General features: G+C 45.5%; 97 protein-coding genes and 3 pseudogenes (2 of these 100 cut by a window edge). 72 read left to right on the top strand and 28 right to left on the bottom strand.

The annotated features are described in order from the left end of the window. On the top strand, positions 1-5,854 hold the 3' portion of the coding sequence (locus BSI_RS06655) for a type I polyketide synthase (RefSeq protein ID WP_003240106.1). The gene continues 575 nt to the left of window position 1, outside the view; the window shows 5,854 of its 6,429 coding nt (coding positions 576-6,429); its start codon lies off the left edge, out of view; the stop codon is at positions 5,852-5,854. Beyond that, complete coding sequence (locus tag BSI_RS06660; protein WP_003240104.1) at positions 5,847-6,848, top strand: phosphotransferase enzyme family protein; 1,002 nt, start codon at positions 5,847-5,849, stop codon at positions 6,846-6,848. The genes BSI_RS06655 and BSI_RS06660 overlap by 8 nt, the downstream gene beginning before the upstream one ends. Before the next feature lie 70 nt (positions 6,849-6,918). Here BSI_RS06660 and BSI_RS06665 read toward each other — a convergent pair whose 3' ends face one another. From BSI_RS06665 to opuE, 3 genes are all read right to left on the bottom strand, one after another. After that, positions 6,919-8,298 carry an alkaline phosphatase gene (locus BSI_RS06665; protein WP_050556898.1) on the bottom strand — a complete coding sequence of 460 codons (1,380 nt, stop codon included), beginning with the start codon at positions 8,296-8,298 and terminating at the stop codon, positions 6,919-6,921. A gap of 112 nt (positions 8,299-8,410) precedes the next feature. Then, positions 8,411-9,109 carry an MgtC/SapB family protein gene (locus BSI_RS06675; RefSeq protein ID WP_080030870.1) on the bottom strand — a complete coding sequence of 233 codons (699 nt, stop codon included), beginning with the start codon at positions 9,107-9,109 and terminating at the stop codon, positions 8,411-8,413. Positions 9,110-9,214: 105 nt separating this feature from the next. Next, complete coding sequence (gene opuE, locus BSI_RS06680; protein ID WP_003240097.1) at positions 9,215-10,693, bottom strand: proline transporter OpuE; 1,479 nt, start codon at positions 10,691-10,693, stop codon at positions 9,215-9,217. 413 nt (positions 10,694-11,106) lie between these two features. Between opuE and gatC the strand changes: the two genes are divergently transcribed. Genes gatC through gatB form a run of 3 tightly spaced genes read left to right on the top strand, consistent with a single transcriptional unit; the run spans position 11,107 to position 14,314 of the window. After that, a complete protein-coding gene (gatC, locus tag BSI_RS06685; protein WP_003219442.1) occupies positions 11,107-11,397 on the top strand; it encodes an Asp-tRNA(Asn)/Glu-tRNA(Gln) amidotransferase subunit GatC in 291 nt (96 codons plus the stop codon). Positions 11,398-11,412: 15 nt separating this feature from the next. Beyond that, positions 11,413-12,870 carry an Asp-tRNA(Asn)/Glu-tRNA(Gln) amidotransferase subunit GatA gene (gatA, locus tag BSI_RS06690; RefSeq protein WP_003240095.1) on the top strand — a complete coding sequence of 486 codons (1,458 nt, stop codon included), beginning with the start codon at positions 11,413-11,415 and terminating at the stop codon, positions 12,868-12,870. 13 nt (positions 12,871-12,883) lie between these two features. After that, on the top strand, positions 12,884-14,314 hold the full coding sequence (gatB, locus tag BSI_RS06695; RefSeq protein WP_003240092.1) for an Asp-tRNA(Asn)/Glu-tRNA(Gln) amidotransferase subunit GatB: 1,431 nt from the start codon (positions 12,884-12,886) through the stop codon (positions 14,312-14,314). Here the strand turns inward: gatB and BSI_RS06700 are convergent. Continuing rightward, positions 14,311-15,199, bottom strand: a pseudogene (locus tag BSI_RS06700) (TetR/AcrR family transcriptional regulator). The gene gatB and the pseudogene BSI_RS06700 sit on opposite strands and share 4 nt — an antisense overlap. A gap of 131 nt (positions 15,200-15,330) precedes the next feature. Here BSI_RS06700 and srfP point away from each other — a divergent pair. From srfP to BSI_RS06730, 7 genes are all read left to right on the top strand, one after another. Beyond that, the gene (gene srfP, locus BSI_RS06705; protein ID WP_003240089.1) at positions 15,331-18,489 is read left to right on the top strand and encodes a surfactin resistance protein SrfP; all 3,159 of its coding nucleotides are present in this window, start codon (positions 15,331-15,333) and stop codon (positions 18,487-18,489) included. A gap of 151 nt (positions 18,490-18,640) precedes the next feature. Then, positions 18,641-19,552, top strand: coding sequence for a diacylglycerol kinase (locus tag BSI_RS06710; RefSeq protein ID WP_003240087.1), 912 nt, complete (start codon positions 18,641-18,643; stop codon positions 19,550-19,552). Positions 19,553-19,807: 255 nt separating this feature from the next. Further along, entirely contained in the window at positions 19,808-21,190 is a 1,383-nt protein-coding gene (rlmD, locus tag BSI_RS06715) for a 23S rRNA (uracil(1939)-C(5))-methyltransferase RlmD (RefSeq protein WP_003240085.1), read from the top strand. 763 nt (positions 21,191-21,953) lie between these two features. Next, complete coding sequence (locus BSI_RS06720) at positions 21,954-23,246, top strand: AbiJ-related protein (RefSeq protein ID WP_003240083.1); 1,293 nt, start codon at positions 21,954-21,956, stop codon at positions 23,244-23,246. A 284-nt stretch (positions 23,247-23,530) separates the two neighbouring features. After that, positions 23,531-24,040, top strand: a complete 510-nt coding sequence (locus tag BSI_RS0121345; RefSeq protein ID WP_032732204.1) for an HAD family hydrolase — start codon at positions 23,531-23,533, stop codon at positions 24,038-24,040. A 13-nt stretch (positions 24,041-24,053) separates the two neighbouring features. Then, the gene (locus tag BSI_RS06725; RefSeq protein WP_003240082.1) at positions 24,054-25,265 is read left to right on the top strand and encodes a ComF family protein; all 1,212 of its coding nucleotides are present in this window, start codon (positions 24,054-24,056) and stop codon (positions 25,263-25,265) included. Positions 25,266-25,286: 21 nt separating this feature from the next. Next, complete coding sequence (locus BSI_RS06730; RefSeq protein WP_003240080.1) at positions 25,287-26,327, top strand: DNA-processing protein DprA; 1,041 nt, start codon at positions 25,287-25,289, stop codon at positions 26,325-26,327. A 204-nt stretch (positions 26,328-26,531) separates the two neighbouring features. On the opposite strand, the gene BSI_RS06735 is transcribed toward BSI_RS06730, so the two are convergent. The 7 genes from BSI_RS06735 to BSI_RS06765 form a co-directional block, all read right to left on the bottom strand. Further along, positions 26,532-26,729 carry a hypothetical protein gene (locus BSI_RS06735; RefSeq protein ID WP_003240078.1) on the bottom strand — a complete coding sequence of 66 codons (198 nt, stop codon included), beginning with the start codon at positions 26,727-26,729 and terminating at the stop codon, positions 26,532-26,534. Then, positions 26,719-27,846, bottom strand: coding sequence for a Rap family tetratricopeptide repeat protein (locus BSI_RS06740; RefSeq protein ID WP_050556897.1), 1,128 nt, complete (start codon positions 27,844-27,846; stop codon positions 26,719-26,721). Before BSI_RS06740 ends, BSI_RS06735 begins: the two co-directional genes overlap by 11 nt. A gap of 188 nt (positions 27,847-28,034) precedes the next feature. Further along, complete coding sequence (locus tag BSI_RS06745) at positions 28,035-28,340, bottom strand: hypothetical protein (RefSeq protein ID WP_003240074.1); 306 nt, start codon at positions 28,338-28,340, stop codon at positions 28,035-28,037. A 66-nt stretch (positions 28,341-28,406) separates the two neighbouring features. Further along, positions 28,407-28,613, bottom strand: coding sequence for a bacteriocin immunity protein (locus BSI_RS06750; protein ID WP_003240072.1), 207 nt, complete (start codon positions 28,611-28,613; stop codon positions 28,407-28,409). A gap of 240 nt (positions 28,614-28,853) precedes the next feature. Beyond that, a complete protein-coding gene (locus BSI_RS06755) occupies positions 28,854-29,324 on the bottom strand; it encodes a TIGR01741 family protein (RefSeq protein WP_003240070.1) in 471 nt (156 codons plus the stop codon). Positions 29,325-29,400: 76 nt separating this feature from the next. Next, positions 29,401-29,871 (bottom strand): TIGR01741 family protein, encoded by a 471-nt coding sequence (locus tag BSI_RS06760; RefSeq protein ID WP_003240068.1) that lies wholly within the window; start codon positions 29,869-29,871, stop codon positions 29,401-29,403. A 4-nt stretch (positions 29,872-29,875) separates the two neighbouring features. Further along, a complete protein-coding gene (locus BSI_RS06765; protein WP_032732203.1) occupies positions 29,876-31,885 on the bottom strand; it encodes a T7SS effector LXG polymorphic toxin in 2,010 nt (669 codons plus the stop codon). A 213-nt stretch (positions 31,886-32,098) separates the two neighbouring features. Here BSI_RS06765 and BSI_RS06770 point away from each other — a divergent pair, with 213 nt between their 5' ends. The 9 genes from BSI_RS06770 (at position 32,099) to BSI_RS06805 (ending at position 39,014) form a co-directional block, all read left to right on the top strand. Beyond that, positions 32,099-33,115, top strand: a complete 1,017-nt coding sequence (locus tag BSI_RS06770; protein WP_003240064.1) for a hypothetical protein — start codon at positions 32,099-32,101, stop codon at positions 33,113-33,115. Positions 33,116-33,262: 147 nt separating this feature from the next. After that, complete coding sequence (locus BSI_RS06775; protein WP_003240062.1) at positions 33,263-34,117, top strand: hypothetical protein; 855 nt, start codon at positions 33,263-33,265, stop codon at positions 34,115-34,117. Positions 34,118-34,280: 163 nt separating this feature from the next. Further along, positions 34,281-35,423 carry a response regulator aspartate phosphatase RapH gene (gene rapH, locus BSI_RS06780; protein WP_003240060.1) on the top strand — a complete coding sequence of 381 codons (1,143 nt, stop codon included), beginning with the start codon at positions 34,281-34,283 and terminating at the stop codon, positions 35,421-35,423. Then, positions 35,413-35,589, top strand: coding sequence for a phosphatase RapH inhibitor PhrH (gene phrH / locus BSI_RS06785; RefSeq protein WP_003240059.1), 177 nt, complete (start codon positions 35,413-35,415; stop codon positions 35,587-35,589). The genes rapH and phrH overlap by 11 nt, the downstream gene beginning before the upstream one ends. A 160-nt stretch (positions 35,590-35,749) precedes the next feature. Next, complete coding sequence (locus BSI_RS06790; protein ID WP_032732215.1) at positions 35,750-36,469, top strand: YebC/PmpR family DNA-binding transcriptional regulator; 720 nt, start codon at positions 35,750-35,752, stop codon at positions 36,467-36,469. A 124-nt stretch (positions 36,470-36,593) separates the two neighbouring features. Continuing rightward, a complete protein-coding gene (locus BSI_RS0121340; protein ID WP_080030872.1) occupies positions 36,594-36,959 on the top strand; it encodes a spore coat protein in 366 nt (121 codons plus the stop codon). Positions 36,960-37,066: 107 nt separating this feature from the next. Next, positions 37,067-37,651: a TetR/AcrR family transcriptional regulator gene (locus tag BSI_RS06795; protein WP_003240054.1), complete on the top strand. Its 585-nt coding sequence runs from the start codon at positions 37,067-37,069 to the stop codon at positions 37,649-37,651. A gap of 74 nt (positions 37,652-37,725) precedes the next feature. Beyond that, positions 37,726-38,169, top strand: coding sequence for a nuclear transport factor 2 family protein (locus BSI_RS06800; RefSeq protein WP_003240050.1), 444 nt, complete (start codon positions 37,726-37,728; stop codon positions 38,167-38,169). Continuing rightward, on the top strand, positions 38,166-39,014 hold the full coding sequence (locus BSI_RS06805) for an NmrA family NAD(P)-binding protein (RefSeq protein WP_003240048.1): 849 nt from the start codon (positions 38,166-38,168) through the stop codon (positions 39,012-39,014). The genes BSI_RS06800 and BSI_RS06805 overlap by 4 nt, the downstream gene beginning before the upstream one ends. A 57-nt stretch (positions 39,015-39,071) precedes the next feature. On the opposite strand, the gene BSI_RS06810 is transcribed toward BSI_RS06805, so the two are convergent. Further along, the gene (locus BSI_RS06810; RefSeq protein WP_003240046.1) at positions 39,072-40,055 is read right to left on the bottom strand and encodes an amidohydrolase family protein; all 984 of its coding nucleotides are present in this window, start codon (positions 40,053-40,055) and stop codon (positions 39,072-39,074) included. A gap of 249 nt (positions 40,056-40,304) precedes the next feature. Between BSI_RS06810 and BSI_RS06815 the strand changes: the two genes are divergently transcribed. From BSI_RS06815 to BSI_RS06945, 27 genes and pseudogenes are all read left to right on the top strand, one after another. Then, complete coding sequence (locus BSI_RS06815; RefSeq protein WP_003240044.1) at positions 40,305-40,934, top strand: TetR/AcrR family transcriptional regulator; 630 nt, start codon at positions 40,305-40,307, stop codon at positions 40,932-40,934. Between the two features lie 73 nt (positions 40,935-41,007). Continuing rightward, positions 41,008-41,256: a spore coat-associated protein CotJA gene (gene cotJA / locus BSI_RS06820; RefSeq protein ID WP_003240042.1), complete on the top strand. Its 249-nt coding sequence runs from the start codon at positions 41,008-41,010 to the stop codon at positions 41,254-41,256. Continuing rightward, positions 41,240-41,503 carry a spore coat protein CotJB gene (cotJB, locus tag BSI_RS06825; RefSeq protein WP_003240040.1) on the top strand — a complete coding sequence of 88 codons (264 nt, stop codon included), beginning with the start codon at positions 41,240-41,242 and terminating at the stop codon, positions 41,501-41,503. Before cotJA ends, cotJB begins: the two co-directional genes overlap by 17 nt. A 14-nt stretch (positions 41,504-41,517) precedes the next feature. Beyond that, entirely contained in the window at positions 41,518-42,087 is a 570-nt protein-coding gene (cotJC, locus tag BSI_RS06830) for a spore coat protein CotJC (protein ID WP_003240039.1), read from the top strand. A gap of 122 nt (positions 42,088-42,209) precedes the next feature. After that, complete coding sequence (locus BSI_RS06835; protein WP_003240035.1) at positions 42,210-42,752, top strand: GNAT family N-acetyltransferase; 543 nt, start codon at positions 42,210-42,212, stop codon at positions 42,750-42,752. A gap of 22 nt (positions 42,753-42,774) precedes the next feature. Next, positions 42,775-43,076 (top strand): annotated as a pseudogene (locus BSI_RS06840) (YesK-like family protein). 113 nt (positions 43,077-43,189) lie between these two features. Further along, a complete protein-coding gene (locus BSI_RS06845) occupies positions 43,190-43,819 on the top strand; it encodes a YesL family protein (protein WP_003240031.1) in 630 nt (209 codons plus the stop codon). After that, positions 43,816-45,549 carry a cache domain-containing sensor histidine kinase gene (locus BSI_RS06850; RefSeq protein WP_003240029.1) on the top strand — a complete coding sequence of 578 codons (1,734 nt, stop codon included), beginning with the start codon at positions 43,816-43,818 and terminating at the stop codon, positions 45,547-45,549. The genes BSI_RS06845 and BSI_RS06850 overlap by 4 nt, the downstream gene beginning before the upstream one ends. Continuing rightward, on the top strand, positions 45,549-46,655 hold the full coding sequence (locus tag BSI_RS06855) for a response regulator transcription factor (protein WP_003240028.1): 1,107 nt from the start codon (positions 45,549-45,551) through the stop codon (positions 46,653-46,655). Before BSI_RS06850 ends, BSI_RS06855 begins: the two co-directional genes overlap by 1 nt. Before the next feature lie 103 nt (positions 46,656-46,758). Further along, the gene (locus tag BSI_RS06860) at positions 46,759-48,042 is read left to right on the top strand and encodes an ABC transporter substrate-binding protein (RefSeq protein ID WP_003240026.1); all 1,284 of its coding nucleotides are present in this window, start codon (positions 46,759-46,761) and stop codon (positions 48,040-48,042) included. Then, on the top strand, positions 48,039-48,968 hold the full coding sequence (locus BSI_RS06865) for a carbohydrate ABC transporter permease (protein ID WP_080030868.1): 930 nt from the start codon (positions 48,039-48,041) through the stop codon (positions 48,966-48,968). The genes BSI_RS06860 and BSI_RS06865 overlap by 4 nt, the downstream gene beginning before the upstream one ends. 3 nt (positions 48,969-48,971) lie before the next feature. Then, positions 48,972-49,862, top strand: a complete 891-nt coding sequence (locus tag BSI_RS06870) for a carbohydrate ABC transporter permease (RefSeq protein WP_003240021.1) — start codon at positions 48,972-48,974, stop codon at positions 49,860-49,862. A gap of 15 nt (positions 49,863-49,877) precedes the next feature. Continuing rightward, the gene (gene yesR / locus BSI_RS06875; protein WP_003240020.1) at positions 49,878-50,912 is read left to right on the top strand and encodes a rhamnogalacturonyl hydrolase YesR; all 1,035 of its coding nucleotides are present in this window, start codon (positions 49,878-49,880) and stop codon (positions 50,910-50,912) included. Positions 50,913-50,934: 22 nt separating this feature from the next. Beyond that, on the top strand, positions 50,935-53,220 hold the full coding sequence (yesS, locus tag BSI_RS06880; RefSeq protein ID WP_003240019.1) for a transcriptional regulator YesS: 2,286 nt from the start codon (positions 50,935-50,937) through the stop codon (positions 53,218-53,220). Positions 53,221-53,233: 13 nt separating this feature from the next. Further along, positions 53,234-53,932: a rhamnogalacturonan acetylesterase gene (rhgT, locus tag BSI_RS06885; protein ID WP_080030867.1), complete on the top strand. Its 699-nt coding sequence runs from the start codon at positions 53,234-53,236 to the stop codon at positions 53,930-53,932. After that, positions 53,925-54,587, top strand: coding sequence for a YesU family protein (locus BSI_RS06890; RefSeq protein WP_003240015.1), 663 nt, complete (start codon positions 53,925-53,927; stop codon positions 54,585-54,587). The genes rhgT and BSI_RS06890 overlap by 8 nt, the downstream gene beginning before the upstream one ends. Next, on the top strand, positions 54,584-55,210 hold the full coding sequence (locus BSI_RS06895; protein WP_003240013.1) for a YesL family protein: 627 nt from the start codon (positions 54,584-54,586) through the stop codon (positions 55,208-55,210). Before BSI_RS06890 ends, BSI_RS06895 begins: the two co-directional genes overlap by 4 nt. Before the next feature lie 138 nt (positions 55,211-55,348). Continuing rightward, the gene (gene rhgW / locus BSI_RS06900; protein WP_032732201.1) at positions 55,349-57,193 is read left to right on the top strand and encodes a rhamnogalacturonan lyase; all 1,845 of its coding nucleotides are present in this window, start codon (positions 55,349-55,351) and stop codon (positions 57,191-57,193) included. Positions 57,194-57,239: 46 nt separating this feature from the next. Next, positions 57,240-59,078: a rhamnogalacturonan exolyase gene (gene rhgX / locus BSI_RS06905; protein ID WP_050556895.1), complete on the top strand. Its 1,839-nt coding sequence runs from the start codon at positions 57,240-57,242 to the stop codon at positions 59,076-59,078. 165 nt (positions 59,079-59,243) lie between these two features. Next, positions 59,244-59,897 (top strand): rhamnogalacturonan acetylesterase, encoded by a 654-nt coding sequence (locus tag BSI_RS06910; RefSeq protein WP_003240008.1) that lies wholly within the window; start codon positions 59,244-59,246, stop codon positions 59,895-59,897. A 5-nt stretch (positions 59,898-59,902) separates the two neighbouring features. After that, positions 59,903-61,894: a beta-galactosidase YesZ gene (yesZ, locus tag BSI_RS06915; protein WP_003240005.1), complete on the top strand. Its 1,992-nt coding sequence runs from the start codon at positions 59,903-59,905 to the stop codon at positions 61,892-61,894. Positions 61,895-61,942: 48 nt separating this feature from the next. Beyond that, the gene (locus BSI_RS06920; protein WP_003240003.1) at positions 61,943-64,516 is read left to right on the top strand and encodes an exo-rhamnogalacturonan lyase family protein; all 2,574 of its coding nucleotides are present in this window, start codon (positions 61,943-61,945) and stop codon (positions 64,514-64,516) included. A gap of 121 nt (positions 64,517-64,637) precedes the next feature. Then, a complete protein-coding gene (locus BSI_RS06925) occupies positions 64,638-66,146 on the top strand; it encodes an extracellular solute-binding protein (RefSeq protein WP_003240001.1) in 1,509 nt (502 codons plus the stop codon). Positions 66,147-66,200: 54 nt separating this feature from the next. Beyond that, a complete protein-coding gene (locus BSI_RS06930) occupies positions 66,201-67,157 on the top strand; it encodes an ABC transporter permease (RefSeq protein WP_003239999.1) in 957 nt (318 codons plus the stop codon). 13 nt (positions 67,158-67,170) lie between these two features. Further along, positions 67,171-68,058 carry a carbohydrate ABC transporter permease gene (locus BSI_RS06935; protein WP_003239996.1) on the top strand — a complete coding sequence of 296 codons (888 nt, stop codon included), beginning with the start codon at positions 67,171-67,173 and terminating at the stop codon, positions 68,056-68,058. An 8-nt stretch (positions 68,059-68,066) separates the two neighbouring features. Further along, entirely contained in the window at positions 68,067-69,407 is a 1,341-nt protein-coding gene (gene lplD, locus BSI_RS06940) for an alpha-galacturonidase LplD (RefSeq protein WP_003239993.1), read from the top strand. A gap of 111 nt (positions 69,408-69,518) precedes the next feature. Next, complete coding sequence (locus BSI_RS06945; RefSeq protein WP_003239992.1) at positions 69,519-70,214, top strand: DUF421 domain-containing protein; 696 nt, start codon at positions 69,519-69,521, stop codon at positions 70,212-70,214. Positions 70,215-70,253: 39 nt separating this feature from the next. Here the strand turns inward: BSI_RS06945 and hmoA are convergent, their stop codons facing one another. The 3 genes from hmoA to BSI_RS06960 form a co-directional block, all read right to left on the bottom strand. Next, positions 70,254-70,577 (bottom strand): heme-degrading oxygenase HmoA, encoded by a 324-nt coding sequence (hmoA, locus tag BSI_RS06950; protein ID WP_003239990.1) that lies wholly within the window; start codon positions 70,575-70,577, stop codon positions 70,254-70,256. A gap of 99 nt (positions 70,578-70,676) precedes the next feature. Then, on the bottom strand, positions 70,677-71,039 hold the full coding sequence (locus BSI_RS06955; protein ID WP_003239988.1) for a VOC family protein: 363 nt from the start codon (positions 71,037-71,039) through the stop codon (positions 70,677-70,679). Positions 71,040-71,132: 93 nt separating this feature from the next. Then, on the bottom strand, positions 71,133-71,687 hold the full coding sequence (locus BSI_RS06960) for a hypothetical protein (RefSeq protein ID WP_003239986.1): 555 nt from the start codon (positions 71,685-71,687) through the stop codon (positions 71,133-71,135). 196 nt (positions 71,688-71,883) lie between these two features. Here BSI_RS06960 and BSI_RS06965 point away from each other — a divergent pair, with 196 nt between their 5' ends. The 3 genes from BSI_RS06965 to BSI_RS06975 all read left to right on the top strand — a co-directional run bounded on the left by BSI_RS06965 (position 71,884) and on the right by BSI_RS06975 (position 73,833). Next, on the top strand, positions 71,884-72,756 hold the full coding sequence (locus BSI_RS06965) for an STAS domain-containing protein (protein WP_003239983.1): 873 nt from the start codon (positions 71,884-71,886) through the stop codon (positions 72,754-72,756). 156 nt (positions 72,757-72,912) lie between these two features. Further along, a complete protein-coding gene (locus tag BSI_RS06970) occupies positions 72,913-73,080 on the top strand; it encodes a YezD family protein (protein WP_003222961.1) in 168 nt (55 codons plus the stop codon). Between the two features lie 108 nt (positions 73,081-73,188). After that, a complete protein-coding gene (locus BSI_RS06975) occupies positions 73,189-73,833 on the top strand; it encodes a Bax inhibitor-1/YccA family protein (RefSeq protein ID WP_003239981.1) in 645 nt (214 codons plus the stop codon). Positions 73,834-73,950: 117 nt separating this feature from the next. On the opposite strand, the gene yetL is transcribed toward BSI_RS06975, so the two are convergent. After that, a complete protein-coding gene (gene yetL / locus BSI_RS06980) occupies positions 73,951-74,454 on the bottom strand; it encodes a transcriptional regulator YetL (RefSeq protein WP_003239979.1) in 504 nt (167 codons plus the stop codon). Positions 74,455-74,613: 159 nt separating this feature from the next. On the opposite strand from yetL, the gene BSI_RS06985 reads away from it, so the two are divergent. Next, a complete protein-coding gene (locus BSI_RS06985; RefSeq protein WP_003239978.1) occupies positions 74,614-75,723 on the top strand; it encodes an FAD-dependent oxidoreductase in 1,110 nt (369 codons plus the stop codon). Between the two features lie 34 nt (positions 75,724-75,757). Here the strand turns inward: BSI_RS06985 and BSI_RS06990 are convergent, their stop codons facing one another. Further along, entirely contained in the window at positions 75,758-76,828 is a 1,071-nt protein-coding gene (locus BSI_RS06990) for a DUF3900 domain-containing protein (RefSeq protein WP_003239976.1), read from the bottom strand. A gap of 149 nt (positions 76,829-76,977) precedes the next feature. On the opposite strand from BSI_RS06990, the gene cypD reads away from it, so the two are divergent. The 7 genes from cypD (at position 76,978) to BSI_RS07025 (ending at position 87,575) form a co-directional block, all read left to right on the top strand. After that, a complete protein-coding gene (cypD, locus tag BSI_RS06995) occupies positions 76,978-80,163 on the top strand; it encodes a bifunctional P-450/NADPH--P450 reductase (protein ID WP_003239974.1) in 3,186 nt (1,061 codons plus the stop codon). Positions 80,164-80,602: 439 nt separating this feature from the next. Next, on the top strand, positions 80,603-82,522 hold the full coding sequence (ltaS1, locus tag BSI_RS07000; protein WP_032732214.1) for a lipoteichoic acid synthase LtaS1: 1,920 nt from the start codon (positions 80,603-80,605) through the stop codon (positions 82,520-82,522). A gap of 236 nt (positions 82,523-82,758) precedes the next feature. After that, on the top strand, positions 82,759-83,523 hold the full coding sequence (locus tag BSI_RS07005) for a glucose-1-phosphate cytidylyltransferase (RefSeq protein WP_003239970.1): 765 nt from the start codon (positions 82,759-82,761) through the stop codon (positions 83,521-83,523). Between the two features lie 6 nt (positions 83,524-83,529). Continuing rightward, entirely contained in the window at positions 83,530-84,498 is a 969-nt protein-coding gene (locus BSI_RS07010) for a GDP-mannose 4,6-dehydratase (RefSeq protein ID WP_003239968.1), read from the top strand. A 23-nt stretch (positions 84,499-84,521) separates the two neighbouring features. Then, the gene (locus BSI_RS07015; protein ID WP_032732200.1) at positions 84,522-85,433 is read left to right on the top strand and encodes a putative nucleotide-diphospho-sugar transferase; all 912 of its coding nucleotides are present in this window, start codon (positions 84,522-84,524) and stop codon (positions 85,431-85,433) included. Positions 85,434-85,461: 28 nt separating this feature from the next. Then, positions 85,462-86,625, top strand: a complete 1,164-nt coding sequence (locus BSI_RS07020; protein ID WP_003239965.1) for a glycosyltransferase family 2 protein — start codon at positions 85,462-85,464, stop codon at positions 86,623-86,625. A 14-nt stretch (positions 86,626-86,639) separates the two neighbouring features. Further along, positions 86,640-87,575 carry a putative nucleotide-diphospho-sugar transferase gene (locus BSI_RS07025; protein ID WP_032732199.1) on the top strand — a complete coding sequence of 312 codons (936 nt, stop codon included), beginning with the start codon at positions 86,640-86,642 and terminating at the stop codon, positions 87,573-87,575. 28 nt (positions 87,576-87,603) lie between these two features. On the opposite strand, the gene BSI_RS07030 is transcribed toward BSI_RS07025, so the two are convergent. From BSI_RS07030 to bcaP, 3 genes are all read right to left on the bottom strand, one after another. Further along, complete coding sequence (locus tag BSI_RS07030) at positions 87,604-88,833, bottom strand: MFS transporter (RefSeq protein ID WP_003239961.1); 1,230 nt, start codon at positions 88,831-88,833, stop codon at positions 87,604-87,606. Between the two features lie 110 nt (positions 88,834-88,943). Next, entirely contained in the window at positions 88,944-89,651 is a 708-nt protein-coding gene (locus tag BSI_RS07035; RefSeq protein ID WP_003239959.1) for a YjjG family noncanonical pyrimidine nucleotidase, read from the bottom strand. A 91-nt stretch (positions 89,652-89,742) separates the two neighbouring features. Then, entirely contained in the window at positions 89,743-91,128 is a 1,386-nt protein-coding gene (gene bcaP / locus BSI_RS07040; RefSeq protein ID WP_003239957.1) for a branched-chain amino acid transporter BcaP, read from the bottom strand. Between the two features lie 247 nt (positions 91,129-91,375). On the opposite strand from bcaP, the gene yfmT reads away from it, so the two are divergent. The 6 genes and pseudogenes from yfmT (at position 91,376) to BSI_RS07070 (ending at position 98,102) form a co-directional block, all read left to right on the top strand. Then, positions 91,376-92,833, top strand: a complete 1,458-nt coding sequence (gene yfmT / locus BSI_RS07045; protein WP_003239954.1) for a benzaldehyde dehydrogenase — start codon at positions 91,376-91,378, stop codon at positions 92,831-92,833. Positions 92,834-93,341: 508 nt separating this feature from the next. Beyond that, a pseudogene (locus BSI_RS23305) lies at positions 93,342-93,707 on the top strand (methyl-accepting chemotaxis protein); the annotation flags it as partial. 134 nt (positions 93,708-93,841) lie between these two features. Beyond that, positions 93,842-95,731, top strand: a complete 1,890-nt coding sequence (locus tag BSI_RS07055) for an ABC-F family ATP-binding cassette domain-containing protein (protein WP_003239950.1) — start codon at positions 93,842-93,844, stop codon at positions 95,729-95,731. A gap of 123 nt (positions 95,732-95,854) precedes the next feature. Next, positions 95,855-96,301 (top strand): YfmQ family protein, encoded by a 447-nt coding sequence (locus tag BSI_RS07060; protein ID WP_003239949.1) that lies wholly within the window; start codon positions 95,855-95,857, stop codon positions 96,299-96,301. Positions 96,302-96,423: 122 nt separating this feature from the next. Continuing rightward, on the top strand, positions 96,424-96,846 hold the full coding sequence (locus BSI_RS07065; protein ID WP_003239946.1) for a MerR family transcriptional regulator: 423 nt from the start codon (positions 96,424-96,426) through the stop codon (positions 96,844-96,846). Positions 96,847-96,911: 65 nt separating this feature from the next. Continuing rightward, on the top strand, positions 96,912-98,102 hold the full coding sequence (locus BSI_RS07070; RefSeq protein ID WP_003239944.1) for an MFS transporter: 1,191 nt from the start codon (positions 96,912-96,914) through the stop codon (positions 98,100-98,102). A 163-nt stretch (positions 98,103-98,265) separates the two neighbouring features. Here the strand turns inward: BSI_RS07070 and BSI_RS07075 are convergent, their stop codons facing one another. Next, complete coding sequence (locus BSI_RS07075; protein WP_003239940.1) at positions 98,266-99,822, bottom strand: ABC-F family ATP-binding cassette domain-containing protein; 1,557 nt, start codon at positions 99,820-99,822, stop codon at positions 98,266-98,268. A 174-nt stretch (positions 99,823-99,996) separates the two neighbouring features. Between BSI_RS07075 and BSI_RS07080 the strand changes: the two genes are divergently transcribed. Both BSI_RS07080 and BSI_RS07085 read left to right on the top strand, forming a co-directional pair. Then, a complete protein-coding gene (locus BSI_RS07080; protein WP_003239938.1) occupies positions 99,997-101,127 on the top strand; it encodes a DEAD/DEAH box helicase in 1,131 nt (376 codons plus the stop codon). Positions 101,128-101,195: 68 nt separating this feature from the next. Further along, positions 101,196-101,642: a GNAT family N-acetyltransferase gene (locus BSI_RS07085; RefSeq protein ID WP_003239936.1), complete on the top strand. Its 447-nt coding sequence runs from the start codon at positions 101,196-101,198 to the stop codon at positions 101,640-101,642. A 52-nt stretch (positions 101,643-101,694) separates the two neighbouring features. On the opposite strand, the gene BSI_RS07090 is transcribed toward BSI_RS07085, so the two are convergent. Both BSI_RS07090 and BSI_RS07095 read right to left on the bottom strand, forming a co-directional pair. Then, entirely contained in the window at positions 101,695-102,714 is a 1,020-nt protein-coding gene (locus tag BSI_RS07090) for an NADP-dependent oxidoreductase (RefSeq protein ID WP_003239935.1), read from the bottom strand. 482 nt (positions 102,715-103,196) lie between these two features. Continuing rightward, positions 103,197-104,417, bottom strand: coding sequence for an MFS transporter (locus BSI_RS07095; protein WP_003239930.1), 1,221 nt, complete (start codon positions 104,415-104,417; stop codon positions 103,197-103,199). Positions 104,418-104,753: 336 nt separating this feature from the next. Here BSI_RS07095 and BSI_RS07100 point away from each other — a divergent pair, with 336 nt between their 5' ends. Next, a complete protein-coding gene (locus BSI_RS07100; protein WP_003239926.1) occupies positions 104,754-106,217 on the top strand; it encodes a formylglycine-generating enzyme family protein in 1,464 nt (487 codons plus the stop codon). Between the two features lie 597 nt (positions 106,218-106,814). Here the strand turns inward: BSI_RS07100 and yfmF are convergent. From yfmF to BSI_RS07125, 5 genes are all read right to left on the bottom strand, one after another. Further along, positions 106,815-107,615, bottom strand: coding sequence for a Fe(3+)-citrate ABC transporter ATP-binding protein YfmF (yfmF, locus tag BSI_RS07105; RefSeq protein ID WP_003239924.1), 801 nt, complete (start codon positions 107,613-107,615; stop codon positions 106,815-106,817). A 12-nt stretch (positions 107,616-107,627) separates the two neighbouring features. Beyond that, the gene (gene yfmE / locus BSI_RS07110; protein WP_003239922.1) at positions 107,628-108,629 is read right to left on the bottom strand and encodes a Fe(3+)-citrate ABC transporter permease YfmE; all 1,002 of its coding nucleotides are present in this window, start codon (positions 108,627-108,629) and stop codon (positions 107,628-107,630) included. Then, positions 108,626-109,627, bottom strand: coding sequence for a Fe(3+) dicitrate ABC transporter permease FecD (fecD, locus tag BSI_RS07115; RefSeq protein ID WP_003239919.1), 1,002 nt, complete (start codon positions 109,625-109,627; stop codon positions 108,626-108,628). The genes yfmE and fecD overlap by 4 nt, the downstream gene beginning before the upstream one ends. Positions 109,628-109,698: 71 nt before the next feature. Continuing rightward, on the bottom strand, positions 109,699-110,646 hold the full coding sequence (gene yfmC / locus BSI_RS07120; protein WP_003239917.1) for a Fe(3+)-citrate ABC transporter substrate-binding protein YfmC: 948 nt from the start codon (positions 110,644-110,646) through the stop codon (positions 109,699-109,701). Positions 110,647-110,755: 109 nt separating this feature from the next. Further along, the gene (locus tag BSI_RS07125) at positions 110,756-111,124 is read right to left on the bottom strand and encodes a YfmB family protein (RefSeq protein WP_003239914.1); all 369 of its coding nucleotides are present in this window, start codon (positions 111,122-111,124) and stop codon (positions 110,756-110,758) included. A 243-nt stretch (positions 111,125-111,367) separates the two neighbouring features. Here BSI_RS07125 and BSI_RS07130 point away from each other — a divergent pair, with 243 nt between their 5' ends. The 4 genes from BSI_RS07130 to yflR form a co-directional block, all read left to right on the top strand. Further along, the gene (locus tag BSI_RS07130; protein WP_003239911.1) at positions 111,368-111,715 is read left to right on the top strand and encodes a YflT domain-containing protein; all 348 of its coding nucleotides are present in this window, start codon (positions 111,368-111,370) and stop codon (positions 111,713-111,715) included. Between the two features lie 192 nt (positions 111,716-111,907). Further along, a complete protein-coding gene (locus tag BSI_RS07135; protein ID WP_003239910.1) occupies positions 111,908-113,170 on the top strand; it encodes a pectate lyase in 1,263 nt (420 codons plus the stop codon). Between the two features lie 127 nt (positions 113,171-113,297). Further along, positions 113,298-114,734: an anion permease gene (locus tag BSI_RS07140; RefSeq protein ID WP_003239908.1), complete on the top strand. Its 1,437-nt coding sequence runs from the start codon at positions 113,298-113,300 to the stop codon at positions 114,732-114,734. Between the two features lie 156 nt (positions 114,735-114,890). Beyond that, positions 114,891-115,343 carry the start of a two-component sensor histidine kinase CitS gene (gene yflR / locus BSI_RS07145; RefSeq protein ID WP_003239903.1) on the top strand. 1,176 nt of this gene lie beyond the right edge of the window, so only the first 453 of its 1,629 coding nucleotides appear in the window; its start codon is at positions 114,891-114,893; its stop codon lies beyond the right edge, outside the window.

Genomic DNA, 115,343 nt, shown 5'->3' with positions numbered 1-115,343 from the left:
TGCTGCTCAGGCTTTGTTAAATGGGGACTGCCATATGGCGGTTGCAGGCGGAGTCTCTATCCGCCTCCCGCAAAAATCCGGGTATCTCTACCAAGAAGGTATGATCCATTCTCCAGACGGGCATTGCCGCGTCTTTGATGATGAGGCGGCAGGCACAGTATTTGGAGACGGGGCAGGAGCGGTCATTTTAAAAACGCTTGAAGATGCTGAAGCAGACGGAGATCATATTTATGCAGTAATAAAAGGTACTGCGATCAATAATGACGGCAGCAGAAAGGTTGGATATACAGCGCCGAGCACCAAAGGCCAGGTAACAGCGATCAAAACAGCCCTGCACATGGCCGAGGTGGAGCCTGAAACCATTACCTATGTCGAGGCTCACGGCACAGGGACGACACTCGGTGATCCGATAGAAATTGAAGCATTAAAACAAGCTTACCAAACGGACCGTCGCGGCTACTGCAGAATTGGTTCTGTCAAATCCAACATCGGTCATTTAAATGATGCGTCTGGTGTAGCTGGATTTATGAAAGCAGTTCTAAGCTTAAAGCATAAAGTGATTCCGCCGACTCTGAATTTCGAAAAGCCAAACGCCAAAATCGATTTTGAGCAATCACCATTTGTCGTCAATACGAAACTCACCCCTTGGGAAGAAAATGAGTTCCCGCGCAGAGCGGGCGTTAGCTCATTTGGCATTGGGGGAACAAATGCCCATGTCATTTTAGAGGAAGCGCCGGCACAGCAAAAGGCAGCGGAAAGACATGACGCTGAACTCTTATTGCTGTCAGCCAAAACACCGGCCGCTTTAAACAGCATGACAGACCGGCTGTCAAACTATTTCGTGAAAAATCCGCAGGCCAATTTGGCAGACGCGGCATATACCCTCAAAGTAGGGCGTCATTCGTTTCCTTATAAAAAAGCGATTGTGGCAGCGGATGTGCCTGAGCTTCTTCAGGCTATTCATGAAAATGACTATGAGTCTGTTAAAACCGGCAGCTCTCAATCTGCAAGCCGGCCCGTTGTCTTTCTTTTTCCGGGACAGGGGGCGCAGTATGTTGATATGGCTAAAGGGCTTTACGATACTGTACCGATTTTTAAGGAAGAGCTCGATGCCTGTTTTGACATATTAAAAAATCATATGGACACAGATCCGCGCACGGTGCTTTTCTCTGACAATAATCAGCATGATGCAAAACTGATTAACCAAACTGAATATACGCAGCCTCTGCTGTTCTGTATCGAATATTCACTTGCAAAAATGCTGATCCACTGGGGAATTAAGCCGAAAGCAATGGCGGGACACAGCATCGGTGAGTATACGGCTGCAGCCATTTCCGGTGTGCTCTCATTGGAAGATGCTCTTGACATCGTCAGCTATCGAGGGGCAGCACTCCAAAATCTGCCGTCCGGTTCTATGCTTAGCGTTTCCTTAAGCGAAGCAGACATCAAACCGTATACAGACGGAACCATTTCAATCGCTGCTGTGAATGCATCGAATTCATGTGTTGTATCAGGAGAATCAAGTGCGATTGATGCATTGGAAAGGAAGCTGAACGCGGAAGGACACAGCTGCAGAAAGCTTCATACATCACATGCCTTCCATTCGTATATGATGGAACCGGTTTTAGAAAGCATGAAACAAAAGCTCTCAGCCTATCAATTTAAAAAACAAAAGATCCCGTTTGTCTCAAATGTAACCGGAGACTGGATCACTGATGAGGAAGCTGGAGATCCGTCATATTGGGCTGATCACTTGCGGGGAACCGTCAGATTTATGAACTGCGCAAAACGCTTAAAAGAAGAACTGGATCCAATTTTTATAGAGGTTGGCCCTGGAAATGCGCTGCGTTCGTTTGTCAGCAAATTGTATCAGGCAGAGGACAAGCAGCACATTGCAATCCAGCTGATGAGGCATCCAAAGGAGGCAGCTTCTGATTACCGTTACTTGCTGAGCAGACTGGGTGAGATGTGGCTGCACGGGGTGCCGGTCGATTGGACAGCTTTTTATGATCAGGAGCAATGCCAGCTTATTCCGCTTCCAACGTATCCTTTCGAAAGAGAAAGATATTGGATTGGCCGGACAAATGAACAGTCGGGAACACCGGTGGCAGAAAATTTTCAGCTTTTGGTGCCTGAGCAAGCAAATGACGGGCAGACAGCGGATACAGAATCAGATGTTCAATTTAATGAGACAGAGGCAGTCTTGGCAGCTATGTGGAAGGACATTCTCGGAGTCAAGCGTGTCACATTAGATACCCATTTCTTTGAAACAGGCGGGCATTCATTGAACGCCACTGGTCTGATTTCCCGCATTCACAAGGAATTTGGAGCGGAGCTTACGCTAAGCGACGTGTTCCAGCACCCGACAATCCGTGCGCTTGCCGCACTTATTGAGCGCTCTGACCGAAATCAATATACATCCATTCAGCCTTCAGAGAAAAAAGACGTATACAGGCTGTCAGCAGCACAGCGGAGAACGTATTTGATTCATCAGAGAATCGGGCAAGTCACCACATATAACATGCCGATGGCTCTTTTGTGCTTCGGAAAAATTGATGCCGCCCGCTTCGAGGACACATTCAAAAAGCTGATCGAAAGGCATGAAACACTGCGTACAACGTTTGAAATTAAGGATGGAGAACCTGTGCAGAGAATCCATCAGAACTTTGATTTTTCGATTGAACAAACCGAAGCGAAAATGGATGAGCTTGATGACGAAATCAGTTCATTTATACGGCCATTTGATCTTAAGGTCTCTCCATTAATTCGGGTGAAATTCGTCAAAATTGAGGAAGAAAAACATGCGTTGCTTGTTGATATGCATAATATTGTGGCGGACGGCGCCTCGATGAATATTTTTATAAAAGAATTTACCCAATTATATAGAGGGGAACAGCTCCCGGAAAAAATCATTCAGTATAAAGATTATGCGGAGTGGCAGCAGACATTTTTTAATAGTGACATGTTTAAACGCCAAAAAGAGTATTGGCTGAAGCAGCTTGAGGGTGAAGTGCCTGTGCTGAATATGCCTCTTGATTATGAACGAAAGGAACAAAGCTTTTTAGGTAGGGCAATTAAGTTTACAATCCCGCCTCGCGTTTTAGAAAAGCTTGAGAAAATCGGAGAGGCGCAGCAGCTGACCAACAATGTCATCCTGTTTCAGCTCTATGCCATGCTTTTGTCCAGCTATACAAAACAGCAGGAGCTGATGATTGGGTCATTGGTGGCAGGCCGGCGACATGCGGATATTGAGAATACGATCGGCATGTTTACAAACTTTTTGCCGATCAAAATTCATTTGAATCCTGAAGAGTCGTTTGCCGGCAACCTTCAACACACAAAACAAACTCTGCTTGAAGCTTATGACCACCAGGATTATCCATACGATCAAATGGCAGAAGCGCTGCAGCCGGTGATCAAGCCGAACCGCAACCCTTTCTTTGATACCATGCTGATCTATCACAATGAGTATGACCCGAATATAAAAATAGAGGCTGGCGGATTAACATTTGAAACATACGAATTCGCAAAGGGCATTTCAAAGCTTGATATGAAAATGGACGTCGTGAAGGAAGTGACGGGAGAGCTTAAATGTGTGCTTCAATACAACCGGTCCCTTTTCACTCATGAATCCATGCAGGCATTTGTTTCTCATTTTATCTCTCTTGCTGAAAAAGCTGCAGAAGAGCCTGAAAAACGCATAAAGGACATTCCGGTGCTGAGCCAAAAAGAGCAGGAAGAGGCCGAGCGGAAAAGGGAGAGAGAGTCAAACCGAGTCATCTCGTGCCCATTAACCATTTGTTCCAATTTTACGGCTGATCCGATTGTGCCTTACCTAAAATGGTGGGGCGAACAGTTTGATATCAATCTAGATATAAAGCTGTCTCCTTACGGTCAGGTGTTTCAAGAATTGCTTAATGAAGAAAGCTTGCTGTCACGGCAAAAAAATGGTGCCAATCTGCTGTTGATTCGCCTTGAGGATATGGCAGGGGATTCAGGTCTTTCTTTGGAAGAAAGAATGGCTCACGTTCAATATAATTCAGATGAACTGCTCGCCATCATGAAACAAAAGAAAAAGGAAGTGCCTTATTTCATTGGATTGCTTCCGCTGGAAAATGTGAAAGAGCAGGAGCTCCGGGACATCCTTGTGCAATCCCAGCAGAATTGGATCGCGCAGCTTGCTGGAGAAACGGATGTACATTTGATTGATCTCCGCCAGCTGCATCAAACATACCAGCTTGATGCCATATTTGACCCGCAAAGTGAAAGAGCGGCAAGAATACCGTTTACTGAAGAATTTTATGCGGCGATGGGAACACGGGTGGCACGTGAGTTTGCGGCATGGCTCAAACCGCCATTTAAAGCGGCCGCCATCGATTGTGACGGCACTTTGTGGAGCGGTACCGTGTCTGAAGCTGGTGCGGAAGGGGTCATGATTACTCCTGCCCACCGAGCGCTGCAGCAATTTTTAAAGAGAAAACAAGAAGAGGGTCTGCTCCTTGTGCTTTCAAGCAGAAATAATGAAGAAGACGTCTGGAATGTGTTTGAACGTCATCCAGATATGATTTTGAAGAAAGAGGACTTTGTCCTGTCCCGCATTAATTGGAATGAGAAAGCCAGAAACATGAAAGAAATGGCCGATGAGCTGAACATTTCAGTGGATCGGTTCATATTCTTAGATGATGATCCGGCTCAATGCCTGGAAATGAACGAACGCCTGCCAGAGGTTCTGACCTTGCTTCTGCCGTCTGATACAGATTCTATTCCGATGTTCTTAGACCATGTCTGGGCATTTGACAGGTTCAGAGTGACAGAAGCTGATCAAAAGCGCACGGAACGATATTTGGCAGCGCAAGAAAGAAAAATAGATTTGAATACGTCCCGTTCGCTTGAAGAATTTCTTTCCGGCTTACACTTGCGTATCGCCTTGACTGAGATGACAGAAGAGCATTTGCCGCGAGTTGCTCAGATGAGTGCGAGAATTAATCAGTTCAATATGAATCCGTCAGTCTATCGTGAAGAGCAGCTTGCCCAGCGGCTCAATACGGACGGCCATATCGGCTGGATCGTTGAAGCAGCGGACAGATTCAGTGATGAAGGCATCGTCGGTGCAATCATGGGAATCCGAACAGAAGATTCATTAAAGCTAGATACTTTTCTGCTCAGCTGCCGCGCACTAGGCAAAGGAATTGAACATAAAGTGCTGTCAGGCCTTGCTTCATATGCACGGGATAAACAGCTTGCGACGTTGTCCTTGGAGTATAAGAAATCAGAAAAGAACCGGGCTTTTTCTGAGTTTTTGGCTGAGCATCGCTTTAAGGAAGAGGCTGGCCCGTTAAAAACGGTTTATCACATAACCGTCGATGAGGTAGAGGATCAAAGCGGACATATCGAATGGGCGTCCTCTTTACAGCCCGCGCCTCGTAAAAAGGCGAAAGTGATTGCTGATAACGTATTGCAATCCGCTTTAATGGAAAACACAAACGCTCATTGGGAAGTGCTGCATGCTGAAAAATCCTTGCATTCTCCATATTTAATGGCCTTAGATACCAATCAGCCGGAGCATTTGCGGGCTCTGTTAGTGAAGGAACATGTAGGAGCTGAAACAGAAGATAGCGGGCCGGAGACAGAACAGCAAAAAATCCTCTTGGATATTTGGAAGGAAATTCTCCACCTGGATTATGTAGGAATTGACAACGATTTCTTTGATTTAGGAGGAAATTCGCTGCTCGCTGTCAAAATGGAAGTAGAGATGGAAAAGAAAGGCTGGTATGTTGATGATTTGAATCTTGCGAAAAAACACACGATAAGGGAATTGTCTAAATATATGAAGAGGGAGAATCAGCATGCATAAAGATATTAAAGCAATATTTGATGAAGAAAAGGTTTTGGCAGAAGCTGCCGTTATATATGGATTTACTAGAGATCAAGTGCAGTTTTTAGCGGATGCGGAAAACTATGTGTATGAGTTTGCCAAAGACAATGAATCTTATATTTTAAAGATTACACACACGATTCGCCGGTCGCCGGATTACATTATGGGAGAGATGGAATGGCTCCATCATCTTGCTGAAGGCGGGCTTTCAGTCGCCAAACCGATCCCGTCGTTAAACGGTAAGGATGTTGAGGAAGTGCCGGACGGAAACGGCGGAGCATTTTTATTGAGAGTGTATGAAAAGGCGCCGGGTCATAAAGTAGACGAATCTGAGTGGAACGAAACCCTATTTTTCGAGCTTGGCAGATATACAGGGAAGATGCACAGCCTGACAAAAAGCTATAAACTGAGCAATCCAAGATTTAAAAGACAAGAGTGGGATGAAGAAGAGCAGTTGAAGCTCAGAAAATATGTCCCTGAAGATCAGACAAAGGTTTTTCAGCAAGCAGACGATTTAATGAATGAGTTGCGGCAACTGCCAAAAAACCGTGACAGCTACGGCCTTGTTCACGCAGATCTTCACCATGGTAATTTTAACTGGGATCATGGGAAGATCACTACATTTGATTTTGATGATATCGGGTACAACTGGTTTGTGAATGATATCAGCATTCTCCTCTACAATGTACTATGGTATCCGGTTGTCCCATATGAAAATAAAGCAGCCTTTACTGAAGAATTCATGACGCATTTTATGAAAGGGTACAGGGAGGAAAATGAAATTGCCGCCGAATGGCTCAAGAAAATCCCGGATTTCCTCCGCCTGCGCCATATGCTGATTTATGGATTGCTCCACCAAATGTTTGACCTTGATTCAATAGGAGAAGAAGAAAAAGAAATGCTGAAGGGATTCAGAAACGATATCGAAAATCAAACGCCGATAACCGAATTTGACTTTTCGAAGTTAGCTTAAGAAATTTGCGCCGATCCTTTCTGGGGCGGCGCTCCTTAATAAAAAAACTCCGGCAGTGAGCCGGAGTTTTTTATTTTTGTTCTAAAATGGCAAAAATGTTTTTTGCCTGCTGCGTATTGTCGATAAGCCCCTTCCATTTTTCTTTTCCCGGACCGTAAGCATAAACCGGTACGTCTTCCCCGGTGTGGGCTAACGTGGTCCAGCCTGAAAAAGATCGTTTATCAAAAATCAATTGAATGCTTTTTTGGACAGCGGCTGTATTCGATTGTGAGACTGCGTTTTTAACCTGATTGATCTCATTTTCCGTCAGCTTTATATCAATATAAGTGCTGAGCACTTTTTCGGCATCTTGGCCTTCAGCGATCTTCTCTGCCATATAGCCCGGCGTTTTTTTAGCGGCGATGATTGGGGAAGGATCCCATTTATAGCCGGTCTCGCGCGTCATTCCCTCTGCGCCGTAAGAGAACCCGCCTGTAGAGTGGTCAGCTGTAATAATAACCAGCGTTTCTTTATCTTTTTTCGCAAAATCCAGAGCAGCTTGAACACCTTTCTCGAAATCTTCCATTTCGCTCAAAGCGCCCACCACGTCATTTTCATGGGCTGCATTGTCAATATTGCTTCCTTCCAGAAGCATAAAAAAACCGTTTTCGTTCTTCTGTAACTGAGTGAGTGCCGCTTCTGTCATGTCTTTTAGAGAAGGTGTACTGTTCTCTCTGTCAATCGCTTTATCTAATTCTACTTCTCCAAACAGTCCGAGCAGCTTATCGTGCTGATTTTTTTTCAGGTCTTGCTTTGTGGTCACATAATGATAGCCGTCTTTTTGGAATTCTTCAGCAAGATTTCGGTCATTGCGAATGAAATATTTCGCTCCGCCTCCCAGTAAAACATCAACCTTATGAGATCCATTAATCCGTTCATCATAGTATTGGTCAGCAATTTCAGTGTAGTTTTTCCGTGAGATGTTATGTACGCCGAAAGCAGCGGGAGTGGCGTCGGTTAAGTCCGAAGTCACGACGAAGCCGACGGACTTCTTATTCTCCTTGGCAGCTTCTGTTACGCTTTTGAGCTGCTGATGATTGTTGTCTACAGCAATGGCATCGTTATATGTTTTCGTTCCGGTTGCCATGGCGGTTGCAGCAGCCGAAGAGTCAGTAATATTGTCTCTGGGATCGTTAGGATGTGTCATCTGCATGCCTGTTAAATAAGAGTCCCATGCTGTTTGGACGGGAGTGTTCAGCTTTTCGCTTTTTAATGTCCTATAGCTGTTAATCATTGGCATACCCATTCCGTCTCCGATGATTAAGATAATATTTTTCGGATTCTTGCTGCTGCTCTTGGATGATTGAGATTGAGGAGGGGATATGAATTCTGTTATGGCAAAAATACTTAAGAAAGCAGTCAAAATGAGGGCGACAGTTACTGTAAACCGGGCTTTGGTAATGAGGAACATCTCCTTTTATTATATTTATTTACTAATATGTATTTTATTTGAAAGTAATAGAGACTTCAATGTTTTTTTCGATGACAGCGAAAAGCCAATGGGATTCATGTCCCATTGGCTTTTATAATGTATCACACTTTACGCCGACTACGCCTTCAATGTCTTTAATGTCATAGTAGACATCTGTCGTATATCTGTTTTTATGGACGCGGACCTTTACTTCCATGATCGGAAATTCCTTTTCGCCCAGGTCGTCGATCCGGACGGAGTGTGTTTTGATATCTTTTCTTTTCATTTCTTTTAAAATCTCTGTCATTTTGTCCTTATCAGAAAGCGACATTCTGATGCGGATGTCTTTTTCCTGCAGGCGGTCGGGACCGATTTTTCTAACCACCCATGGCAGAAATTCTACGCTGATCAGGATGAACAGAAGACTGGCAAACGCTTCTTTATAAAATCCGGCTCCCGTTGCCAGCCCGAGCCCCGCAGCCCCCCAGATCATAGCCGATGTCGTCAGGCCGGAAATGACATCGTTGCTTTTCCGCAAGATGACACCAGCTCCGATAAACCCGACGCCGGAGATGATTTGTGCCGGCAGACGCAGCGGGTCCATCATGATGCGGTAGTATTTAGGGAAATGATATGCCGCATTAATACTGACGATCGTCAGCATGCATGAGCTGACGGCGATAACGATACAGGTTTTTAATCCGAGCGGCTTATTTTTTAATTCGCGCTCAAGCCCGATGACCATGCCAATCAACGTGGCAATGCCCAATTTTAATAAAATATCAGGATCAATGTACCAGCTCAACAGCAACTTCCCCCTTATCTAAGGTGTTTTTAAATAAATATGATTTTCTCACAGTATTTATAGCAAAACAAGGGCACAAAAGCCACCAAGCTGCGCTTGATGGCTTTTTGATTACTTTTTGCGTTTTAACAGCTTTTCCATAACACCAAATAATCGGTAAGAGGCTTTTGCAGGACGCTTTGTAATCATGCTGACAATGATGCCGGCAATCATACTGAGGATGAACCCAGGGATGATTTCGTACACGCCGGTTGATTTTGCCAGGCCGGTTGTAATCCAGATCAACACGGTCGCAGCCCCGACAATCATCGCAGCAAGCGCGCCCCATTCGTTCATCCGCTTCCAATACAGGCTTAGCAGAATCGCAGGCCCGAAAGCTGAACCGAAGCCGGCCCAAGCATATCCGACTAAATCAAGAATGGTGCTGCTCGGATTCAATGATAAGAGAACCGCTATAACGGCAATCACTAATACGGACAGACGCCCGATCATGACCAATTCTTTATCGGAAGCCTTTCGTCTGAAATACGTCCGGTATAAATCCTCTGTTACAGCACTTGCTGTTACCAAGAGCTGTGAGGAGATGGAACTCATGATCGCAGCTAAAATAGCTGACAATAGGAATCCTGTAATTAAAGGGTGAAACAAGATTTTAGAGAAGATAATGAATATCATCTCCGGATCTTTTACAGCAACTCCGAATTTATGGGCATAAGCAACACCGATCAAACCTGTCAGCACGGAACCGAGAACTGAAATGATCATCCAGCTCATGCCGATTCTGCGCGCAGGCTTTAAATCTTTAATGTTTTTAATGGCCATAAATCGGACGATAATATGAGGCTGGCCGTAGTAGCCCAAGCCCCAGGCTAAATAGGAAATAATGCTAATGACGCTCGCGCCTTTAAAGATATCCAATAAGTGTGGGTTAACAGCGCTGATTTCATGGAAAGTTGGAGTAACGCCGCCCACATGGGTAAAAGCAACGATCGGCACAAGCACTAGTGCTGCAAACATGATCGCACCCTGCACGAAGTCAGTCAGACTGACAGCAAGGAAACCGCCAAACAGTGTATATAACACGACTACTGCGGTAGTCAGAAACAAGCCTAATTTGTAATCCGCGCCAAAAGCAGATTCAAACAGCCGTCCGCCAGATACCATACCCGAAGAGGTATATAATGTGAAAAAGATCATGATAACCAAAGCAGATACGATTTTCAGCAGTGATGAAGAATGCTGGAATCGTTTATCAAAGAAATCAGGAATCGTAATGGCGTCATCTGCCGCTTCCGTATAAGCTCGCAGTCTTGGAGCCAGCAGCAAGTAGTTTGAGTACGCCCCGATTGTAAGCCCTAAAGCAAGCCATAAGGTTGACAGCCCTGTCGCAAACATCGCGCCGGGAACACCCATCAGCATCCATCCGCTCATATCCGCCGCGCCGGCAGACAAAGCAGTGACAAACGGTCCGAGACCTCTTCCTCCAAGCATGTAATCGTTGATGTCAGTGGTTTTCTTAAATGCATACCAGCCGATTAACAGCATGGCAATAAAGTAAATTCCTAACGATATAATAATTTCAATACTCACGTTTTACCCTCTCTTCATTTCTAATAATGTTGCATCACCTCTCAAATTGATGGTGCCAGTTAAGCAGCCTGGCGCAAGTGCAAACCGAAAGCAATTCTTTTGCGGGTGCACTTGGTAACTTAACCTAACAAAGTATTCCCGGCCATTCAAGCGATGAAACATGGATCATCAGAGGGAAATACCGCTGCTAACCTAGAAGGGAATAAAGATTAAAACGCTTTCAAAAAATAATTAAAGTAAAAATTTTCAGAAAAATATTTCGTTTCTCCTTCGCCTCTTTTTAGTATAAAATATATAGGGTATTGTCTCGAAAACACAGGCCTGTCCTAAGGCGTTTTGTTGCTTTAAAGGGCTTGTTTTTGATATGATCAGTATTATATGACTTAACGGAGAAATATGTGGAGGTGGATCATATGTCACGAATTTCAATAGAAGAAGTAAAGCACGTTGCGCACCTTGCAAGACTTGCGATTACTGAAGAAGAAGCAAAAATGTTCACTGAACAGCTCGACAGCATCATTTCATTTGCCGAGGAGCTTAATGAGGTCAACACAGACAATGTGGAACCTACAACTCACGTGCTGAAAATGAAAAATGTCATGAGAGAAGATGAAGCGGGTAAAGGTCTTCCGGTTGAGGATGTCATGAAAAATGCGCCTGACCATAAAGACGGCTATATTCGTGTGCCATCAATTCTGGACTAAAGGAGGGACACAAGAATGTCATTATTTGATCATAAAATCACAGAATTAAAACAGCTCATACATAAAAAAGAGATTAAGATTTCTGATCTGGTTGACGAATCTTATAAACGCATCCAAGCGGTTGATGATAAGGTACAAGCCTTTTTGGCATTAGATGAAGAAAGAGCGCGCGCGTACGCGAAGGAGCTTGATGAGGCGGTTGACGGCCGTTCTGAGCATGGTCTTCTCTTCGGTATGCCGATCGGCGTAAAAGATAATATCGTAACAAAAGGGCTGCGCACAACATGCTCCAGCAAAATTCTCGAAAACTTCGATCCGATTTACGATGCTACTGTCGTTCAGCGCCTTCAAGACGCTGAAGCGGTTACAATCGGAAAATTGAACATGGACGAATTTGCCATGGGATCATCTACTGAAAACTCAGCTTACAAGCTGACGAAAAACCCTTGGAATCTGGATACAGTTCCCGGCGGTTCAAGCGGCGGATCAGCGGCTGCGGTTGCTGCGGGAGAAGTTCCGTTCTCTCTTGGATCTGACACAGGCGGTTCCATCCGTCAGCCGGCATCTTTCTGCGGCGTTGTCGGATTAAAGCCTACATACGGACGTGTATCCCGTTACGGGCTGGTCGCATTTGCGTCTTCATTAGACCAAATCGGGCCGATTACCCGTACGGTTGAGGACAACGCATTCTTGCTTCAAGCGATTTCCGGTGTAGACAAAATGGACGCTACAAGCGCAAATGTGGACGTGCCTGATTTTCTTTCTTCATTAACTGGCGACATCAAAGGACTGAAAATCGCAGTTCCGAAAGAATACCTTGGTGAAGGTGTCGGCAAAGAAGCGAGAGAATCTGTTCTTGCCGCGCTGAAAGTGCTTGAAGGCCTCGGCGCTACATGGGAAGAAGTGTCTCTTCCGCACAGCAAATATGCGCTTGCGACATATTACCTGCTGTCATCTTCTGAAGCGTCGGCCAACCTTGCACGCTTTGACGGCATCCGCTACGGTTACCGCACAGACAACGCTGAAAACCTGATCGACCTTTACAAGCAAACGCGCGCTGAAGGTTTCGGAAATGAAGTCAAACGCCGCATCATGCTCGGAACGTTCGCTTTAAGCTCAGGCTACTACGATGCGTACTACAAAAAAGCGCAAAAAGTGCGTACTTTGATTAAGAAAGACTTCGAAGACGTATTTGAGAAATATGACGTCATTGTCGGACCGACGACACCGACACCTGCGTTTAAAATCGGTGAAAACACGAAAGATCCGCTCACAATGTACGCAAACGATATCTTAACGATTCCGGTCAACCTTGCCGGCGTACCGGGAATCAGCGTGCCATGCGGATTAGCAGACGGACTTCCGCTCGGCCTGCAAATCATCGGAAAACACTTTGACGAAAGCACTGTATACCGTGTTGCTCATGCATTTGAACAAGCGACAGACCATCATAAAGCAAAACCTGAATTGTAAGGGGTGAAAAGAATTGAACTTTGAAACGGTAATCGGACTTGAAGTCCACGTCGAGTTAAAAACAAAATCAAAAATTTTCTCAAGCTCTCCGACGCCATTCGGCGCGGAGGCGAATACGCAGACAAGCGTCATTGACCTCGGGTACCCGGGTGTCCTGCCTGTTCTGAACAAAGAAGCTGTTGAATTCGCAATGAAAGCCGCTATGGCGCTCAACTGTGAGATCGCAACAGATACGAAGTTTGACCGAAAAAACTATTTCTATCCGGACAACCCGAAAGCGTATCAGATTTCTCAATTTGATAAACCAATCGGCGAAAACGGCTGGATCGAAATCGAAGTTGGCGGAAAAACAAAACGCATCGGCATCACACGTCTTCACCTAGAAGAAGATGCCGGAAAACTGACGCATACAGGCGACGGCTATTCTCTTGTTGACTTCAACCGCCAAGGAACGCCGCTTGTTGAAATCGTATCAGAGCCGGATATCCGCACGCCGGAAGAAGCGTACGCGTATCTTGAAAAGCTGAAGTCCATCATCCAATATACAGGCGTTTCTGACTGTAAAATGGAAGAAGGCTCACTTCGCTGTGACGCCAATATCTCTCTTCGCCCGATCGGCCAAGAGGAATTCGGCACAAAAACAGAATTGAAAAACTTGAACTCCTTTGCGTTTGTTCAAAAAGGCCTTGAGCATGAAGAAAAACGCCAGGAGCAGGTTCTTCTCTCCGGCGGCGTTATCCAGCAGGAAACACGCCGTTATGATGAAGCAACGAAGAAAACCATTCTCATGCGTGTCAAAGAGGGATCTGACGACTACCGTTACTTCCCGGAGCCAGACCTTGTCGAGCTTTACATTGACGACGAATGGAAGGAACGCGTAAAAGCAAGCATTCCTGAGCTTCCAGATGAGCGCCGCAAGCGTTATATCGATGAGCTTGGCTTGCCTGCATATGACGCGATGGTTCTGACGCTGACAAAAGAAATGGCTGATTTCTTTGAAGAAACCGTTCAAAAAGGCGCTGAAGCCAAACAAGCATCTAACTGGCTTATGGGAGAAGTGTCAGCTTATCTGAATGCTGAACAAAAAGAGCTTGCTGACGTTGCGCTGACACCTGAAGGCCTTGCCGGCATGATCAAATTAATTGAAAAAGGAACCATTTCTTCTAAGATCGCGAAGAAAGTGTTTAAGGAATTGATTGAAAAAGGCGGCGACGCTGAGAAGATTGTGAAAGAAAAAGGCCTCGTGCAGATTTCTGACGAAGGCGTGCTTCTGAAGCTTGTCACAGAGGCGCTTGACAACAATCCTCAATCAATCGAAGACTTTAAAAATGGGAAAGACCGTGCGATCGGCTTCCTTGTCGGACAGATTATGAAAGCGTCCAAAGGACAAGCCAACCCGCCGATGGTCAACAAAATCCTGCTTGAAGAAATTAAAAAACGCTAGTAAAAAAGCAGCCCGCAGGGGCTGCTTTTTTGATGGTCAAATCGAGATGAAGACAGAGATCAGAGCCCGAAGCTTTTCAACTTCTTTGTCATTGGTCCCGGTCAAATTGGACAGCATGCCTTTAATAATCGGCTTGCGCGGTTTATCCTGAGACAGTTCTTCCTCGATGACATCCAGCGACACGACGATATCCTCAGGCAGCGTGCTGTTTTCTTTCGCTTTCTGAATGTCCTCAAGCAGCTGATCTTTCCCCGCAGGCATCGGACTGAAAATGTCTTTTGGCACAATGGGATTGAGGGCTGAACGGCTCAGCCCCTGTACGAGGTCATCCAATCTCTCGATGATAAAAGCTGAGATTTCTTCTGCATCGATGTTGAGCTCTCCGTTAAAAACCATCACATTCATATAGGAATGCACAATGCCTCTTGCCATGATGGAGAGGTCTGCGACGTACCGCTCGATTCCTTCGCCATAGGACGCCAGCAAGGCGTTCCGGTACAGTTTATCCGTCTCCATGGTTACTTTGTAAAAGTATTGCTTGATTTCTTGATTCTCCGGAATGATGTTTTCGGTAAGCAAAAGAACGATAAAATCTTTATGATCGCGGAAATCTTCAAATTGAGCGCCAATTTGCTTTTTCAGCACTTCCTTAGGCGGTTCTCCGGCGAGATTTTCTTCTATATTCTTCATTTTTTTCATAGACATGCCAATGTAATATTCACAGGCAGATAACAGCAGCGCTTCTTTTGATTTGAAGTGCAAATAAAAAGCGCCCTTCGAGATACCGCATTCACTGGCGATTTCCTGAATCGTCGTAGCTGCGAATCCTTTTTTCGCAAATAAATGAATGCTGGTTTTTATGATTCTCTCTTTTTTTTCATTCATGACGTGCTTCCCCTTAATCCTTGAAAAATTTAGTAAAATTTTCTGGTATATGAGTTGACGTTGTTGCATTATAACGTTTAGTATTATATAGAATGACCAGTCAGTCAATAAAAAATGTAATGGAGGATATGATGAATCACGTTATTAATTTCGTTCTGAAAAACAAATTCGCCGTATGGCTGATGACGATTATTGTAACAGCAGCCGGCTTGTATGCGGGTATGAATATGAAGCAAGAATCCATTCCTGACGTGAACATGCCTTACCTAACGATCAGTACGACATATCCGGGTGCGACCCCAAGCCAAGTGGCTGATGAGGTGACCAAACCGGTTGAACAAGCGGTGCAGAATTTGGACGGAGTCAGCGTTGTGACGTCAACGTCCTACGAAAACGCATCGTCGGTCATGATTGAATATGACTATGAGAAAGATATGGACAAAGCGAAAACAGAAGCGGCTGAAGCCTTAGAAAACGTCAGCCTGCCTGATGACGCGAAAGATCCGGAGATTTCACGCTACAGCTTGAACTCCTTCCCGATTCTGACGCTGAGCGTGTCCAGTGATAAAGACAACCTGCAAGAACTGACAAAACAAGTGGAAGACAGCCTCGTTTCTAAGCTTGAAGGCATAGAAGGCGTTGCTTCAGTCCAAGTATCAGGCCAGCAGGTGGAAGAGGTTGAATTCTCTTTCAAAGAAGACAAACTGAAAGAATACGGCCTTGATGAAGATACAGTCAAACAAGTGATTCAAGGTTCAGATGTGACAACTCCGCTAGGATTGTACACATTCGGAAATGAAGAAAAATCTGTCGTCGTCAGCGGCGATATCGAAACAATTAAAGATTTAAAGAATATGAGAATCCCGACGGCATCAGCTTCAAGTGCAGGCAGCAGCGCAGCATCACAAGCGGCGGCGCAGAGTGCACAAGCAGCTCAAAGTGCGCAAGCGGCAGCACAGTCGCAGCAAAGCGCAAGCACAGATGTGCCGACGGTTAAGCTTTCTGACATTGCCACAATGAAAGATGTGAAAAAAGCTGAGTCTGTTTCACGCACAAATGGCAAAGACAGCATCGGCATCAACATCGTCAAAGCAAACGATGCGAATACTGTAGAGGTTGCTGACGATGTCAAAGATGAGCTGAAGCAGTTCAAAGAAGACCATAAAGGCTTCGACTATAGTGCAACACTCGACATGGCAGAGCCGATCACACAGTCAGTTGACACGATGTTAAGCAAAGCCATTTTCGGTGCTATTTTTGCGATTGTGATTATTCTCTTATTCTTAAGAGATATCAAATCAACATTAATTTCGGTTGTTTCTATTCCATTATCACTGCTCATCGCACTTCTTGTGCTGCAACAGCTTGATATCACATTGAATATCATGACGCTCGGCGCAATGACTGTTGCAATTGGACGGGTTGTCGATGACTCTATCGTTGTTATCGAAAACATTTACCGCCGCATGAGACTCAAGGATGAGCCGCTCCGCGGAAAAGCCTTGGTTCGTGAAGCGACGAAGGAAATGTTTAAACCGATCATGTCATCAACGATTGTGACAATTGCGGTATTCCTGCCGCTCGCACTTGTAGGCGGACAAATCGGTGAGTTGTTTATCCCGTTTGCCTTAACGATTGTTTTTGCACTTGCCGCATCCCTGGTGATTTCGATCACGCTTGTGCCGATGCTGGCGCACAGCCTGTTCAAAAAATCATTAACGGGCGCGCCAATCAAAGCGAAAGAGCACAAACCTGGCAGACTTGCAAACATCTATAAAAAAGTATTGAACTGGGCGCTGAGCCACAAATGGATCACGTCTATCGTCGCCATTCTGATGCTGCTTGGAAGCTTGTTCCTCGTACCGTTAATCGGTGCCAGCTACCTGCCGTCCGAGGAAGAAAAAACGATGCAGCTCACATACAGCCCAGAACCGGGTGAAACGAAAAAAGAAGCCGAAGATGAAGCTGAAAAAGCGGAAAAAATCCTGCTTGACCGTAAGCATGTCGATACGGTTCAGTATTCATTAGGCTCTGGCAGCCCGCTTGCCGGAGGAGATTCTAACGGTGCGTTATTCTATATCAAATATGAAAGCGACACGCCTGACTTTGATAAAGAAAAAGACAACGTGCTGAAGGAAATCCAAAAGCAATCTGACCGCGGAGAATGGAAGTCACAGGACTTCAGCTCTTCAGGCAATAACAACGAATTAACATACTATGTGTATGGCGATTCTGAAAACGACATTAAAGACACGGTCAAAGACATTGAAAAAATCATGAAAGATGAAAAGGATCTGAAAAACATAAACTCAGGCCTTTCCAGCAAATACGATGAGTACACATTTGTCGCTGACCAAGAAAAATTAAGCAAACTCGGTTTAACTGCGTCTCAAATTTCTCAGGCCTTAATGACACAAACATCTCAAGAACCGCTCACAACCGTGAAAAAAGACGGCAAAGAGCTTGATGTGAACATTAAGACGGAAAAAGACGAGTATAAGAGTGTGAAAGATTTAGAGAATAAAAAGATCACTTCTGCGACTGGCCAGGAAGTCAAAATCGGCGATGTCGCAAAAGTGAAAGAAGGATCAACATCTGATACCGTGTCAAAACGTGACGGCAAAGTCTATGCAGATGTCACGGGTGAGGTTACATCTGACAACGTCACAGCCGTATCAGCTGATGTCCAGAAGAAAATTGATAAGCTTGACCTGCCTGATAACGTAACGATTGATACAGGCGGGGTATCAGCAGATATCGCTGATTCCTTTACGAAGCTCGGTTTAGCGATGCTGGCAGCAATAGCGATCGTTTACCTCGTGCTTGTGATTACATTCGGCGGAGCACTAGCGCCATTTGCGATTCTGTTCTCATTGCCGTTCACAGTCATCGGTGCTCTGGTCGGACTTTATGTATCAGGTGAAACGATCAGTCTGAACGCAATGATCGGTATGCTCATGCTGATCGGTATCGTTGTCACGAATGCCATTGTCTTAATTGACCGCGTCATCCATAAGGAAGCGGAAGGACTGTCTACGAGAGAAGCGCTCTTAGAAGCCGGCTCTACACGACTCCGTCCGATCCTGATGACAGCCATCGCGACAATCGGCGCCTTGATTCCGTTAGCGCTAGGCTTCGAAGGCGGAAGCCAGGTCATTTCAAAAGGACTTGGCGTAACGGTTATCGGCGGCTTAATCAGTTCGACGCTCCTAACGCTCTTAATCGTGCCAATCGTATACGAAGTATTGGCGAAGTTCCGCAAGAAAAAACCGGGAACGGAAGAAGAGTAAAAAAACAAAAAGCCTCAGCTCTGCTGAGGCTTTTGTGCGTTTTCACCTGTAAGATTATGTACATTTTGTTGCGATTTTTTTAACTCATAGTATAATTAAAGGTTGTTAGTGTAAAAATGGATCGGATACTCTTAAGTAGGATGATGAGATAATGAAACGTGCACGCATAATATACAATCCGACTTCAGGACGGGAGATCTTTAAAAAGCATCTTGCCCAGGTCCTGCAAAAATTTGAACAAGCCGGCTATGAAACCTCCACCCATGCGACGACATGCGCAGGAGACGCGACGCACGCCGCTAAGGAAGCGGCATTGCGTAAGTTTGACTTAATCGTTGCAGCGGGCGGAGATGGAACGATTAACGAGGTCGTCAACGGGCTTGCGCCTTTAGACAACCGTCCGACACTCGGTGTGATTCCTGTCGGTACAACGAATGATTTTGCGAGAGCGCTCAATATTCCGCGTGAGGATATTTTAAAAGCGGCAGATACGGTCATTAACGGCGTTGCCCGCCCGATTGATATCGGACAGGTGAACGGCCAGTATTTTATCAATATCGCTGGCGGAGGCCGTCTGACGGAGCTGACGTACGACGTGCCAAGCAAACTCAAAACGATGCTCGGCCAGCTTGCTTATTATTTAAAGGGAATGGAAATGCTGCCTTCACTTCGTCCGACAGAAGTCGAGATTGAATATGACGGCAAGCTGTTTCAAGGCGAAATCATGTTGTTTTTGGTCACGCTGACAAATTCCGTCGGCGGGTTCGAAAAGCTCGCGCCGGATTCCAGTTTGAATGACGGCATGTTTGATTTGATGATACTAAAGAAAGCAAACCTTGCTGAATTTATCAGGGTCGCAACGATGGCACTCCGCGGCGAACACATCAACGACCAGCACATTATTTATACAAAAGCGAACCGCGTGAAAGTCAATGTATCAGAAAAGATGCAGCTGAACCTGGACGGCGAGTACGGCGGCATGCTGCCGGGCGAATTCGTGAATCTGTATCGACACATTCACGTCGTCATGCCGAAGGAGAAAGCGGAACAGCTGGATGACTAAAACTTGGCTTTGTAAGCCAAGCTCAGAATGTTGACAAAATCCTAAAACAGTTTTCGTTTTAGGATTTTGTCATCTTTTCAGCGTGATTGAAAACCTTTGAAGTCTAGGAAGGGCGAGCATCGGAGCGCAGCGAATGTTGAATTCGTGAGCACCGAAGCACAGGCCTGACAACGAATGCGAAGGTTTGCCTACACGCTGAAACTTGGCTTTAATAGGCCAAGTTTTTCTTTCGCTTAAAACAAGAGGTGAACATACATGAAAATAAAACCCCCAGTAGAAAAAAACGAATACTACGACGTGACATTTGAGGATTTAACACATGAAGGAGCGGGCGTCGCAAAGGTGCAGGGCTTCCCGATCTTTGTGCCGAACGCCCTTCCGGAGGAAAAAGCCCAAATCAAAGTGACCCGAGTCAAAAAAGGGTTCGCCTTTGGCCGCCTGATTGAGCTGAAGGAAGAAAGCCCGCACAGAACCGACGCCCCTTGCCCGATTTACAAACAATGCGGCGGCTGCCAGCTTCAGCACATGACCTACGAAGGCCAGCTTTTGTTTAAACAGAAACAAGTCAAAGACGTTTTAGAACGGATCGGCAAGCTGGACCTGTCAAACGTCACCGTGCACCCGACACTCGGTATGGAAGACCCTTGGAACTATAGAAACAAAGCGCAGGTACCGGTAGGAGAACGAGAAGGCGGACTCGTCGCCGGATTCTATCAGCAAAGAAGCCATGACATCATCGACATGAGCGCCTGCCTGATCCAGCAATCCAAAAACGACGAAGCCGTCCAAGCTGTCAAAGACATTTGCGCCAAATACGGTGTCAAAGCGTACAACGAAGAACGCCACAAAGGCTGGCTCCGCCACATCATGGTCAGATACGGCGTCGTTACGGGCGAAATGATGATCGTCTTCATCACAAGAACAAACGACTTCCCGCACAAAGCGAAGATCATCGAGGACATCACAGCAGCGTTCCCGCATGTGAAATCCATCGTGCAAAACATCAACCCGAACAAAACAAACGTCATCTTCGGAAACGAAACAAACGTCATCTGGGGCGAAGAATACATCTACGACCTCATCGGAGACGTCAAATTCGCCATCTCCGCCAGATCGTTCTACCAAGTCAACCCGGAGCAAACCAAAGTGCTCTACGACAAAGCGCTTGAGTATGCGGAGCTGCAAGGTGAAGAAACCGTCATCGACGCCTACTGCGGCATCGGAACGATTTCTCTCTTCCTGGCGAAGCAGGCGAAAAAAGTATACGGTGTAGAGATTGTGCCAGAAGCGATTGAGGATGCAAAACGAAACGCTGAATTAAACGGCATCACAAACGCAGAGTTTGCGGTCGGTGAAGCGGAAACCGTGATTCCAAAGTGGTATGAAGAAGGCATCACGGCCGATACACTAGTCGTCGACCCGCCAAGAAAAGGCTGCGACGAAGCCCTCCTGAGGACAATTGTGGAGATGAAACCGAAGCGGGTGGTGTATGTGTCCTGTAATCCGGGTACGCTTGCAAGAGACTTGCGGGTGCTTGAGGATGGCGGGTATGCGACACGCGAAGTGCAGCCTGTGGATATGTTTCCGCATACGAATCATGTGGAGTGTTGTGCATTGCTTGTACTAAACGACGAATAATCAACACTAAAAAAGAACTTATAAATCAGACCCAGAATTCATGAGAATTATTGAGTAAAAAAGAAGATATATAGTGATCCGAGAACCTTTAAAAGATTCTCGGACTTCCATCTTCTTTTATTTCTTTCTGATCGTTCTATAAGTTTGGTGTACCATTTTTTATCTAGGACAGGTTTTTGAGTGATTCCTTAATCTTCTGAATCAGCTTTGGGAGGCCATCGTTTTGACTTTAATCAAGCAACCTTTTTTCTAATGTTACTCTTTCTTCATTAGCTCTTTAACCTGTAAATTGTTTTCATCTATGAGCATTTTTGTATTCCTCATCTTGAATTTCACCACGTATGTTCCTCTTGATGATTAATTCATCCAATGAGGTATATGTTTTTAGTGCTTGCTTGGACTGTAATATGATTTTACAGAAGCCTATATTAAAAAATCAAAGTTATTTTTTGAAAAGACCGCTATATTATCTTCTGTAAAGGGTATTAGAGCTATTTATAGTTCAAAAAAATTACTCTATACTTGCCGAGTTTAGTTTTATGTCTCTTAAATGTACAAACATAAAGAAGGAGAGTTATGGAAATCCCTATTAAAACCATTTGTGATGAGGAGGCTAAATAGATCGGGAATGCCCCTTTGCTTTGATAACAAAGATTTAGAGCATACATAAACTTTATAGTGGAAGACAAAACTTATTGTTTGAAGTTATTTTATGCAAGTAGTTTTCTTTTGGATAATATTGAAAGGGGAATGATTCGTAATTGTGAACCGGATTAGCGAGATTACAAAGCGCGATATTCTTGATTTGTTTCAAAACGGAATGGATATAGAAGAAATATTTGAAACGAAAAAAGTTACTTATCCTTATTCCGGACAATTGGATGAGATTGAATTTCTAAAAAGATTATATGATTTAAAAAGTATGCCAAGTTCTGATTATAGATTTTCAGATGCTGAAGGTGATATATGGCAACACACGATAAACAATGATGATTACCAATATTGTTGGGTGTTTGAGGACGAACGGTTTCATTTAAAAGATGGGAACGATGAAATATACTTAAGATTTATTTGTGAAATATTTCATCCGGCAGTTAGAATTGAAAAAGGGTATTGGATGGATTTTCTTACTGAGATAAATAAATTATTACAGCATGATGGGTATGAACTATATCCTGCCGAGAAAATCTCAAACCGTGATGTGTATAGTTGGAGATTATATCAAGCAGAAAATGAGATGTTTGTTCCTTTTTCTCAAAGAAATAAGAAAGCGATAAAACAAAAAGAAATAGTATTTAAAATTAAACGAGAAGCAAGAAACCAAATTCACAAAATCTTCGAGAAATATGATTCCAGAATTAGAAAGATAAGCGAGACGGGATGGGAGTATGATGCTTTAGTAAGTGAAGAAATTCTTCAAGATATAAAGATGTTTTATACTCCCAAATGCTTTAATAAAGAGAGTAAATATGCCGAAACTGATAGCCCCAAAGATTTTGTCTTGTCCACTTCGCCTTATAATGTGATAGATGCAATAGAGTTTTTTGAAAAGTACTGTAATAGTGATTTCGCGGCAGATATTAATACAATATTTAATTTGAATAGTATCTCTCTGAGATTAAATAACGGAAAAATTGAAAGCTTGGTAACTAGTCATATAACAAATAGTTCATTGGCTTCGATTGACGAGGCAGGACTGAAAGAACTGCTTCAGGAAGCTAGTAGGTATTATGAGAAAGAAAATTTGAATATCGCTGTTGAAAAACTCTGGGATGCTTTTGAAAGACTAAAGACATATTATTCGCCAACTCTAGATAAGAAAAAATCAGTGAGTAGAATTACTGAAAATATGAGTGGTAACAATAAGGTCTTTAAAGAATTATTTGAAAATGAATTTCATGAGCTTACAAGAATCGGAAACAACTTTAGAATCCGTCATCATGAAACCACAAAACTCGATATTGAAGATAATAGACATTACGATTATTTTTACAAACGCTGCCTTTCTTTAATCACGACCGCTATTCAATACCTAAATAATGGAAGAGTAATTTAATATTATATTAAAAATGGCAATCTCAAGCTATTACATTGAGATTGCCATTTAAATATGCATTACTATATACGGGTGTAATATCCTAAAGAAATAAATTAAACTTATTTTAATTTATGCACTTTTACAAAACCTTATTATTCACCCTTTAGTTTCATGCCTCATACAATTCTATGCAATTTTATAATCATCTAAACTGTAAGATTGTTGTATTTATTGAATATAACCAGACTATTATATTGTATAATATGTTAAAATTAACCTAGTTATATTAAGGGGGGATTTTAATGTCAAGTTTTGAAGCAATTATTTTTGATCTGGATGACACACTTATAGATACTGCCCAAATAAAACAACTACGTAGAAGGCCTTGGAGTGAATGTTATAGATATATTCCTACTAAAACCTTTGCTCTTTTTGGTGAAGAGCTCTCATCTATCATACAGGATAAGAATTTAAAGTTGGGAATAGTGACAAATTCCCCAAGACCATATGCCACTAGGGTACTATCACATCATAATATTCGTTATGATGACTTGATTTGTTTTCATGATAGTGAAAAGAGAAAACCTTATCCTGATCCCCTCTTAAAATGCTCTTTAAACTTAGGGGTGTCACCTAAGAATACTATTTCAATTGGTGACAATATAAATGATATTGTAGCAACGAAAAGAGCGGGGATGACTTCTGTTGGAGTAACTTGGGGAGAAGCAACAGAGTTAGAATTAATTAACGCAGGCTCTAATTTTATTGTTAATAATCCTATGGAACTTATAAAAATAATAAGGGAACTATAAGGGGGGGCAGACTTTGTTTTCGTTATGTACAAGAGTTGAGAATATAATTATAGATATGGATTCGTTTGATGATAGTTATTTAGAGAATCAAGTATTTGCTCAATTACTCCATGATCTTGGAGTAAAGTATAATCTTCTTTTATTAGGGACTGAAAAAGATAGATTTATAGAAACGGAAATAATCCAAGCTAATATTTCGGAGTTTTCTGCTTTCTTGAAGGATTTTAAAATAATACCAATGTATTCAATTGTACTTACAAGTTCAATGAAAAGAATCGAAGAAGCACATAAGCTAAATTTATCGACAATTCTTATTTTTGAATCGGATGAGATTGACGACTTTAATCAAATAGACCACAAGCATTTACCGGATAAGATATTGGATATTGGAACTACGAGAAAACTATTGCTGGATAATGTGCTTCATGGGAACTTTAATGAATTATCTGTTCAACAAACTGGAGGTACTGGATATGTATTTCCTATAGGAGAAATACATCACCAATTATTTAGTAATTTCAAGGCAAATCTAATGTATGCGGGAAGGTATTTTGTATATGACGATCCTAGATCATATATTCATTGCCTTTCAACCATGATTCTTAGATTGAAAAAATTTAAACCATATGCTGTAGAGGCATTGGCTTATTGTTTGCATACAGATATTAAATTAACTCTTAAATCTTTTGAAGACATAAATTTGATAACTGTAGTTCCCTCAAAACCAGAACAAGAAAATCATTTAGATTTATTACTTAACCACACAAAACTAGATCAGTTTAGGAGTATTATCGACACCAATCTTCTATTTACTGTTCGAGATTACGGTAAACAAAAGCAAGCTGGTTCATTTACAGAAAGAGCTATAAATGTTCTGGATGCCTTTGATTCAAGAAAGAATATTAGTGGTCATGTACTTTTAATAGACGATATTCTCACAAGTGGCTCTACTGCTATGGAGTGTGCTAAAGTATTATATAATCGTGGTGCAGAAAAAGTAACTATCCTTCCTTTAGCAATAATGCAGTCTAGCTCAAATGCTCCTTCACATGGGAAAATTAAAGATCAGTTTGATGAAGAGTATAGACTTAACTTTAAAAATAAGGATGGAAGCCCTTTTTGGGTTGCATCTGATGGCGAATTCTTAGAGTATAATGAAGGAAAAAAACTTTATTTGAAACAAAACAGTTATGAAGATTATCAATATGATGAAATACCTTGTTAATCATAAATTGGGGGTGAAATTATGTCAGCAGCTTTCTGGATTGCTTTAAGTAATATAGAAGGAATGGGAGTAAAGACAATAAAAAAACTTTATACTTATTTTCCAAACCTAACATTGGAAGATTTATCTATAAATAAAGAAAAGATAAGTGATACTGTAAAGAATTCGAAAATACTTCAAAAAATGTTAGATGAGGTTTATCTTTTGAGAAAAATTGAAGATGCTGAAAGACAAGTTAAACTTCATGAAAGTAAAGGAATTCAAGTAATTGATATTGCTTCTCAATATTATCCAAAGCTGCTAAGGTTTATTGAAGATCCTCCAGTTGTCTTATATTGTAAGGGGAATATTGAACTACTAAAAGATGATCGGAAAATAGCAATAGTAGGTACAAGGAACCCAACCGAACTGGGATATAAGGCAGCAATGAAGGTTTCTGCACAATTTTGCAAAAGGAACTTTGTGGTTGTTAGTGGCTTAGCTGTTGGTATTGATACCGCTGGTCATAAAGGAGCAATAAATGTAAACGGGAAAACGATTGCAGTATTAGCAGGAAGTTTGGATAAAATATATCCAAAAGAAAATACAGAATTCGCAAATGAAATTATAAAAAGGAACGGCTTGTTGATTTCAGAGACTCCATTAGGTGGTAAGACATATAGAAACTCCTTCGTTCTACGAGATAGGATACAAAGTGGCCTATCTTTAGGTGTATGTCCTGTTCAGACCCCTTTAAAAGGTGGTACACAACATACTATAAAATTTGCGCAAAATCAGGAAAGAATGCTATTTTGCCCGAATCCTTTAGAAGAACGTGAAGTAGAAGCGACACAGGGGATATACCATTTATTAGAAAATCGTTTGGCTAGCAAGATAGAAAACGAAAGTGATTATGAAAAAATAATTAAGAGCTTAGCTAATACTCTGGAGAGATTAATTAATACAAACGTTATTAGTAGAAAAGAGATTATAGGACATACAAAAGACCAAAAAATTAAGCAAGACAAAATTGAGCAGCTTAGCTTCTTTGACGAAAATAGTAACCGTGAAAACTTGCATTAGGCATTGTAATAAATAGATGGATGCTAGGAGGATGAATTGTCCAGGCAGTTCCAATGGTTGTACAATATATTAATAAGCAATCAAAACAGATAAACCGGTTACGATTTTGTTTGGTCTGATATGAGCGTTTGAACATAAAATATTCTATCCTTTGTCATTGTATTTCCTCAGAAAACAGACGCAGCCAAAAGCTGCGTCTTGTCCTTAACCAAGCGTTCCGTTTTCTGCAATCGTCATTTCCTTGTCAAAGATGGCTTTGTCTGCTAGGGAGTTCGTTGAATCGTTTGCAGCTTTGCTTGTCATGTTTCTGGATGCTACGTTTACTTCATTTCCTAAGGAAGAACTGATAAAGCTTACACCGATCAAAGCAATTACAGCGCACAAAGTCAGTTTAAATTTCATACAAACAATCCCCTCTCTGAATTTGTTTGCGGGCATGAACCATCTTTTTGAAACAGATAACAGAATCATCCATCTGCCCAATTTCAGTATAAAACTTTGCGGCTAATAATGCCAACTCTTCCATATAAGGATATCCTTGGGATGTCTCTAATTTGTTGAAAACATTTAATAAAATGGACGCTTCTCCTTTTTTGATAAACAGCGCCTGTAATCCTTCAAACATAATTTTAAATAGGCCATCGTCGAATTTACATGCGAAGCGTACGCCTTTTCTGAAACAATCCATTGCCTGTTCTTGTTTATGTTGAAGAAAATAAATTAAGGCTAAATCGTGGTAAGCTTGTGTCAAGTTGTTGAAATTTGATTTTTTAAATTGGAGTATCGATTTCTCCATGTATTTTGCTGCTTTTGTCAATTCGCCCATTTTAAGATAACAATTTCCAATATTGAATAAAGCTTGGCCGTAAATCCGCTTGTTTTTGCTTTCAAGCAGCCGTGCGCCTTTTAGTGCCTGTTCGAGGTGAGGGAGCGCCTTTTCATGACTTTCTAAATCGTCGTAGTTTCCTGCGATTACAAAATGGCATTGTATGCGGCGGACTGAGTAAAGGTCGTGCGTTTTATAAATGTTATACGCCTGAGAAGAATAGTGCATGGATACGTGGGTTTGTTTCATATGATAAAACACTTCAGCCATTTTAAAATAAAATTCCGCCCGCTCGATTTCATCCGAAATATAAGGAATTGTATTTTCCGCTTTTTGATAGAATGTAATGGCACTTAAGAAATTGCCCTCTTTGAATTCATACATTCCTTGAAAAAAGTAATAGTAGTATTCAACGAGCTTCTCCATCTTCCTGTTGCTGCCTTCAATTCTCTTTAAATATTCTGATAACTCCATTTGGTTTCCTTCAGATGGAATCACATAGTCAATCATAAGCTGATGGCGAAATGCAATGAGCTGATAGTAAATCAAGAGATCTTGGTCTTCTTCCATGATGTCAATGTCCCGTTCGATCTCAGCTTTAAGCATTTCAGAGTCAGTCACATTAAACTTTTGAATATGCCGGTTCCACTCATTAATTTTCATCCCAACGTGCGGAGACGAAATTGTGCCCAAACTGCTCACCCTTCCTCTTCTCACTAATTATGTAAATTTTATCAATACTGAAATTTAATAGGAAGGGGTTGAGAGACCGCAAAATAAATTTTCGGTGTGATCCGCAAATGGCAGTTTGGGTGTTTCGCGTTATATTTGGTTTTGTGAAGGTAGTACAATCTCAACTTTTGAACTTTGGATTGCGGTTATTACGACTGAGCAGTTTCGTCGTACTCTTTTAGCAGTTTTTCTGTCTTATGCATTTCTTTGAGCATAGGATTCATGTAGTCGTTAGCTGATTCTAGGTATGCTCTTGTCAAAGTGTCTAATTTGTTTCTAATTTTAGAAAAGCCTTCTTCAAATTGTTCCTCAGATGAATGTTGGATAAAGACTATTGCTTCTTCGTATCTTTTTAATATGTTTTTGACCATTGGAGTTGGATTCTTTTGATGAATTGTTTTTATTGCTACGATTGTTAAATTAATTTGTTTTATTAATTCTTTTCTTACTGTCAAGGTGATGCTCCTTTTAAATTTCTATTCCATTTGAGAGTTGCTAAATCTGTTTAATGGTTTGATAGACTACTCATCTTTATAATTTAGAGCAATTTTTACAACTTGTTCCGCTGTGTAATCTTCATTGCTCCAGAAAATTAAATCACTTGGTGCCGGATGAGGAACATTTTTCTCTAATAAATCGAGATATTCACTGACTTTCTCATTATCTAATGTTGGGTTCATTAATTCCTTTACAAGAAAGATCAACTCTTCTTTTGTCAGTTTATCCATTGTTTACCCTCCAATAGATTGTATCTACATTGATTTTACAAATGACTTTATTTCTTCTGGTAATGTTATAGGTTGTTTGCATAATGATAGATAATTGTCTTGAGAAAGGTTAGTCTCATTATAGAGTTTATTAATTGTATTTATAATCAATATATTCATATGGAAAACCTCTAAAATTTCTTTATTTTAGATTGGTTTATAAAAAATAGCTCAGCAGAGTAGGGCTGAGCCATTTTTTAATTATAGACCGAGGTAGCTAATTACAAATTCTTTATCATCCTCATCTTCAGGCAAAATACCAAGGTTTTTATATTCCCATATTGCGATTCTTTCATATCCATCTAATTCTGAGGCTAAAATATCATCATAATTATAATCTAATTGGAATTCTCCGCTACGATCCAATGTTAGTGTAAGGTTCGTCCAAACATCATCGTTATTATTTCTGTGTTCAGTTTTTAATTCTTCAAAAAGTTCTCTTAGCTCTCTTAACAACGTCTTGAAGATATCCTTGCTTACGTTGTAATGGTTAGGTATATCTTGTGAATAAATAATTTGATTATTTTCTGGTGTCTTGAAGTGAAAGAGAACCATGGTAGAGTCATTTAATACTTCTGCATAAAGATAAATTTTTGTCCATTCACAAGGTATGATGTCATTTAATTTCTGACTAATAAGCTGGTACAAATCTTGCATTTTTTTAGTTTCCAATCTTTTCACCTTCAATCGTCGAGAAATCTTAGTTATCAAAAATAGCTCAGCAGAGAAGGGCTGAGCCATTTTTGATTTATAGACCGAAGTAGTTTATTACAAATTCTTTGTCGTCCTCATCTTTAGGCAATATCCCTAAATTTTGATATTTCCAAACATCTCGTCTTTGAAGGTCATCAAGTTCAGACGATAAAACATCATCATAATTATAATCAATTGAAAACTTTCCGGTGTTTTCTAATTTTAAAGTGAGATTTGTCCAAATATCTTGATTACCTAGCTTAAATTCTTCTTTTAGTTCTTCAAATAGCTCTTGAAGTTCAATTAGCAGTTGATCGTAAATCTCTTCGCTCACATCAAAGTGTTCAGGTATATAATGAGAAAATAAATAATCACTGTTATTTGGTGTTGTAAAATAAAAGTATATATCTGCTGAGTCATCAAGTATTTCAGCATATAAAACGATCTTTTCCCATTGAGATGGAATCACTTCATTTAGATGTTCAGCAATCTTTTGATATAGTTCACCCATTTTTTGAGTTTCCATTAGATTAACCCCCAGCTTTATTCTTAATGATTGTTCTAACAGGTTCTTTATCCCCAACTTTATATACAACAATAAATTTAGAAGGTCTTAAAGAATCACCCTCATAAATGTTGTTAATTTTAACTGTCACCTGTTTCGGTGGTTTTTGACTTAAAGCTTTAGACCATACTTGCTCCATGTTGTACCATTTCCCGCCGCTCCTATTAATTTGAGAATTCATCGGCACGATATTGTCAAACTGGCCTGAGCCTTTGAATTGGGTGGCGATTAAATGGCCTCCGTCATCGTCAGGCTTTCGGTCTTGGGGCTTTCCAGCATTCGACTGTGCATATTGGTTTCGTTTTGCTTCTCCCAGCTGCAAGTCTGCTTTGACACTTGTAATTCTACCATAGTTGTCAGTGGTGTACGTGTAGCCTTCTTTTGTTTTATAAACGACATTTGGCTTCAGCACTTTCTTTCTGCTCCATCTTGCGTAATGCTGGCCGTATTTGACGGTTACCGGCGGTACAACTGGCGCTGGAGTTCGTCTTCCGCTTGATGACGTTCCGTATGGTTTCGGAAGGATGACCTTGGCGAATTTTTGCAGTCCTTCTTTAAGCGTGACCCCGTTGACTGCGTTGTAAGGAACGCCTGCCGGCACTAAATCGTGACGGGGATGATAGGGGAGAATATCCGCAAGTGTGAGATCTCCGATTTGATTTAATTTGGTTTTGACGTGTTTTTTTGATACTTCTATGCCTTTGTTTACTTTTTGTTTGATGTGATCAATGGTTTGTTTTGAGACCGTGATGGCTTTTTGAGCTTTTGCTGATTTGCTTGCTGCTGTTTTGACTTTGGTTGTCACTTTGGCGGCTGTGCCTGTTTTAGAGACGGCGCCAACACCTTTTGTGCCGACAATTGATGTGACAACAGTGCCAACCGCATATGACACCCATCTTGCTCTTGAGTAGGTATCACCATTCACCATGTCTTTTTGGTATGATTCTTCGATTGCCGCTGAAATGGCTTCATACGTTTTGATCGGGTGAGCCATCGCTCCGGTAATCGCTTCAACGGTTCCGCCCGGATCTGTGACCATATCCCACAGGCCTGTGACCGCGTCTTTTCCGGAATCATAAAGGCCAACGGCGACCCCTTTGAAACCTGCTTCAAACTCACGCGTGTTTTCAATTTGGGTGAAGTATCTCTGTTGTTCTGCTGTCAGATTTTCATAGCCGATCGTTTTTGCCATTTCGTAGAATTCATCGGCATCTGCATAATCGTAGTTTTTCAGTCTTTCTTTTAGTTTTTCAATCTCGCGTTCCTTCGCTTCCTCTTTCTTAATCTTCAAGTAAGCCTCAGTCCGCTTTTCAATGTCGCCTTTTTTCTTATGTATGTCACTCTCACGGTACGCTTTGGCGTTGTAGTGGATAGGTGTGGCGCTTTTGCCTTTGCCCGTTGCTTCTTGGAGCTTTTGGAAGTCGGATTTGATGAATTGTTCGTTTGGTTCAGACAGGGCGTATTCTGTCTTCAGGTCTTCGTCCAAGGCGTCCAATTTTTCCAGTGTTTTTTTGCGTTTGTCGTTGGCATCTGCCAGCTCGTCTTTGAAGGTTTCTGTTGAAAACAGGTCGAGCGGGAGGATGTCGTCGATATCGTTTAGGATGTCTTTCATCGCTTTTTTCTGTTCAGACATGATGGACTTTGATTTTTTATGGGCATTTTCCAGTTCGTGCTCCAGGAAGGATTCTTCGATGTATGCGTCAGAGAGGTCTTTGTCCTCGGCGGCTCCGGCGATGCTGTTGAAAAATGCGATTTTCATGTCGATGTAGTCGATCCATTGGTCGGTGACGCCGACGTGGTCATGGTAGAAGGCTTTGATGTTGCTGGCGCCTTTTCCTGAGAATTCGCTGTCACTGAGATCAGCGACGCTTTTTAAGGCTTTTCTCAAGTTGACCATTTGGGTTCTTAGTTCTTTATACTCTTTCGCGCGGTCTGTCGCTTCCGAAAGCAGTGTTTTCGCTTCAAATACTTTCATGACCATTTCCCTTCTTTTGTTCGCTCAATATCAAAATTTTACCACGGAGCGGGATGAGGGTGGGGGTGAGAACGTGTTTCAGTGGAAAAATGAGTCATTTGGCATGTGTCTTTATTCATGAAGGGATTGGTGGAAACATGGTCGAAATTACATTGATCACTAAATATTTTTTGGAAGTTGGGATTCTATATTGTATTTTTAAGGAGCATGTTGATGAAGAAAAAACGGGTTACATTTGGTTTATTAGTGTTAATGGTATGCGTCATACTGTTTGCTCTGTATGGTCAGTTACACAATAAAGACAATATTCCTGTCAAAACTTCCGCCATCCACCCTGAAGAAGACCGCATCTTTTTTATCTACTCCAATCCTCTCATAAAAGAAAGCGTGCTGCTCACAACCTCAACAGGCGAACGGTTTAACAGGCGCACGTTCAAGGTGGCGGATGTGCCTTATATTCAAACGAAATCTGTCGCATCAACAGACATTGTATTATTAGCGGAGCACGAGCCTTTTTACTATACGCTGGAGAAGGATGTGGTCAAAGAGCATCTGCTGTCAGATCCATTTGCGTTTTGGTATGAGGGGGAGGATGTATCTGTTAAGGCCTATAACGTTGATACGGCGGGGAATGACATTCACATAAACGACAGAAAAACGAAAAAGAAATATCAGCTCACCTTGCCTTCGCTTGTCACGATGGGGGCCAGTGATGAGAACTATATTTATATCATTCAAGGCATGTCTATTTATGTGATCGATAGAAAAACAGAGGAAATCGTTGAAACCCTAGGTTTAGCCTCATACGCAGATAAATTCGCTGACTCGGAGGAATTTATTGTCGCGAGCTCGCAGCATGAACTGACTGTGATTGAAAAAGGGACATGGAAGACGACATATATTCCATATCCTGATGAGCTTGAATACGCTGATACCGTGTACTATGACAAAGAAAACGGCACCTTTTATGTGACGTATGAAGACAAAGAGGGTGAAGCGAACTTGCTGGAATATGGGAAGGATTTTTCTTTTCACACATACGGCTTGAAATTCCCTTATATGGATGCAAAGTTTAAGGGGAATCAACTGTATATTGTTGCCCAGGAAGAGCATAAAAAGGGCATTGGCGGGTACGTGGGTGTGTTTGATATTCGTTCTAAGAAGAAGCTTTATCAGTTTGATTTGCCTAAGGAACAGGTTAAGGTACAGGATTTTGTTGTGGTTGATTAAAGCTATAGATTCTGAAAGCTCATCAAAGCTCTTAGCGTCTTTTTCTTTTTTGTTCAAGAGTTGATCTTTGCTGATAACGGTGTCGAAATTCTGTGAAACTTTCATTCAAAGTACTCGTATATGAAACAAAAGGAGGACGATGAAGCGATGGGTGGTTCATATTTGAGTGATTTGTGTTCAATGTATCAAAAAGATAAGTTCTTTACCGGATTTGTTCCTGAGGAGCTTTTGACATATGCGTGTGAGCTATTCCCGTTATCGAAGAAAGAAACGGTGACGGCCTTACTGAATTGTTCCATGGGAAATAAAGCGAAAAGCTTTGTTATGTTTACGAGTAAGGGATTGTACTGGAAGAGATTTGGAGAACAAGAGGGATGTGTGACATGGGAAGCATTCACTGATATCCAATCGATTAAATCGACGGATGATTATGAGATTTGGTTTGATGAAGTAGAGGTTTTTGATGTCGGCTTCAGTTCATATCCTGCGGATCTGTTGGCAGAGCTGTTGAGGGTAATTCAGCAATTTCTTAGTGAAAATGGCTTGGATTTGCTTACGGAACCCCGGATAGATCATGTATCTGTTTCTGCCAGTGAATTGAGGGAAATCAGTATTTTGTTTCAGAACAGCTATGACAAGATGTTCGGTTTGACCAATGGGCTACTTGTCGGTAACGAGATTTCTGAAAAGAGAGAGGTACGATTGAGAAAACGGCTGCATATTCCTAAGGATCAGGAGATGATCTCCTTCTGGAGTACTTTTCCCGTGAAGCAAACAGATGGCATCACATTAACGGACAAAGGGATTTATTTTTCAGATCCTTTTCTCAGGTTATTTTATCCTTGGCATGTGTTTAAGGAAACGCCTGTGATGTTAAAAGATCAGGAGTTAATAGTGGGGAAAGAGAATGTCATTCAATTGCTGGAAAACCTGATGCCTGCTGAAGACGTGTTTGCTTTTATAGAACAAGTAAAACGAAGAATCAGCGCTGTTACGAGCTAGTGAATACGTATATGAAATAAGCATGGACCCTTGCGTAAAGGGTCTTTTTTTTGCGGGGAAAAACAAATTGACAGGATGAAAAAACAATTTCTTCCTCCTATATTGTTTTCAAAATATGGGATTGATAGAATATGACATATCTCACAGAGAAGGAGGGAAGCCGTTGAGTCAAGCCATACCGTCTTCGCGTGTCGGTGTTAAGATTAATGAATGGTACAAGATGATTCGTCAATTCAGTGTTCCGGATGCTGAGGTTCTGAAAGCGGAGGTGGAGCAGGACATTCAGCAGATGGAAGAGGATCAGGATTTGCTGATCTATTATTCTCTGATGTGTTTTCGGCACCAGCTGATGCTGGATTATTTGGAGCCGGGACAAACATACGGGAATCGCCCTACAGTGACAGAGCTTTTGGAAACGATTGAAACTCCTCAGAAAAAACTCACAGGCCTTTTGAAATACTACTCTTTGTTTTTCCGCGGCATGTATGAATTTGATCAAAAAGAATATGTGGAAGCGATCGGGTTTTATCGCGAGGCGGAGAAAGAACTGCCGTTTGTGTCAGATGAAATCGAGAAAGCGGAATTCCATTTTAAAGTGGCAGAAGCGTATTACCATATGAAGCAAACCCATGTGTCGATGCATCATATTCTTCAAGCCTTAGACATTTATCAAAACCATCCCCTATACAGCATTAGAACCATACAAAGCTTGTTTGTGATCGCCGGCAACTATGATGATTTCAAACAATATGGTAAAGCGCTCCCGCATTTAGAAGCGGCGCTGGAATTGGCCATGAACATTCAAAACGACCGGTTTATCGCCATTTCTCTGTTGAACATCGCGAACAGTTATGACAGATCAGGAGACGATCAGATGGCTATAGAACACTTCCAAAAAGCAGCGAAGGTAAGCAGAGAAACGGTCCCTGATTTGCTTCCGAACGTCTTGTTTGGATTAAGCTGGACATTATGTAAAGCAGGTCAAACACAGAAGGCGTTTCAGTTCATAGAGGAAGGATTAGGCCATATTAGAACACATCCAAATGCGAGTTCTTACAAATTCTATAAAGAATTGTATCTGTTCTTGCAGGCCGTCTACAAAGAGAGTGTTGATGAGACCAGAATCCTTGAGATGTTAGCCTATTTCGAAAAAAAGAACCTGCACGCTTACATTGAAGCATGTGCCCGCAGCGCTGCCGCTGTTTTTGAAAGCCGCTGTCATTATGAGCACGCTGCTGCGTTTTATCGGAAAGTGCTGAAAGCGCAAGAAGATATTCAAAAAGGAGAGTGTTTATATGCTTATTAAGAAAAAAGTGTTGATGTGCCTTGGTGTTACCCTTATTTTCGGAAGCATTTCGTTTTCTTTCTTGGCAAACTCCGGCGGCTTTAAGGAATCAACGGATCGAAACACGACGTATATCGATCATTCCCCTTACAAGCTCATGGATCAGAAGAAGAAAGCCCTTAGCTAGGGCTTTTTTCTTGCTTTACGGAAGACGTTCGATTCTCCACACCGCGGCATTCCTTCTATTTCTAACGCAAGACACTCGAAACAACCAAACCATTTGAGGTATAATGGATAAAGTGAATAACAATATACAGATTGATATATATGAAAGAGAGTGGAGCATCATGGGCCGTAAGTGGAACAATATTAAAGAGAAGAAGGCGTCTAAGGACGCGAATACGAGTCGGATTTATGCGAAGTTTGGCCGTGAGATTTATGTGGCGGCGAAACAGGGCGAGCCTGATCCGGAATCCAACCAGGCGCTGAAGGTTGTGCTTGAGCGCGCGAAGACTTACAGCGTGCCGAAAAATATCATTGAACGTGCGATCGAGAAGGCGAAAGGCGGAGCGGAAGAGAATTTCGATGAGCTTCGTTATGAGGGCTTCGGGCCGAACGGATCAATGATTATCGTTGATGCGCTGACGAATAATGTAAACCGTACGGCGCCGGAAGTGCGTGCGGCGTTCGGGAAAAACGGCGGAAACATGGGTGTGAGCGGATCTGTTGCTTACATGTTTGACGCGACGGCTGTAATCGGTGTAGAAGGCAAAACAGCTGACGAAGCGCTTGAAATCCTGATGGAAGCGGATGTCGATGTCCGTGACATTTTAGAAGAGGATGACAGCGTGATCGTATATGCTGAGCCAGATCAATTCCATGCGGTGCAGGAGGCGTTTAAAAACGCGGGCGTTGAGGAATTTACAGTAGCGGAGCTGACCATGCTTGCGCAAAGTGAAGTGACGCTTCCGGATGATGCGAAGGAACAGTTTGAAAAGTTGATTGATGCATTAGAGGATTTGGAAGATGTTCAGCAGGTGTATCATAACGTTGATTTAGGTGAATAAGAAGTGAGCAGACTGTCATGGTCTGCTTTTTTCTTTTTAGCTGGTTTAGGCGGCCGCCCATACGATCTATAAGATCTTCTCATACTCTGGACTGTAACCTATGCGAAGGAGAGAGTGGATGAATATGACTGATATTAGACATATGTATGGAGGACCCGGTTTTGGTTATCCTGGCTGTGGCATTGGCCATCAGGGATACAATATGCAAGATGCAGGCTACCCAGGATACGGCATGTATGGAGGGGCCAGCGGATATCCGGGCCATGGCGCACACAGGGGCTACGGCGGTTATCCAAGCGGCGGCTATGCTGGCTACCCGGGAACTGGAAGTGATCCGAGCTACGGCATGCACCATGAGAACGATGGGCATCACCACTATTATCACCATCATCATGATGGAAAAGATACTCATCACCACCATCATGACGGTAATTATGGCCACCATCACCACCACCATATGGGCCAATGGGGACAAGACGGCTATAAATAAAGATGATGGAAAAAGAGGCACTCTTGCAGTTCAAGAGTGTTTTTTATGTTTTTCTTGACTGTTCAGTCTGGAAACTGGTAACATTTGTTTCAGGAGGTGATAGCCTTTTGGGGAGGAATAAAGAATTTGATACGGCGCTTGTTCTTCACAGGGCGATAGAGGTTTTCGGAGAGTACGGCTACGAAGGCACGTCTCTTCAGGAGCTGCTCTCTCATTTAGGCATTGCGCGCCAAAGTTTGTATGATACGTATGGCACAAAGCGTGATTTGTTTCTGTCAGCTGTGAAAACGTATCTTGAGGGGAAAAATGCTGCCGTTATGGAAAGGCTTGAGGCGCCTGGATCTGTAAAGGAAGCCATTCGTGAAATTTTTCAAGAAGGCGTCAATGTCCTTAAAGATCCGGAACGGGCGAAGGCGTGTTTCATCATTAACAGTGCGATTGAACAGATCCCGCATGATCCTGAGCTTGCCCGGTATTTTGAGGGACAGTCGAAGCAGCTTGAGGACGCTTTTTATCAGGCGCTTTTAAGAGCGAAGGATCAAGGAGAATTGACTGGCGAAGACAATGATATATCGGCGCTTGCCCGGTATTTGAATCAGAGCAGGCTGTCTCTGACGTTTGTCGCCAAAGTGACGGCTGATATGGGTCGGCTTCAGGACCATGTTGACGTAAGTTTATCGGTGCTTGATTAACATGTGGTAAAGGATTCTTTGCCCATGTATGCACTTTTTGGACTGAATGGTCTAAAAAAATGAGGTGATGATGAATGTTAATGAATGAATTTGAAAAGGCATGTGACACATTGAGAAAGTTTATGGCCTATATGCTTGAGAAGGACATGAAGAGCTGGACGGAGCTTTGGGATGAGAATGCCATATTTGAGTTTCCTTATGCGCCAGAGGGATCACCAAAAAGAATAGAAGGAAAGGCGGCCATTTACGATTATATTAAAGATTATCCTGATCAGATTCATCTTTCTTCGTTTACGGCTCCGACAGTGTACCGCTCAGCAGATACGAATACGATCATCGCGGAGTTTCAATGTGACGGTCATGTGATTGAGACTGGGCTGCCTTATCGCCAAAGCTATATCAGTGTCATTGAAACGAGGGACGGCCGCATTGTGCGCTATAAGGATTATTGGAATCCGCTCGTCGTAAAAGAGGCGTTTGGAGGATCATTTTTGCAAACAGAGGAGAGTGGAAAATGATGAAACAGCAGCCGATTTTAATCACGGGCGGGACCGGCACAACCGGGAGCCGAATCGCCAGCCGTTTAATAGAGCTCGGGTACAGAGTGCGTATTGCAAGCCGGAAAAAGGGCACGCTTTCTGATGCTGAGTATGTGTATTTTGATTGGAAGGATACTTCCAGTTTTTCACCTGCTTTGGAACAGGTGAAACAGATCTATCTTGTTGCCCCGGTCGGTGTATTTGACCCGGCTCCTTATGTGCTCCCGTTTCTAAAGGAGGCAAAGCGGCTGGGTGCGGAGCGAGTGGTAATGCTCAGTGCGTCGGTTGTCCCTGATGATGGCCCTGTGTTTGGTGCGCTTCATCGGGCGGTACGCGATTTCCCTGAATGGACGGTGCTGAGGCCTTCATACTTTATGCAAAACTTCATCAATGTCCAGCATCGAATGTCTATTCAAACTGAGGGGCACATCATCACGGCTTCGGGTGAGGGAAAGCTAGGGTTCATCGACGCTGATGACATCGCAGAAACGGCCGTGCGTGCTTTGATAGATGATGTTCCTCATCAAACACATCATATTCTGACAGGACCCGAGGCGCTGAGCTATGCCGAAGCGGCGGAGATCATCGGAGCTGCGGCGGGACGCCGGGTGGAGCACGTCAGCATTTCTCGTTCCGGGCTGCAGAATAGGATGGAGACAGCAGGTTTGCCGGCGGACTATGCCCGTTTTATGGCGGGGCTGGATGAAGCGATTCGCCATGGTGCGGAACATCGGGTAACGGATACAGTGAAGCGTGTGACGGGGAAAGAACCCCGTTCGCTGACTGAGTTTGCGGCTGCTCATGCTGCATACTGGAAACGCTGATCTTATTTTGGACTGATCAGTCTGAGAAGACCTTCGGCTTTGCCGAAGGTCTTCTTTTTATCGATTGAATTGAAAAAGCTTAGCCGCGTTTTCAGTGCCGATTTTGTATCGGTCCGTTTCGCTGATTGGACATTGGTCAAACCAGGAAGAGATTTCTTCCATTGTTTCATACGGATAGTCGACCGAGAAGAGGATGCGGTCTGAGCCGACTTCTAACAATGTATCAATCAATGCCTGTGTTCTGAACACGCCGCTTGTTGTGAGATAAAAGTTTTTGCGGAGGTATTCAGTCGGCGCTTTCTTATGGTTGCCATGGGTTTCAGGACGCTGATGGCGCAGTCTGTGTTCAACCCGCGGCAATGTAAACGGCAGGCCCTCGCCTAAGTGTCCGAGGATGACAGTCAAATCAGGGTATTCGTCGAAAAGGTCGCTGAGCATCAGGCGGATGGCATGTGTTGCTGTTTCAAAACCAAAGCCCCATGCTGAACCGAGGAGGCCTTCGTAGCCTTCATAGATGCGCTGCTGATGCGGCAGCGGGATACGCGGATGCAGATAGACGGGAACCTGCAGCTGTGCGGCTTTTTCCCAGAAAGGGCGCACCTGGGGCTCGTCTAAATATTGAGCGGTGTTTTCATCCCCGATGTTGCTGTAGCCGTTGACCAAGGCACCCACAAAGCCGAGCTCGTTTACGGCCCGTTCGAGTTCCTTCGCGGCTTCTTCAGGATCTTGAAGCGGAACTGCCGCAAATGCTTTAAAGCGGTCAGGGTGCTTAGAAACGAAGAATTCCGCAGCGTGATCGTTCATTTGCTTTGCGAGTTTCACAGCTCTGTCAGGATCAGTAATGCCTTCAATACCAGGCTGTGTCAATGAGAGAATTGATGTTTGGATGCCGTTTCGATCCATGTCTTCTATCCGTTTCTCGAATTCCTGCAATCGTTTTTGGACAGCGCTGAAATACTCCTCGTCAGTAAAATTGTGGCTTCCTGTAGCCGGAAAATCAGGAGATTCCCAATGCTCTTCTAATGCGATTTTTCCATTCATGCCAAAGACTCCTCTCTTTATCATAGCTGGTGAGATCAGATGGAGTGCACTCATTTTACGTAACGAAGCTTCGTTTAGATGATTAATGAACATAGTGTTCATTACTTCACACCGTGTACAAGATGTATGTTCATGGTACAGTAGATTTTGGGAAAAGGTCAATAAACAGAGAACGCCCAAATGTTTAGAAGTAGACACCTGCGGATGATTTGTCCAGAAGAAAATGAAAGTTAGACAGGGAGGAAAAAAATGTCTAAAAAGCATAAAGTAGATCCGAGAATCAGACGAACAAACAAATATTTAAGAGACGCTTTAATTGCCCTTCTGAAAGAAAAAGATGCCAATTCGATTACGATTCAGGAAATTACGGAAAAAGCGGACCTGACCCGCGGCACATTTTATTTGCATTATCAGGATAAACAGGATTTTCTGTTTCAAAGCATGACGGAGGTTCTTGATGATTTGATCCGGCAGGTAAAGCCCGAAACACCGGTTGAACCGGTCAGTATCGATGAGGAACATCCGCCAGTATCTTTTGTAAAACTGTTTGAGTACATCCATGAACATGCCGAATACTTTCAAGTGATGCTGAGCGACAGGGGGCTGCCGCAATTCAGAAGTCTTATGGCGGAGTTCGTGCAGAAACGAATTTACGAGGAATTGCTTTCTTCGATTGAGGAATCAGAGAAAACGCTGCAGGTGCCGAAAGAGATACTCGTCAGCTATATCACGTCCGCTCATATCGGGGTGATTTGTTCCTGGCTTGAGAGCGGCATGAAGTACAGCCCGTTGTTTATGGCGAATCAATTAACACGTTTAACGCTGCTGGGACCGCTCCGTATCGCGGGTATCGAAGAACAGATCAAGCTTCCTTATTAAATCTTTCAGTCATAATGATGCCTCCTGCCTCATACCTATTAAGGTCATTGTTTTTGAGAAAGGAGGAGCCGGAATGAAGGATATGCAGCCGTTTACGCCTATCAAAACATACACGCCCTTTCACAGCCGTTTTGATCCCTGTCCGCCCATAGGGAAGAAATATTACAGAACGCCGCCTAATCTTTATATGACCTTTCAGCCTGAGCATATGGAGCAGTTCTCGCCAATGGAGGCTTTAAGGAAAGGCACCCTTTGGAAGGATCTCTATGATTTTTATGAAAACCCTTATCGAGGGGGAGACGTACATGGCAAAAAAGATTGATGCCGAATATTACCGTCAGCTTGAGCAAATCCAGGCCGCTGATTTTGTGCTCGTTGAGCTGAGCCTTTATTTAAATACACATCCTCATGATGAAGACGCGCTGAAGCAATTCAATCAATACTCCGGTTATTCAAGGCACTTAAAAAGACAGTTCGAATCCTCTTACGGACCGCTTCTGCAGTTCGGAAACAGCCCCGCGGGCGAGGATTGGGATTGGGGAAAAGGGCCTTGGCCGTGGCAAGTATAAGGAGGAATGCCTGAATGTGGGTGTATGAAAAGAAGCTGCAATACCCTGTCAAGGTCAGTACGTGCAATCCGACGCTGGCGAAATATTTGATTGAGCAGTATGGCGGAGCGGACGGCGAACTGGCCGCAGCTCTCCGGTATTTGAACCAGCGGTATACGATTCCTGATAAGGTCATCGGCCTTTTAACGGATATCGGCACGGAGGAATTTGCCCATTTGGAAATGATTGCGACCATGGTCTATAAGCTGACGAAAGATGCCACGCCGGAGCAGCTGCGTGAAGCCGGGCTCGGCGATCACTACGCCAATCATGATGGCGCGCTTTTTTACCACAATGCGGCGGGCGTGCCGTTTACAGCGAGCTATATCCAGGCGAAGGGCGATCCGATTGCCGATTTATACGAAGACATTGCGGCAGAAGAAAAGGCGCGGGCGACGTATCAATGGCTGATCGATATATCGGATGATCCTGATTTGAACGATTCCCTGCGTTTTTTGCGTGAACGTGAAATCGTGCATTCTATGCGCTTCAGAGAAGCGGTTGAGATTTTAAAAGAAGAACGGGATAAAAAGAAGTTTTTCTAATGGGCAGATGGGCCTCTCTTTCATGCACCCTTTTTACATACAGAGAAAATGTCTGTTTTTGCTGTTAGGTCTGCATTATAATCAAGGTGTGTGCAAGCTTACTTTTTGATTGGGAGGCCTTTATGTCATCTTTTAAGATTCAGAGTGAAACGATTGCTGATGGATTTTACGCGTGTCCGGCTGTATATGAGGATGCAGAATCAATTACCGGGCTGCTCGTCCGAACAGCTGAATGGCTCCGGGATCGGGGCTCTACTCAATGGAGCGGGCTGCTGGAAGGGCAAGATATACATGATATCACGGGTTCAATTGAAAATGGACATGTGTTTGTGTTTAAAAAAGACGAAGAGCTTGCGGCTGTCGTGATGCTGCTGCCGGAACCGAGCGAGTGGGACAGGACACTTTGGGGAGATGATGGGCATGAGGAGTCCATTTATTTGCACCGCCTAGCGGTCAGCCGCCGGTTTGCAGGACAGGGGCTTGGCGCGCGTGTTCTTCATTGGGCAGAGACGGGTGTTGACTATCCGGGAAAAATACGGATCCGGCTTGACTGTGTCGCTGATAACGACGCCTTGCACTCCTTTTATCGGCGTATGGGATATCAATTTATGGGTGCCGATGCATCCGGGTATCATTTATTTGAGAAAGAGATTTCGGCAGAATAAGCGTCCTTTGCAGGAGGCTTTTTTGTCTTTTTCTAAAAGGGAGGGCAGGCGATGTGGCCAATTTTATTTGTGATAGGGATCGTGACGGCTTGTCTGTTCACTAGCGTCTCGTTTTTTGTACGGATGAAGCTTCCTGACAGAAGGTTGCCGGAATGGATGTTGGCCGGGCTGGTTGTCCTCGGCGTGTTTGCGATTTGGTACAGCCTCGTTTATGTACGCGGCTGGGAGGGGGCAGTGCTCGGAATGCTTGGATTCAATGTCATTTGCGGATCCATTGCCGGATATTTGATCGGAAAAGTCATCCGGCGATACAGGAAAAAATAAGAGCGGCGGCTGCTCTCATGATGTCGAATTTTTCACAGACGGCAGGAATTTTCTTTCGGAAGGAGAAATACATATTACTTTAAAATGAAAGCGTTTTCTGTAGCAGGAAGGTGATGTTGATGATACACAGTGTGACGAATGGGCTGAATCGTTTTTGTACGTGGGTGATGAGATTAGCCTATTTGAATGTGCTTTGGATTTTGTTTTCCCTTGCAGGTCTGGTTGTATTTGGGCTGATGCCCGCTACTGCAGCGATGTTTTCAGTGGCGAGAGAATGGGCGAAGGGGAACACGGATGCCCCGGTCTTTTCAGTCTTTTTTCGGGCGTTTAAAAAGGAGTGGCGGGCAGCGCAAATCCTCGGGCTTATTGTTGTGACAGCCGGCCTGTTTCTGTTTGCGGATATGCGGATTGCGGCTCAAATGAATCAGCCTGTGCTTGTCAATGTGTTCTTGAGCATCAGCCTGATTTTCGCATTTGTTGTGCTGTATGTGTTCCCGGTGTTTTCTCATTTTGATGTGAAAATCAGAGAGGTGCTGAGCATCAGCTTTTTGATTGCCTTCAGCCGTCCGGCGGTGACGCTCCTTATGGCGGCGGGCGCTGTCGGTGTGTTGTTTCTTGTGCTGTTTCATGTCACATTTTTGCTGTTTTTCAGCGGGAGTTTACTTAGCCTGATTTTAACAAAGCTATCCTTTAAAGCGTTTTGCTCAATGGATCAGCGGCAGGAGAAAGAAAAGGCGGCATGAAAAAAAGAGTTGCTGGCTGGTACAGGCGGATGAAGATTAAGGATAAGCTGTTTGTGTTCCTTTCACTGATTATGGCCGTGTCCTTTCTGTTTGTATACAGCGGGGTGCAATACGCCTTTCATGTGTATGATGAGCAGATTTACCGCAAATCCTCGGAGGTGCTGCGGATGTCTTCTGAAAGGATCGAAGACGAGCTAAAGAAAATAGAGGATGTGTCATATGAAATCATTACGGACGAACAGATTCAGCGCATCCTGAGCATGCAAAATCGTGATGATACGTACGATCAGTATCAAATGAAGCAGGAGCTGTGGGATCAGCTGGCGGAATATGCCAGCGATGAAAAGTACATCGATTCCATTCATTTGATCGATGCCCGCGGCTCAGAGTATTCAGCCGGAAGCAGTTCTTCAGATCTTTTGGAGCAGCAGCAGGAAGAGGTGTTTAAACGAGCCAAAGCGAAAAATGGCAGAAATCTTTGGATGACGCTCGGCGGTTCAGATCCTGTCCTGATTTCAGCGCGGCAAATCAGATCTTATCACCAGCTGAGTTTGAATGGCTTGGGTATGGTGCTGATCCAAGTCAATGTGAAACAGATGATTCGTGATTTGCCGAAGGATTGGGGCGATTCGGTCGGAGACATGATGATCGCTGACCAAAGCGGGAATTTGGTGTATTCGGCACATGGTTCGGTGCTTGCGCCTGAGGCGGCAAAAGAGACGCTAAAGCACCCCGGTTATGACTTGATAAAAAAGAATGGCAAACGTTATTTTATTTCTTTTCTTCAATCATCCTATCAAAATTGGAGCTACTATAATGTCATCCCCTTTGATCAGATGTTCGCAAAAATTTCCTTTATGAAAACGGTGATCGGCACGTGTTTTCTTCTGTTTTTCTGTGTGGTTTTGCTTTTCGGACGGAAAATCGCCAACAGCATTACGGAGCCGATCGAGCAGCTTGTGTCCGCGATGAAATCGGTGCAGCACGGCGGTCTTGAAGCGGGTGTATCTCTATCTCTGCCAGAACATACACAGGATGAGGCCGGCATGCTGAACCGCCATTTTACGGTCATGATGAAACGGATTAATGAGCTTATGGAAGAAAATGTGGAGAAGCAGCTTATCATTAAAGAAACCGAATTGAAAGCACTGCAAGCCCAGATTAACCCCCATTTTTTATATAACACACTCGAGTCCATCAATTGGCTGGCAAAGGCGAATCAGCAAAAGCAAATCTCAAAAATGGTGGAATCGCTCGGTTTTCTTCTGCGTAACAGCATACATATGGAGAAAGATACAGTGACCATTCAGGAGGAGGCGGACATCGTTCTTCACTATATGACCATTCAGCGGTTTCGATTTGAAGAGCGCCTGAACTTCACTTTGGATATCGACGAAGAAGTGAAGCATTGCCTCATTCCAAAACTGACGCTCCAGCCGCTGGCGGAAAATGCGATACAATACGCGCTTGAGCCCTTCACAAGGCCGTGCGCCATCCGCCTTCAGGCAAAAAAGACGAAGAATTGTGTCTGTATTACGGTCGAAGATAACGGCCCCGGCATGGATGAGCGGATCCTCGAAACATCGGGCGGAAGAGGAATCGGACTCTGGAATATCCGTGAACGCATCCGGCTGACATTCGGAGAGTCGTATGATTTGCACATTCAAAGTGAGCAAGGAAAGGGAACGAGGATTGTGATCACAATACCGTGCCGAAATGAGGTGGCGTGATGTATAAGATATTACTAGCTGATGATGAGAGGATTATTCTTGACGGAATGGCAGGAATCATTGAGTGGGAGGCGCTTGGTGCTTCATTGATCGGCAAAGCGCTGAACGGGAATGAGGCGTATGACAAGATATTATATAAGCAGCCGCATATCGTTATTACAGATATCAAAATGCCCGGCATAGACGGGCTTGAGCTGATCAAAAAGGTGTCAGCCGTGAGTCCGTCGGTTCAATTTATCGTCCTGTCCGGGTTTGGAGAGTTTGAGTATGCGAAGGAAGCCATGAAATACGGTGTAAAGCATTATTTGCTGAAGCCCTGCAATGAACAGCAAATTATCAGCTCGCTGGAGGAAATCATTGCTGAGCTGAAGCAGCATGAGGTGCGGAAAAAGAAAACCGCCCATCTGAAACATGAGCTCGATCATATCCGTTCCTTTGCTGCCGATCAATACTTGGAGGGTTTGATCGCCGGCGTAGCCCAGCTGTCTCCGCCGCCTTCACTTGCCGAAAAAAAGGTTCGCCTCCTGATTTTAAAAGGGGAACAATCTGTTGATGCCGCGGCCAAAGAGGCATTCGGTTCTGCGCTGACAGCGGTTTGCAGCAGCGGAGAGTGTACCGTGCTCGCTGTGGCGGAGAACGCCGCTGACAAGGCGGCGGACGTTTTCGCGAACCGCCAGATAGCCATCAGCCAGGCGGGAGAACTTCGGAACGCGGGGCAGCTGTTTCGTGACACAGCCGAAGCGTCTGGTGACCTGCACGGGAGCGCAGTGATATCGAAAATGATCAGGCTTGTTGCCGACGAGCTCGGAAATCCGAATCTCTCCTTGAAGTGGGCGGCGAAGGATATGCTGTTTATGAATCCTGATTATCTCGGGAAATTATTTAAGCAGGAAACAGGCGAGAAATTTTCCCAATACGTTACGCGAGTGCGTCTTGAGCATGCGATGAAGCAGATGAAATTAAGGCGGGACGTGAGTGTTTCAGAGATCGCGGAAGAAATCGGGTTTGGCGATAATCCAAAGTATTTCAGTCTCGTCTTTAAAAAATATACCGGTCTGACACCGTCAGAATTCAGAAGAAAACAGGGAGGCGCTTCCGCAGGATAGCCATCTCTGTTTTTTTTACTTTCGTCACTGTTTTTTGAGTGTTTCGCCCCATCTGAACGCTTTAAAATAAAATGTAAGCACTTACATTAAAGGGGGGATTGGTTTGAAGAAGATTTGTTTCGTGCTGTTATCGCTTGTCTGCGTCTTTTTTTTCAGCGGATGTTCTGCGGGCGAAGAGGCATCGGGGAAAAAAGAAGACATTACGCTCAGAATCGCATGGTGGGGCGGGCAGCCAAGGCATGATTATACAACGAAGGTGATTGAACTATATGAGAAAAAGAATCCGCACGTCCATATTGATGCGGAATTTGCGAACTGGGATGACTACTGGAAAAAGCTTGCGCCGATGTCTGCCGCCGGCCAGCTTCCCGATGTCATTCAAATGGATACCGCTTATTTGGCACAATACGGCAAGAAGAACCAGCTGGAAGATTTAACGCCGTATACAAAGGATGGAACGATTGATGTCAGTTCAATCGAGGAGAATATGCTGTCGGGCGGAAAAATTGACAATAAGCTCTATGGATTTACGCTAGGCGTCAACGTGCTGTCTGTAATTGCGAATGATGATTTGCTGAAGAAAGCCGGTGTGTCCATCAATCAGGAAAACTGGAAGTGGGAGGATTACGAGAAGCTGGCGTATGATCTTCAGGGAAAAGCCGGCGTCTACGGCTCTAACGGAATGCATCCGCCTGATATTTTCTTCCCTTATTATTTGCGCACGAAGGGTGAGCGTTTTTATAAAGAAGACGGCACAGGCCTCGCGTATCACGATGATCAGCTGTTCGTCGATTATTTTGAACGGCAGCTGAGGCTGGTGAAAGCAAAAACATCCCCAACACCTGATGAAAGCGCACAGATTAAAGGGATGGAGGACGACTTTATCGTCAAAGGCAAATCAGCGATTACGTGGAACTACTCCAATCAATATTTGGGATTTGCCCGGCTGACAGACTCGCCGCTGTCTCTTTATCTGCCGCCGGAGCAAATGAAGGAAAAGGCGCTGACGCTGAAGCCGAGTATGCTGTTTTCGATTCCGAAAAGCTCTGAGCATAAAAAAGAGGCAGCAAAGTTTATCGACTTCTTCGTCAACAATAAAGAGGCAAACATGCTGATCAAAGGCGAGCGGGGTGTACCGGTATCCGACAAGGTAGCGGATGCGATTAAACCGAAGCTGAATGAGAAAGAAGCCAACATCGTGGAATATGTAGAAACAGCATCAAAAAACATCAGTAAAGCCGATCCGCCGGAGCCTGTGGGAAGCGCGGAGGTCATCAAGCTGCTGAAGGATACGTCTGATCAGATTCTGTATCAGAAGATATCGCCGAAAAAAGCCGCCAAAACGTTCCGGAAGCAGGCCAATGAGATATTAGAGAGAAATAATTGACGGGAAATGGGGCTGACGCAATGAAAAAAAGCCGGAGCATGAGAAAAGACAATCTGGCGGGATATGCTTTTATTTCTCCGTTCATTATCGGGTTCCTTTGTTTTACGGTGATTCCGATGGGGGCGTCCCTGTTTCTGTCCTTCACAAGCTATGACTTGTTTACGGCGCCGAAGTGGATCGGGCTCGACAACTACAAGGAAATGTTTACGGGTGACGAAAAGTATTGGCAGTCGTTGAAGGTGACGTTTACGTATGTGCTTGCCGGGGTTCCGCTCCGCCTCGGCTTCGCGCTTTTTATCGCTGTCATTTTAAACAATGCATCAAAAGGAACGGCCATGTACAGAACGCTTTTTTATCTGCCTTCCATCATCGGCGGGAGCGTGGCCGTGGCGATTATGTGGCGCAATATTTTTGGCAATGACGGGGTCATCAATGCACTGCTGTTTTTCGTCGGGATTGATCAAAAAATTCTTTGGTATCAGGACCCGATAAGTGCGCTGTGGACATTGATTCTGCTGTCTGTCTGGCAGTTCGGGTCATCAATGCTGATTTTTCTGGCCGGGCTGAAAAACATTCCGTCTTCGTATTTGGAAGCGGCCAGCGTGGACGGGGCAAATCGGGTGCAGCGTTTCTTTAAGATCACGCTTCCGATTCTTACGCCGATTATTTTCTTCAATCTGGTAATGCAGACGATTTCTGCTTTTATGACGTTTACACCTGCCTATATCATCTCAAAGGGCGAGGGCGGGCCGCTTGACGGGACGCTTTTATATTCGCTCTATTTGTTCCAGCGGGCGTTTAACTATTTTCAAATGGGCTACGCATCGGCGATGGCGTGGGTCATGCTTCTCATTGTCGGGCTGATTACGCTGATTTTGTTTAAAACATCGTCATATTGGGTTCATTACGAGTCAAAGGAGGAATGATGGATGGAGCCGGTCAACCAGCCTGTCAGAGAAGCCCCGGTTTTTGAGAGAAAAAAAGCCGGGCGCGTCAGGCCCAAACGCATACTGTTCCATGTTTTTACCGCATCGCTGGCGGTGTTATTGCTGTACCCGGTCATTTGGCTGTTTGTCAGCTCGTTTAAGGAAAGCTCCAGTATTTTTACAACCTCTCATTCTCTCATTCCCGATCCTTTTATTCTCAGTAACTATGCTGAAGGATGGAAGGGGATTGCGGGGCAGCCGTTTCTGACCTTTATTAAAAACTCGGCGATCATTGTCGGGGTGTCAACAATCGGTGCCGTCCTGTCATCTGCTGTCATTGCGTATGGATTTGCCCGTATTCCGTTCAAGGGAAAAAAATTTTGGTTCGCCTGCATGATGGGGACGTTAATGCTGCCGCATGAAGTGCTGATGATTCCGCAGTATATTTTGTTTGCGAAATTAGACTGGCTGAATTCTTTTAAACCGATTGTTGTTCCGCAATTTTTCGGGCATGCGTTTTTTATCTTTCTGATGATCCAGTTTATCCGGACGATTCCCGAGGAGCTGGATGAAGCCGCGCGAATCGATGGATGCGGGCGCTTTGCCTGCTTTTGGCGGATCATTCTGCCGCTGATTGCCCCGGCGCTTGCCACGTCTGCGATTTTCTCCTTCTATTGGAAGTGGGAAGAGCTGATTCAGCCGCTCCTGTATTTGAATAAGCCGGAGCTTTATCCTGTTTCACTTGCGCTGAAGCTTTTCCTTGATACGGAATCGGCTTCGAACTGGGGTGCGATGTTTGCCATGTCGGCCGTCTCGTTATTGCCTGTGATTCTCGTATTCTTTTTGTTTCAGAAATATATCGTTCAGGGCATCAGTACGACCGGATTAAAATAAAAAGGAGTGTTGCAGATGGCACAGCTTATTTTTGATGAAGAAAAGGTGACGTCCGTCATTGACCGGATCGTGAAACGGACATTTCAGATGGATTTTGCGTGGGATTGGCCGGGCGGCGTCGCGTTTTACGGCGTGGCGGAGGCTTATGAAGCGACGGAAAACGAAGAATATATCAATCTGCTAAAAACGTGGGTGGATGAACAGCTGGAGGATGGGCTGCCGCCGCTTTCGATCAACGGGGTTTCCATCGGGCATACGCTTTTGTTCCTCCACAAGGTGACGGGTGATCACGTGTATTTGGAAACAGCGGGCGAGATGGCGGAATATGTGCTGCATAAAGCACCGCGCTTCGGCGAGGGCATCCTTCAGCATACGGTGAATTCGGCTGAATATGTGTTTCCTGAGCAGGCATGGGCGGATACGCTGATGATGGCGGGGCTGTTTATGCTGAGAATCGGGCGGGTGATGGAGCGCGAGGATTATTTTGAAGACGGTCTGCGCCAGTTTCACGGACATGAAGACGTGCTTCAAGACCCTGTCACGAATTTGTACTACCACGCCTGGGACAACAAAGCGCAAAATCATCTTTCAGGGATTTATTGGGGCAGGGCGAATGGCTGGGCAGCACTCACGATGGCGAAGGCGCTCCCGCTCATTGAGGTGACACATCCCTCCTTTATGATCATCGACGGATCGCTCAGAGATCAGCTGAGTGCGCTCGTCCGGCTTCAGGATGAATCAGGGTTGTGGCATACCATTTTGGATGATCCGGATTCGTATCTCGAGGTGTCGGCATCGGCGGGCATTGCCTCTGCTCTGCTGTCGAGCGGAAAGCTCTATACAAAATACGTGCAGAAATCGCTTTCCGCCATTTTGGATGCGGTGGAAGAGGACGGCCGGGTCAGCAAGGTATCGGCCGGAACAGCCGTCATGAATAATGCCGACGGATACAAACAGGTGCCTTACAAACGAATACAAGGATGGGGACAGGGACTTGCGCTGACTTTTCTTGCTGATGTTTTGAGAACGAAAAAACGCGTGTATCAGTAAAGACGGCGGCGGGGGGAAAGGGATGAAAAAACAGCCTCAACAGAAGGAACGGGTTTCACGCTGGAAGGGAACGTATTTCAAAAGAAACTTTGTCTTCATTTTGCTGATTGCCTGTATTCCCGGATTGCTGACTGGCGGCGCTATCTACTTTCTTTCGATCGACAAGGTAGAGAAAGAGCTGCAGAAATCGCATGAAACACAGGTGGCGCGTGAAGTCAGCCGGATGGATGAGAAGCTTGGAGTGCTCGAGCTGACTCTCACCCAGATGGCATACGATTCTTCGCTGATGAACGGATTGGCCGAGAGGGATTTGGAGAAAGACTTTACGTTCTCCTATCAATTAACGAAAAAGCTGTTTCTTTTACGGGACCAGCAGCCGCTGATTGAGCAGGCTTCCATCTTTCTGAACAGCCCCCGGCCTCTTGTGCTGAGCCCCGAATACAGCGCTTTGACAGAACAGGAGGCACTTCGCAAGTATCGCCCGCTGCTTGCCTCAGACAACAGTATTTATTGGAACCGGTCGGGAAATCAGGCGATGCTGATCCAGCTCATTCCGGGCACGGCGGAGAAACCGTTTGGCGCGATCATGCTGGCGGTTGATCCGAAAGAAATGGAGTCGATTCTGCAAAGCTTGTCCCCTTATCCTGATGGCAGTGCGCTGCTTCTGGATCAAAATCGGAAGGTTCTATTTCATGAGGGAGAAAAAGATTTTCAAAAGACTTTAATTGAAGAGGTACAAAAACAGCCGGACGAGAAAGGCCATTTTCAGATGGAATGGGACGGCACGGTGTATTCCGTCTCCTTTGGGGAAATGAACCGAATGCATCAGAAGTGGACCTTTGTGTCAGCGGCGCCTCTTTCAGCCATTACAGCGCCGATGGTGTTTTTATCAAAAGTGATCATCGTGATGCTTGTCATTTGCATTATCTTAGCGGTGTGCATGACGTGGTATGCATCGAAAAAAATCTATCGTCCCATTCAGCAGTTGCTTGGCTTGTTTACCGGCGGAGAGAAGAAAACATGGCAGGCGTCCGGGCAGGATGAATTCAAGTGGATTGAAAAGAGATGGCATGATTTATCCCTTGAAAGCCGGAAGCTTCAAGAGCAGCTCCTACGGCAGACACCCCACATGAAAAAGAGTTTTTTACAGCACCTCTTGCAGGGCGATTTTTACTATGACAACGAGGAAAGCCTCAGATCGCGGATGGAGGAGGCAGGATGGAGCATCGGAGAAAACGTGTTTCATGTGCTTGATCTTCAGGTGACAGGCCTCCGCTCTGAAAAAAGCATCTTCCGTGAAGGGGATGAACAGCTCGCTGTATTTACCCTGACCAATCTGGCCGAGGAGCTTGCGGCAAAACGCTGTTTTCATCCCTCCATACTTGATATCGGCCGGCTTTCCGTCACCGTGCTTGTGATGAAAACAAACAGCTCTGATCTGAAGGAGTATGTAACGGAGCTGGCATGCCAATTTGGTGATGTCACCGGATTAAGCCTGACCGGAACGATGAGCAGGAAGGCGGAGCGTGTCACAGAGATCCCTGCTTTATTTCAAGATGTGAAAAGCGGCAAATCCCGCAGGCAGTTTGCCAACCGGCATCAGGTGATTGATTTGCAGGCAGACTTTCCTCAGGATGAGCAATCCGCCCCCTATTATCCTTTTGAGCTGGAAAAACAAATTGTTCAGGCTATCCGACTGGAAAGAAAACAGGAGGCCGAGGAACTGATTCGTGTATTTATGGAGGAACTGGCGGAAAAGGCGGCTATAGACAGGCATGTGCACTCCGCCCTGATTCAGCTGTTTTCCCGTATTCAGGAGGATATTTTGCATTCCGGGCTCAATCCGAGTGAACTGCTTCAGCATCGGGATCTGCTTCTTGACATTTCAGAACTGCGCGAACCCGGTGAAGCGGCGGCCTGGCTGATGGATGCTGTCGTAACGCCTTATCTTTCCAAGCTTGAGGGCAGAAAAAACCGACAGCAAAAGCAGCTGGCGGAACGTGTCATAGCCATGATTCACGAACAGTATATGTCGGATATTTCGCTGGAAAGCTGTGCCGATGCGCTCGGCATGAATTCATATACGTTAAGCAAGGCATTTAAGCAAGTAACCGGCATTAATTTTATTGATTATGTAACCCAAATCAGAATCGAAAAGGCGAAAGAACTGCTGGTGAATACAAATAAAAAAATTCATGATGTGTCAGAAGCAGTCGGCTACCGTAACAATTACTTCAATCGGATTTTTAAAAAACAGGTCGGCATGCCGCCGGGTGTCTTCAGGCAAATGTATCAGGAAACGCCTTGAAAGGAGAGAACATGTGATGGAGAAACCGATTCAAGTGTTTTTAGCGGGGGATTCCACCGTGAGTGACTGCCCGCCTCATGAAGCGCCGATGGCGGGGTGGGGGCAGGTATTCGGGCAATTGTTTTCTGAAGATGTGAAGGTGCACAATCACGCCAAAGGAGGAGCGAGCACCAATTCTTTTGTGGAGGAAGGAAGGCTTCAGTCGATTGCTGAGCGCATCACGCAAGGCGATTATTTGTTTATTCAATTCGGCCACAATGACCAGAAACCGCGCGGGACGAAGCCGTACTCCACGTTTCAGCAATTTCTCACCCTGTTTGCAGATACGGCACGCGAAAAGGGAGCGCATCCTGTGTTTATCACATCAGTGCAGCGCCGACGCTTCGATGAAAACGGGCGGATTGAGCATACGCTCGGCGAGTACCCTGATGCGATGAAAGCACTGGCGAAGGAGCTTGATGTGCCCGTGATTGATCTGCTTGCAAAAACAAAGGAGCTCTATGAAGCATACGGACCGGAGGAGTCGAAGCGATTGTTCGTTTGGTTTCAGCCGAATGAACATCCGAATTATCCGGACGGCATTGAGGACAATACGCATTTTTCGGAAGAAGGGGCAATGGAGGTTGCGAAGCTTGTGGCAGAAGGCATTGAAGAGCTCGGCCTTCCGCTGAAGGACCACCTTGTGAGCCGGGAGGGAAAAGAATATGTATAAGGAAGGCGCGTGCCTGTACCGCAATCCGCTCCGGTCAGTAAGCGATGTGAAGGACTGGCGGATGGAGGGAGGCGGACAGATCTCATTTGACGATCACCGCTTGCACCTGTCGCATGTTCAAGACGAAGCACATTTTGTCTTTTGGTGCCCCGAAACCTTTCCAGACGGCGTCATTGTGACGTGGGACTTCTCTCCGATTGAGCAGCCGGGACTGTGTATGCTGTTTTTTTCCGCTGCGGGGATTGGAGGCGAGGATTTGTTTGATCCGAGTCTCAAGAAAAGAACGGGAAAATACCCCGAATATCATTCGGGGGACATCAACGCGCTCCATCTGTCGTATTTCCGCAGAAAATACGCGGAGGAAAGAGCATTCCGCACTTGTAATTTAAGAAAAAGCCGCGGTTTCCACCTCGCCGCGATGGGAGCCGATCCGCTGCCTTCTCCAGACGACGCTGATTCTCCGTATCATATGAAGCTCATCAAAGACAAAGGTTATGTGCACTTTTCAATCAATGATCTGCCCATTCTTGAGTGGATGGACGACGGCAGTACGTATGGGCCTGTGTTAACGAAAGGGAAAATCGGATTCCGGCAGATGGCGCCCATGAAAGCGGCTTATCAAGATTTTGCTGTGTATCAAGCGGTGAGAAGATGAAGACGACGGTAACGGATGCGCTCTATGCGGGCTGCGAAGCGGTGGTGAAAATTGCGTGGCTCAACGGGCTGTGGCTGTTGTTTACGCTTTTGGGCGGCGTTCTTTTCGGCTGGGCGCCGAGCACAGCCGCGATGTGTGCCGTCATTCGGAAATGGCTGATGGGGCAGAAGGATGTCCCGGTGTTTCCGTTATTCCTCGCTATCTACAAAAAAGAGTTTCTCAAGGTCAATGCGATCGGATTGGCGTTTGTTGCTCTTTTGCTCATATTGTCCGCGAATTATCATTATTTTTCAGCCAGTACGGATTGGCTGTCCTTTACCGTGACGAGCTGCACGCTGCTTGCGGGTCTTTTGTATATCGTCGCATTGATGTATGTGTTTCCCCTTTATGTGCACTACCAGCTCCCGCTTCGCAAATATATTCCTCAAGCGCTGCTGTTTGGCGCCATGCGGCCGCTGACGACCGGCTGTATGCTGATCGGGTGCGGATTTGTCCTTTATTTGCTGTATACGCTCCCAGGCCTGATTCCATTTTACGGCCCATGTTTATTTGGGCTTGTGTCGATGTTTTTTGCTTTCAGAGGGTTTCAAAAGACAGAGGTCCAACACCGCCAAGCCGGGTAACAAAAAAATGACAATCGCGCAAAAAAGTGCAGTGTCCGAAAAAGGCAGATGCAAAAAAGTGAAATTGAAGACAGCTCCCGCAACGCATAAAATCCAATTTAAGTAAGCGCTTACAGATAAATGAGAAGGAGCTGTCTGATGATTACACGAAGGAAACTCATATGTACCGCTGTTACGTTGCTGGTCTTGTTGGTGATGGGAGCCTCTGTATGTCCTGTGAAAGCTGAAGGGGCAGCGCGGCAGATGGAAGCGCTGAACCGGGGGCTTGTGGCGGTCAAGACGGACGGCGGCATTTTTGTCAGCTGGCGGTTTCTTGGCACTGAAAACGCATCGGTTTCGTTCAATGTGTACAGAGACGGGCAAAAGCTGAATGCTGCGCCTGTCAAAACCACGAACTATGTGGATAAAAACGGATCGGCGGGCTCTGCGTATACGGTTCGGGCTATCGTAAACGGAACCGAACAGGCGGCTTCTGAAAAAGCCTCCGTATGGGCGCAGCCGTATCATTCTGTCCGGCTGGATAAACCGGCTGGCGGCACGACGCCAAAGGGTGAAGCTTACACCTACAGCGCCAATGACGCAAGTGTTGGCGATGTGGATGGAGACGGGCAATACGAGCTGATCCTGAAATGGGACCCGTCTAATTCAAAGGACAATTCACAGGATGGCTATACGGGTGACGTGCTGATTGACGCGTATAAACTGGACGGAACGAAATTATGGCGGATCAATCTCGGCAAAAACATCAGAGCGGGAGCGCATTACACCCAGTTTATGGTGTATGACCTTGATGGTGACGGAAAAGCGGAAGTGGCGATGAAAACGGCAGACGGGACAAAAGACGGCACGGGCAAAGTGATTGGAAATGCCAATGCTGATTACAGAAATGAACAGGGGCGTGTGCTTTCAGGCCCTGAATATCTCACTGTGTTTCAAGGTGCAACCGGGAAAGAGCTTGTCACCGCAAACTTTGAACCGGCGCGCGGCAATGTGTCGGATTGGGGAGACAGCTACGGCAACCGGGTTGATCGTTTTCTCGCCGGCATTGCCTACCTCGACGGACAGCGGCCGAGCTTGATCATGACTAGAGGGTATTATGCCAAAACCATGCTTGTCGCCTATAACTTCAGAGACGGAAAGCTGTCAAAGCTTTGGACGCTTGATTCTTCGAAGTCGGGAAATGAAGCGTTTGCCGGACAGGGGAATCACAACCTGAGCATCGCGGATGTTGACGGAGACGGTAAAGATGAGATCATTTTTGGCTCAATGGCTGTTGATCATGATGGCAAAGGCATGTACTCGACTGGCTTAGGCCACGGGGATGCCCTCCATACCGGGGATCTTGATCCGAGCCGGCCTGGTCTTGAGGTGTTTCAGGTGCATGAGGACAAAAACGCAAAATACGGCTTATCCTTCCGTGATGCGGCAACCGGAAAAATCCTTTGGGGCGTTTATGCCGGCAAGGATGTAGGCCGGGGGATGGCTGCTGATATTGACCCGCGTTACCCGGGACAGGAAGTATGGGCAAACGGTTCTCTTTACTCAGCGAAAGGAGTCAAAATCGGAAGCAGCGTTCCATCCTCGACCAACTTCGGCATCTGGTGGGACGGCGACTTGCTGCGGGAACAGCTGGACAGCAACCGAATCGATAAGTGGGATTATCAAAACGGCGTATCGAAAAATGTGCTGACTGCGTCAGGCGCGGCCGCCAACAACGGCACAAAAGCAACACCGGCACTTCAGGCTGATCTGCTCGGTGACTGGCGTGAGGAAGTTGTGTGGCGAACGGAGGACAGCAGTGCGCTCCGCATTTACACCACGACCATTCCGACTGAGCACAGGCTGTACACGCTGATGCACGATCCTGTGTACCGGCTTGGCATCGCCTGGCAAAATGTCGCGTATAATCAGCCGCCGCACACAAGCTTCTTTTTAGGGGACGGCATGGCGGAACAGCCAAAACCGAATATGTATACGCCTTAACAGAAAGGGGGGGAGGAACGGGCTGCCTGCAGCCCGTTCCCATCAAATGAAACCAAAAAAGAGGCAGATGGAATACTTGACCAGAGGTCTAATTGCGGTCAAGACAGAGCAGGGCGTGTTTGTCAGCTGGCGTTTTCTCGGAACGGATCATGAGACGACGGCTTTTCACCTTTATCGGGACGGAAAGCGGATCACCCGCGAGCCGATCGCGGACAGCACCAATTTTCTTGATCAAAACGGGACGGCGGACTCTGTTTATCAGGTGGCGGCCGTCAATAAAGGACGGGAAGAAAAGCTTTCCAAAGAAGCTCCCGTCTGGCGGGAAAATGTCCTAGAGGTTCCGCTTAACAAACCGGAAGGCGGTGTGACGCCGGATGGAAAGCCGTACACCTACAGCGCCAATGATGCCAGTGTCGGGGATGTGGACGGGGATGGAGAATATGAAATCATCCTGAAGTGGGACCCTTCCAATTCCAAAGACAACGCCCATAACGGATATACCGGGGAGGTTCTTATAGATGCCTATAAACTGGACGGCACCTTTTTGTGGCGCATTAACCTCGGCAGAAACATCAGAGCGGGCGCGCATTATACCCAGTTTATGGTTTATGACCTGGACGGTGACGGAAAAGCAGAAATCGCCATGAAAACAGCCGACGGCACAACAGACGGGAAAGGACACATCATCGGCGATGAGCATGCCGATTTTAGAAATGAACAGGGCAGAATCCTGTCCGGTCCGGAATATTTGACGGTGTTTAAAGGAGAAAACGGTGAAGCGCTCACGACCGTGGAATATGAACCGCCCCGCGGCAAGCTGGAGGACTGGGGAGACCGCTACGGAAACCGCATGGACCGTTTTCTCGCCGGAATCGCTTATTTGGATGGGGAACGGCCGAGCCTCGTGATGGCGCGCGGCTACTATACGAGAGCGGTGCTCGTGGCATACGATTTCAGAAACGGGAGGCTTAAAAAGCGCTGGCTATTTGACTCCAATCAGCCGGGTAATGAAGCGTACGCAGGGCAGGGCAACCACAGCTTGAGCGTGGCGGACGTTGACGGAGACGGGAAGGATGAAATCATTTACGGCGCCATGGTGGTCGATCATGACGGCACTGGCTTGTACACAACGGGGCTCGGACATGGAGACGCGATGCATGTAGGGGATCTGGATCCCTCCCGAAAAGGGCCTGAAGTGTTTCAGGTGCATGAGGATGCCACGAAGCCGTACGGACTGTCACTGCGAGATGCCGGAACCGGCGAGATATTATGGGGCGTCCATGCCGGGACAGATGTCGGCAGAGGCATGGCGGCTCATATCGACCCAAACTACAAAGGGTCGCTTGTCTGGGGAATTGATCCGCCGGGCAATGACGGAATGTCATACGGCCTTTTTACGAGCAAAGGAGAAAAAATCAGCGACAAAGCGCCTGCCTCAGCCAATTTCGCCATCTGGTGGGACGGCGACTTGGTCAGGGAACTGCTCGATCATGACTGGGACGGAACAATCGGCAGGCCAAAGATTGAAAAATGGGATGCTGAAAAGCGCTGTCTGAAGACGATTTTTCAGCCGGACGGCGTGCTGTCCAACAATGGCACGAAAGGAAACCCTGTTCTTCAGGCCAATCTGTTCGGAGACTGGCGGGAAGAAGTGATATGGAGAACGGAAGACAGCAGTGCACTTCGCATCTATACAACGACACATCTCACCCGCTACCGCTTTTACACGCTCATGCACGACCCGGTTTACAGGCTCGGCATCGCCTGGCAGAACACCGCCTACAACCAGCCGCCGCATACGAGCTTTTATCTCGGAACGGGGATGAAAAAACCGCCGAAGCCCGCTCTGTACATAGCGGGCGGCAAAGCGGAGGCGCCGCTATAGGAGGAACGTATGGTGGTATACAAAGCAAAAGCTGACTGCTTTGAAAGGATGGCTTATCAAAGGGCAAGACGAACAATGTTCAGGCGTTGCACTCACCGGTTTTTCAAGGGAAGGGCTACCATGATCGAAGCCATATGAAATGAAAAAAACGAGGGGGAATAAGAAGTGGCAAATAACATTTATCTTGCCGGAGATTCGACTGTTCAAACGTATGGAGACAGCACAAATCAAGGGGGCTGGGGACAGTTTCTCGGCTCACATCTGCCGGAGTATATTCAAGTGATTAACAGGGCGATCGGGGGAAGAAGCTCGAAAACATTTGTGGAAGAGGGCAGGCTTCAGGCGATCCTTGATGTGATCGAGCCGGATGACTGGCTGTTTGTGCAGATGGGTCATAATGACGCGTCGAAAAATAAGCCGGAGCGCTACACCGAGCCTTATACCACCTATAAACAATATTTAAAGCAGTATATCGCAGGTGCGCGAGAAAAAGGCGCCCATCCGCTTCTCATTACCCCCGTAGCCCGCTTTCATTACGAAAACGGCGCGTTTTTGAACGACTTTCCTGATTATTGCATTGCCATGAAGCAAACGGCTGATGAGGAGAATGTCCAGCTCATTGATCTGATGGAGAAAAGCCTCGCTTTCTTTACCGAAAAGGGAGAGGAAAAAGTGTATACCTATTTTATGGTTTCAGAAGGAATTAACGATTACACGCACTTTACAAAAAAGGGCGCAAATGAAATGGCGAAACTTGTGACAAAAGGCATAAAGGAGCTCGGCCTGCCATTGACAGAATCGATCATCAAAGAAGGGTGAAAAATGTGAGGAGAAAACTATATCACGGCGCTTGCTATTATCCGGAATTATGGGATGAGGAGACGATTCAGCAGGACATTGACATGATGTGTGAAGCTGGCATCAATGTGGTGCGGATCGGCGAATTTGCCTGGTCCGTCATGGAGCCGGAGGAAGGAAAAATTGACGTTGGTTTTTTCAAAGAGATCATCACCCGGCTGTATGAAAACGGCATCGAAACGATCATGTGCACGCCGACGCCAACACCGCCGATTTGGCTGTCGCACGGCAGTCCGGAGCGCATGCATGTAAACGAAAAAAGAGAGGTCATGGGGCATGGATCCCGTCAGCATGCTTGTACGAACAACCCGTATTTCCGAAAAAAAGCCGCCATCATCACCACAAGCATCGCCAAGGAGCTTGGCCAGCTCCCGGGACTGATCGGCTGGCAACTCGACAATGAGTTTAAATGCCATGTTGCTGAATGCATGTGTGAGACGTGCTTGCGCCTATGGCATGACTGGCTCAAAAATCGCTACGGCGTGATTGAGCGGTTAAACGAAGCATGGGGAACCGATGTGTGGAGCGAAACCTACCAGACATTTGAGCAGGTGCCGCAGCCGGGGCCAGCCCCGTTTCTGCATCACGCCTCACTAAGCACAATGTATCAGCTGTTTTCGATGGAGATGATCGCTTTATTTGCCGATGAACAGGCCAAAATCATCCGCTGCTATTCGGATGCGCCGATCACGCATAACGGCTCTGTCATGTTCAGTGTGGACAATGAGCGGATGTTTCGGAGTCTCGATTTTGCCTCCTATGATACGTACGCTTCTCAGGAAAACGCCTCTGCCTTCTTATTGAACTGTGATTTATGGAGAAATTTGAAACAAGGGCGCCCGTTTTGGATATTGGAAACGAGTCCGACATATGCTGCCTCGCTCGAAAGCTCCGCTTTCCCGCACGCCGACGGGTATTTGCAGGCTGAAGCTGTATCCTCCTACGCCTTAGGAAGCGAGGGCTTTTGCTATTGGCTGTGGCGCCAGCAGCGTTCAGGCAGTGAGATTTCACACGGTTCTGTTCTGAGCGCCTGGGGCGAGCCCACAGTCGGCTACCGAAATGTGCTGGCGGTCGAGCGGGCAAGAAAGGAAATCGAACCGGTCATTCTATCGACTGAACCCGTTCAAGCCGAGGCAGCGATGACTTATTCCGACAGAGCAAAAGCATTTATCAAAACTGAACCTCACCGGGGACTCCAGCACCGTTCGCTAGTGACGCACTTTTATGAACGCATTCTTAACACGGGGATTCACCGTGACCTCATTCCGAAAGGCGTTCCGCTGGACGGCTACCGCTTGCTGTTTACGCCATTTGTGCCGTATCTGTCTGCTGAATTTATCAACAAAGCTTCGGCATTCGCTGAAGCGGGCGGCATCTGGATCGCCGGTCCGCTGACAGGAGGACGCACAAGCGAACATACCATTCATACCGATTGCGGGCTTGGAGAACTTGAGAAAACAGCCGGGATCAAAACGCTGTTTACCTTTCCAATGAACGAGGACATGAATACAGGAAAAGCATTTGGCATCACGGCGCCGCTCGGGCTGTGGAGCGCGGTGTTTGATACAAAGAACGGAAACACCCTCGGCACGGTTGAATCAGGACCGGGAGCAGGCCATGCTTTTCTGACAGAACAGAAGTACGGCAAAGGGAAAATCGTCATGCTCGGCTCGCTTCCATCCGGGAAAGAAGGGGATGCAATGCTGGAAGCGCTCGTCAGGCATTACGCGGCTGAAGCAGCCATTTCTGTCCGGTCGGATGTTACACCCGGCACGATCGTTGCCCCGCGCAAAGGCGATAACGGCCTTGTGTGGATCATCATCAATATGGATGGAAAAGGCGGAAGCGTGACACTGCCGGAAGCGGGAACGGATCTGTTGACAAACCGTTCGGCGAAAGCGGGAAGGCTGGCGGTCGGACCGCATGAATACCGTGTGATTCAGTTTGACAAATCGTAGCTGATTCTTTGCATCGAATCAGCTTTTTTCTATGGAGGGAGAGGACCGATGAAAAAGATCAAATGGTTATCAGAACAGCCAAAGGTGACAAGCGGTGTAACGTGGGGCGTGCCATGGAAAAAAGGAGAATTGAAAAAAGGAGATCGACTGGCGCTTGTAAATGAAAATGCGGTAAGCCGATATGTGCAAAGCGAACCGTCGGCCTATTGGCCGGACGGGAGCATCAAGTGGACGAAGCACGCGGCGGTGTTCAGCGGACAGGCAAACCAAAGCTTTACAGTGCAAAAAGGAGAAGCCCCGCAGCCAACCGAATCGCTCAGCATCAATGAGTCAGAGCATCACATCCAAGTCGATACAGGAATGCTCATCTGTACCATCCATAAAACAGGCTCCGACTTCATTCAATCATTGCAGACTAACGGAAAGCCGATCGCCGCAGGCGGGAGGCTCGTTGCCATAAGAGAAACGAGAAAAGAGACGGCGGCGGAAACGGCTCTTTTTCATGAAACGTCTGTCAGTCTCATCAAACGTGCGGCAATTGAGAAGAGCGGCCCTATCAAAGCGGTGGTCAAGATAGAGGGCGTGCATATTCTCCAAAAAACAAATGAGGAGTGGCTGCCGTTTGTCATCCGATTGACGTTTTATGCTGGACTGTCTGAAATCGGCATCGTACACACGCAGCTGATTGACAGGAATGGGAAACAAGATTTCATTAAGGGGCTCGGCATAGTGTTTGACCTTTTTCTGGAAGGGGAGCCGTACAACCGACATTTCCGTTTTGCGGGAGACAAAGGGATGTACAAAGAACCCGCCCAGCTATTTGGCACACGTAAATTTAGTGAACGGTATCCGCTTTATCAAAAACAAATCAATGGCGAAATACTGTCTCCAAGTGAAGAGCACAAGGAATGGTTTGCGCACGGCACACAGAATGCGATTTGGAACGATGTCAAGCTTGTTCAGGATTCCAGCGATCATTACAGCCTGTCAAAACGGACCGGAAAAGATTATGCGTGGGTCGGCATGCTGCATGGCAGCCGGGCGAAGGGGCTCTGCTATGCGGGCGGCGAAAATGGCGGCATAGCACTCGGTCTGCGGTATTTTTTTGAGAAATATCCGTCAGCGCTGGAAATTACAGGTCTTGCCGGCAGCCATCCCAAAATGACTGTCTGGCTTTGGCCCCCGGATGGAGAGACAATGGATTTGCGGCATTATACAGGAAACACCTATGTGGTCAGCGCGTATGAGGGCTTTGATGAAATGCGCTCTGACCCGACCGGTATTGCCAATACAAATGAAATCAGCCTGTCGTGCTTTTCTCGCACACCGTCTGACGATGTTCTCAATACGCTCGCTGACAAATGGCAGGCGCCTCCGCTGCTTGTATGCGAGCCAGACGTCTATTACGAATCAAAGGCGCTGGGGGTTTGGAGTGTCATTGACACATCCCATCCGCTTAAAAAAGAACTGGAAGAACAGCTTGACGCCGCCTTTCTATTTTACAAAAAGGAAGTAGAGCAGCGCAGATGGTACGGGTTTTGGCATTATGGCGACGTCATGCATACGTATGACCCGATCCGGCATATGTGGCGGTATGATCTCGGCGGGTACGCATGGCAAAATAATGAGCTCGTTCCGACCTTATGGCTGTGGCAGGCGTTTTTCCGCTCTGGCAGAGAGGATATCTTCCGTATGGCAGAAGCCATGACCCGCCACACGAGCGAAACGGATAGCTTTCATCTCGGGGAATACGCAGGGCTTGGCTCACGGCATAATGTTGTGCACTGGGGATGCGGCTGCAAGGAAGCAAGGATCAGCATGGCTGGGCTTTATAAATTTTATTATTATCTGACGGGAGATGAGCGGACGGGAGATCTTTTGACAGAAGTGAAGGACGCCGATTACGCCCTCGTCAAAACCGATCCGATGCGTGCTTTTTACGAAAAAGGCAAGTACCCGACCCACGCGAGAACAGGACCGGACTGGGCGGCGTTTTGCTCGAACTGGCTGACTGAATGGGAGCGTACCAGAAATCCAGATTATCTTAAGAAAATCCAAACGGGTATCAGCTGCCTGAAGCGGCTGCCGCTCCGCTTATTATCCGGCCCGACATTTGAATATGATCCGGCGACCTCGATGCTTCATCACATAGGAGACGGCATAGCGGGCGGATATCATATGATCATTGCCTTCGGCGCGCCGCAAGTGTGGATGGAGCTGGCTGAGCTTCTTCATGACCGGGAATGGGAGGAAATGCTGAGTGAATTCGGCGAATTTTACACACTCAGTGATGAAGAAAAACGGAAAAAAAGCGGAGGCGCGCTTCATGACAGGCATTTTCACTGGCCGATGTTTGCCGCTGCCATGACTGCCTACGCCGCAAGAAACAAACAAGATTCTCATCTCGCTGCCAAAGCGTGGAATCTTTTGCTTGATGATAAGCTGAGCCATACGCCGCTTCCGATCAAACCGGAGCGCATCGAAACATGGACGGAGCTGGAGGAGCTCCCGTGGGTGACAACGAACACCGTCTCTCAATGGTGTTTGAACGTCATAGCAGCGCTGGAACTGATCGGGGATTCCCTTCCGGCAAAAAAAGATACATCCGGCAAAAAAGGATAACAGCCGGAATTTCATAGGAGAAATGGTGCAAAAAATGAAGATTGCAAGAATTTATGTAAGCGCTTTATATTGGGAGGGGCAAAGGGGAAATGCAAAATGAAAAAAGGGGGACTTACGCATCATGAAAAATAGAATGCGAAAAAAATGGCTGGCCTTGCCGCTCGCTGCCATGATGATCGCCGGATGCAGCAATTCGGAAACATCCAGTTCAGCAGGCGGTTCGAAAGACACGATCAAAATTATGGCGCCGCTCTTATCGCCGGAAAGCCCGAGTGAAAAGAGCCCTTCGTTAAAAGCGCTCGAAAAATACACAGGCAAAGATATTAAGGTCACATGGGTGCCTGATTCATCCTACAACGACAAATTCAACATCGTCATGGCTTCCGGAGAGATGCCTCATGCCATTGTGATTAAAGATAAATCAGCGGGCTTTATCAAGTCCGTCAAAGCGGGGGCATTTTGGGAGCTGTCTCCTTATTTGAAAGACTACAAGAATATAAGCCAGGCAGATGAAAAGATTTTGAAGAACAGCTCGGTGAACGGTGAGGTGTACGGAATCTACAGAACGAGGGACCTGATCAGAGCGTGTATGATCATCAGAACCGACTGGCTTAAAAACGTCGGTCTGGATATGCCGGAAACGATTGATGATTTTTATGAAGTGCTGAAAGCCTTTAAGGAAAAAGATCCTGACGGAAACGGAAAGGATGATACGTACGGCATGGTCGTGCCGAAATGGATGGGGCTCGGCAACGGAAGCCCGTGGGATGTTCTGCAAATCTGGTTCGGCGCTCCGAACCGCTACGGCGTTGAAAACGGAAAGCTGATTCCTGATTTTACAACGAAGGAATACATGGAGGCGCTCACTTTTTTTAAAAAGCTTTATGATGAAGGCTTAATCAATAAGGACTTTGCGGTCATGGATTCAGCGAAGTGGAACGATCCGGTTGTGAAAGGAAAAGCGGGTGTCATCGTTGATACAGGCTCCAGAGCGTCTCAAATCCAAAGCGCGATGGAGGAGGCGGATGAGTCGAACAAGGATATCATTGATATCGTCGGCTCGCTTGAGGGACCGAATGGCAAGCGCACCTTCCCGACATCCGGTTATTCAGGCATGATCGCGATACCAAAATCAAGCGTCAAAACCGAAAAAGAGCTGAAAGAGGTGCTGTCCTTCCTCGATAAGATGAATGATAAGGAAGCGCAGATTCTCACGAACAACGGCGTGGAGGGCCGCAATTACGAGCTCAAGGACGGCGTATTCACCTCACTTGAAAAAAACAACAAATCACTCCTCTATGAGCATGAAGGCTTGGCGCAGTTCAGCATGTCGATTCCGAAAAGCGAGTATTACATCGAAGACCAGAAAACAAAGCTCTTCCAGCATCGCAAGGACATTATAACTGAAGGAGAAAAAATAGCCGTCTTTAACCCGGCTGAGTCGCTTGTATCTGATGTCTATACCCAAAAAGGAGCCCAGCTTGACAACATCATTCTCGACGCGAGAACACAATTTATCATTGGAGAAATTGATGAAAAAGGATTCGAGGATGCGGTGGAGCTTTGGAAAAACAGCGGCGGCAATGAACTGATGAAGGACTTGAACAAATTGTATCAATCATCAAAATAAACCGATGCGCCTGCCGTTCGGCGGGCGCCCCGGTATCACGAAAGGAGAACAGATATGGAAACAGTGCCGAAGAAGGGTAATGCACCTGTTCTCACTGCTGGAAAAGGCATCAGCTGGATGGCTGCACTCAAACGGGACAAATGGCTTTATCTACTTCTTATTCCCGGTCTGCTTTATTTTTTGATATTCAAATACTTGCCGATGTGGGGCGTGCTGATTGCATTTAAGGATTATTCTCCATATCTCGGCTTCTGGAAAAGCGAATGGGTCGGCTTTGATTATTTCAAAGACTTTTTTATGAATCCGGATTTTTTTCGGCTGCTGCGCAACACGCTCATGCTGGCGAGCCTGGATCTTTTGTTTGCCTTTCCTGCACCGCTCATTTTGGCCTTGCTTTTGAATGAGCTGAGAAAGGCCGTGTATAAAAGATGCATCCAAACCTTTATTTACGTGCCCCATTTTGTTTCATGGACAATTGTGGTCAGCATCACCTTTGTTTTCTTTACTGTGGATACCGGTGTGATCAACAAAATGGTCATGAGCCTGACAGGTGAGCAGATTTCCTTCTTATCAGACGCGGACTGGTTCCGGCCGATGATCGTGATGCAAAGCATCTGGAAGGAGACAGGCTGGGGAACGATTTTATTTTTGGCCGCGCTGGCGACGGTTGATCAGGAGCAGTATGAAGCCGCCATTATGGACGGAGCGGGCCGGTTCAGAAGAATGTGGCATATTACGCTGCCGGCAATCAGAAGCACCATTATCGTTTTGTTGATTTTAAGAATCGGCAGCTTTTTGAATCTCGGCTTTGAACAGGTGTATTTGATGACGAACTCGCTCAACCGCAGTGTGGCCGACATTTTTGACACGTACGTGTACATGATGGGGATTACCCAAGGCGCGTACAGCTACAGTACAGCAGTCGGTCTGTTTAAATCGGTTGTCGGGATTATCTTGATTTTCGGCGCCAATTACATTGCGAAAAAGTTTGATCAGGAAGGATTGTTTTAGAGGAGGGAGAGGTATGGCTGAAATTCACACAATGCACAACACAAAAGCCGGACGGGTGTTTGACATCTGCAATATTCTGTTTCTCGGCGGTGTCGGCGCGATTACCATTTTGCCGTTTTTGTATATTATCGCGGGTTCCTTTGCGACAGAAGCGGAGCTCGCCCAGCGCAGCTTCTTTATTTTCCCGAAAACCTTTACACTCGATGCTTATAAGTATGTGTTTTCGACACCGACGTTCATCCGAAGCATGGGCGTATCCATCTTCATCACCGTGGTGGGGACGGCTGTGCAGCTGTTTTTCACCTTCACGATGGCGTATCCGCTGGCGAAGCGGCATGTGAAGGGGCGGAATCTGCTGTTGAACCTGGTGATTTTCTCCATGCTGTTTTCCGGCGGCATGATTCCGACGTACCTTGTCGTGAAATCACTTGGCCTATTGGATACGTATTGGGCATTGATTCTGCCGATGGCGATCAATCCGTTCAATCTTATTATTATCAAAAACTTCTTTCAGCAGCTGCCGCGTGAGCTGGAGGAATCGGCAAAAATTGACGGCTGTTCCGAAATCGGCGTTTTCTGGCGAATCGCCCTGCCGCTTTCAAAACCGGTCATTGCGACCTTTGCGCTGTTTTATGCGGTCGGGATTTGGAATGATTTCTTCCACGCCCTCTTATATATCAATGACAGTGCAAAATGGCCGCTGCAAATGGTGCTTCGCCAAGTCACAATCTTATCGGATTTAACGGCGACCAATGGCGATACGATGCAAAATACCGTTCCGCCTGAGCAGGGAATTAAACTCGCCGTCATTGTCATTGCGACGCTTCCGATTTTGGCGGTCTATCCATTCTTACAAAAACACTTTGCGAAAGGAATGCTGATCGGTTCGGTGAAAGGCTGAGAAAGGGAGTGTTTCATATCAGTACGTTAAATCAGATTAAAATCGCCTATATCGGCGGGGGATCCCAAGGCTGGGCCAGAAGCCTGATGAGTGATCTGTCGATTGATGAACGGATGTCAGGCACGGTGGCGCTCTATGATCTTGATTTTGAAGCGGCTCAAAAAAATGAAGTGATCGGCAATTACAGCGGAGACGGCAGATGGAGGTACGAAGCAGTTTCTACTTTGAAAAGGGCGTTATCAGGCGCGGATATCGTCATTATTTCTATTTTGCCGGGTTCACTGGATGACATGGAAATCGATGTCCACTTGCCTGAGCGCTGCGGCATTTATCAATCTGTGGGTGATACTGTCGGGCCGGGCGGGATCATCAGAGGTTTAAGAGCGGCCCCGATGTTTGCGGAAATTGCCCGGGCAATAAGAGACTACGCACCGGAATCATGGGTCATTAATTATACAAACCCGATGTCTGTCTGTACAAGAGTGCTGTATAAAGTCTTTCCCGGCATCAAAGCGATTGGCTGCTGCCACGAGGTATTCGGCACGCAAAAGCTGCTGGCGGAAATGGTCACGGAAAGGCTCGGAGTAGAGGTGCTGCGGCGCGAAGATATCCGCGTCAATGTACTCGGCATTAACCATTTTACATGGATCACGGAAGCCTCTTACCGCCATATTGACCTGCTGCCTATATTCCATGAATTCAGCGCGCATTATGGAGAATCAGGGTATGAGCTGCAGGGGGAAAGCTGGAGGGATAGCGTCTTTCGTTCGGCACACCGTGTCGCGTTTGATTTATTTGAAACGTATGGCGCCATCCCCGCTGCAGGTGACAGGCACCTGGCAGAATTTCTTCACGGTCCTTACCTCAAACAGCCTGGGGCTTGGAAATTTCATCTCACATCTGTATCATTCAGAAAACAAGACAGAGATGAGAAACGAAAAGAAACAGAACGATTGATCGTACAAAAACGGGGCGCTGCCGGGAAAGCCTCGGGAGAAGAAGGCGTGAACATCATAGCGGCTCTTCTCGGATTGGGTGAATTCGTCACGAATGTAAATGTGCCGAATCAAGGCCAAGTTTCGAATCTTCCTTTACAAGCGATTGTCGAAACGAATGCATTGATTACCCGCAACAGCGTCCATCCGATTTTCTCTGGAGCGCTGCCGAAAGGTGTAGAAATGTTGGCGGCTAGGCACGTATCCAATCAGGAGGCAGTGGCGGAAGCCGGTTTAACAAAGGATCGCGCTCTCGCATTTCAGGCGTTTCGCAATGATCCGCTTGTCACAATTGACCGCAGTGATGCAGAGCGGCTTTTTCATGACATGCTGGCAATGCACCAAATGATGTGAAAACGGCAGCCGGCGACGGGCTGCTTTTTTTATCGAAATGTGCAGTTCCGGTTTAGAAATAGTGCAGTTGACCATAATGGTAGTAGCTTTTAAGAAGTAGGTGCTATCAACGTGGGAGATTATCTAAATGTAGCAATAGAATTAGTTTGCGGTCTCGGTATTTTATTTGTCATTTTGAAGTTTCTTGGGAAAACCCAATTCTCTCAACTTACTCCGTTTGACTTTATTTCTGCTTTAATTTTAGGGGAACTGGTTGGAAATGCCGTCTATGATCATGAAATCAAGATTAAAGAAATTATTTTTGCTTCGCTTCTATGGGGCTTGCTTATCTTTTTAATTGAATTGATTACACAAAAGCTAAAAGGATCCAGAAAGTTTCTGGAGGGCGAACCAAATATTGTGATCCATAAAGGAAAGCTGAAATACAAGATGCTGAAGGAAAACAAGCTCGATATTAATCAGCTGCAAAGCCTCCTGAGACAAAAAGGCTGCTTTTCGATTCAGGAAGTGGAATATGCGATTTTGGAAACAAACGGGATGATCAGTGTGCTCCCGAAAGCCGATTTTGATAAACCGACCAGAAAAGATATGAACCTTCCGCCTAAGGATGTGTCTTTGCCGGCTACATTAATACTGGATGGGGAGATTGTGTTTGACAACCTGACGGAAGCAGGCGTGGATGAACAATGGCTGAAACAATCGCTGCAAAAGCATGGAGTTGAAAGGGTTGAGGACGTCTTATATGCGGAGTGGCACGCCAACCAGCCTCTTTATCTCATCACATACGAAGAAAGCAGTTCATCATGACCGCAAAAAAGAGCTTGCAGCTGGTGCAAGCTCTTTTTGTTATTCGTGAGTCCCTTGTTTAACAGCTCTTACATGATACATGCTCACTTCAGTGCTGATCAGATAGTCAGGCTTTGGTTTGCCTTTGTTTGCTTTATGGCCGGCGATATGCGCATCGCTCTTTTCCCATTGCTTCCAGTGATCCTCAGATTCCCAGCGAATCATGACAACAACTTCCTCATCACCGCGGCGGACGTTTTTCTCAAGCACTGTCACATCAATTAAACCTTCTTGTTTTTCAATGATTCCTTCAGCGCTGAAACGTTCTATGACTTTATCTGCATGGCCTTCTTTTACCGTCATTTTTCTCAATTGAACAAACATCGTCTCTCTCCAATCATTCTCATATATGAATGATTGTAAATGAAATTCATTCTCAATGTCAAAGGAAGAGCACGGCGGAATAGAACCGCCGCCGCATCGTTATTCTTTCAATAAAAACACATTGCCGTCTTCGTCCTTAAATTGAACGAAGGTGCCCCACTCCATTTGATTGGGCTCACCGAGAAATTCTACACCGTTTGTTTTCATTTTCTCGTATGTATCAAAGATGTCTTCACATTCAAACACGATAGAAGCCTTCATTTGTTCAGAGCCTTTCATCATAGCTTTCGGGTAAATGACTAAACGAGTCTGGGCTCCTTTTGGCGAAACCTCCAGCCAGCTTGCCTCGGGCCCCATCGGGTGGTCCGCCGCAATATCAAAGCCAACCTTCTCCGCCCAAAATTGCTTCGCTTTCTGCTGGTCTTCAACATATACAGCAACAGTGCCAATTTGTTTGATCATAGGGAAACCTCCAATTTGAAAGATAGTAATACTATAACCTGTTTACGGCCGAAGTAACATAAAAAAATCAGCCGGAAAACGGCTGATTGTCGATTAATACGAGCAGCTCACAACATCTATCAAATTAGTGTCTAAGGCGAAATAAACCCAGCGTCGCCGTGAAGGATCCCAATAAAAGCCGCCGACGGATCTTCTGCCAAGAATGATCGGGAAGAACCAAAATGAGCGGCCATTGGTTAACCAAACATAGGTAAACCGGAAGAGGCAAGGCCGAATGGTGATGGGTTCAACTAAAAAAGCAGCTCCTTGAGTACCCTGCGGCTTTTGCGGCTTCGCTGGTATTTGGGAAGGCGGGGGGCCCTGTGGCGCACCGCCGAAACCAGGTACAGCCCCGCCGCCAATGCCAGGGCCAGAACCGCCGCCGAAACCAGGCAAAGCCCCGCTGCCAATGCCAGGGCCGGATCCGCCGCCGAAGCCAGGCAAAGCCCCGCTGCCAATGCCAGGGCCGGATCCGCCGCCAGTACCGGGCAAAGCCCCACCGCCGATGCCCGACCATGGGTAACCATTTGGATAACGGTATTCATATTCAAAAGCAGGCCAAGGATCATAAAAATGCCCGGCAAACATATAAGGATCAACATAATACATGTGATAACGTCCTTTCTCATTGTAAACTGTACATTTGCAGTCTATGCATGCGGACGTTTATTGGTGCATTCGCCTATGGATGAAATTGGAATTTGTTCGGGATGCAGAATCATTTCATTTTTCCCTAGTCCCATTCACAATTCCGATTTATCATTTTATAATGAAAGAGCTTCTATTATGAAAAAGGAGACAGACCGTGAATATCGATCAATTATTATATCAATATATCATAGACCACACTGCGGATATTACTGACAAATGGTTCAGCTTGCGATGTCAGCTGAAAGGAGAGCTATATTCCGCCGACCATTTAAGTGAAGAAATGAAAAAGCTCTTAACCGAGCAGCATACGTTTACCAATATAACAATCGCAAGCGCATTTCTGGAGGATCAAACCGAGTTCCAAGAAAATATGACTAAATGGGCGCAAACCGTCGCGAAAAACAGGGTAGAGCAAGATGTTCAGGTGCATGAGGTCGTAGAAGCCATATCAAACTCAAGAATCTCATTCTGGGATGCTGTCGTTGCGTTTATAAAAGAGAATCAGGATATCGTCACAAATGAGGATGCCGACCGGTGGAACCGCATTGTGAATCAGTCGTTCGATAAGCTGATTATTGAATTTTCCGAGCAGTACCAAAAATTTATGCTGATGAGGCTCACGTCTCAGCAGGAACTGATTTCTGAGCTGGGCTGCCCGGTCATTTCCATTGCGGATGGAATCGGGATATTGCCGCTAATCGGCTCCATAGATACGAAACGGGCACAGGTCATTTTAGAAACAGTGCCTGTCCGCTGTATCGAGAGAAAAATTACAAGCCTTGTCGTTGATCTTTCGGGTGTTCCGATTGTGGATACCATGGTGGCGCAGCAACTGTACAACCTGTCAAAAACGCTTGTCTTATTAGGCGTCAAAGCTGTATTTTCAGGGATTCGCCCAGATGTGGCCCAGACATCGATTCAATTGGGGCTTGATTTCAGTGAATATGAAACATACGGCACGCTGAAGCAGGCATTAGAAAACATGGGTGTCCGCTGTATTGTTGAGGAATTGGAAGAAAACAAATAGGAAGTCTGATCAGGCATATGATCGTCCGCCATCGGGTGATCATGTGCCTTTTTGATTTGAACAGAAAACACCATTGATTTATCAAAAAAAACATAATATTATAATTCTTATAAGAATACTGTGAATTAAAATAAATTCAACAGGGGGGAAGGTCCTTTGGTTTCAAAATCAACCATTGATCCGGAAGTGATTGAAAAAATAATCAGCTCGCTGGAAACGCTCGACTTCGGCACCATTCAGATTACGGTTCATGATTCTCAGGTTACCCAAATTGAGAAAATAGAAAAGCACCGTTTTTCGCTGAAAAGGAAAGAATCAAAGTGATCGCATAAGGACGTTTGTTTTCATTAAATTCTCCTTAAAACATATACATATTTCATCCAATTTTTATATAATAGACCTTTAAGATCATTTTTTAGGAGGATTTTTGACATGCAAGCTACGGTTCACGAGAGTAAGCAATCGATCATGCAGCGCATTTTGACAGTCTTTGTTTTCACACTGTTAATCGCAACTGTCGGTCTTTTTATCGGCCAATTTGTTCCTATCGCTTTGATGCTGCCGCTTTCCATTCTTGAAGTGGGGATGATTATTCTGGCCTTCTGGATGCGCAGAAGAAAAGCGGTCGGATATGCGTTTGTATATACATTCGCGTTTGTTTCAGGGATTACCTTATTTCCGATCGTCAGCCACTACGCTTCCATCGCCGGCGCCTATGTCGTGCTTGAAGCTTTTGGCTCTACATTTATTATTTTTGCTGTTCTGGGCACAATCGGCGCAAAAATGAAGAAGGATTTATCCTTCCTGTGGTCATTTCTGCTGGTAGCGGTGCTCGCACTGGCAGTGGTTGGCATTTTCAATATTTTCAGTCCGTTAAACTCAGCGGCGATGATGGCGTATTCCGTGATCGGAACCATCGTCTTTTCCCTTTACATTTTGTATGATTTGAACCAAATCAAACACCGCCATATTACGGAAGATTTAATTCCCGTTATGGCATTATCGCTGTACCTTGACTTTATCAACTTGTTCATCAACCTGCTTCGCTTCTTTGGCATTTTGAGCAGTGATGATTAATGAAAAAGCGCCTGTCTTTGGATAGGCGCTTTTTGCCATACATTAAAAAGGCAGGAGGAGGTGGGCGGTTGTCATTTTGTCAGGTGTGGAGCCTGTGCATTTGATGAGATGGGTTTTTTAGTCTTTAAACACGCTGAGCCTTTCAAAAAGATCACCAAGCATCTTCACGAACATGTCTTTTTCCTCGTCGCTGTAGTTTTCCATCACCGCGGAGATTTTGCCGAAATGGCCGGGTAGAAATTGCTCCAGCCGTTCTTTACCTTCCTTTGTCAGTTCAATGCTGATTTTTCGTTTATCCTCTGTGTGATGCCTGCGGCTGACAAACCCGTCCCTCGCCAGCCCGTCCAGCAGGCCTGTAATCGTTGCTTTCGTGACGTTGGATTGCTTGGCAAGCTCGGTCGGACTTAACGTATGGTCCTTGGCATCAAAGAGCAGCATCAGGATTTTGAATTTTCCCTCTGACAGCCCGCGGCCTGCGAAATAATGCTCCATCACATGATTCATTTTTTTTGAGATATCAAAAAGAGATAAAAACAATTCAAGAGAGCCGGCGTCAATATTGGCATACGTCTCGGCGTGCTCTGTTATATGCTTATATTTCGGTAAATGTTTTAATTCCATCATAATAAGCTCCCGTACGTTCGTTGTGACACGATTATAAAGGAGCGATAACCATAACGCAACTTAGCTTGGAGATGATTGACAGCTTTTCACGGGACATAGTAAGGTAATATAGTTAGGCGCCTAACTATATAAAGAACTGAAAAGGTGGTTATTTATATGAAACATATTTTGATAGCGGGAGGCGGAATCGGCGGCTTGTCAGCGGCCATATCCCTCAGTAAAGCAGGGTTTTCCGTCACTTTGTGTGAAGCGGCTACAGAAAACCGCAAAACGGGTGCGGGGATTCTCCAGCCGCAAAACGCACTGGCGGTCTTGAAAGAATTGGGCATATTCGAAGAGTGCTGTAAGCTTGGCTTTCAAACACAATGGTTTAAAACGTTTGATGCACAGGGGGATTTGCTGTTTCAAGTCAGTGAATCCTTTTTAGACGATACACTTCCGGGACGAAATAATATTCTGCGAAAGACGCTAAATGACATTCTCATTAAGCATGCCGAGGCGGCGGGTGTACATATCAAGTGGGGGAAAAAGGTTGTCGCCTATGAAGAAACGATTGAATCGGTTACTGCCGTATGTGAAGACGGAGAGAAGATACAGGCTGATATTCTGGCAGGCTTTGACGGCATCCACTCCGTTGTTCGCGATAAGATGCTGCAAAAGGAAACAGAAAAAGAGCACCTCGGCATGGGGGCGTGGCGCTTTTATATCGAGCTTCCTGATTTTACATTTGAGGACGCGACATTGATGTATAGAAGCGGAGACACACAAATTGGCGTCGTGCCATTGGCAGAACACGCCGGCTATGTCTTCGTTCTCCAGCCTTGCACAAGTGATTACTGGGATATAAAAGATACCCGATTTGATAGAGTAAAAGAGATTCTCTCTGGTTTTCCGGGGCTCGATTTTGTCACAAAGCATATGTCAAAAGAGCATCCTGTCATATTTAACAAACTGGAACAGGTCGCAGTGCAGGAGCCATGGTACAAAGGCCGCGTCGTCATCGGAGGAGACGCCGCCCATGCCGGAGCGCCGACCTTAGCACAAGGAGCGGCAATGGCCATCGAGGATGCCATCGTCCTCGCCGAAGAACTCAAAAACCACGACGACATCGAAACCGCATTTCATGCGTATTACGAAAGAAGAGCCCCAAGAGCGCTCAAAGTCCAGAACCTATCCTCAGAAATCGTCCGCCGCGGGCTAAAAGGAGAGCCGGGAGCGGAAGAGCTGATCGGGGAGTGCTATGCGGTGTTGAGGGAAGGGTACTAATAGGAAAAGTCCAGAAAGTAATTTCTGGACTTTTTTATTCTTGCTCTGTTTTGTGGCGTATCCGATCAATCACCTCATGCAGCCCCTCAGGCTTATAAAACTCCACCGGAGAACTGCCCTTCTCAAAAGAAATCGTCTCGGCTTCAATCAGCGCGACATAGCGCCCGTTCACTTTTGCGAGGTGAATCGAATCGCCAAAATCCGCTAGCAATCCCTTAATCTCAGTTTCTCCGACTTTCATTTTCAGCTGGGCTTCGGGCGTGTGCTCGATGATTTGGGCGGAGGCTTCGATGACTTGATGGGTGTCGAGGCGCTCTTGGATTTCCCGTTTTTCGCTTGCTTCCCATATTTCGATGTCGTGCTCGAACTGCTTGAGCTCTTCGCTGTTGTCTTCAAATGTCTCGTAGACGTGCTCCTGCACCATGTTCATGACCTGGTTTTTCATGATTTCCGGCATCGATTCTCCGTACTCGACGAATTTCAGAAAGTCCTCAAAATAGCGGGCGTGCGAGGCTTGGTGGATTTTCAGCTCGCCTTCCTCGACCATCCCTTCCTCCGGCATGAACGGGTATTGGATGCTTTTCATGTTTTTTGTCGTAATCGCCATTTCGACTTTTTTAATAAGAGAAGACGCGTCTGAAATGCGGGCGACCTTTGGCTCGAAATCACATTTCATAATGAAGACAAATGACTCGTCGAAGTATTTTCTCGGCACGGCCGAAGCGACGAGGAACACACCGCCGCGGACTGCGCTCGTGTCGAGGTACGTGCGGACGAACTGCTCGCTCAGCTCGTTAAAGTCCTCTTTTGTTTCCGCCAGGCGCGCACGGTTGAACATGTTATAGTTCGGGTTGGAATCGAGCTCGTGGCCGGGTTCGACGATAAAATGGCCGATTTTCGTCGGCACCTGCTCGGACTGCGGATGGCGGTCTGCTTTCCGTTTGACGATTTTTTTTAGCTCCCCGTCGAGAAAGTCCTTCAGCTCGCTTTCTTCAAATTCACCCGTATCAAGGGTCTGGAAGTGCTTGAACTGCTTGTTTGCCTGCTCGTCCTTGCCTTCCACCTGTATGACATAAAAGGATAAAAATCGAATTTCAAAATCCATATATGAACTCACCTTATTCGCGTATTGTACAGCTTCTCAAGTATAGAAAAAACGATGTTCGTACGTCAATCAGAGGAACGGAATAATCCTGACCATGAAAGGGAAATGTAGTCAGATAGAAGGCATTTCATACGGAAAGGAATGGTTCGATGAAGGAAACAAGCCCGATTCCTCAGCCAAAGACGTTTGGGCCGCTCGGCAACCTGCCTTTAATTGATAAAGACAGACCGACATTGTCGCTGATTAAATTGGCGGAAGAGCAGGGCCCGATTTTTCAAATTCATACACCTGCGGGCACGACGATTGTGGTGTCCGGCCATGAATTGGTGAAAGAGGTTTGTGATGAAGAGCGGTTCGATAAAAGCATTGAAGGCGCCTTGGAGAAGGTTCGCGCGTTTTCCGGGGACGGATTATTTACAAGCTGGACACATGAGCTTAACTGGAGAAAAGCGCACAATATTCTGATGCCGACGTTCAGCCAGCGGGCCATGAAGGACTACCATGAGAAAATGGTCGATATCGCCGTTCAGCTCATTCAAAAATGGGCCAGGCTCAACCCGAATGAAGCAGTCGATGTCCCTGGAGATATGACCCGGCTGACGCTCGACACAATTGGGCTGTGCGGGTTTAACTATCGTTTTAACAGCTACTACAGAGAAACGCCCCACCCGTTTATCAACAGCATGGTGCGGGCGCTTGATGAAGCGATGCACCAGATGCAGCGGCTTGATTTTCAAGATAAGCTTATGGTCAGAACAAAACGGCAATTTCATCATGATATTCAAACGATGTTTTCGTTAGTCGACAGCATTATTGCGGAGCGGAGATCGAATGGAGACCAGGATGAAAAAGATTTGCTTGCCCGCATGCTGAATGTGGAAGATCCGGAAACAGGTGAAAAGCTTGACGATGAAAATATCCGTTTTCAAATCATTACGTTTTTGATTGCCGGGCATGAAACAACGAGCGGCCTGCTTTCCTTTGCGATCTACTATTTATTGAAGCATCCTGACAAACTGAAAAAGGCATATGAAGAGGTTGACCGGGTTTTGACTGATGCAGCGCCGACCTATAAACAAGTGCTCGAGCTGACATACATACGGATGATTTTAAATGAATCCTTGCGCTTATGGCCAACAGCTCCAGCTTTCAGCCTTTATCCAAAGGAAGATACAGTCATTGGCGGAAAATACCCGATTACAACGAAAGACAGAATTTCTGTGCTGATTCCGCAGCTTCATCGTGACCGAGACGCTTGGGGAGCGGACGCTGAAGAATTTCGTCCAGAACGGTTCGAACATCAGGATCAAGTGCCTCATCATGCGTACAAACCGTTCGGAAATGGACAGCGGGCCTGTATCGGCATGCAGTTTGCCCTTCATGAAGCGACACTTGTGCTGGGCATGGTTTTAAAATATTTCACGTTAATTGATCATGAGAATTATGAACTTGATATTAAACAAACTTTAACACTCAAGCCTGGCGATTTTCGCATCAGGGTTCAAACCAGGAATCAGGAAGCCATTCATGCGGACGTCCGGGCAACTGAAAAAGCGGCGCCTGATGAGCAAAAAGAGAAAACAGAAACAAAGGGTGCATCGGTCATCGGTCTTAACAACCGCCCGCTTCTCGTGCTGTATGGATCTGATACAGGCACTGCAGAAGGCGTCGCCCGGGAGCTTGCGGATACAGCCAGTCTTCACGGCGTAAGGACTGAGGTGGCACCTCTGAACGACCAGATTGGCAAGCTGCCGCAGGAGGGGGCTGTTGTCATTGTGACCTCTTCTTATAACGGAAAACCGCCAAGCAATGCGGGGCAGTTCGTTCAGTGGCTTCAAGAAATCAAACCGGGTGAGCTTGAGGGCGTCCATTATGCGGTATTTGGCTGCGGCGACCACAACTGGGCGAGTACGTATCAATACGTGCCGAGATTCATTGATGAGCAGCTTGCGGAGAAAGGCGCGACTCGGTTTTCTAAGCGGGGAGAGGGAGATGTAAGCGGCGATTTTGAAGGGCAGCTTGACGAGTGGAAAAAAAGCATGTGGGCCGACGCCATCAAAGCATTCGGACTAGAGCTTAATGAAAACGCCGATAAGGAACGAAGCACGCTGAGCCTTCAGTTTGTCAGAGGGCTGGGCGAGTCCCCGCTGGCCCGATCGTACGAGGCAGCTCATGCATCCATTGCTGAAAATCGTGAACTCCAGTCCGCAAACAGCGACCGCAGCACCCGCCATATCGAAATCGCACTGCCGCCGGATGTTGAATATCGAGAGGGCGACCACCTTGGCGTCTTGCCGAGGAACAGCCAAACCAATGTCAGCCGGATTCTTCACCGCTTCGGTCTGAAGGGAACCGACCAGGTGACATTGTCGGCAAGCGGACGCAGTGCGGGGCATTTGCCTTTGGGCCGGCCTGTCAGTCTGCAAGATCTTCTCAGCTACAGCGTCGAGGTGCAGGAAGCGGCTACAAGGGCGCAAATAAGGGAGCTGGCGGCATTCACAGTCTGCCCACCACATAAACGCGAATTAGAAGATCTAACGGCAGAGGGTGTCTACCAGGAACAAATATTGAAAAAACGGATTTCTATGCTGGATCTGCTTGAAAAATATGAAGCGTGTGACATGCCATTTGAACGATTTTTAGAGCTTTTACGGCCGTTAAAACCGAGATATTATTCGATTTCAAGCTCTCCAAGGGTGAATCCGGAGCAAGCATCGATCACAGTTGGTGTCGTGCGCGGCCCTGCTTGGAGCGGACGTGGCGAATACAGAGGAGTGGCTTCAAATTACCTGGCTGAACGCAAGGCGGGGGATGATGTCGTGATGTTTGTCCGTACACCGGAATCCCGGTTTCAGCTTCCGGAAGACCCTGAGACCCCTATCATTATGGTCGGGCCGGGTACAGGAGTAGCGCCATTCCGCGGTTTTCTCCAAGCTCGCGCAGCTTTAAAGCGTGAGGGAAAAACGCTCGGTGAAGCTCATCTCTATTTCGGATGCAGGAACGATCGGGATTTTATTTACCGCGAAGAGCTTGAGCAGTTTGAAAAAGACGGAATCGTCACTGTCCACACAGCCTTTTCCCGAAAAGAAGGCATGCCGAAAACGTATGTCCAGCATCTCATGTCTGACCATGCAGAAACATTAATTTCGATTCTCGATCGCGGAGGCAGGCTCTATGTTTGCGGTGATGGCAGCAAAATGGCCCCAGATGTGGAGGCAGCGCTGCAAAAAGCATATCAGTCTGTTCATGGCACCAGCGAACAAGAAGCACAAAACTGGCTGAAACATCTGCAGGATACCGGTATATATGCAAAAGATGTTTGGTCGGGGCTGTAAAGACTGGAGACATCCAGTCTTTTTTTGTCTCTTCAAAAAAATGTGATGGAGCTAAACGTTAGTGCATACAATAGCCACAGTCCCGCCTGAAGGGCGGGCTGTCTGCAAAACCTATTTTTCGTTTTTGCTAGTTTATGTTATTCTTATACTCGGTATCTATTTCTTTTTTCCGCGGCACACACGACAAAAGAAATCCTTTTTTTATTTTGCGAGAAAAAATGTGAAACGAAACGAAGGCTTCTTTCGTCCAGTGTTTGGTTTGAAATAGGTGTAATAAAACTGGTATGGTGCAAAGCGTAAATATTCCGGGGGGTACCGCGGTGTATTTATTGTTGTGTGATGCCTTGATTTTGTTTGGAAAGAAGGAATTGGAAGACAGGATAAAGAGCAGGTAAATATGAATGAAGAACTTAAAGTGTTTAAGAAAGTAGAGGTTGCCATGAAGAAACTTTTTTCTTACAAACTTAGCTTTTTTGTGCTGGCTGTTATACTGTTTTGGGCAAAAACGTATTTATCCTACAAGACTGAATTTAATCTTGGGGTAAAAGGCACAACCCAGGAGATCCTCCTGGTATTTAACCCGTTCTCAAGCGCCGTCTTCTTTTTAGGACTGGCTTTGCTGGCGAAAGGGCGAAAATCAGCCATTATCATGCTGATTATCGATTTTGTGATGACATTTGTGTTATATGCAAATATTTTATTCTATCGTTTCTTTGACGATTTCTTGACGTTCCCGAACATTAAACAGTCCGGCAACGTCGGAAACATGGGAGACGGGATTTTCAGCATCATGGCCGGTCATGATATTTTCTATTTCTTAGATATCATTATTTTGATTGCGGTATTGATCTGGAGACCTGAATTAAAAGAATACAAAATGAAAAAACGTTTTGCGTCTTTGGTGATCCTTTCCGGGGTCGCACTGTTTTTCATCAACCTGCACTATGCGGAAAAAGACCGTCCGCAGCTGCTGACAAGAACGTTTGACCGCAATTATATCGTGAAATATTTAGGTCTTTACAATTACACCATTTATGACGGTGTTCAGACGGCTCAAACGGAAACGCAAAGAGCCTACGCGAGCAGCGATGATTTAACAAGCGTCGAGAATTACACGACGTCTCATTATGCGAAACCGAATGCCGAGTACTTCGGCTCTGCCAAAGGCAAAAATATCATTAAGATTCACCTCGAAAGCTTCCAGTCATTCCTGATTGATTACAAGCTGAATGGTGAAGAGGTGACGCCGTTTTTAAATAAACTTGCACACGGCGGGGAAGATGTGACGTATTTTGATAACTTCTTCCATCAGACAGGCCAGGGAAAAACATCTGATGCCGAGCTGACAATGGATAACTCCATCTTCGGTCTTCCTGAAGGCTCCGCATTTGTGACGAAAGGCGAAAACACATATCAGTCGCTTCCTGCGATTTTAGACCAGAAGGAAGGCTACACAAGCGCCGTCCTGCATGGTGACTACAAGTCGTTCTGGAACCGTGACCAGATTTACAAACATATCGGATATGACAAATTCTTCGACGCAAGCACGTATGATATGTCAGATGAGAACGTCATTAATATGGGACTCAAGGATAAGCCGTTCTTTACAGAGTCGATTCCAAAACTTGAATCTCTTAAACAGCCGTTTTACGCGCATTTGATTACTTTGACAAACCATTATCCATTTAACCTGGATGAAGAAGATGCGTCCATTAAAAAAGCGACAACCGGTGATAAAACAGTTGATAATTACTTCCAGACAGCCCGTTACCTTGACGAGGCGCTTGAGCAATTCTTCAAGGAGCTGAAGGAAGCCGGTCTGTATGACGACTCAGTCATCGTGATTTACGGTGACCATAACGGTATTTCTGAAAATCATAACCGTGCGATGAAAGAAATTCTTGGAAAAGAGATCACAGATTATCAAAACGCACAGAACCAGCGCGTGCCGCTGATGATCCGCGTTCCTGGCAAAAAAGGCGGAGTGAACCATACGTATGGCGGCGAAATTGACGTCATGCCGACACTTCTGCACTTACAAGGAATTGATTCTCAGAAATACATCAACTTCGGTACGGATTTATTCTCTAAAGACCACGACGATACAGTGGCGTTCAGAAATGGAGACTTCGTGACGCCGAAGTACACATCTGTCGATAATGTCATTTACGATACGAAGACTGGTGAAAAACTGAAAGCGAATGAAGAAACGAAGAATCTGAAAACAAGAGTGAACCAGCAGCTGAGTCTGTCAGACAGTGTCCTGTACAAGGACTTGCTGAGATTCCACAAACTCAGCGATTTCACAGCCGTTGATCCGTCTGATTATCATTACGGCAAGGAAAAAGAAATCAAATAAGACGAGAAAGAGCCTTGAGCGGGCACATTGCCTTCGCTCAAGGCTCTTTTTTTTGGTTACATAACCAACTTGAAAAAATAGATTCCATTTGGTCACCAAGGCCGCCTTTCTCTCATATCATTACAGTAGATTTTGAAACCGGTATTGAAGTGGACAAATTATCGGGGAAACGCCTTGATAGATTGTAAAGATGTACCAGGTTTCGAACTCAATATTCATAGAGATGAGGGGTAGAGATGAAAGCGGTCATTCTCTGCGGCGGAAAAGGAACGAGAATGAGTGAAGTCACGCATGATATTCCTAAACCGCTCGCCATGATAGGCGGCAAACCGATTCTATGGCATATTATGAAAATCTATCAGTACTACGGAGTAAACGAGTTTATTCTGCTTTTGGGCTATAAAGGAGAAAAAATCAAAGAATACTTTCTCGACTATGAATGGAAGCACAACAGCCTGACACTCGACAGCTCTACAGGAGAGGTGCAGATGCTGGGGCAGCCTGAAACGTGGAAAATTACGTTTTTGGAAACAGGGGAAGACACGCTGACAGCCGGAAGAATCTTGCAGGCAAAAGACTATATCGGCGATGAAACGTTTCTGCTCACCTATGGGGACGGGCTGGCCAATATCAATCTTTTCCATCTCATCAGCTATCATCAGACAAAGGGTGCTGCCGCGACTGTCACCGGCATTGACAAAGTCTCGCAGTTCGGCACTTTGACGGTCGAGGAAGGCATGGCGAAAACATTTTCTGAGAAGACATCGAGTGACGGAATCATTAACGGCGGATTCTTCGTTCTCAGTCCCAAGGTTTTCGATTATTTGCCGAAGGATGGGAATATGATGTTCGAAGATGAACCGCTGAAGAACCTTGCCAAAGACGGAGAGCTTGCCGTGTACCGCCATTACGGATTTTGGACGGCCATCGATACGTATAAAAATCTCTTAGAAGTCAACAAAATGTGGGATCAAGGACAACAAGTATGGAAGGTATGGTGAACTGATTTGAGTTTCTGGAAAAATAAAAACGTATTTGTCACGGGGTGTACAGGTCTTTTAGGAAGCTACTTGGTGAAAGAGCTGATCGAACAGGGTGCAAACGTTACGGGGCTTGTCAGAGATCATGTGCCTCAATCCAACCTTTATCAGGGAGAACATATCAAGAAAATGAACATCGTACGGGGATCTCTTGAAGACTTGCCTGTGATAGAACGCGCGCTTGGCGAATATGAAATTGACACAGTCTTTCACCTTGCTGCACAAGCGATTGTCGGCGTGGCAAACCGCAACCCGATTTCTACCTTTGAAGCGAATATCCTTGGCACATGGAATATTCTCGAAGCCTGCCGGAAGCATCCGTTAATTAAGCGGGTGATTGTCGCTTCAAGTGATAAGGCTTACGGCGATCAAGAAAACCTTCCGTACGATGAGAATATGCCGCTGCAAGGCAAGCATCCGTACGACGTCTCAAAAAGCTGCGCAGATCTGATCAGCCACACGTATTTTCACACGTACGGGCTTCCAGTCTGCATCACGCGCTGCGGGAACCTGTACGGCGGCGGGGATTTGAACTTCAACCGCATTATTCCGCAGACGATTCAGCTTGTGCTGAACGGGGAAGCGCCAGAAATCCGCAGCGACGGCACGTTTGTCCGCGACTACTTCTATATTGAAGATGCCGTTCAGGCTTATTTGCTTCTGGCAGAAAAAATGGAAGAAAACAATCTTGCCGGAGAGGCCTTTAACTTCAGCAATGAAATCCAGCTGACTGTACTTGAACTGGTAGAGAAAATATTGAAGAAAATGAACAGCAGCCTGAAGCCGAAGGTGCTGAATCAGGGGAGCAATGAAATCAAACATCAATATTTATCCGCGGAAAAAGCGAGAAAGCTGCTGAATTGGTCACCGGCCTACACCATTGATGAAGGACTTGAAAAAACGATTGAGTGGTATACGGAATTCTTCAAAAAGTAATGTGAAACGAGGTGAACATGACTGTGACCAGCGCGTATTGCACCGTTTTATCAAAAGGGAGATTATATCAGGCAGTCGCCTTATTTAAGTCGTTAGAGCAAGTGGATCAAGACAGTCCCATTTTTATACTGTGCATGGATGAAGATACACACCGCGTCTTACAGAAGCTGAAGATGAAGCAGCTGAACCTTGTGCCGGTGGACGCGCTTGAAAATGAAACGCTTCTGAAGCTCAAGGAAACGAGAGATCAAAGCGAGTACTGCTGGACGATGAAGCCGATCTTTCTGCAAGCTGTGCTGAACAGCAACCCCGAGCTGGAGCGTGTGACGTATATTGACGGGGATTTATTTTTTTACGCCGATCCGTCGCCGATTTTTGAGAACCAGCCGGACTGCTCGGTGCTCCTTTCACGGGGTGATATCGTAATCCCTTCCTTTGAGAGAGAGCAGATTGACATGCTGCAGCGTCTTTTAGGCAGATATAACTCCGGCTTTATCAGCTTCAAGCATAATGATGCCGGCACGGATTGCTTGGAGTGGTGGAAGGAACGCTGTCTTGAGGAATGCAAAAATGCCCCGGGTGAAGGGAAATTCGGTGATCAGGGCTATTTGGATTATATGTCTGAGCTGTTTCCGAATGTATGTGACATTACGACACCCGGTGTGAACATCGGCCACTGGAACTACGGGCAGCATACGTTTTCCTGGGAGGATGGCCGGATCGTGCTGGAGGATGGCAGCCCGCTGATTTTTTACCATTTCAGCGGATACCGAATCGTCAGCATCAATGAAATCAAACAGATTCATGAAACAACCCGCACAGACCTGCCGTTTGTGCATGAGCTGTATCAAGAGACACTGCCGCATATCATTCAGCACATTAAAACGTTAGACCCCGAATTTAACGGTTTTGCTTCAAAAGATGATAACAAATAAATGATTAAATACAGGAAGTGAAAATGAAGTGAAAGCAAGCGTTATTATTCCTGCATATAATTCAAAGGAGCGTCTCTATAACAGCCTTCTGTCATTAAACCAGCAGGAGTGCGATGAAGAATTTGAAGTCATTGTAGCGGACAATGGCTCTGAGGACGGGACGCTCTCGATGCTTGAGTCGTTTCAAGCGGATTTTCCGCTGATCTTTACACGGATTAAAGAAAACAGGGGCATTGCGTACGGCCGAAATCAGGCGCTTCGCAATGCCAGAGGAGATATCCTGATTTTCCATGACAGCGATATGCTTGCGGCAAAGGATCTTGTGGCAAAGCATATCAAAGCCCATGAGAACGAAGAGAATCTCGTCGTGTGCGGTTTGTTTTGGAAACGGATCTACAGTTTTTATTATGAACGCTTTGAAGATGAACATAAGGAACAGCTCGCAAAGATCGTAGACGAAATGCCGAAGAAAGACAAACAAAAGCTGCTGAATGAAGCGGACATCAAAAACGGAAGCTTCCTGGACAAAAGTTTTGACCTTGATACCGACTTTATTGACGTGCTCAAGAAGATTTTAGATGAGTACGGCGATGACCTGAAAGGCTATCATATGCCATGGCGCTTTTTTATCACGAATAATTCCTCTGTTAGACGCAAGCATGTGGTTGACCTCGGTTTATTTGATGAAGGCATTGTGCGGTACGGGTTTGAGGATTACGACCTTGGGATCAGGCTTCATCAGGCCGGACTGACCTTCAGGCTGCATCGCGATATTGTCAGTGTTCATCAGGAGCACCCGAGCAATTGTAAGTCTGTAGACGATATTCGGGCAAACATTGCCTATATGTGCGATAAATACAATAACATCCGCTCCTTAGACGTTCATCTCGCTTTTAACGGGCCGTTTCCTCCTGACATGACGAACGGCATCATGACTGATATTCATAAGCTGCTGGAATCTCAGAAATACGACATGCTGCTGAATCTGTTTCTTGAGCTGCTCCATGTTGTCAAAGAGCGCAATATTGACCCGGATTGGCAAAAGAAAGCGCCAAGGGTGACGTCGAAAAACTTTGATTTACAAACTGTCCGCAAGCTCCTGCCAAAAGCGAAGAAAAAGCTTGGCGTGAACGATTTTGCCAATGCGCTGTATGCGCTTGTCAACGATTTGCTGCACGTGGATCTTAGATAATTGGATGTGGTATGATGAGTACATTTCATTTTTCAACGATAGTGTCAAGGACGCATATCTTTAAGCTCATGCCCATGATTCATTCTCTCCATGAGCATTGCGATGATTTTCATTTGTATGTGCTGTGTGTCGATCAGAAAGCGTATGAATTGCTTCAGCACGTGCCATGGGAGCATGTGACCTTTGTGCAGCTGCATGAAATGGAAGACCCGGAGCTGCTGAAAGCGAAAAGCAATCGAACGTTTCATGAATATTGCTGGACATTGAAGCCCGCCTTTTTATTCCATGTCATGAGCAAGTGGGATGATGCTGAATACTTTGCCCATATGGATACCGATCTGTTCTTCTTTTCTGATCCATCACGTATTTTTGCGGAAAACCCAACGGCTTCTCTGTATTTGACCGATCACCGCAACTCGCCGCGGTTCATGTCCTACTATGAACGGACCGGCCGCTATAACACAGGTTTTGTCGGTGCCGGGAATACGAAGGAAGCATATGAAGCGGTGTGGCAGTGGAGACAGGACTGCATTGAATTTTGTACGGTAGAAATGAATACGGAACGAAAGACGTACGGTGATCAACGATATGTGGAGAAGTGGCCGGCGCAGTACAAGGGTGTGCATGTTGTCAAATCAATCGGAGCCAATACAGCGCTTTGGAATATCGAAAACTATAAGGTCGGGCAAAAGGATGGCCGCGTGTATATAGATGAAACGCCGCTGATTTTCTATCATTTCTCCGGGTTTACACTGGTGACAGAAAATGAGTTCAATCTTTGCTGGTATTATCGGATTGAAGACGAAGCGGCCATTGAAATGATTTATATGCCGTATGTGTTAAACCTGAAAAGATGGATTGACGAAATACAGTCGGCGTTCCCGGACTTTGCGGACGGCTTTATCCCGAAGCACGCAGTGCCTGATACTCATTTTATACAGCTGGATTAAAAAAACCCTGCCGCATGGCAGGGGTTTTTCAGCTATGCCACTCTCTCAGCTTCTGATCGCTCGGCAATAAGAAGGCAAGGATGCCGAGGACAGGGAGAAAGGCAATGGCGATCATTGTCGGGGTCAATCCCGCGGCGTCAATCAGAGCGCCCAGCGCCACAGCGCCGATCGCGCCCATTCCGAAGGCAAGCCCGACGGTCAAACCGGACATTGTGCCGATTTTTCCAGGAACAAGCTCCTGTGCGTAGACAACCGTTACGGAAAAGCTCGACATCAGAACCAAGCCGATCAATGCGAGCACGCCATAGGCGAGCACCGGTCCGGAAAATGGAAGCACAATCGCCAGCGGCGCCGAGCAGAGCAGCGAACCGAGAATCACGAAGCGTTTTCCGAAACGGTCTGCAAGCGGGCCGCCAAGAAACGTGCCGACAGCGCCGAACAGCAAAAAGACAAAAATATAGCTCTGTGCCTGCTGAATGCTTACGTGATATGTATCCATCGCGTAAAACGTGTAAAAGTTGCCGATTGCACTCGTATACCAAGAACGTGCAAAAATGAGAAATATAATAATGATAAGAGCAGATACAACAGACTTGGTGATAGCCTTGTTTTCAGCCGTTTTCTTTTGTTTGCCGGACTTCTGGGCAAGACTTCCGAGACGTGCAGCGTACCATTTCGCAATATACAGCAGAAACATAACAGCGAGCGCGGCGACAAGCGTGAACCAAACAGCGCCGAATTGCCCGAGCGGCACAAGGATCAGCGCGGTGATCAGAGGCGCCATCGCCTGGCCTGAGTTTCCGCCCACCTGATAGATCGACTGGGCGAGCCCGCGTTTTGTGCCGGCTGCCATATACGCCACACGGGAGCCTTCCGGATGGAAAATGGCCGAACCTAATCCGATGAAAAACACACAGCATAAAATCGTTACAAATGATGGGGCAAATGCAAGGCCTAAAATGCCGAGCATGCTGGCGGTCAGACCGATTGGCAGCGCGTACGGCCGCGGCCGTTTATCGGTATACCAGCCGACGACAGGCTGCATGACAGATGACACCATGTTTAATGTGAAAGCGATGATGCCGAGCTGTGTAAATGTCAAGCTCATGGAGCGTTCCAAAATAGGGAACATGGCCGGTATCACGGCTTGCAGCGAATCGTTGAGCATGTGGCAGATTCCGATGATAATCAAAATCGGATACACCGTGGTGCCGGGTTTTTGAACTGTTTTTTCTTTTAGCGGGGCGGCAATAGCCAAATGAGTCTCCTCCTTACATATATAACCAAAGCATATCACCATATTATTCATAAGGTGAAGAATTTATCAAGAGGAAAATCGACTCTTTAAAAGAAACGCCGTCAGCATGATTAGCAGCTGACGGTATGTTGGATATTCAAAATGTGATACAGCTCTTCAAGCTTACGAATCTCAAAAGTTGGCATGATTTCTGACTCATTCGGCTTCATGTCAGGGTTCATCCAGCACGTATCAAGCCCGGCGAGCTGTCCGCCTTTGATATCAGCAGTCAGGGAATCGCCGATGATTACTGCGTGCTCTGCTGAAAATTGGGGAATCCGTTCAAACACGTAATCGAAATATTCCTTCATTGGCTTTTGGTAGCCTGTGTCTTCGGAAACAAAGATATCCTTGAAGAACGGAAATAATCCTGAATCACGGAGACGCTTGTATTGTGTCTTAGACACACCGTTTGTCACGATATACAAATCAAACTGGTGCTGCAGATTTGAGATAAGATCAAAAGCGCCGTCAATAAGCTGATGCCCTTCTTCAAGAAAGCTGCGGTATTTTTGCTCAAGCAAGGCGCCGTCCGCCTCATAACCGTATTCCTTGAACAAAGCGGAAAAACGGGTGTTCACGACTTCATCCCGTGTAATTTTTCCTTCTTCAAAGGCTCTCCAGAGACCTTGATTGATTGTTTTGTACTGCGTCTTCATTTCATCAGTTAAAGGAATGTTCTGATCTTCAAACAGCAAACGCAGCGCTAATGCTTCTGCCGCTTTAAAATCAAGGATGGTATCATCTACATCAAATAATAAAGTGCGGTATTGTTTCATCGGTTTGTCTCCCTTTCTCATATGTACTGAAAGTATAGCACATAAAAAAAGGAAAAAGCCGGCGGGTGAGGCACCGCCGGCTGAAAAGAGATTATTTGTTTAATAAGCTATGTTTTCTTGAATACAGGAAATAAACCAGTGTTCCGACAGCGATCCAGATCACAAATGAAAGCCATGTGACGCCGGGAAGGCTATACATGAACCAAAGGCAGATGCCTGCGCTGATAATCGGCACAACCGGAACGAACGGCACTCTGAAGGACGCTTTGATTTCCGGATGTTTCTTTCTTAACACAATGATAGCAATTGAAATGACCGTAAACGCGGCCAGTGTTCCCATGTTCACCAGATGGGCCAGCGTTCCGAGGTTAATAAACCCGGCGATCCCCGCTGCAACGATACCTGTCAGCCATGTATTGCGGAACGGGGTTTTAAATGACGGATGAACCTTTGCGAACAATCCAGGCAGAAGGCCGTCTCTGCTCATGGCAAATGTCAAACGGACCTGAGCGTACAGCAAAGCGAGCATAACCGTCGTAATCCCGATAATGGCACCGACAGAAATAATTCCGGCAACAGCGTCCTGGCCGACGAATTTAAGCGCAAAGGACACCGGATCCCCGACATTCAATTTCGTATAAGGCATCATGCCTGTCAGCACTAGCGATACCGTGATGTATAGAACCGTACAGACGGCAAGCGCTGAAATAATGCCGACGGGCATGTTTTTTTGCGGATTTTTCACTTCCTCTGAAGCGTTAGAAACCGCGTCAAACCCGAGATACGCGAAGAATACAGTTGCCGCGCTGACAATGACGCCTTTCATCCCGAATGGCATAAAAGGAGACCAATTATCCGGTTTGACATAACCGATGCCGACAATGATGAACAATAAAATGATCCCGATTTTCATCAGTACAATGACGTTGTTAAAGCGTGTGCTTTCCTTGACGCCTCTGCTGACAATCGCAGTGATGAGGAGAATGATCACTGCAGCCGGAAGATTAAATATGGCGCCCGGCGTGCTTCCCGGCGCTCCTGTCAATGCGGCAGGAATATGAAGGTTGAAGCCGGCAAGCAGTGATTGAAAGTATGAAGACCAGCCGGTGGCAACCGCCGATAGCGCAATGACATATTCAAGCATGAGGTCCCATCCGATCAAAAAGGCAAGCAGCTCTCCGAGTGTCACGTAGGAGTATGAGTACACGCTTCCCGAAATCGGAATCGAAGACGAAAACTCAGCATAGCAGAAGGCAGCGAGCGCACAGGCGAGCCCCGCTAAAATAAACGATATGATAAGGGCGGGACCTGCACCGGTCGCTGCCACTGTTCCTGTAATGACAAAAATCCCTGTACCGATGACACAACCGATACCAAGCAAGGTTAAATCAAATGCGCTTAACGTACGGGCAAGGCTTTTTGACTTGCTCTGCGCACTCAATGTTTCAAGCGGTTTTTTTCTAAATAATGAACTCATCAAAAGTTCCTCCTGGAAGATTCAAAATATTCTAATCATTATATACAGTTCTTGTTGTATTATATTGTCGAAATTTGGCGCAGTCAATAAAATATTTTTCCACTTTAAACGATAGAAGCGAAACAGCGTTGTCGTATTATAGGATAGTAATTTTTACTAATAACATATTCAATTTTATGCAGGGTGAACCGATAGAAAAAATAGATTCGCCCAATTTTGACTTGCGGTTAAAAAGGAGATGCTGACCATGTTTCAATATGAAGAGTTGAATAAACAGTTTATCGGCGGGAAATGGCAGGAGGGCAGCAGCCCGAATGTATTGGAAAACAAAAATCCTTATACTCAAAAAACATTTACAACCTTCCAAAAAGCGACTGCTGATGATGTAGATGAAGCGTATCGAGCAGCGGCGCTGGCTAAGAAAAAATGGGATGCGGTCAATCCGTTCGAGAAAAGAACCATCTTAGAAAAAGCCGTCACGTATATTGAAGAGAACGAAGAAGCCATCATTTATTTGATTATGGAAGAGCTTGGCGGAACAAGGCTCAAAGCGGCCTTTGAAATCGGGCTTGTTAAAAACATCATGAAAGAAGCGGCGACGTTCCCTGTCCGCATGGAAGGAAAAATTCTTCCGTCAACAATAGACGGCAAGGAAAACAGATTATATCGCGTGCCGGCAGGCGTTGTCGGTGTCATCAGTCCATTTAATTTTCCATTCTTTTTATCTATGAAATCAGTGGCGCCCGCGCTTGGAGCCGGCAATGGCGTCGTGTTAAAGCCGCATGAGGAAACACCGATTTGCGGCGGTACGCTGATTGCGAAAATTTTTGAGAACGCGGGAATTCCAGAGGGGCTGCTGAATGTTGTTGTTACAGACATTGCAGAGATCGGAGACAGCTTTGTCGAACACCCGGTGCCGCGGATCATCTCATTTACAGGTTCTACGAAAGTCGGCAGCTACATCGGCCAGCTTGCGATGAAGCATTTTAAAAAGCCGCTTCTTGAACTCGGCGGAAACAGCGCCTTTATCGTGCTTGAAGATGCGGATATCGAATATGCGGTTAATGCGGCAGTGTTCAGCCGATTCACACACCAAGGACAGATTTGTATGTCAGCCAACCGCGTACTTGTTCACTCATCAATTTATGATAAGTTCCTTGAACTGTATCAGGCAAAAGTGGAATCGCTGAAAGTCGGTGACCCGATGGACCCTGATACGATTATCGGACCTCTAATCAACAGCAGACAGACTGACGGGCTGATGAGATCTGTTGAGAAAGCCATTGAAGAAGGCGCTGTTCCAGTGAAGCTTGGCGGATTTAACGGAACGATCGTGGAACCGACGATCTTAAAAGACGTGAAACCGTTCATGAGCATTGCCAAGGAAGAGTTGTTCGGACCTGTCGTATCCTTTATGAAATTTGATTCAGAAGACGAAGCGGTCGATATCGCAAACGAAACCCCGTTTGGCTTGAGCGGTGCCGTACATACGTCAAACCTTGAGCGCGGCGTGGCTTTTGCGAAGCGCATTGAAACAGGCATGATTCACGTCAATGACACGACAATCAACGATGAACCGAATGTGGCCTTCGGCGGTGAAAAACAATCCGGTCTCGGCCGTTTGAACGGCGAGTGGAGCCTTGAAGAATTTACGACACTGAAATGGATTTCGGTCCAGCACGAAAAACGCAGCTTCCCTTATTAATGAATAGGAGTGAATGGAATTGAGCATAAGAACGGAAAAAGAAACCGCAGACCTTCTGGACGCGTTTGTCAAAGTAGCCCCTTATTTAAACAGCCTGGTTCAGGATGATATTACAATCGGCATTTACGATACGGAAAAACTGCTTGTGAATATACCTGCCAAAACCTTTTCTCTCAACGTAAAAGCCGGCGATCCGCTGCAGGAAGGGGATATTATTACAGACGCCATCCGCACCAATCAGAAGAAGACGAGCATGGTTCCGAAAGAATTGTTCGGCTTCCCATTGATTGCACGCGCCATCCCGCTCCACGACGAGAATGGAAGAGTGATAGGGGGCGTCGGCCTCGGAACGAGCCTTGAGGAGTCGTCTAAGCTTCATGATGTGGCGGAAAGCTTATCGGCTGTTGTTGAACAAACGGCAGCAGCCATTTCCGATATTTCTGATTCAATCAACGGGTTTTCATCTCAAATGTCGGGCATTTCCTCTCAGGCGAAAAAGGTAAGCGAAAGCGCCGGTGAAATCGCCGATATTTCAGTAACCGTGAAAGGCATCTCTGACCAAAGCAACTTGCTCGGCCTGAACGCCGCGATCGAAGCGGCGAGAGCAGGGGAGTCTGGAAAAGGCTTCTCTGTCGTTGCAGATGAGATCAGAAAGCTAGCCACGCATTCGAAAGAAAATGTCGGCCAGATTGACCAGATCACGAAAAAAATCCACAGCCTGCTGAAAGGTCTGGAGGAATCAATCGAGTCGATTAATCAGCATACAGACGGACAAGCCGCTGCCGTTGAACAAATTTCCGCCACGATGCAGGAGATTTCAGGAAGCGCACAGCATCTCGCAAAAATGGCAGAAAAAGCGCTTGAGGAAGAATAAAAGACCGGGGACGAACGTCCCCGGTCTTTTTTCTATCCTGTATTTCCATGAACTTTGTCTGACGTTTTACTAGTTTTATTCCAACGGCTGATTTAAAATGTACACATGAACTTACGTGAGGATTGATAGGAACCATGAGCATATTAAAAGCGGAAAATCTGTATAAAACATACGGAGATAAAACATTATTTGACCACATCTCCTTTCATATTGAAGAGAATGAAAGAATCGGATTAATCGGGCCGAACGGAACAGGAAAATCCACGCTGCTGAAAGTGATTGCCGGCTTGGAATCTATCGAAGAGGGAGACATCACGAAATCAGGCAGCGTGCACGTTGAATTTCTTCATCAAGACCCGGAGCTGCCTGCGGGGCAAACTGTGCTGGAGCATATCTATTCCGGTGAATCGGCTGTGATGAAAACCTTGCGTGAATATGAAAAAGCGCTGAATGAACTGGGGGAAGATCCCGAAAATGAACAGCGCCAGAAGCACCTGCTGGCTGCGCAGGCGAAAATGGATGCGAACAACGCGTGGGATGCGAACACCTTGGCAAAAACCGTATTGTCTAAGCTGGGCGTCAACGACGTAACAAAGCCAGTAAACGAGCTCTCAGGCGGTCAGAAAAAACGGGTGGCCATTGCCAAAAACTTAATTCAGCCCGCTGATCTGCTGATTTTAGACGAGCCGACGAACCATTTGGATAATGAAACGATTGAGTGGCTTGAAGGATATTTAAGCCAATATCCCGGCGCCGTCATGCTGGTGACGCACGACAGGTATTTCTTAAATCGTGTCACGAACCGCATTTATGAGCTCGAACGAGGCAGCCTCTACACGTACAAAGGCAACTATGAAGTGTTTTTAGAAAAACGCGCGGAACGGGAAGCGCAGGCTGAGCAAAAGGAAACGAAGCGGCAAAACCTGCTGCGCCGCGAACTGGCTTGGCTTAGACGGGGAGCGAAAGCGCGCTCCACAAAACAAAAGGCGAGAATTGACCGAGTGGAGGCGATTAAGGAGCAGAAAGGCCCTCAGTCATCTGGCTCACTCGACTTTGCGATTGGCTCCCACCGTCTTGGCAAACAGGTCATTGAAGCGGAGAACGTGATGATCGCTTATGACGGCCGCATACTTGTCGACCGCTTTAATGAGCTGGTCATACCGGGTGAACGGATTGGGATCATCGGGCCAAACGGCATCGGAAAAACAACGCTGTTAAACGCCCTTGCCGGCCGTCATACTCCAGACGGCGGCCATATTGCGATCGGCCAGACCGTCAGAATCGGCTACTATACCCAGGATCATAGTGAAATGAATGGCGAGTTAAAGGTCATTGAATATATAAAAGAAACGGCGGAGGTCGTAAAAACAGCGGATGGCGATATCATTACAGCTGAACAAATGCTGGAGCGTTTCCTCTTCCCGCGTTCGATGCAGCAGACGTATATCCGCAAGCTGTCCGGAGGAGAAAAACGCCGTTTATACTTGCTTCAGGTTCTCATGCAGGAGCCGAATGTCCTGTTTCTCGATGAGCCGACGAACGATTTGGATACCGAAACATTAAGCGTCCTGGAGGATTATATCGACCAGTTCCCTGGCGTCGTCATCACCGTATCCCATGACCGCTACTTCCTTGACCGTGTCGTCGACCGTTTGATTGTGTTTGAAGGAAATGGCGTCATTTCCCGCTTCCAAGGCTCCTACAGTGATTACATGGAGGAATCAAAAGCGAAAAAAACAGCTGAAAAACCGGCTGCTGAAGCAAAACAGCCCGAAGCTGAGCCGAAGAAAAAACGGAAAAAGCTTTCCTACAAAGATCAGCTTGAATGGGACGGCATCGAAGATAAAATTGCCCAGCTGGAAGAAAAGCATGAGCAGCTTGAAGCTGACATCGCCGCAGCAGGCAGCGATTTCGGAAAAATCCAAGAGCTGATGGCCGAACAGGCGAAAACGGCGGAAGAGCTTGAGGCGGCTATGGACCGCTGGACAGAATTGTCCCTTATGATTGAAGAACTTGAAAGTTAGAAAAGCGCGGCCCGCAGCAGGCCGCGCTTTTTTCACATAATGTACAAAAACGAAACACCCTGCTTATGATAGGATGAAATTGTGTGTCAGCGACACATGGAAAACTAATGGAGATGATGAAGTATGACATTGACTATCGTGATGTTAATCCTCATGAGTCTGGTGAAAATCGTATTAACCTGTCTTCCAACAGGCGTCATGGAATGGCTGCTCAGCAAATTTGAGGTGCACGCCAAGCTGAGTGACGAAAATGCCGTTCTCTCTCTAGCTGGAAAACGTCTTGAGGGGGAAGAGAAGCAGAAAGTGATTGACCAATTTAACGAAGCTGTCTTCCTGGAGAAGTATTATATTTACCCAGGTGACGAAGAGCGTTATTTATATCCGGAAAACGGCGGTACGCCGCTGGTGATAGATACGAAAAAAGGCAAAAATGATGTGAAGCTGTTTGTGTACCGCTACGACGACCATATTGACGTCGTGAAGCAGTACAAGAAGAAAGTGATTGCGTATCAATTGCTTTCTGAAAGCCTTCAAAAGCAGTCTCTGTCAGTGACAGGAAGTTTGGCTTAAACAGGACAGTGAAAGACGGGTGCTTTATGCACTCGTTTTTTTATTGATTTTCAAAACTTTACGTTTACGTTAAGGTTCAAAAGGTGTATAATGGGAACAGAAACGGCGAAGGGGGATTTACCTTGGAATGGATGAAGATTGATCAAGTAGCCAAAAGAAGCGGGCTGACAAAGCGGACCATCCGGTTTTATGAAGAAATCGGTTTGATTCCGGCGCCGAAACGGACAGACGGCGGCGTAAGGCTTTATTCAGAGGATGATATGGAGGAGCTTGAGAAAGTCATCAGCACAAAAGAAGTGCTCGGTTTTTCCCTTCAGGAGCTTCAGCATTTCATGGAAACCAGCCGCCAGCTAGAGTTAAACAAAGAGGGGTATTTGTTGTCACTGGATCCTAAGGAACGGAAAGAAAAACTGGAGGAAATTCAGGAAACACTGAATCACCAGCTGGATTTGATTGATGAGAAAATCCGCACATTCGAAAGCTTTAAAGAACGCCTGCAAGGCATGAAAGATAAAGCGGAACGTGCTATTCAATCAATCGAATGAAAAGTTTGCCAAACGCTATTTTTGTAGCGTTTCTTTTAATGGAATAAAGATGGAGGTCAGGTCAAATGGATAAGACAAAACAAGTGAATCAGAAAACGGGCTTGCTCAGTCAGCCGAAAGCTGTATGGGCTGTCGCGTTTGCCTGTGTGATTTCCTTTATGGGAATCGGGCTGGTCGATCCAATTCTTCCGGCAATTGCCGCACAATTACATGCTTCACCTAGTGAAGTATCACTCTTGTTTACAAGTTATTTGCTTGTAACCGGATTTATGATGTTTTTCTCAGGCGCCATTTCCAGCCGTATCGGCGCGAAATGGACGTTAATTCTCGGACTTATTTTTATTATTGTGTTTGCGGGGCTTGGCGGCAGTTCAAGCTCAATTGCTCAGCTAGTAGGCTACCGCGGCGGCTGGGGATTAGGCAATGCTTTGTTTATTTCAACAGCGCTTGCGGTCATCGTCGGCGTGTCTGTCGGGGGCAGCGCCCAAGCGATTATTTTGTATGAGGCGGCGCTCGGTCTCGGGATTTCCGTCGGGCCGCTTGCAGGCGGAGAGCTTGGAAGCATTTCATGGCGCGCACCGTTTTTCGGGGTATCTGTCCTGATGTTTATTGCGTTAATCGCGATTTCTTTCATGCTGCCGAAATTGCCGAAACCGGCGAAACGCGTCGGTGTGTTTGATGCCATGAAGGCGCTCAAATATAAAGGTCTGCTGACGATGGCGGTATCTGCATTCTTATACAACTTTGGATTTTTTATTTTGCTTGCTTATTCTCCGTTCGTTCTGGATTTAGATGAACATGGTCTTGGATATGTCTTCTTCGGCTGGGGCCTTCTGCTGGCTGTTACGTCAGTCTTTACTGCGCCGCTCGTGCACAAAGCGATGGGCACAGTGCGTTCCTTGGTCGTTCTCTTTATCTCCTTTGCGGTCATTCTCATCATTATGGGGATCTGGACAGAGCATCAGACATTGATTATTACATGTATCGTTGTCGCCGGTGCTGTCCTCGGTATGGTGAATACGATCATGACAACCGCTGTGATGGGTTCTGCGCCGGTTGAACGTTCAATCGCGTCTTCAGCCTACAGCTCAGTCCGCTTCATCGGCGGTGCGCTCGCTCCGTGGATTGCGGGAATGTTGTCAGAACACTTCACCGCAAGCACACCATATACAGTAGGCGGGATCGTCGTTTTTGTCGGCATGCTTGTCCTTCTCATGGGACGTAAACATCTTGCCGGAATTAAGGCGGGACATTAATAACGAAAGACACTGCGCAGATGCAGTGTCTTTTTTATCATGCAACCTTCTCATTACTACCATATCCATTGCAGCTCATTTTAAAAGACAGAGAGCTGTTGAGAATCGTTCAGAAAAAATGGCAGTAAAAAACCCGCCCTTCAGCAGGCGGGTTTTCTTCGGTTTAAAGCACTTTCGTCGTCCAAGACTCGCAGTTCCACGTTTCTGTCGCGATATCCATATAAAAGTCTGGCTCATGAGAAATGAGCAGAATGGAGCCTTTGTATTCTTTCAGCGCGCGCTTAAGCTCTTCCTTTGCATCGACATCCAAGTGGTTTGTCGGCTCATCGAGCACCAGCAGGTTTGTTTCCGAATTGATCAGCTTGCACAATCTAACTTTCGCTTTTTCGCCCCCGCTTAATACGGAGACGCGGCTTTCGATATGCTTTGTCGTCAGTCCGCATTTTGCCAGAGCGGCCCGAATTTCATACTGCGTATAAGAAGGGAATTCACTCCATACCTCTTCAATGCACGTATTGTTGTTTGTTTCCTTGACCTCTTGCTCAAAATAGCCGGTAAAGAGATGCTCGCCGCGTTCAACCGAGCCTTCAAGCGGCTGGATTTCGCCAAGCAGGCTTTTCAGCAATGTCGTTTTTCCTATCCCGTTCGCGCCGTAAAAGGCGATTTTTTGGCCGCGCTCCATGCGGAGGTTCAGCGGACGTGACAGCGGGGAATCGTAACCGATCACAAGATCCTTCGTTTCAAAAATCAGCTTGCCTGACGTTCTCGCCGGCTTAAAGTGGAATTCCGGTTTTGGCTTTTCTGCCGCCAGCTCAATCATATCCATCTTATCGAGTTTCTTTTGGCGGGACATCGCCATGTTTCTTGTGCTGACGCGGGCTTTGTTGCGGGCAACGAAATCCTTCAGCTCAGCGACTTCCTGCTGCTGCTTTTTATACGCTGCTTCAAGCTGCTGTTTCTTCACCTCGTAGACTTCCATAAACTGATGGTAGTCGCCGACATAGCGTGTCAGCTCTTGATTTTCAACGTGATAAATCAGGTTGATGACGCTGTTTAAGAACGGAATATCATGGGAAATCAAGATGAACGCGTTCTCGTATTCCTGCAGATAACGTTTCAGCCATTCGATATGCTGTTCATCAAGATAGTTGGTCGGCTCATCGAGAAGCAGAATTTCCGGCTTTTCAAGAAGCAGCTTGGCGAGAAGAACCTTTGTGCGCTGTCCGCCGCTCAAATCAGTGACATCACGCTCTAATCCAATATCGCTCAAGCCGAGGCCGCGGGCAATTTCTTCCACTTTGGAATCAATGATATAAAAATCATTGTTCGTCAGCGCGTCTTGAATCACACCGACTTCTTCAAGCAGCTTTTCGAGCTCGTCGGGATCAGCTTCGCCCATTTTGTTGTAAATCTCGTTCATTTCTTCTTCCATCGCAAATAAATAATGGAATGCGTCTTTCAGGACGTCACGGATGGATTTTCCTTTTTCCAGCACGGTATGCTGATCCAGGTAGCCGACACGGACATTTTTTGACCATTCGACTTTTCCCTCATCAGGTTCAAGCTTTCCGGTAATAATATTCATGAAGGTTGATTTTCCTTCACCGTTTGCGCCGATCAGCCCGACGTGCTCGCCTTTTAACAGGCGGAAGGAGACGTTATTAAAAATGGCCCGGTCACCGAAGCCGTGGCTTAAATCCTTTACAGATAAAATACTCATGTTTACACCTCTATCGTTTATCAAACACGCACAATCGGCGTGTATTATTCACCCTTTTGATTATAAAGGAGGAATCGGAATGTTGAAAGGTATAGGAAAGAAAAAGAAAAATTGCGTTCCGGGCGAGGTTTTGAGATACTATGGAGTAGATTTCAGGAATTGAGGAGAACAAAAATGACGCAAACTTGGCCATTTTTACATAATGCACAATCATTTATACAAGAGAATTGGAATGCTTCCGGCTTTCAAAAGCCAACCCCTGTTCAGGAGCAGGCAGCACAGCTGATCATGGATGGAAAGGATGTCATCGCGGAATCGCCGACAGGCACAGGCAAGACGCTTGCGTATGCGCTGCCGGTCTTGGAGCGAATTAAGCCAGATCAGAAGCATCCGCAGGCGGTGATTTTAGCGCCGTCGCGTGAGCTGGTGATGCAGATTTTTCAGGTGATTCAGGATTGGAAAGCGGGCTCAGAGCTGCGCGCGGCTTCCTTAATTGGCGGGGCGAATGTGAAGAAGCAGGTCGAAAAGCTGAAAAAACATCCGCATATCATTGTCGGTACGCCGGGCAGGGTATTTGAGCTGATTAAAGCGAAGAAACTCAAAATGCATGAAGTGAAAACGATCGTGCTTGATGAAACGGATCAGCTTGTCCTGCCGGAGCATCGCGAAACGATGAAGCAAATCATTAAAACGACATTAAGAGACCGGCAGCTTCTATGTTTTTCTGCCACCCTCAAAAAGGAAACAGAGGACGTGCTCCGCGAATTGGCGCATGAACCTGAGGTGTTGAAGGTGCAGCGAAGCAAGGCGGAAGCGGGGAAAGTAAAGCATCAATATCTGATTTGCGACCAGCGCGACAAAGTGAAGCTGCTGCAAAAGCTGTCAAGACTCCAAGGCATGCAGGCGCTTGTATTTGTGAGAGACATCGGCAACCTGAGTGTGTACGCGGAAAAATTGGCGTATCACCATGTCGATCTCGGTGTTCTGCACAGTGAAGCGAAAAAAATGGAGCGGGCGAAAATGATTGCCGCATTTGAAGACGGAGAGTTCCCGCTCTTATTGGCGACTGATATTGCTGCACGCGGTTTGGATATCGAAAACCTGCCGTACGTGATTCATGCCGATATTCCTGACGAAGACGGCTATGTACACAGATCAGGCCGAACAGGCCGAGCCGGAAAAGAAGGCAACGTGCTGAGCCTCGTTACGAAATTGGAAGAATCAAAGCTGAAAAAAATGGCGAAGAAGCTTGGCGTAGAGCTGAGTGAAGCTGTTTATACAGGCGGAAAATTGAAGACGAAATAAAAAGGAGGGCGGTATGCCCTTCTTTTTTGTTGTAAAATAATAGAAAAGGGATCGCGCGGGGTGGGAAGATGGTTTCAATAGACAGATTTCAAGTGATGAAGGAGCCGGAGCTGAAAATCCTTAAACACTGGTTTGAAGATGAGGATACAAGGCGGAGAATGGATGGGATGCTGCCATTAGATGTGTGGTATGCACGAGTGAATAAAGATGAAGACGATACTGTCATGATGGCTTATGACGGGCAGCTTCCGGCAGGGATGGTCGTTATGGAGTTCGGGGAGAAGCGGGCGTATATTGGATTGATCGTCAATCCTTTGTACCGGCTTCAAGGGTACGGAAAACAGATATTGCAAAAACTGCTGAGTGACCCTGGTTTTAATGGTGTGCGGGAATGGGCTGCATGCATTGAAGAAGACAATCGAATCAGTTTGGCTTGCTTTCAAGCAGCCGGATTTACTTTGGAAGACACTGAACCTGATGAAGATGGTTTCCTCACTTTGCTTCTTCGCACCTGACCATACACAAAAACACGGAGGGCAAAAATCCCTCCGTGTTTTCATTATCATGTCAGTTCGGATCACTGACTTTGATCAGCTGTTTTCCTTTATTTTCGCCTTTAAATAAACCGAGAAACGCGTCAGGAATGTTTTCGAAGCCTTCTGTGATGGTTTCCTCGTAATGGAGCTTTCCATCCTTTAGCCATTCGGCCAGCTGTTTTGCTCCCTCAGAAAAGCGATCGGAGTAGTCGCCTACAATAAACCCTTGCATCAGAGACTTCGTTTTGATCAGCTTCGATTGGACGCGAGGTCCTATGTCATCTGCTTCACTTTCCGCGTTGTAGGAAGAAATGGCGCCGCACACCGGAATGCGGGTAAATTCATTGAGCAGGTTCATGACCGCATCTGAAATCGGCCCGCCGACATTGTCAAAATATACATCGATACCGTCAGGACAAGCGTCTTCAAGCGCTTTCTGGATATCTTCTGCTGTTTTGTAATTGATGGCTTCGTCAAATTGCAGCTCCTGTTTTAAATACGCTATTTTTTCATCAGAGCCTGCGATGCCGACGACTCGCGCGCCTTTGATTTTGGCAATTTGCCCGACCGCTGAACCGACGGCTCCCGCAGCTCCGGAGACGACCACGGTTTCACCTTCCTTCGGGCGCCCGATGTCCAGCAGTCCGAAATATGCCGTCAAACCGGTCATTCCCAAAATGCCGAGATAGGCCGAAGCGGGAGCGAGGCTTGTATCAATTTTTCGCAAGGCAGACTCGCTGACAGCCGAAAATTCCTGCCAGCTGAGGTTTCCGATGACGATATCGCCTTTTTTCAGATGCTCACCGTCTGACACGACTTCAGCGATAACCCTGCCAGAGAGTGCTTCATCCAAGCCGAACGGTTTAACATATGACTTCGTATCCTGCATACGGCCGCGCATATAAGGGTCAACCGATACATAAAGCGTTTTGACAAGCACTTCACCCTGCTGGGGTTCAGGGACGGGGATCGTTTCAAAGCGGAAGTCTTCATGAACGGGAACCCCTTGCGGACGTCTGGCTAATTGAATCTGCTGTTGAGTTTTTGTCATATTCATCCTCCTATTACTTGATTGACACCAATGTAACACGGACTAGTGATGAAATACAAAAGGTAAACCGGCATACAAAAAAGGTTATAGAGGAACTTATGCTTTCTACAAGCTCTTTTGTTTTAAAAGTTCTCTTTAGTCATTTATCATTATTAGAAAAAAGAACAGAAAAAGAGCTTCTGCACACTAGTTAAGATTGGCTAGTGTATATGTCGATTCTTCTTCATATTCTTGCAAGCATCTGCTAGGGGGAGCTTAGTCGTTCACATTTTGCTTTCCCATCAATCTGCCATAGCAAAGTCTATGCAATTGTTTTGCATCTGCAAAGCATTGCTCAATTTTTTCACTTTTATGCTGAGTTTTTCTGAAACAGACAATCGATTATACTCGACCATTTTCTTTTTCAATTAAGTAATGTTTACTTATTAATAAAACACGCGGAAAAGCAGACGAAAACATATTAATTAAATTTTAGGTATTTATTAAAAGCTTATAGGTTTATTTACCTTTTTCTTGAATTGCAATTGAGAAAATCCATATATTGCGGACACTAATAAAAGAATACCTGCTGAAACATAAACTAAACGAACTCCAAGGAAATCTGAAATAGCTCCTATAGCCAGAATTGAAAACATAAAAATGAACTGTACTAAAGAAGACCTTGCAGACATTATATTAATTCGAGTTTGCTCGGTTGTTATGTTCTGAATAAATGTTTCTTGTGTAAGATCTCTTAATATATAAGCCGGCCCCATAAAGAGAACCAATATTAGAGCTAAGTATGAATTACTTATAAATCCATATATTAAAGTTAAACTTCCATATGAGACAGCACCAATTAACATAAAATTAATTAACTTATTTTGAAATCTCTCCGACAGTTTATATATTATAAATCCCCCTATCATCGAACCTAAATAGTATGCTCCGTTAATAAATCCCCACCATGATTCTCCTTTATGCAAGACTTCGTTAACGAAAGCTAAAGAGACAGACCCTATCCAAATCATTCCTGCCCAAGACTCAATTAAATCCATAATAATAATTGTTCTAAGTTTCTTTTGGCTAAATAAATACCGCCAACCACTTACTATACTCTTATTGGGAGAATTTTTTTCACGTATGACAGAATTAGCGTGGCCGTGTGGTAGACAAAATAAAAGAGAAATAAGAGATGTAAACAACAAAAAGATAGTAAGTATAATAGTATATCGCTCACCTAAAAATGCAATTATGAGACCACCTAAAGACCAGCCTACAAATTGAAAAGTTTGGTCCACTGTAGATAATAATCCATTTGCCTTTACTCTTTTATCAGGAGAGATTATTTCCCCTATAATTGCACTTTTTAAAGGTGAGAACCATCCATTAAAAAAGGAAATACAGCTAATAATAATAAAGACTAAAATGAGAGTTTGATTAGAGTAAGTTCTTAATAAAGAATAGAACAAACATATTAACAACAGCATTTGTATCAATTGAGAAATAATTATTGTAAGATGCAGTTTTAATCGAATTGTTATTAACGGTAATATAGCACTTCCAAAAATACGAAAAATAATACTTATTAATGTCACCATAGAGGCGATGGTTGTCGAATTGGTCATTTTAAACAAAAACGAAATCACTACCATAGTATATAGAGAAAAACCTAAATTTGTAGTGGTCTGGCTAAATAAAATAGAATAATAACCTTTACTCATATGTATCCTCCCTTGGAATAACTTTTCTCGGTAAAGAGCTTAAACATATTTAAACACCTTAAAACAACAAAAGTAAAGAAAAAATTTCCTTGTAAACTATTTACTTTTATTCTATTTATTGTTATTGTTTATTTAAGTTCTCTGACTATTCTATCAATAGCCAGGGAACCACATATCTTATTAAAGGGGGGAAAACCATGAAAAAATTAAGAAAAAACTGGAGAAAATCGATTGTTAGCCCGGTTCTTTATACTAATGAAAAATGGTAAACATTTAGGGAATAGCATTTAAATGCTATTCCTTATTTCAATAAACAAATCGGGAGGTTATCGTAAATTGACTCTATTAATGCAAGATCATAAATCAATTTACAATAAAGATATAGAAATATTAATTGAAGTTGAAGAACTTATTACTTCTGTTCCAGAAAATAACAAAAATGATTTTAAGAGTTTAATCGATAATAAAATTATGACTCTCCTAAATAAAATTCAACACCCTGTAGCAGCTGAAAATGTGTTTGGTATGTGTATTGCTTATCCGAATACTTACATAAGGTATAGATTAATTGATTTCGTTGAAAAATGGGTACCTTATTTCTCTGCTGTAGAAACTATAATCAATCTAACCCAAGATCCGGATGATTTAGTTTCTTTTAAAGCTATGGATGTCTGTGCAAATCATAAAATTGAAGAATCGGTAGCATATTTGTCTTCGATCATTGATGATGTCAGGGAGAGTATAAGCTACCCTAAAAAACCTGTGGGATTAGGGGCCCAAAAAGTATTAAGTACATTATTAGATATATTCGGTGTTGAAAAATATGAAGAGCTAGTAATGCTAAAAAATTATTTTGATCAAAATGGTATCCTTCCTAATAACTTTGACTTTGAAGAAAAAATTCCTCAAAGTCTAATAGAGGAATTCGAAAAAACAGAAGAAGATGGGATGATTTTAATTCCGGGTGGCTTTTTTGAATTTGGTTTAAATGAAAATGAAATTCCTGACAAAACATTTAATTGGAAAGATGCTGTTCCTAGACAAAAAGTATGGTTACCTCCATTTTTTATTGATAAGTATCCTGTTACAAATAAAGATTATGATATCTTTACCGAGTTCATAGAGGAAAATGGGCATATATTCTGTCATCCTAATGAACCGCAGAATAAACAACATAGAAGAAATACATATTGGGATGATAGGTATTTAGATAATCATCCCGTTACAGGTATAGATTTTTATGATGCATTTGCTTACGCAAGATATAAGGGGAAAGAATTGCCAACCGAGTTTCAATGGGAAAAAGCTGCTCGAGGCGAAAAAGGTAATATCTGGCCTTGGGGAGATAAATTTGATCCTGCAAAGGTTCAATATGCTGGAAGTCTTTATAATGAACCCATTACTTCTTTAAAGTCCTGGAGAGAAAATTTATTAAAAGCTCATGCTGATAAAGAATTAAATCATTTAACAAGTGATATTTTTGAACAAAATGGTGAAAGTCCCTATGGAGTATGCGGTATGATCGGCGGAACATGGGAGTGGACTAGAAGTGAGCTTAAAACAAAGAGAGCTTTCCACCCTATTTTTGAGAATGTACCATTTAATAGTGTTAACTCATTTGCCGTTCTTAAAGGAGGATCATTCTTCTCTCATCCAGGCTTAATGTTCCCTTCCTTTAGAGCAAAAGATATTCCTTTCTGTCGACACAATGAAATGGGAATTAGATGCGTAAAGAATATTCCAGTATATAAAATTAGAGAATCAATTAATGGGCCAATTACTAATAAAGCAATTTATTAATCATTCTAGATTAGAGACTTGATAAAAGTATACTAACATTGTGTAATAATGTTCAGCTTGTAGAAAAAACAATGTTTTTTCTACAAGCTTTTATTTTAAATGTTTTTAATAATTATCGGATTGAGAATCAGAAAAAGAGACATTAAGCCCAAGCTTCGTTGAGTATTACGATTTTCAATATATTTTTGCGGAAAATATACAATATTCTGTTAATTTATATCTCGATTTTTAATTGAACCTGCAATAGCAAAGCCCCTTACCACTGTTTTGATTCTTTCTTTTTCTGATACATAAGCTAATTTTGTCGCTTTTTCTTTTTGGTCTTTCCACGCATTTCGAGGATGACTTACTATAATTCTTTCGGTCTTTTCTAGTTATGAGATAACGTTTATGTCTTGTTAAGATTCGAAGTGATGGTACAACTTTAACAAGTTGGTCAATAAGAACAAATTTAACTTATGTTAAGAGTACCTCGTGTGGAACTTGAGAAGAATGATGAGTTTTTTTAGTTTATCATCAATTATGTGAGAATGAAATATTATAAGGGAAAATGAAGGCTGTCAAGTTTCTCGACAGCCCTAGGCATTCCTCTCCTTTTTATGTCGCCCGTAATTTCGGACACAGTCCCGTCGGCAGGCACATTGGCTTCTGGTCGATCGGGCTTCTCATGATGCAGCATTCCAGGCCGAAGACTTCACGGAAAAATGGCTGGGTAAACACATCTTCCGGTGTTCCGGCATTGTATACTTTTCCGTCCAGCACACTGATCAGATAGTCAGCATATTGAGCGGCCTGGTTTAAATCATGGAGCACCATCACAACGGTGCGGCCATGATCGCGGTTCAGCTTTTTCAGCAGCTCAAGCACTTCAATCTGGTGTGAAATGTCTAAATACGTGGTCGGTTCATCAAGCAAAAGCAAATCAGTTCCTTGAGCAAGCGCCATGGAAATCCATGCTCTTTGTCTTTGACCGCCTGAGAGAGCATCCAGTGTCCGTTCCTTCAGCTCTATCATTCCCGTTGCTTCCAGGGCCCACTCTACCATATCGTGATCCTCTTGGGTATGCTTGGATAACAGTTTTTTGTGAGGATGTCTGCCGAAATAGCACAATTCCTCTACCGTCAATCCTTCAGGCGCCTGAGGAGATTGAGGAAGAATGGCCAGTTTTTTTGCGACTTCTTTTGACGGCTGGCGGTGGATATCTTTTCCTTCTAATAGTACCGTACCGCTTTTTGGCGCCATCAGCCTGGCGAGTGATTTGAGGATTGTTGATTTCCCGCAGCCATTGGCGCCGATGAGTGCAGTGATTTTTCCCTCTTCTATCTTTAAATCGACTCCGTCAATAATCACTGTGCTGTCATATGAAAGAGTGAGCTGGTCTGCAGCCAGTTTTCCCATGATATCCTCTCCCTACTGTTTCCTCGCTTCGAATTTCAAAAAATATAAGAAATAAGGCGCGCCGATCACGGCTGTCAATATTCCGGCCGGTATTTCAACCGGAGGCATGATGCCGCGCCCTAACGTATCTGCAATTAATAATATAATAGCACCAATCAATGCCGATGCAGGCAGTAAATATTTAGCTTTTTCTCCGGTAAGCCGTCTGGCGATATGCGGAGCAAGCAAGCCGATAAAACCGATTGAGCCGACGACGGCTACACAGCTTCCCGCCAGCGCAACCGCGGTAAAAATCAGAATGAATCTCAGCCTGTTTGCGTTTTCTCCGAGACCCTGCGCAAGCTCATCGCCGAGTGACATAAGATCCAGCTTCGGTATGAGAATGCAGACGATCGGCAAAAGAATCAAAAGCCATGGCGCAAGCAGCTTGACTTCTTCCCAGTTTCTTCCCCAGAGGCTGCCTGTCAGCCAAATGAGTGCAGCATTCACGTCGCCCGGAAACTTGACCATCATATATTGCATCCCGGCGTGGCAGACCGCGCCTAAGGCGATGCCTGATAGAGCCAATGAAGAGGGCTGAATGCTTTTTTTGCGGGCTATCATTAATAATAGTACAGCAATAATGGCGGCTCCGGCAAATGCAGAGAACGGAAGCACGTACACTGGCGATTTAGGAAAAATCAGAATCACAGCCATGGCCGCAAGTCCGGACCCTTTTGAAATGCCGACAACGTCCGGGGAAGCGAGCGGATTGCGGATGACACCCTGCAAAATCGTACCGGCCGCGGCAAGCCCGGCACCGGCCAAAATCGCTAGTATAATCCGGGGAAGGCGGTATTGCTGGATGATGAATTCAAAGGAATGATCCAGTCCCAGCAAATTTGTCACCACCGCATCCGGTGAAATGTATAATGCACCGAAGCCGATGCTGATGACGGACAGAACGATCAGAAGCACGGCCAATATGAGTATCGCCAGCAAAGGGCGTTTTTGTTTTCTGGTTGTTTTCTTCATTTCAGATTTCGCCCTTTCCTTGCCAAATATAAGAAAAACGGTGTTCCGATAATCGCGGTGACAATGCCGACCGGTGATTCATAAGGAAACGCAATCCATCTGGCCAGAACATCTGCGTACACCAGCAAAATGGCACCGAACAGCGCTGAAAACGGAAGCACATATTGATAATGTTCTCCGATCAGCTTGCGGACAATATGCGGAATGAGCAGTCCGACAAAGCCGATCGGCCCGGCGACGGCTACGGAAGCGCCGGAAAGAATTAAAATGATAAAGCTGATCAGAATCCGGATGCCGTTCATGTTTTGCCCAAGCCCTTTTGCTGTCTCGTCCCCAAGACCAAGAACAGAAACAGAACCGGAAAACACGAGGGCAAGCCCGATGCCGATGACAGAAAACGGAGCGATGGTCATGACGTCCTGCCAATTGCTTCCGTCAATCGCGCCTGTCATCCAGTACAGAACATCTTCTCCCGACTCATTTAAAATAATGACGGCCTGTGTCATGGAGGAGAGGAACAAATGCACCGCCATTCCCGATAGCGCCAGCTTGACTGGTGTCATTCCGCCGGATGAGGCAATCATATACACAATCGCGCCGCCTGCTGCCGCACCCGCAAAAGCGAATACAACGGAAGAATAGGGCGATGCCGGCAGAATGACGAGAGAAGCAACGACAAAAAGCGATGCGCCCGCATTCACACCGAAAATTTGAGGTGAAGCCAGAGGGTTTCTAGTCATGGCCTGCATCAGCGCCCCTGCTACGGCAAGGCTGGCACCGACGAAAACGCCAATTAATGTGCGGGGAAGGCGAAGAGTAGAGATGATGAGCTGTTCCTTTGAACCGTCCCATACAAAAAGATATTTCAATGAATCTATGATGCCGATGTCTGAGGCTCCTACTGATAGATTCAGCCCAAGCCCGAATATAAAAATGATCAGTGCGATGATAAATATCATCAGTCTCGATGATAAGCGCCGTTTGGCTGAATGATACAACAGTCTCACTTCCTTACTGCGTCTGATTGCAAAAACGAAGAAGCAAGGATTTCCCCTCGCTTCTCATAGTCTTACTTATTATACACTTTTTTGAGGACGTCTTTGGCGCTTGTTTCACTAGACTTGATCCCTCTGAATCTTGTCCAAGTGTCACGGTCTGCATCATAGACTTGTCCGTTTTTCACCGCTTTGAGATTTTTCCAGAGCGGGTTCGTTTTCCACTCGTCTACAATTGTCTTGCCTTCGTTGGCTGAGATGAACAAAATATCTGGATCGATTTTGCTCAATTGCTCAAGGCTGACCTCTTGATAGGCTTCATTTGATTTCACTGCGTGCGTAAAGCCGAGCATTTTAAAGATTTCTCCGTCATAAGATGAGGACGTATGAAGCTGGAATGAATCTGCTCTAGCAACCCCAAGAACGATGTTGCGGTTTTCATCTTTCGGAAGCTCCGCTTTTAGATCGTTGATGACTTTGTTGTGCTCTGCAAGCTTTTCTTTTCCTTCATCTTCTTTATTTAACGCTTTAGCAATGGTTGTAAAGCTGTCGATCGTTTCGTCATATGTCGCTTCCCGGCTTTTTAATTCAATCGTCGGGGCGATTTGTTTCAGCTGTTTATAAATGTTTTTATGGCGTTCAGCATCAGCGATGATGATATCAGGCTTTAAGGAACTGATGACCTCTAGATTCGGTTCGCTGCGTGTGCCTACCGATGTATAATCAATTGAGCTGCCGACAAGCTTTTTAATCATATCTTTTTTGTTGTCATCGGCGATGCCCACCGGCGTAATGCCGAGGTTGTAGACAGCATCCAAGAATGAAAGCTCAAGGACAACCACCCGCTTAGGTGTGCCGCTTACTGGCGTTTTTCCTTCTTCGTGCTGGATCACTCTTGAATCCTTAGACTTGCTTTCGCTGCTTCCGCTGTTATTCTGGCTTGATGAACAGCCGGATACAATGAAGCAGGCGATTAATAGAACACTCATGATGGCAAACAACTTGTTAGAATAGGTGCGCATGTCATTCTTCCTTTTTTTAGATTTAGTAATGAGAATCATTATCACATGTAAACACTATAATAGCATGGCTCATCATGTCAATATTTTTTTAGTAAAGAAAGCGTCGGTTTTACTGCTTTTTCATGAAAGCATCATCAGACACAAATAAATGGTATACAGCATCGCCGTGTCTCCGAGACAAAAACGCTTGGGCATTAGCTTTAGAGTTTTTAAGCATATCAGCATTAACATAAGGAAGGAGAGCGCCGAGATAACCGGACAATTTCTTTTCTATTTCTTCTGCAAGCGCGAATTCAATGTCGCCGATATTCATGATAATCGAGAAGACAAAGTCGATATCGATATGAAAATGTTCCTCAGCAAAGGCCGCAAGCTCGTGAATTCCGGGTGAACAGCCGGCGCGCTGATGGAAAATCTGTTTGACTAAATCACTCACAACCCATGCATTGTATTGCTGTTCTGGTGAAAAGTATTGCATTAGACATACCTCCTGCTCGTACGGATAAAGACAGCAATTCATGATCGTTTGCTCCGTGCAGCGGTTTCTCTTTGATTTTGATTTTTCTGAAAATATTCCCCGTTCCTATCACTTTACCATGGGCGGAAAATAAATGGCTACTACCATTCTTCCTGTTTTTCGCTTCAATGTTCTAGAATCTGTTTCATCTATATGCGACCGGGTATGAAAGAAATATAGTAATCATGAAGGAGGAATGTCGAAATGAAACCAGTTGTAAAAGAGTATACAAACGACGAACAGCTCATGAAGGATGTAGAAGAATTACAGCAAATGGGTGTTGCGAAAGAGGATGTATACGTCTTAGCTCACGACGATGACAGAACGGAACGGCTGGCAGACAACACGAACGCCAACACGATCGGAGCCAAAGAAACGGGTTTTAAGAATGCGGTAGGAAACGTGTTTAATAAAAAAGGAGACGAGCTCCGCAATAAAATTCATGAAATCGGCTTTTCTGAAGATGAAGCCGCTCAATTTGAAAAACGTTTGGATGAAGGGAAAGTGCTTCTCTTTGTAACAGACAATGAAAAAGTGAAATCCTGGGCTTAATGCAGGAATAGAACCCAAAAGGCAAACTTCGGCCTTTTGGGTTTTTTGCGGTTTTTGCGGTGTATGTTTTGCAGAATGCCGCAATTAGATAGCGGAAGATTTTCGGTTCTGGATGTCCCTCAATTTGCTATTATATTTTTGTGATAAATTGGAATAAAATCTCACAAAATAGCAAATGGGGGTTCATAGTGGATGAAAAAAGTGATGTTAGCTACGGCTCTATTCTTAGGGTTGACTCCAGCTGGCGCAAACGCGGCTGATTTGGGCCATCAGACATTAGGGTCAAATGATGGCTGGGGCGCGTACTCGACGGGCACGACAGGCGGATCAAAAGCATCGTCCTCGAACGTGTATACCGTCAGCAACAGAAACCAGCTTGTCTCAGCATTAGGCAAGGATACCAACACAACGCCAAAAATCATTTATATCAAGGGAACAATTGACATGAATGTGGATGACAATTTGAAGCCGCTTGGTTTAAATGACTATAAAGATCCAGAGTACGATTTGAACAAATATTTGAAAGCCTATGATCCAAGCACATGGGGCAAAAAAGAGCCTTCCGGAACACAAGAAGAAGCCAGAGCACGCTCTCAGAAAAACCAAAAAGCACGGGTCATGCTGGATATTCCTGCAAACACGACAATCGTCGGTTCAGGTACAAATGCCAAAATTGTGGGCGGTAACTTCCAAATCAAGAGCGATAACGTCATTATCCGCAATCTCGAATTCCAGGATGCCTATGATTATTTTCCGCAATGGGATCCAACTGACGGAAGCTCAGGAAACTGGAACTCTCAATACGACAACATCACGATAAACGGCGGCACGCATGTATGGATTGACCATTGTACATTTAATGACGGCTCACGTCCGGACAGCACATCGCCAAAGTATTTCGGCAGAGAATATCAGCACCATGACGGACAAACTGATGCTTCTAACGGCGCTAACTATATCACGATGTCTTACAACTATTATCACGATCATGATAAAAGCTCCATTTTCGGATCAAGCGACAGCAAAACATCTGATGATGGCAAATTGAAAATTACGCTTCACCATAACCACTACAAAAATATCGTCCAGCGCGCACCGAGAGTCCGCTTTGGACAAGTGCACGTATACAACAACTATTATGAAGGAAGCACAAGCTCTTCAGGTTATGCCTTCAGCTATGCGTGGGGAATCGGAAAGTCATCTAAAATTTATGCTCAAAACAATGTTATTGACGTACCTGGACTGTCAGCTGCTAAAACGATCAGCGTATTCAGCGGGGGAACAGCTTTATATGACTCAGGCACCTTGCTGAATGGCACGCAAATCAGCGCATCGGCTGCAAACGGATTGAGCTCTTCTGTCGGCTGGACACCGTCTCTGCACGGCACAATCGATGCTTCAGCGAATGTGAAATCGAATGTTATATCTCAAGCGGGTGCGGGTAAACTGAATTAAGAAATGAAAAAACACAAAGGGCTGCTCACCTTTGTGTTTTTTAATTAATTAAATTGTTTATTAACTTAGTTAAGGAGTAGAATGGGAAAGGGGATCGGAAAACAAGTATATAGGAGGAGACCTATTTATGGCTTCAGAAAAAGACGCAGGAAAACAGTCAGCAGTAAAGCTTGTTCCATTGCTTATTACTGTCGCTGTGGGACTAATCATCTGGTTTATTCCCGCTCCGTCCGGACTTGAACCTAAAGCTTGGCATTTGTTTGCGATCTTTGTCGCGACAATTATCGGCTTTATCTCCAAGCCCTTGCCAATGGGTGCAATTGCAATTTTTGCATTGGCGGTTACTGCACTAACTGGAACACTATCAATTGAGGATACACTAAGCGGATTCGGGAATAAGACCATTTGGCTTATCGTGATCGCATTCTTTATTTCCCGGGGATTTATCAAAACCGGGCTCGGTGCGAGAATTTCGTATGTATTCGTTCAGAAATTCGGGAAAAAAACCCTTGGACTTTCTTATTCACTGCTGTTCAGTGATTTAATACTTTCACCTGCTATTCCAAGTAATACGGCGCGTGCAGGAGGCATTATATTTCCTATTATCAGATCATTATCCGAAACATTCGGATCAAGCCCGGCAAATGGAACAGAGCGAAAAATCGGCGCATTCTTATTGAAAACCGGTTTTCAGGGGAATCTGATCACATCTGCTATGTTCTTAACGGCGATGGCGGCAAACCCGCTGATTGCCAAGCTGGCCCATGATGTCGCAGGGGTGGACTTAACATGGACAAGCTGGGCAATTGCCGCGATTGTACCGGGACTTGTAAGCTTAATCATCACACCGCTTGTAATTTACAAGCTGTATCCGCCGGAAATCAAAGAAACACCGGATGCGGCGAAAATCGCAACAGAAAAATTGAAAGAAATGGGACCGTTCAAAAAATCAGAGCTTTCCATGGTTATTGTCTTTCTTTTGGTGCTTGTGCTTTGGATTTTTGGCGGCAGCTTCAACATCGACGCAACCACAACCGCATTGATCGGTTTGGCCGTTCTATTATTATCACAGGTTCTGACTTGGGATGATGTCAAAAAAGAACAGGGCGCTTGGGATACGCTCACTTGGTTTGCGGCGCTTGTCATGCTGGCCAACTTCCTGAATGAGTTAGGCATGGTGTCTTGGTTCAGCAATGCCATGAAATCATCCGTATCAGGGTTCTCTTGGATTGTGGCATTCATCATTTTAATTGTTGTGTATTATTACTCTCACTATTTCTTTGCAAGTGCGACAGCCCACATCAGTGCGATGTATTCAGCATTTTTGGCTGTGGTCGTTGCAGCGGGCGCACCGCCGCTTTTAGCAGCGCTGAGCCTCGCATTCATCAGCAACCTGTTCGGGTCAACGACTCACTATGGTTCTGGAGCGGCTCCAGTCTTCTTCGGAGCAGGCTACATTCCGCAAGGTAAATGGTGGTCCATCGGATTTATCCTGTCGATTGTTCATATTGTCGTATGGCTTGGGATCGGCGGATTATGGTGGAAAGTACTAGGTATATGGTAGAAAGAAAAAGGCAGACTTCGTCTGCCTTTTTTATTTTCTCTTCATTTTACTATCTGCAAAAAATATTTTACCCTTTCACAAGAGAATGGATTTTGAAAAATAAGAAAATTCCCTATAAAAAATGATATGATCTAGGTAGAAAGGACGGCTGGTGCTGTGGTGAAAAAGCGGGTCCATTTTTCCCTGCAAACAAAAATAATGGGGCTCATTGCGGCTCTGCTGGTCTTTGTCATTGGTGTGCTGACCATTACGTTAGCCGTTCAGCATACACAGGAGGAACGGAGACAGGCAGAGCAGCTGGCGGTTCAAACGGCGAGAACCATTTCCTATATGCCGCCGGCTAAAGAGCTCATTGAGAGAAAAGGCGGGCATGCGGCTGAGACGCAAGAGGTCATTGAACAAATGAAAGAACAGACTGGCGCGTATGCCATTTATGTGTTGGACGAAAAAGGAAACATTCGGAGCGCGTCGGAAAAAAGCGGTCAAAAGAAGCTGGAGCGCAGCAGAGAAATTTTGTTTGGCGGCTCGCATGTTTCTGAAACAAAAACAGATGGACGAAGAGTCATCAGAGGGAGCGCGCCGATCATTAAAGAGCAGAAGGGATACAGC

The sequence above is a fragment of the Bacillus inaquosorum KCTC 13429 genome (genome assembly GCF_000332645.1).
Classification (GTDB): domain Bacteria; phylum Bacillota; class Bacilli; order Bacillales; family Bacillaceae; genus Bacillus; species Bacillus inaquosorum.
The sequence above is the reverse complement of the archived record's forward strand: the minus strand, read 5'-3'. Positions and strand labels throughout refer to the sequence as shown.

Excerpts from the sequence above, each read along its gene's own strand:
- BSI_RS07130 (WP_003239911.1), top strand. The coding sequence starts at position 111,368 with ATGAAACCAGTTGTAAAAGAGTATACAAACGACGAACAGCTCATGAAG.
- ltaS1 (WP_032732214.1), top strand. The coding sequence starts at position 80,603 with ATGAAGAAACTTTTTTCTTACAAACTTAGCTTTTTTGTGCTGGCTGTT.
- yfmT (WP_003239954.1), top strand. The coding sequence starts at position 91,376 with ATGTTTCAATATGAAGAGTTGAATAAACAGTTTATCGGCGGGAAATGG.
- BSI_RS06845 (WP_003240031.1), top strand. The coding sequence starts at position 43,190 with ATGTTGATGATACACAGTGTGACGAATGGGCTGAATCGTTTTTGTACG.
- BSI_RS06805 (WP_003240048.1), top strand. The coding sequence starts at position 38,166 with ATGATGAAACAGCAGCCGATTTTAATCACGGGCGGGACCGGCACAACC.
- cotJB (WP_003240040.1), top strand. The coding sequence starts at position 41,240 with ATGGCAAAAAAGATTGATGCCGAATATTACCGTCAGCTTGAGCAAATC.
- BSI_RS06890 (WP_003240015.1), top strand. The coding sequence starts at position 53,925 with ATGTATAAGGAAGGCGCGTGCCTGTACCGCAATCCGCTCCGGTCAGTA.
- BSI_RS07125 (WP_003239914.1), bottom strand. The coding sequence starts at position 111,124 with ATGCAATACTTTTCACCAGAACAGCAATACAATGCATGGGTTGTGAGT.
- cypD (WP_003239974.1), top strand. The coding sequence starts at position 76,978 with ATGAAGGAAACAAGCCCGATTCCTCAGCCAAAGACGTTTGGGCCGCTC.
- BSI_RS07135 (WP_003239910.1), top strand. The coding sequence starts at position 111,908 with ATGAAAAAAGTGATGTTAGCTACGGCTCTATTCTTAGGGTTGACTCCA.
- BSI_RS07080 (WP_003239938.1), top strand. The coding sequence starts at position 99,997 with ATGACGCAAACTTGGCCATTTTTACATAATGCACAATCATTTATACAA.
- hmoA (WP_003239990.1), bottom strand. The coding sequence starts at position 70,577 with ATGTTTGTTCAATTGAGAAAAATGACGGTAAAAGAAGGCCATGCAGAT.
- BSI_RS06770 (WP_003240064.1), top strand. The coding sequence starts at position 32,099 with ATGAAGAAAAAACGGGTTACATTTGGTTTATTAGTGTTAATGGTATGC.
- rhgW (WP_032732201.1), top strand. The coding sequence starts at position 55,349 with ATGATTACACGAAGGAAACTCATATGTACCGCTGTTACGTTGCTGGTC.
- BSI_RS06895 (WP_003240013.1), top strand. The coding sequence starts at position 54,584 with ATGAAGACGACGGTAACGGATGCGCTCTATGCGGGCTGCGAAGCGGTG.
- BSI_RS06990 (WP_003239976.1), bottom strand. The coding sequence starts at position 76,828 with ATGGATTTTGAAATTCGATTTTTATCCTTTTATGTCATACAGGTGGAA.
- BSI_RS06835 (WP_003240035.1), top strand. The coding sequence starts at position 42,210 with ATGTCATCTTTTAAGATTCAGAGTGAAACGATTGCTGATGGATTTTAC.
- BSI_RS06765 (WP_032732203.1), bottom strand. The coding sequence starts at position 31,885 with ATGAAAGTATTTGAAGCGAAAACACTGCTTTCGGAAGCGACAGACCGC.
- BSI_RS06920 (WP_003240003.1), top strand. The coding sequence starts at position 61,943 with ATGAAAAAGATCAAATGGTTATCAGAACAGCCAAAGGTGACAAGCGGT.
- BSI_RS0121340 (WP_080030872.1), top strand. The coding sequence starts at position 36,594 with ATGACTGATATTAGACATATGTATGGAGGACCCGGTTTTGGTTATCCT.
- BSI_RS06760 (WP_003240068.1), bottom strand. The coding sequence starts at position 29,871 with ATGGAAACTCAAAAAATGGGTGAACTATATCAAAAGATTGCTGAACAT.
- gatA (WP_003240095.1), top strand. The coding sequence starts at position 11,413 with ATGTCATTATTTGATCATAAAATCACAGAATTAAAACAGCTCATACAT.
- BSI_RS07070 (WP_003239944.1), top strand. The coding sequence starts at position 96,912 with ATGGATAAGACAAAACAAGTGAATCAGAAAACGGGCTTGCTCAGTCAG.
- srfP (WP_003240089.1), top strand. The coding sequence starts at position 15,331 with ATGAATCACGTTATTAATTTCGTTCTGAAAAACAAATTCGCCGTATGG.
- yesS (WP_003240019.1), top strand. The coding sequence starts at position 50,935 with ATGAAAAAACAGCCTCAACAGAAGGAACGGGTTTCACGCTGGAAGGGA.
- BSI_RS06665 (WP_050556898.1), bottom strand. The coding sequence starts at position 8,298 with ATGTTCCTCATTACCAAAGCCCGGTTTACAGTAACTGTCGCCCTCATT.
- BSI_RS07005 (WP_003239970.1), top strand. The coding sequence starts at position 82,759 with ATGAAAGCGGTCATTCTCTGCGGCGGAAAAGGAACGAGAATGAGTGAA.
- BSI_RS07075 (WP_003239940.1), bottom strand. The coding sequence starts at position 99,822 with ATGAGTATTTTATCTGTAAAGGATTTAAGCCACGGCTTCGGTGACCGG.
- BSI_RS06850 (WP_003240029.1), top strand. The coding sequence starts at position 43,816 with ATGAAAAAAAGAGTTGCTGGCTGGTACAGGCGGATGAAGATTAAGGAT.
- BSI_RS06660 (WP_003240104.1), top strand. The coding sequence starts at position 5,847 with ATGCATAAAGATATTAAAGCAATATTTGATGAAGAAAAGGTTTTGGCA.
- yetL (WP_003239979.1), bottom strand. The coding sequence starts at position 74,454 with ATGGAATTAAAACATTTACCGAAATATAAGCATATAACAGAGCACGCC.
- cotJA (WP_003240042.1), top strand. The coding sequence starts at position 41,008 with ATGAAGGATATGCAGCCGTTTACGCCTATCAAAACATACACGCCCTTT.
- rlmD (WP_003240085.1), top strand. The coding sequence starts at position 19,808 with ATGAAAATAAAACCCCCAGTAGAAAAAAACGAATACTACGACGTGACA.
- yfmE (WP_003239922.1), bottom strand. The coding sequence starts at position 108,629 with ATGAAGAAAACAACCAGAAAACAAAAACGCCCTTTGCTGGCGATACTC.
- BSI_RS06985 (WP_003239978.1), top strand. The coding sequence starts at position 74,614 with ATGAAACATATTTTGATAGCGGGAGGCGGAATCGGCGGCTTGTCAGCG.
- gatC (WP_003219442.1), top strand. The coding sequence starts at position 11,107 with ATGTCACGAATTTCAATAGAAGAAGTAAAGCACGTTGCGCACCTTGCA.
- BSI_RS06735 (WP_003240078.1), bottom strand. The coding sequence starts at position 26,729 with ATGAAATTTAAACTGACTTTGTGCGCTGTAATTGCTTTGATCGGTGTA.
- BSI_RS07055 (WP_003239950.1), top strand. The coding sequence starts at position 93,842 with ATGAGCATATTAAAAGCGGAAAATCTGTATAAAACATACGGAGATAAA.
- BSI_RS06960 (WP_003239986.1), bottom strand. The coding sequence starts at position 71,687 with ATGTATTATGTTGATCCTTATATGTTTGCCGGGCATTTTTATGATCCT.
- BSI_RS07025 (WP_032732199.1), top strand. The coding sequence starts at position 86,640 with ATGAGTACATTTCATTTTTCAACGATAGTGTCAAGGACGCATATCTTT.
- BSI_RS06815 (WP_003240044.1), top strand. The coding sequence starts at position 40,305 with ATGTCTAAAAAGCATAAAGTAGATCCGAGAATCAGACGAACAAACAAA.
- yfmF (WP_003239924.1), bottom strand. The coding sequence starts at position 107,615 with ATGGGAAAACTGGCTGCAGACCAGCTCACTCTTTCATATGACAGCACA.
- BSI_RS06930 (WP_003239999.1), top strand. The coding sequence starts at position 66,201 with ATGGAAACAGTGCCGAAGAAGGGTAATGCACCTGTTCTCACTGCTGGA.
- BSI_RS06750 (WP_003240072.1), bottom strand. The coding sequence starts at position 28,613 with ATGGATAAACTGACAAAAGAAGAGTTGATCTTTCTTGTAAAGGAATTA.
- BSI_RS06955 (WP_003239988.1), bottom strand. The coding sequence starts at position 71,039 with ATGATCAAACAAATTGGCACTGTTGCTGTATATGTTGAAGACCAGCAG.
- BSI_RS06790 (WP_032732215.1), top strand. The coding sequence starts at position 35,750 with ATGGGCCGTAAGTGGAACAATATTAAAGAGAAGAAGGCGTCTAAGGAC.
- BSI_RS06975 (WP_003239981.1), top strand. The coding sequence starts at position 73,189 with ATGCAAGCTACGGTTCACGAGAGTAAGCAATCGATCATGCAGCGCATT.
- BSI_RS06810 (WP_003240046.1), bottom strand. The coding sequence starts at position 40,055 with ATGAATGGAAAAATCGCATTAGAAGAGCATTGGGAATCTCCTGATTTT.
- BSI_RS06800 (WP_003240050.1), top strand. The coding sequence starts at position 37,726 with ATGTTAATGAATGAATTTGAAAAGGCATGTGACACATTGAGAAAGTTT.
- BSI_RS07095 (WP_003239930.1), bottom strand. The coding sequence starts at position 104,417 with ATGAGTAAAGGTTATTATTCTATTTTATTTAGCCAGACCACTACAAAT.
- BSI_RS07035 (WP_003239959.1), bottom strand. The coding sequence starts at position 89,651 with ATGAAACAATACCGCACTTTATTATTTGATGTAGATGATACCATCCTT.
- phrH (WP_003240059.1), top strand. The coding sequence starts at position 35,413 with ATGCTTATTAAGAAAAAAGTGTTGATGTGCCTTGGTGTTACCCTTATT.
- bcaP (WP_003239957.1), bottom strand. The coding sequence starts at position 91,128 with ATGAGTTCATTATTTAGAAAAAAACCGCTTGAAACATTGAGTGCGCAG.
- rhgX (WP_050556895.1), top strand. The coding sequence starts at position 57,240 with ATGAAACCAAAAAAGAGGCAGATGGAATACTTGACCAGAGGTCTAATT.
- yesR (WP_003240020.1), top strand. The coding sequence starts at position 49,878 with ATGGCACAGCTTATTTTTGATGAAGAAAAGGTGACGTCCGTCATTGAC.
- BSI_RS06710 (WP_003240087.1), top strand. The coding sequence starts at position 18,641 with ATGAAACGTGCACGCATAATATACAATCCGACTTCAGGACGGGAGATC.
- BSI_RS07140 (WP_003239908.1), top strand. The coding sequence starts at position 113,298 with ATGGCTTCAGAAAAAGACGCAGGAAAACAGTCAGCAGTAAAGCTTGTT.
- BSI_RS0121345 (WP_032732204.1), top strand. The coding sequence starts at position 23,531 with ATGTCAAGTTTTGAAGCAATTATTTTTGATCTGGATGACACACTTATA.
- BSI_RS07090 (WP_003239935.1), bottom strand. The coding sequence starts at position 102,714 with ATGACAAAAACTCAACAGCAGATTCAATTAGCCAGACGTCCGCAAGGG.
- BSI_RS07085 (WP_003239936.1), top strand. The coding sequence starts at position 101,196 with ATGGTTTCAATAGACAGATTTCAAGTGATGAAGGAGCCGGAGCTGAAA.
- BSI_RS06855 (WP_003240028.1), top strand. The coding sequence starts at position 45,549 with ATGTATAAGATATTACTAGCTGATGATGAGAGGATTATTCTTGACGGA.
- BSI_RS06925 (WP_003240001.1), top strand. The coding sequence starts at position 64,638 with ATGAAAAATAGAATGCGAAAAAAATGGCTGGCCTTGCCGCTCGCTGCC.
- cotJC (WP_003240039.1), top strand. The coding sequence starts at position 41,518 with ATGTGGGTGTATGAAAAGAAGCTGCAATACCCTGTCAAGGTCAGTACG.
- BSI_RS06935 (WP_003239996.1), top strand. The coding sequence starts at position 67,171 with ATGGCTGAAATTCACACAATGCACAACACAAAAGCCGGACGGGTGTTT.
- yfmC (WP_003239917.1), bottom strand. The coding sequence starts at position 110,646 with ATGCGCACCTATTCTAACAAGTTGTTTGCCATCATGAGTGTTCTATTA.
- BSI_RS06775 (WP_003240062.1), top strand. The coding sequence starts at position 33,263 with ATGGGTGGTTCATATTTGAGTGATTTGTGTTCAATGTATCAAAAAGAT.
- BSI_RS06870 (WP_003240021.1), top strand. The coding sequence starts at position 48,972 with ATGGAGCCGGTCAACCAGCCTGTCAGAGAAGCCCCGGTTTTTGAGAGA.
- BSI_RS07060 (WP_003239949.1), top strand. The coding sequence starts at position 95,855 with ATGACATTGACTATCGTGATGTTAATCCTCATGAGTCTGGTGAAAATC.
- BSI_RS06730 (WP_003240080.1), top strand. The coding sequence starts at position 25,287 with ATGTCAGCAGCTTTCTGGATTGCTTTAAGTAATATAGAAGGAATGGGA.